The sequence below is a fragment of the Mesorhizobium sp. C432A genome, assembly GCF_030323145.1.
Classification (GTDB): Bacteria; Pseudomonadota; Alphaproteobacteria; order Rhizobiales; family Rhizobiaceae; genus Mesorhizobium.
In genome coordinates, this window is record NZ_CP100470.1 from 2,753,667 (window position 1) to 2,864,858 (window position 111,192).

The following is a 111,192-nucleotide window of genomic DNA, read 5'->3' on the forward strand; positions in this document are numbered from 1 at the left end:
CGGGATCAGCGCCGATTTCCAGCTGCCCGGCAGGACGTAGGCCATGTCGTAGCGGCCGCGCAGCAGGCGGCCGAAGCGGCGGCGAATGGTGAATTCGAGCGCGCCCGGTTGCAGCGGGAAATCGATCTGCTGGCGAATCTCGGGCATGCGCTTGACCAGCGGGGCCGCCCAGGCCGGGGCCAGCACGTCGATGGCGGCGTTGGGATGGACGTCCTTCAGCGCTGAAAACAGGCACTGCGCCATGACCATATCGCCCACCCAGCGTGGGCCGATCACGAGGATCGTTGGGCTTTCAGCCATTCGACATAGTCTCTGACGCCGGTTTCCACGCTGCGGAATTGCCCATTATAGCCGGCTGCGCGCAAGCGGGACATATCAGCTTGGGTAAAACTCTGGTAGCTGCCCTTGAGGTGATCGGGGAATTCGATGAACTCGATCTCGCCCTGGCCCAGCGTATCGATCACGGTCTCGGCAATGGCGCGGAACGGCTGGGCGCGGCCGGTGCCGCAGTTGAAGATGCCGCTCGAGCCGCGCTTCCACAGCCACAGATTGACGTCGGCGACATCGCCGACGTGAATGAAGTCGCGGCTTTGTTCGCCGGGGCCGAAGCCGTCATGGGCGCCGAACAGCTTTGGGTTTTCGCCGCGCCCGACCTGATTGAACAGATGGAAGGCGACCGAGGCCATGGCGCCCTTGTGCGCCTCGCGCGGGCCATAGACGTTGAAGTAGCGCAGGCCCGCGACCTGCGAATGATCGGTGTCGAACACGGTGCGCCTGACATAGTCGTCGAATAGTTTCTTCGAATAGGCGTAGACGTTGAGCGGCCGCTCAAGTGCGGGATCCTCGCGAAACTCCGAACCGCCGCCGTAGACGGAAGCCGAGGAGGCATAGAGGAACGGTATGCGCAGCGAAAGACAGCCATGCAGCAAGCGCTTTGAGAAGGCGTAGTTCACGTCCATCATGAACTTGCCGTTCCATTCCGTGGTGGTCGAGCAGGCGCCCTGGTGGAAGACGGCCTCGACGCGGCCTAGGTCGCCGGCTTCCAAGGTGGCCAAGAATTCGTCCTTGTCGAGATAGTCGGCTATCTGCAAATCGGCCAGGTTGGCGATCTTGTGGCCGTCGGTGAGGTCGTCGACGACGAGGATGTCATCATGGCCTTCGGCATTGAGTGCGGCGACGATGTTGGAGCCGATCATGCCGGCCCCGCCCGTGACGATGATCATGAAGGCCTCTGGTTGCTTGCGATTCCGGTCCTTATAAGGGAGGCCAAGCGTACTGTCGATGAAGCACCACGACGCCACAGTGAGACCGCGAAGCGGCCCGCTTTATTCGAGGCCCGCAAGCTAGGGGACAAAAAATGCCGTCGACCGAACTGCTCATTGCGTTTTTCGCCACCACGGCGATCTTTGCCTATATTCCAGGACCGGCGATGCTCTATGCCGCCGCGCAGACCATGGCGCGCGGGCGCTGGTCGGGGCTGACGGCGGCACTTGGCATCCATCTTGGCGGTTATTTCCATGTCTTTGCGGCTGCCGCCGGGCTGTCGGTGCTCTTCCATGCGGTGCCGCCGCTCTACATGGCGGTCAAGCTCATCGGCGCGCTCTATCTGATCTGGCTTGGCGTGTCCTTGTTCCGCAAGCGCGGGGACGGTGACACGGCGCTGCCGGCGATCGAGCGCAAATCGGCGCGCCGGGCATTTTTCGAGAGCATCACCGTCGAAGTGCTCAATCCGAAGACGGCGATCTTCTTCATGGCGTTCCTGCCACAGTTCATCGATGCCTCGGCGGGTTTCCCGGTGTGGCTGCAATTCGTCGTGCTGGGCACCATCGTCAATTTAATGTTCTCTTCGGCAGATATTGTCTGCGTGTTGCTGGCAGGCATGGTGATCGCCCGGCTGAAGCGCTCCAGCCGTGCGCAGCGCATCATGCAGAGGGCGGGCGGGGCGGTGCTGGTCGGACTGGGCGTCCACGTCGCGTTGCAGAAGAGCTGACGGCCGCCCTGACGTTGCGCTGCGCGGATTTGCGGTATATCGGCTTCGCCATGAACGATCCGGCCCGTAAATTGACAATTTTCAGCGTGATTGAGGTCGGCCTTTCCCTCGCATTGCCAGTGACATGATCAAGCACAATCCGCCTTCGCCCGAACCTTTGCACCGCGCCATTGCCCGCTTTGGCGACGTTGCCGTGCTGGTGGTCGGCGACTTCATCCTCGACCGTTTCGTCAACGGCGTCATCGAGCGCATCTCGCCGGAAGCGCCGATCCCGGTGCTGCACGGGCGCGGCGAGACCTCGACGATGGGCGGCGCAGGCAACGTTGTCGCCAACATCGTCTCGCTGGGTGCCAGCGCTATTCCCATATCGGTGATCGGCACCGATGTGGCCGGCGACAATCTGGTGCGCATGCTGCGCGAACTCGGCGCCGATACGGCTGATATGGCGCAGGAGCGCGGTCGCATGACGTCGTCGAAGAGCCGCTTCAGCGCGCTCAATCAGCAGGTGCTGCGCTTCGATGAGGAAGAGATCAAGCCGCTCGACGACAAGGAACGGGCGGACCTGGTCCGGCATTTTCGCGCCGCACTCACGCGCGCCGACATCGTCATTCTGTCCGACTATGGCAAGGGCATCTTGCTCGACGGCGTCGCCGCCGACCTGATCGCCATCTGCCGCGAGGCGGGAAAACCGGTGCTGGTCGATCCCAAGGGCCGCGACTATGCGCGCTATGCCGGCGCGACCGCCATCACGCCCAACCGCAAGGAGCTTGGCGAAGCTGTCGGTCGCCCGGTTTTCGCCGACGACGAGATCGTCGCGGCGGCACGCCAGCTGATTTCGGCACATGGCTTCGACTTCGTCGTCGCCACCCGCAGCGAAAAGGGCATGAGCGTCGTCGGCGCGGATGAGGCGCGCCACATCGCCACCCAGGCGCGCGAAGTGTTCGACGTTTCGGGCGCCGGCGATACGGTAATCGCGAGCTTCGCGCTGGCTCTGGCCGCGGGCGCCGATCGCGTCATGGCCGCCTCCATCGCCAATGCCGCCGGCGGTGTGGTGGTGGGCAAACGCGGCACCGCGCGGCTGACCGTGGAGGAACTCACCGGCGCGCTGTTCCGCTCGCACGGCCCCACCGCCCATAAGGACGCCATCCTCGATGCCGCATCGGCCGCGCGCATGGTGGCGGCGTGGAAGGACGAGGGCCTGAGCGTCGGCTTCACCAATGGCTGCTTCGATATATTGCATGCCGGCCATGTCAGTCTTCTCCACGCGGCGCGCAGCCAGTGCGACCGGCTGGTGCTCGGCCTCAACAGCGATGCCTCGGTGCGTCGGCTGAAAGGCGCAGGGCGCCCGGTCAACGATCAGCATGATCGTGCCTGCGTGCTCGCCGCCCTGGCCTCGGTCGATGCGGTCGTGGTGTTCGAAGAGGATACGCCGCTGGCGCTGATCGAGGCGCTTCTGCCCGACATTCTGGTCAAGGGCGCCGACTACACGGTCGAAACCGTTGTCGGCGCCGATGTGGTGCAGAAGGCGGGCGGGCGCGTCGTCCTGGTCGACCTTGTCGCCGGCAAGAGCACCACCGGCACGATCGGCAAATTGCGCGCCGGCGGCGGTACCAACTGAGGGATTTCATGTCCGGACTGAATGACTATCTGGTCCGCTCGGCGGCCGCGATCACCGCGACAGTCGAGCGTGACCTGACCGCCGAGATGGAACGTGCTGTGAGTGCGGTCGTCGCCGCGCTTTCCTCGGGCAAGGCGCTGCTGGTCTGCGGCAATGGCGGCTCGGCCAGCGACGCCATCCACATTGCCACCGAACTGGTCGGCCGCTTCCTTAAGGAGCGCAAGGCCTACAATGTGATTGCGCTGCCGGCCAACGCGGGCATGCTGACCGCCTGGGGCAATGACTATGGCTTCGACACCGTGTTTTCGCGCCAGGTCGAGGCGCATGGCGCGCCCGGCGGCGTGCTGCTTGCCATCTCGACCAGCGGCAATTCGCCGAGCATTCTGGCTGCCGCCGAACAGGCTCGGATGATGGGCATGACGGTGGTCAGCCTCACCGGCGACAGCGGTGGCAAACTCAAGCCGCTCACCGACATACTGCTCAACGTGCCCTCGACCTCGACGCCGATCATCCAGCAGGGACATCTCTGCCTCTACCACTATCTCTGCGAGGTGGTGGAAGACCGTCTGTCGAATGGCTGACACCGGGGCCTACGGTCCATACCCGCTGGCTGAGCCCGGCCTGTGGGTTGAGCGGGTGGGTTCGCGGGTGTTTCCAGCCAACGCGCCGGCGCTGTTCCTCGACCGCGACGGCACCATCAATGTCGACACCGGCTATCCCGACGATCCAGCCAAAATGGCGCTGCGCGACGGCATCGTGCCGGTCATCGCGGCGGCCAACCGGGGCAACATCCCGGTGGTCATCGTCACCAACCAGTCCGGCATCGCGCGCGGCTATTTCGGCTGGAAGGAATTTGCCGCGGTCAACGGCCGGGTTCTCAAGCTGCTTGCCGCCGGCGATGCCTTCGTCGACATGGTTCTGGCCTGCGCCTACCACGAGGCGGGCAGCGGGCCACTGGCGGTCGCCGACCATCCAATGCGCAAGCCCAATCCGGGCATGCTGCTACAGGCCCGGCAGCGTCTCGGCCTCGATCTCAAACGCTCGCTGATCGTCGGCGACAATCCCGCGGATATGCAGGCCGGACAACGTGCCGGCCTGCCGCGCGGCTGGCTGGTGGATGGCGAGGGAAGTAATGAGCCGGGCTTCGAGGTTCTGCCGCTGCGCAACCCCGATGATCTGGTATGGCTTTTGGGGCTATCGAGTCGCTCGCCCGAATCTAGGACGATCATGGGGCGCTGAACGCCACCAGCCCTTCGTCCTTGACGCGGCGGATGGTCAGCGCGGTGCGCACCGTGTCGACATTCGGCGCCGAAGCCAGTTCTTCGATGACGAAGGTCTGGAAGGTGCCGAGATCACTCGCCACGCAATGCAGCAGGAAGTCGGATTCGCCCGAGACCATCCAGGCGTCGCGCACGATCGGCCAGCCGCGAGTGCGCTCGGCGAAGGTTTTGAGTTCCGCGTCGGCCTGGTGATGCAGGCCGATCAGGCAGAAGGCGACGACATCCATGCCGAGCGCCGGCGCGTTGAGCAAGGCGCGATAGCCTCTGATGATGCCGCTTTCCTCCAGCCGCCGGACACGGCGCAGGCAGGGCGGGGCGGAAATGCCGACACGGCTCGACAGTTCGACATTGGTCATGCGCCCGTCGGCCTGAAGCTCGCGCAGAATCTTCCAGTCGATGGCGTCGAGGTCGGCTTTCAGGGGCATGGCGGTCTCGGCTTAGCGCAAGAATCTTTCGCGCTCTCGTCCTTAAACGACTTTTGTGTCGATGCCAGCCCTTTGGTCGGGCGATTTCGCAACCGTAACGAAAGCGGCCATTGCGCGAATATGCCTGTAGGCCGAAGCTTTCCGGGGACGACTGCCTGATCGTCTTGCTGGTGTGGTTGGCAACCCTTACATTACCAGCAACATTTCACGTCGTTTTCCAAGGCACACTCGATTGTCTGCCCCGCAGAGGCTTTAGATGACCACCAAGCACGCGCCTGTCCTTATCATCGGTTCCGGCCCGGCCGGCTATACCGCCGCAGTATACGCCGCGCGCGCCATGCTCAAGCCGATGCTCGTAGCAGGCTTGCAGCAGGGCGGGCAGCTGATGATCACCACCGATGTCGAAAACTATCCGGGCTTCGCCGATCCGATCCAGGGCCCGTGGCTGATGGAGCAGATGCTGAAGCAGGCCGAGCATGTCGGCACCGATATCATCAACGACATCATCACCGAGGTTGACCTCAATGTGCGGCCGTTCCGCGCCACGGGCGATTCCGGCACCACCTACACGGCCGACGCGCTGATCATTGCCACCGGCGCGCAGGCGAAATGGCTGGGCATCCCCACCGAACAGACCTTCATGGGCTTCGGCGTGTCGGCCTGCGCCACCTGCGATGGTTTTTTCTATCGCGGCAAGGATGTCGCTGTCATCGGCGGCGGCAATTCGGCGGTGGAGGAGGCGCTCTATCTCTCCAATCTGGCGAAGAGCGTGACCGTCATCCACCGGCGCAACGATTTCCGCGCCGAGCGCATCCTGCGTGAGCGGCTGTTGAAAAAGGACAATGTCCGAGTCATCTGGGACACGATCGTCGACGAGATCACCGGCCGGCCCGGCAAGACGCCGCTGCCGCCTTCGGTCGAAGGGCTGAAGCTCAGAAATGCGGTGACCGGTGAGGTCACCCACCTCCAGGTGGACGGCGTCTTCGTGGCGATCGGCCATGCGCCGGCGGTGGAATTGTTTGTCGGCAAGCTGAAGCAGAAGCCGAACGGCTATCTGTGGACGGCGCCGAATTCGACCCGCACGGACGTTCCCGGCGTGTTCGCCGCCGGTGACGTGACCGACGATATCTACCGTCAGGCGGTGACCGCCGCCGGGCTCGGCTGCATGGCCGCGCTCGAGGCGGAAAAATACCTGGCCGGCATCGAGGTGCACCGCGAAGCGGCGGAATAATATCTATCAAGACGGCGTCGCAAGCCGTTCAAAAGCCTGATTTTTCATTCAGACGCCAAGAACAGAACGAGGGGAATTCAATGGCGTTGGACTGGGACAAGCTTCGCGTGTTTCACGCAGCGGCGGAGGCTGGGTCGTTTACCCATGCCGCCGAGACTTTGCACCTGTCGCAATCGGCGATTTCACGCCAGGTCAGCGCGCTCGAGCATGACGTCGGGGTGCCGCTTTTCAATCGCCATGCCCGCGGCCTGGTGCTGACCGAGCAGGGCGAAATGCTGTTCCGCACGGCGCATGACGTGCTGATGAAGCTGGAGACCATCAAGTCGAAGCTGACCGAGGCAAAGGACCGGCCCTCCGGCGTGCTGAGGGTAACGACCACCGTCGGGCTCGGCGCCGGCTGGCTGACCGAGCGGGTGCAGGAATTCATCGAGCTCTATCCGGAAATCAGCCTGCAGCTGATCCTGGCCAATGAGGAACTCGACCTCACCATGCGTCAGGCCGACTGCGCGATACGGCTGCGCCAGCCGCAGCAGCCCGACCTTATCCAGCGCCGCCTGTTCACCGTGCATTTCCACCTCTATGCCTCGCCGTCCTATGTCGGCAAGCACGGCAAGCCGACCTCGGTCGCCGATCTGAAGAACCATCGCATTGTCACTTTCGGTGTGCCGGTGCCGTCGCATCTGTCGGAGCTGAACTGGCTGGAAACGATCGGCGATTTCGACGGTGGGCAAAGGGTGCCGACGCTGCAGATCAACGACATCTTGTCGATCAAGCGCGCCGTGCAGGGCGGCGCCGGCATCGCCATGCTGCCCGACTACGTGATCTCCAAGGAATCGGATCTGGTGCAGCTTTTGCCGGAGACCGAGGTGCCGTCCTTCGACACCTATTTCGCCTATCCCGATGCAATGAAGAACCAGGCCAAGCTGCACGTCTTCCGCGACTTCATCATCGCCAAAGCGCGCAGCTGGTCATTTTAAACATGGCCTTGGGAGGTGCTGGTCACCTCCGCCAAGGCGTCAGCCGTGGCAGCCAGCCGGGAACATTGCGGCGGTAGGTCTCGTATTCGCCACCGTAGCGGCGGGCGAGAGTCGGCTCCTCATAGAACCTGACGAAAGAGCCCATGACGATCGCGCCGATGGCGGCATAGGCAGCGACGCTCCAGCTTGAAAACAGCAACGCCTGGCCGAGGATGATCGACAGCACGGCGACGTACATCGGGTTGCGGACATGGCGGTAGACGCCGCCGATCACCAGTCTCTCGGTGGGTGCTACAGGCGCCGGCGTGCCCAGGCCTTCGAGCGCGAAGCGGGCAAAGGAATGGACGAGCAGGGCGATGGCCGCGACGATCAGGAGGGAGCCAGCCGGCAAGAAGCCGGGCACCGTCGACAGCGGCAGACGGTAGCGGTCCGTCAGCAGCCAGGGCACCAGCCGGGCGACGACACAAGGTGCGGCGATGAAGAAGACCGCGCTGCCGGCGATCGCCTGAGGTGTCCGCATGTCAGGTCTCCCTTCTTCCGGCCGACCCTTCCCATCCCGCTGCCGCAAAAATAAACGCCTGCTGCCCGATTCAACGTCATTCGGCTTTTTGCCCGCGAGCGCGAGAATCAGCCCGACTTGCGGTTCTGCGAAGGCAACAGCACGGTCGCGCTATTCATTTGGCAACTTTTCGTGGTCCTATGGCCCCTAGACACGGGTTAGACCACAGCCTGTACCTTTTTGCATGCGTGTGTTGCAAAATAGATGCTTGTTTCTTGGGCATGAACAGCACATATATAGATCATCTCCTGGGCGCGTTCTCCTCCCATTAGCGCCCTCGAGTGTTCCCCTCTGGAGGTTAGCCTTAACAGGCACTTCCAATCAAACTCAGCCGGATCTTCATTGATCCGGCTTTTTTGTTTCCGGGCCTGCCGTAGCCAGCGAAAAATCGAGCAAAATCGCCGCGTAACAGTGACATGTAACCTCAGGTAACATGCCGCAGGCGCGATTCATCGTTTAAGCAGATCATAGGACGCGGTGTGGTTCGACCGGGAGATGGGGGCATCACTCGGAAGATCCGGGCTCAGGCGGCTACCGCGTCCGAACCTATTCGTCTGCCAGTGCCGTATGGCGCGGCGGATACGTGCGGCGGACCTGCCGTTTTCCTCCCAAGAAGACGGTCCGCAATAAGAGCGGCGTCCGGATCATCCGGGCGCCGTTTTTTGTGCGGATCATCCTTCGGCCTGTCAGGCAGCCTTGCCGTTGGCGTTCATCGCCTCGTCGGCCAACCGTCCGGTCAGCTCGGCCATGTGATCGAAGGCGCAACGATAGCTGGCGACGCCGGAGGTCGCCGAGCGCAGTTCGACGATCAGGTCGCCGATCTCGGCCTGCGGCATGGTCGCCTCCACGACATCCCATCCCGGCCAGTCAGGCCGCGCGTCGTAGCCAAGGATCTGACCGCGCCGTTGCGGGATCAGCGCAATGATCTTCGAAGTGGCTTCGGACGGCGTGACGATCTCGACCTTCATGACCGGCTCGAGCAGCACCGGCGAGCAGGCCGCCATGCCTTCCTTCATGGCCAGCTTGGCCGCCATCTGGAAAGCCATGTCGGAGGAATCGACGGCGTGGTAGGAGCCGTCGGAGAGGTTGACGGCGACATCGACGACAGGGAAGCCGAGCGGGCCGGATTTCAGATAATCGCGCACGCCGGTTTCGACCGACTGGATGTAGGTCTTGGGCACGACGCCGCCGGTGATGGTGTCCGAGAACTGAAAGCCGGAGCCGCGCGGCAGCGGCTTGATCTCGATCACCACATCGCCGAACTGGCCATGGCCGCCGGACTGCTTCTTGTGGCGGCCGCGCTGCTGGACCGTCTTTCGGATCGTCTCGCGATAGGGGACGGCAGGCGCATGGCCTTCGACCGGAATCTGATTCTTGCCTTCCAGCCGCTCGCGCACGACCCGCAGATGCATCTCGCCATGGCCGGACAGCACGGTCTCGGCCGAGTCCTGGTTGTGGCGCAAGGTGAGCGAGGGATCTTCCTCGGCCAGGCGCTGGATGGCCGCCGACATTTTGACCTCGTCCTTGCGCTCCTTCGGCCGCAGGGCAAAGGCAAAGACCGGCTGCGGCGGCGTCAGCGTGACCAGCGGCTTGATACCGCCCTTCGTGGAGCTCAACGTCTGGCCGGTCTTGACCTCGTCCAGCTTGCCCAACGCCACCGTGTCGCCGGCCTTGGCAGCGGTGAGCTTGGACTGGTCCTTTCCGAGCATCTTGTAGATGCCGGAGACCTTCGCCGTCTCGCCATTCGACAAATAGAGTTCGGCTGCATCGGCGATCTGGCCGGAGAGTACGCGCGACACGGACAGCTTGCCGCCATGCGCGGTGTGGATGGTCTTCATCACCTGGACCACGGTGTGATTGCCGTCGGGGACGCCGAGCCGTTTGCGCGTCGCCTCGACATCCGGTGCGTCATGGCGGATCGCCTTCAAAAGGCGCAGCACGCCGTTGCCTTTTTCGGCGGTGCCGATCAGCACCGGCGTTATGGCGCCGGCGCGCAGGTCGGCGGACAGATCGTCGAAAACCGCGTCTTTCGGCGGCTCGATCTCCTCCAGCAACTGCTCCATCAACTGGTCGTCATGGTCGGCAAGCGTCTCCAGCATGGAGAAGCGAGCCTCCAGTTCGCGCGCCTTGTCGTCAGTTGGAATTTCGGCAACCTGGCTTTCGGCATATTCGCGGTAGATGTAGGCGCGCTCCAGCGCCAGGTCGATCGAACCGATCACCACATTGTCCTTGCGCAGCGGAATCTGGCGCAGCAACAGCGGCGCCGCGCTCGTCGGCTGCAGCATCTTCAGCGTATCGCGTACGCCGGCGATTGCCTTGTCGACCTTGTTGAGGAACAGGATGCGCGGCACGCCGAGATCGTCGAGCTTGCGCATGATGAGCTGCAAGGCTGGGATCTTCTTCTCGTCGGCCTCGGCGACGACCACCGCGAGATCGCAGGCTGCCAGCACCGGCTCGGCCTCGAAGGAGAATTCGATCGATCCGGGACAGTCGACGAAGGTGATCTGCTCGCCCATGAATTCGGTGGTGGCAAAGGTCGCCTCGACGCTCATGGCGTGCGCCCGCGCCTCGGGCGAATGATCGGAAACGGTGCTTCCCGATGAAACGGGATTTTGGCGGGGGATGGCGCCCGTACGGGCGAGGATGGCTTCGAGAAGTGTCGTCTTACCGCTTGCAAAGGGACCGACTATGGCAATGCATTTCGGTCCCGTGCGTCGTCCTCCGGCGCGAGTACCCATGGCTGACCTCCACTCAGGCTTGGCCCTTGGAGTGCGATCAGCAAAAGTGGAAACGGTTTTGCGCCGATCGCACCCTGTCGTGAGCGGCGGCCGGCCTGTTCGACCGTCGCGGGGCGGGGTTGTTTCTCTTAGCCACCTGCCCAAGCCCATCGTCCCACGGGTTAGCCGGCAGGGCAAGGAAAATAGGAATCCGGTGCGCCGTCAGGCGGCCGAGGCAAGACCCCGGGATCAGAACCGTCCGGCGATTTCAGCTTGCCTGGGTGCGGCGCGTGGGCGTGGCGGCTGCACTCTGCTTCACCACCATCTCGGCGTAGCGCGACAGCAACGGGTTGAACAGGTCTGGGCGTTCCCAGAACGGTGCATGGCCGGCGCCTGATATGACATGGCATTGTTCCCACAGCGAGCCATAGGCCACCGTCTCGAAGTAACTCAGCCGCACCAGCGGATCATGCTCTCCATTGATCACCGCAACCGGGAACGGGGCGTGCTCGACCACCTGTTTCTGGTCGGCGCCCTTGCCGGCAAACATGCTGCGCGCCACGCCGGCGCGAAGCCTGCCGTCGGTGCGCCTGATGGCTTCGCGGAAAGACGGACTGGCGGTATCGCCGAAGCAAAGCGCCTCGAAGCGCTCGATGTCGCGTTCGGAGTAGACCTTCTTGGAGGCCAGCAGCATGTCCCAGTTGGCGTGAAAGCCGCGCAGCATGCCAAGCGGCCCCCGCGACACCGGCGGCGCTCCGGTCAGCACCAGGCCGCTGACCGCATGGTGAAAGCTGGCCAGTTCGACCGCCACATGGCCGCCGAGCGACCAGCCGAAGATGATGGCGTGGCCGATGCCCAAAGCGTCGAGAAGCCGGGCTGTGGTCTGGGCAAGGCCGGTAATCGTATAGGCGGTCGCCGGGTCGCGGGCATCGGAGGACTCGCCGTGGCCGGGAAGGTCGAAGGCGATCAGCCGATGGCCGTCGGCAAGCGGGCTATCGAACTGACGGGCAAACACGGCGCGCGAACTGCCCGACCCATGGATCATGACGATGGGCATGCCGGACCCAGACGACTGGCTGAGGCGCAAGTCGGCCTGCGGCGTGCGGATGGTGCGGTGAGTGATGCTCATGCTGGATTAGACCTTGAGATTTGCCTGACCGCCAACATCGCATCGCTGGCTCTATATGTTCTTTAAACATGTGGTTAAGAAAGGATTTCTAAAGAGATAGCCGGCACGATCGCTGGCTCCATGGCAATCACGCGCGGAATCCCGACAATGGAACCAGTCCTCGATCTTCTTGTCTCGATCTGCAGCATCGCGATGCTTGGCCAATATGTCTGGTCGATGCGGGCGCATTTCCAATCGCAGGCGATGTCTCCAGGCGCCATGGTGATTTCGGCGGCGGTCATCGCCACGGCGCTGTTCTTTCTCGCCACCCTTTGGATCCAATCGCAGCCGGGTTCGGCAAAGCTCACCGGACTTGCCGTCGAACTGGCGAGCTCTGCCCTGTTCTGGTGGGCGATCGTCACGTCGCGCAAGGTGCGGCTGCGCTTCGTCTTCGCACCCGACGATCCGCACAGCCTGCTGACCCACGGCCCCTACGGCCATGTCCGCCACCCCTTCTATACGTCCTACATCGTCTTCTGGATCGGCTGGGGGATCGCGACCTGGTCGGTCTGGGCGTTGGTGCCGGTCGCCGGGATCGCTATCCTCTATGTGTTTGCGGCGCTGGACGAAGAGAAGAAATTTTCGCGCACGCCGCTGGCCGGAGCCTACGCGGACTATCGCGTACGTGCCGGCCTGTTCTGGCCCCGGCTGGGGTGGTAGCCGGCACCGGGGCAGGGTAGGTTCTGCCAAACTTAGGGATCACCAGAGATGAAGATCATTGCCTGCGGCAGCGTGCCGACCATCATCGCGCCGGACCAGTATTTCACCGGCCGCGTGCTGCAGACGCCCATCATCGAGAAGGAAGCGCCGGCCCGGCTCAGAGCCACGCTGGTCAGCTTCGAGCCCGGTGCGCGTACCCACTGGCACACGCATCCGCTCGGCCAGACGCTTTATGTCACTGCGGGGGCCGGCCTTGCGCAGGCATGGGGCGGGCCGATCCAGCAGATCAAGGCGGGCGACGTGATCTCGTTCGAGCCCGGCGAGAAGCACTGGCACGGCGCGGGTGCAAAGACGACAATGACCCACGTCGCCATGCAGGAAGCGCTGGACGGCGTCCACGCAGATTGGATGGAAGCGGTCACCAGCGAGCAGTATGGCGGCTGAGGTCTGCTCTTGACAAAAACCCGGCTCGAAAGGCCGGGTTTCATGTCTCGGAGCCTGATCAGGTCAGCGATGCAGTGAATCGCTGGATGCGGGTGCAGGCTTCCTCCAGCAGCGTCTCCGACGTGGCGTAGGAGATGCGGAAGTTGGGGCCGAGGCCGAAGGCCGAGCCGAACACCACTGCGACACCCTCGCCTTCGAGCAATTCGGAGCAGAAAGTCTCGTCGGTGTCGATTATCTTGCCGGCTTTGGTCTTCTTGCCAATCAGCTGGGCACAGGACGGATAGACGTAGAAAGCGCCTTCCGGCGACGGGCAGGTTATGCCGCGCGCCTGGTTGAGCATCGACACGACGAGATCGCGACGGCCCTGGAAAATCGCCTTGTTCTTCGCGATGAAATCCTGCGGGCCGTTGAGCGCCTCGACCGAGGCCCATTGCGCGATTGTGCAGGCGCCCGAGGTCTGCTGGCCCTGGATCATGTCCATCGCCTTGATCAGCTGCACCGGACCCGCTGCATAGCCGATGCGCCAGCCGGTCATGGCATAGGCTTTCGAGACGCCGTTCATGGTCAGCGTGCGCTCGTAGAGTTTCGGCTCGACCTCGGCGATCGTCCTGAAGACGAAGTCGCCATAGGTCAGGTGCTCGTACATGTCGTCGGTCAGTGTCCAGACATGCGGATGCTTCAAGAGCACGTCGGCCAACGCGCGCAGCTCGGCTTCCGTGTATGCGGCGCCGGACGGGTTCGACGGCGAGTTCATCAGCAGCCATTTGGTCTTCGGCGTGATCGCCTTCTCCAGCGCGGCCGGAGTGAGCTTGAAACCATTGTCGATCGAGGTGTCGGCGAACACCGAGGTGCCGCCGCAGATCGCCACCATTTCGGGATAGCTGACCCAATAGGGGCGGGGGATGATGACCTCGTCGCCTGGGTTCAGCGTCGCCATGAAGGCGTTGAACAGGATCTGCTTGCCGCCGGTGCCGACAATGGTCTGCTCGGGCTTGTAGTCGAGATTGTTCTCGCGCTTGAATTTTTTCGCGATCGCCTCGCGCAGCGGCGCGATGCCCGAAACCGGCGGGTATTTGGTCTCGCCGCGGCGGATCGCCTCGATCGCCGCATTCTTGATGTTGTCGGGCGTGTCGAAATCCGGTTCGCCAGCGCCGAGGCCGATAATGTCGCGGCCGGCATTTTTCAGCTCGCGGGCTTTCTGCGTCACCGCGATGGTGGCGGAAGGCTTTACGCGGGCAAGGGCGTCGGCAAGAAAGGCCATGACCAGAGATCTCCAGAGGGGTCGGCGCAACCGCAAACAGCTGCGGCGCTTCTCATGTCGCATCGACCCGGCAAGTGCAAGCATTGTCGGATGAGCCAGGGGTCAAGGACCTGTGAAGATCGCCTTTTTGGAGCGCGTGCATGACGGTTTCAGTCTGCGTTGCGGGCTCTGCAATCGACGCTTATCCCCGGCAAGAATAAATTCATCAACGGCCGCTAAAACCTTTGACGGCAGGATCGCCAGCCATTTCGCCTGTCTCGCGGAGCGAGGAACCCTTGTCGCGCAGTACCGGGCTTGCCCACATCATCCGTCACGATGACGGCACCGCTTCAGGTGTCTGGGGTCCGTACACGCTGCAGAGCGCCTTTCAGCCGATCTTCGCCTTCAAGGAGGGCAAGCTCTCGATCGCAGCATTCGAGGGGCTGATCCGGCCGTTTCGTGTCGGCGAGCCGCAATCGCCGATGAACTTCTTCCGCACCTGTCCGGCCGGCGACCGCCTGCACATCGAGGCGCTGACGCGCACGCTGCATTTGCTCAACGCCGGCGCCTGCCTGCCGCAAGAGGCTTCGATCTTCGTCAATTTCGATCCGTCGGTGTTTACCGAGCGCTCCATCGCCGACAACGCGTTGCGCGACATGCGGCTGGTGCTGCACGAAGCCGGGATCGATCCGCGCCGCATCGTGTGCGAGGTGACCGAGCAGAAGTCGGCGTCGCAGGAAACGCTCTACAGCTTTGTCGAGGCGCTGCGGGCCAATGGCTTTCGCATCGCCGTCGACGATTACGGCGCCGATGAATCCGACATCAACCGCATCAAGGAGCTCAAGCCCGACATCGTCAAATTCGATGCGCACTGGATCACGCAGCTCATGGAATCGGGCGCCGGCTTTGCCCTGCTGACTGCCATGGTGACGAACTTCGAACTACAGGGCATCCGGACGGTGTTCGAAGGCATCGAGGAAGGCTGGCAGCTTGAATTGGCCGAGAAATCCGGCGCATCGATGGTGCAGGGCTTCGTGCTGGCAAAGCCGGAACTGGCGCCGACCAGCTTTCGCGCTTTCGGCAAGGATGGGCAGCCGTCTGTCGCGGCGGCCGAGCCTGGCAAGACGCCTGCCGGCCCGACTGCAGCGCCTCCGGCGCGGCCGGGCAGGGTGTTCGGGCGCAGGACCGGGCCATGACCGGGCAGCGCGAGAGGCGTCGCGATATCGGCGAAGCGATCTTTGCCGACGAGGTCGGCATCGAATACGGCGTCTATGGCGCGTTCCGGCTGAAGAGCGCCTACCAGCCGATCTTTGCGCCACGCGGTGGCGCGTTGGCCGCGGTTGCCGTCGAGGCGCTGATCGAACCGCAGCGCGCTTCCATGCCGGTTGCACCGGCCATGTTCTTCGACAGTGTTGCGCCGGGCGACCGCCTGTTTGTCGAGACGATGTGCCGGATGCTGCATCTGAAAAACTTCCGCAACATCGGCGTCGACGGGCTCGACCTGTTCTTCAATTACAACCCGATGATCAACGATCATCTCGGGCGGGCGCTGGCCGAGATCCGGCTGATGACGCGGCATCTCGGCGATCTCGACCTGCATGCCGCCATGCTGGTCTGCGAGATCACCGAACAGGCGGCCGACGATAATGTGCTGGCCCCGCTGGTGCGCGAGATGCGGCGCCACGGCATCCGCATCGCCATCGACGATTTCGGCACCGGCCACTCGACCGCGGAGCGGATGAGCCTGCTTCAACCGGATATTGTGAAGATCGACGGCGGCTGGTTCGCCGAATTCTGCCGCCACGCTGCCGCCGAGCGCTTCTTCCGGCCGCTCGTCTCGTCGCTGCACGATCGCGGCGCCAAGGTGCTGGTGGAAGGCATCGAGCAATCCGTGCATCTGCGCGTCGCGCTGGATGGCGGCGTCGACCTGCTACAGGGGTTCCATCTCGGCCGCCCGGCGCTGGCCGGCACGATCTTCAACCGGGAGCCGCTGTCGATCGAGGCGCTGCTTGGCGCCGACAACAAGGTGGTGCCACTGCATCTGCGGCGCTGATTTGTGCTCGCGCTTGCCGCCGCTTCGCGGCTCGTTCCGGACCGGACGCCAACGGGCGCGATGCCCGGTTGGGCTTGCGGCCTTCGGCCGTAGCGCGCATTCAAAGAGGGCGAACTCGGCCCGCGTGAAGTTCAGCCAAAGCCTGCTCGGCAAACTTATCCAGCCGGCCAGCCTTGGCGTCCGCCTCGATCTGCATATCCCACACCTCTGCCTGATACGCTGCGAACCATTTGGTAAAGGCCTTTAGTTCTTTGGTGTTCAGGGCTGCGATGGATCTTTCAATCTGTTCGAGCTTGGTCATGGGGCGAAACTAGCATGGCCATCGTCCAATTCCAGACAAACAAAAAGGCGGGATAAATCCCGCCTTCCCATTTTCGGTAGCCTGATCGGAGCTTTAAGTCCGGGCCGGCAGCTATCTGCTGATCCAGCTTGTCGGGTCTTTCTGCTCCAGCGCGCTTCTCGCGCGACCGTCAGTACATCCGTGACTTGCCGCGCGCCCCGAACTCTCGTCCGGCGCGCGCTATCGCAAAATCAGGCTGCCTTGCTCAGAGAACCAGCGGACGACTTGCCTGTGCGGCGGTCCTGCTCGATCTCGAAGTTGATTTTCTGGCCTTCGACCAGGGTCGACAGTCCAGCGCGCTCGACAGCGGAGATGTGAACGAAAACGTCCGCACCGCCCGAATCAGGCTGAATGAAGCCGAAGCCCTTGGTGGCATTGAACCACTTGACCGTACCAGTTGCCATATGAATAGTCCTCGCATTTGCTTTGGTTTGACCGAACCGAGGTTCAGCCGGTTTGTATCGAGATTTTGGAGATAGACGTCAGCAAACGCGAAGATCGCGAGGCCCGGATCGATCGGCCGAAATATCAATGGAGCTGATATAGGCGGGTTTCGCACCAAAAACAAGATGGCTCGAAAAATGGCGTTGCGGTGGCGCCGCCCAAAGGCCGCCCCAATCGCATGAAAGCGTCGAGCAATCGGGAAGATCGGGACGCCCGACGGCGTTAGTCCGGTTTTGGGAGACTGTCATGAAAACCGTTGTGAAAACCATTCTGCTTGCCGCCTGCCTGACGCTGGCGGCCGCCGAGGCGCAGGCGATCTCGCGCTACGACCCCACTCGTATGAGCTGCGACAGGGTGCAAGGCACGATCGCCCGCCAGGGCGCGGTCATCCTGCGCTATCAGTCCAGGCGTGTGCCGGGGCTGCCGCTCTTCGACCGCTATGTGCAGAGCCAGCAATTCTGCAATGTCGGCGAGGTCAGGAAGCGCGCCTATGTGCCGAGCGTCGATACCGAATCCTGCCCGGTCTATCTCTGCAAGCGGATCGAGAACGACCATTTTCACCGCCGCTTCCTGCGCCGTCATTAGGCATATTGATATTCAAGTGAGGCCGGCCTGCGAACGATGGTCTTCTGCGCTTCCGGCGCCCACGTACATTAAGTACGCTCCGCTCCGGTTCTCGAAGACCATAGTTCTCGGTGCGGCCTGACCTGAATCTCAACATACCCAGCCGGCATACCATCCAAGCTCTTAGAACCCGAACGAGACCTGCGCCGCCGGCGGCGGGCCGACGCGCACGCCTTCCATGGCCAGCATCTTTTCCTTGGTGGCCGAGCCGCCGGGCGCCGAGAAGCCGCCGATCTTGCCGCCCGCGGCTAGAATCCGATGGCAGGGGATGACCAGCGGCACCGGGTTGGCGCCCAGCGCTGCCCCGGTTTCGCGCGGCAGGCCGGCTTGGCCGGCGCGCTTGGCCAGTTCGCCATAGGTGGTGGTTTCGCCGTAATGCAGTTTTCGCGCCGCGTCGTAGATGGCGAGACGGAAGTCGTCGACGCCGTCGAGATCGACCGGCACACCGGAGAAATCGACGTCCTCGCCTGAGGCATAGGCCTTGATCGAGGCGATGAGCTCGACCACCCATTGCGGCTGCCCAATGTTCGCAGTCGTATTGGCGGCAACACCGGCATGCCGCATCAGCCGGCGTTCCATCGCTTCGCGGCTCCTTTCGGGCAGGCAGAGCCGGATCAGGCCCTTTTCGCTCCAGGCGATGCCCATGAAGCCGATCACTGTTTCTAACACTGCGTGGCCGGCTGTGATCGAAGATGCCGTTTCCATGATGCGCTCCTTTCCGCAAACTGGCGAAAACCGGGATACCGACCGGTACATATGCAGAACAATATGGCATCTGAGCCCGGCTCTCGCCACCCGAAAACCACCAGATGGTCCCGATTGCCCACCAGGAATCGCTGGTGTAAGGACTTCTTAACAACCGACAAATCGGACCCGCGCGGCTTGCCAGCAAAATTCAACCTTTTCGCGATCTCTGTGATCGTCGGCGCAGCTGCCCTCAGCGGCTGCCAATCGACCTCGCAGATGAAGGCTACGCCTGCGCTGACCGAAACCGCGACCGCCGCCGGCAGCGATGCCGGCTTCACCGTGCCGCTGCCCGATACGGTTTCGGTGCTGCCGCAATCCTCGGGCATAACACCCGCCCAGGCGGCCGAAGTAACTCTCGCCACACCAGCACTTGCCGCCGCTGCGCAGCCGGTTGCCGCGACCGCGGCCTTTGCCGGCGCGACGCCCACGGCCCCGGCCGTGCCTGCGGTGATGGCCGCCAATGCCTGGCAGGCGCCTGCGCCCGCCAACGCCGGACAGCCGGTCGCGGCGCAATATACGACCGCCAGCCTTGTCATGCCGGCGACCGCCAAGGGCGGCCAGAACGCCATGCCCGGCGTGCAGCAGGTAGCCTATGTCGTGCCGCAGAACCCGGCTTCCTTGGGCCTGTTCCCCGCCGCGCCGCTCGGTCTCCCGGAAGAAGAGCATGCGACCGGCATGCGCGGCGACGTCGACCGGCTGATCCAGAAATACGCCGCTCTCTACGAGGTGCCGGTCGATCTGGTGCGCCACGTCGTCAACCGCGAAAGCACCTACAATCCGAAGGCTTACAATAACGGCCATTGGGGCCTGATGCAGATCAAGCACGCGACGGCGCGCGGCATGGGCTATGACGGGCCGGCCAAGGGCTTGTTCGACGCCGAAACCAATCTGAAATACGCGGTCAAATATCTGCGTGGCGCCTGGCTGGTGGCGGGTGGCAACGCCAAGAAGGCCGATTGGCTCTACCAGACCGGCTATTATTTCGACGCCAAGCGCAAAGGCCTGCTCGAGGCCACCGGCCTCGGTGTCGACCGCAAGCGCCGCCGGCTGCAGCCCGACGCCTGAGCGCGATGCCTGAACCGCGCCCGCCGGCTCCAAACGACATCCGGCTGCGCAAGATCCTCGACGAGACGCTCGTTGCGCCGCACTGGCCGGACGGCTTTGCCATGCGCTGCTTCGAACATGGTGACGCGCAGCCCCTGCACGCGCTTTTGACCGAGGTGTTCGACGACGGCACCGACGGCCCGTTCGACGAATGGTGGCCGCGCATATCCAGCGATGCCGAATTCGACCCGGCGCTGTGTTTCCTGGTCATCGACGCCAAGGGACGGCTGGCGGCGGCAGCGCTGTGCTGGACGAGGGCCTTCGTCAAGGACCTCGCGGTCCATCCCGGAGCGCGCGGCAAAGGAATTGGCGAAGCGCTGATGTGGCAGGCCTTCAACGCCTTTCGCGATCGAGGCGCGGCCCATGTCGACCTCAAGACCAACACGGTCGAGAACGCCGCCGCGCTCCGGCTCTACGAGCGGCTGGGAATGATGCCTGTCGCCTGGGAAGGGTAAGGGCTTTTTTCTTGCCGCAATTCCCTGGGGAAAACGCTACGCGCTTTTCCCGGGAAAACCGGTTCCCACCTTTCCTGGAATTGCTCGAGCGCTGTTGAAAACCTCCGGATTGTGAACTGCTTCACATTGGCCGCCGCAACCGGATGCTACCTCACCATCCATGCCTTTCGACCGATGGCGGATCGACGACTGGCAGATGTGGAGGGGCTGCACCGGCATGTGTTCAGCCGCTCCTTGGCGGGTCCCAGGCGGGGGTTTGGGGCCCGCCAGTCGTTTTACGGTCGCCCTCAGATATCGGGCGCATTGCCGATCTTCTTTTTGAGCTCAATCGCCCAGGCGCGGCCCTCGTCGCCGCCCCACAACAGCCAGGCGATGTGGCCGGCCGAAGGATTGTCTTCATTGCCGTAATTCTTGCCGCGCTTGTCGACCTCGTGGCGGGCGAAGTAGCTGACCATGCGGCGGATGGTGGATGGCGCCAGCTTTTCGCGGTTCTTGAGTTCCGTCGCCCGCGCGACGCCGATCTCGGTGCCGCCACGGCCGAACTGCTTGCGCAGCCTCAACCCCTTGGCGGCATTGTCGGCCACCACTTGCGGGCAGCGCAGATCGATCTCTTCATCCTCTTGCATGTGTCTCCCCAGCTCCGGAAGCCTAGCCTGCGGACCCAATGCGGGAAAAGCAACCGGTTCCCAATGCCGCGCCGTCCATCAGGACCAGGATCCGCGCGCCATCGGCGCGTGCGAGATCCTGTGGAACCTTATGGATGTCACGCCTGAGGTCGGCCGAACTGGACCGAACAGCTGCAATATGGCGAGGCGTGCTGTCCTGAGGTTTGTCCGCCAGGGGCTCGGGACGGCTCTTCGGCAGATGGTCGCTGACGAATAGTTCTCCGGACGCAACCCTGCCGCCAATGCCGCGTTTGATTAGCCGAGGGAAATTTTCAAATCGGAGAACTCAGATGAAAACGCTTCTCACCATTGCCGCCGTCGCCTTGTTCGCCGGTGCCCCTGCCGCCTTTGCGGCCAACTCGACTGCGGTCGCGCCTGCCATGGCCGCCAGCAAGGTCGATACCCCAACCTTCGTCAAGACGGTGCCTAGCTCCAACGAATTCGAAATCCAGTCGAGCAAGCTCGCCGAGGAGAAATCCAAGGCGGCTGACGTCAGGAAATTCGCCAAGCAGATGGTCAAGGACCACACCAAAGCCGGCAAGGAGTTCAAGGCGGCGCTGAGCCAGGGCCAGACCACCGGTTCGACCAAAGCCGCGGGGCCGGCCCTGCAGCCGAAGGAGCAGGCAATGCTCGACGAGTTGAAGAGCGCAAGCGGCAAGGATTTTGACGCCAAGTACATCCAGATGCAGACGGACGCGCACAAGGAGGCCGTAGCCCTGTTCAGCAGCTATGCCAACTCGGGCGACGACCCGGCGATGAAGGAATTCGCCAAGAAGACGCTGCCGACGCTGCAGATGCACGAGAAGCACGTGAAGGAACTCGCGGCCGCGCATCAGGGTTGAGGACGGGTGACTGGCCAGCAATAGCATTCTACGGCGCCCCCTCTGTCCTGCCGGACATCTCCCCCACGAGTGGGGAGATCAGCAGCGTCGGCGCCGTGCTTTTCTTGCGACGGTGAAAATTGGCGAAGGCTGAGGCGACAGCCAATCTCCCTTCTTGTGGGGGAGATGTCCGGCAGGACAGAGGGGGGCGCCGTAGAGTGCGACGGCCGATGCCTGCCGTTGGCAAGGCATTGCGGCAAAGTGGCTCTGTGGCTGCGCCGGCAGTGACATACACTGCCGCCACCAATTCAATGGAGCTCCCATGCCCAAGATCGACCTGTCCACCGTGCCTGTCCGCAAGGGCTCCGGCTACCCCGCGCCCTTCGACGCCCCTTGCGCCGAGCGCACACGCCACCGCCTCGGCGATGCCGGCGGCCTCACCGATTTCGGCGTCAACCTGATGACATTGCCATCAGGCGGCTGGTCCAGCCAGCGCCACTGGCACAGCCATGAGGACGAGCTTGTCTATGTGCTGGAAGGCGAACTGGTGCTGGTCGAGGATGGCGGCGAGACGCTGCTCAAGGCCGGCGATTGCGCGACCTTCGCCAAGAACAGCGGCAACGGCCACCACATGATCAACCGCTCGTCCACAACGGCGCGCTATCTCGAGGTCGGGTCGCGCAATCCGGATGATCTCATCACCTGCTCCGACATCGACATGATGAGCCCGAGTTCGGATGGCAGGTTCCTGCACAAGGACGGCATGCCGTATCCCGGGCAGGGGTGACGGCTGGACCATGGTTCGGCGCTGGCGTTCGCTGGGCGGGGGGATAAGCTCCTCACAATCAAAGGTGGCGCAGGCCCCCTCATCCGACCGCTTCGCGGCCACCTTCTCCCCGCTGGGGAGAAGAGGGACGTGCTGGCGCTTGATGTCTCCTCTCCCCTTGGGGGAGAGGTCGCCCGAGCGAAGCGGAGGGCGGGTGAGGGGGCCTTGGCGCCAACCTGTCCAACCAAAAGGAGCATCACCATGACCAAGGAAATCGTCGAAGTGCCGGTGCTGTCGGCGGCGGTGCGGGCGCCTGGCGTGCCGCTGTCGCTGGTGACCAAGGGCGCGGGGCTGGTCTTCGTCTCCGGCACGCCGCCGCTCGATCTCTCAACCGGCAAGCTCGTCAAGGGCGACATCGAGGTGCAGACCGAGGCGTCGCTGAAGGCGTTGCGCCATTGCCTGGAAGCGGCGGGCAGCTCGCTGGACAATGTGGTGATGGTGCGCATCTACGCCGCCAATGCCGGCTTCTACAACGCCATCAACCGTGTCTACGCCAGGCATTTCCCGGAAAACCCGCCATCGCGCACTTTCGTGCCGGTGGCGTCATGGCCGATGGAGTTCGATATCGAGATCGAGTGTGTCGCGGTGGGGTGAGGACATATTTGATCGCGAAGTGAGGGATTGTGCGTCGTCTTTGGATATCCAAGCATAACTCAATTGTGAATCGTTAAGTCTCGTAGCAAAGAGGTTTCCTAGATGCTATTGGACTCGGCGCGATCACTGCTGAACTTGGGTTTTGTAATGTCGGATTCCTCCCAAATTGTTAAGCCCGGACCACCCCCGCGAAGACGAAGGACTTTCAATTATTGGGAGCCTATTTTTGATCCGGATGAAGACAAACCCTATCCGGAAATCCCTTGGAATTTTGAACATAGTTTGGCCCCCGCGCACGGTACCTTCACATCCGGCGGCCTAGATGATGCTATCAGCAGGGGCAGTAAATCGAGATTTGATAAAATAAATTTCATAAAGTGCGATTTTTTCGGCCTATTTGATTTAACTCTTCGCGAGATAGTTTTCAACGAGTGTAGATTTGAATTCTGCGATTTTGGACTTAGTACGTGGAAGCGGGCAAAATTCAGCAAATGTGTATTTATATCAAGCTCTATCAGCCAATCAAAGTGGATTGACTGCGATTTCCGGTCCTGTACTTGGGACAAAATTGGAATTTCGGGAAATGAAACAGAGATTAACGCTACAACTATCTCCAATCCTGGTGATTTTATACACTCAGCATATACAAATACAGACGAAGAAGTACTTAAGGCAAAAAAGATCGACCCACTATATCAACGAATGAGGCTGGAAGGAACGAAGGCTACGGTTGCAAGAAAATTGTCTCGTATGTTTTTGGACATTGGTGAAGAGCGTGCATATTACGATGCAGTTAAGACTTCCTCCAATCAATCATCCAAAGCGCGGATCTTTGAATCACGTTACGACCTCGTAAATGGAAATTTTCTTGTAAAAATCGTCGCGTTTCCACGACTCGTTTTGAATGTTGCTGAGTGGATGATTCTGAACGCGGCAGGTTCGGTGAACGCATGGGGTCGCAGTGTCGTTCGCCCGTCCTTAATTGGAGCGGCGATAGTCGCCTTCTTCACGATCGCTTATGCGCCGACTGCCAAGGATTGGTTGAACGCGTTCATAAAAGCGGTGGAGATTACGCTTTTGGTAGGGTACACGAACCACTCACCTGCGAGCCTATCTACAGGAGCCCACTTCCTTGTGCTCGCGAATATGATAGCTGGCCTTTTTTGGTACGTCGTGTTCATACCAACTCTCATAAATCGTGTTAGCCGTGTCCGGTAGGATCCCTTCTCGACCAACCATAAGGTTTGTTAGGTGCTTCTTTCCCTCGTTCTTTTTGGAAGCCGGGCTCGCGGAGACCACAGGCTATCTTCCGATGTCGATTTGCTCGGTGTAGTTGACGGCGGCACGATCAAGGATGAGATATCTAGCCGCGGCGCTAGCTTTTATCGTTATCCAATTGGCTCTCTTCAAAAAAAAGCCGAAGGCGGTGACCTTTTTCTACTGCATCTCACTACTGAAGGAAGAGTGCTACACGATACGGCAGGAATATTTCTGGATGTCTGCCAAAGATTCCGATTTCGAGATAGCTATCACGCCGAAATCCGAGAGGCCTCAGCGATAGTGTGGTTTTTGGCGTATCGCCCAAAGCTTCTCGAAGTTCGGCTACTAAGAAAGCGACTCGTTTGGGCGTTTAGAACTATTTTAATTGCTAGATCAGCAGAACAGAGTGTCCCTAATTTCTCGTCTGCGGCGCTGGCCAAATTCTCTAGTATGCCTGAGCTTAAGTTGGTAATCGACAAACGTTTCGTACTGCCTTCTGAAGCTCTTTGTAAAGTCGCCAAAAAAATCGTATCGGAATTCGGCCTTTCACGAGATGAACTCGTTTGGCCAAGCGATATCGAGGCTCAGCGGGACTTTCTTTCAAAACTTGGCGGTGTAGCGAAGGGAACTGTTGAGCGATCCCAACGGGGTCGCAAAGACAAGGAGCTACTTCAGTATGCCACTGGGCACCCCTACCTCTGAGGCGATACGCATTCAGGGATGCTGGAGGAGGCAGGTCGCCTAAGCAAAATACTCCTGCAGCGGCCTGACCTCGAGGCTCCCCGCCTTCAACGCCGCAATCGCTTCCGCCACGGCCGCCGCGCCCGACAGCGTCGTGTAATACGGCACCTTCTGCATCAGCGTTGCGCGGCGGAGCGACTTCGAGTCCGACACCGCTTTCTGGCCGTCCGTGGTGTTGAAGACGATCTGGACCTGGCGGTTGCGGATGGCGTCTTCGATGTGGGGGCGTCCCTCAAGCACCTTGTTGATCTTCTGGGCGTCGACGCCGTTCTCGGCGAGGAAGCGGGCGGTGCCGGAGGTCGCCAGCACTTTGAAACCCTGGCCGGCGAGGCGTTTCACCGCCGGCAGGATGCCGGCCTTGTCCTCGTCGCGCACCGAGACGAACAGCGTGCCGGAGCGCGGCAGGTCGACGCCGGCGCCGAGCTGGCTCTTGGCGAAGGCGAGCGCGAAGTCGCGGTCGAGGCCCATGACTTCGCCGGTCGAGCGCATTTCCGGGCCAAGCAATATGTCGACGCCGGGGAAGCGGGCGAAGGGGAAGACGGCTTCCTTGACCGCTATGTGGCCGGGGTTCCTGGGGTCGGGCATGGCGCCGTAATGGGCGAAGGCATCTTCAAGTGTCTCGCCGGCCATGATGCGGGCGGCGATCTTGGCGATGGGACGGCCGATGGTCTTGGCGACGAAGGGCACGGTGCGCGATGCCCGCGGATTGACCTCCAGCACATAGACCGTGCCGTCCTTGATCGCATACTGCACGTTCATCAGGCCGCCGACATTGAGCGCGCGGGCAAGGGCCGCCGTCTGGCGCTCCAGCTCGTCGACCAGCTCGGAAGGCAGCGAGTGAACGGGGAGCGAGCAGGCGCTGTCGCCGGAGTGGATGCCGGCCTCCTCGATGTGTTCCAGAATGCCTGAGACGAATGTCGACTTGCCGTCGCAGAGGCAGTCGACATCGACCTCGATGGCGCCGGAGAGATAGGTGTCGAACAGCAGCGGGTTCTTGCCCAGCAGCGTGTTGATCTGGCCGGTCTTGTCGTTGGGGTATTTCTGCTTGATGTCCTCCGGCACCAGGCCAGGCACGGTGTCGAGCAGATAGGATTGCAGCATGCCCTCGTCATGGATGATCTGCATGGCGCGGCCGCCGAGCACATAGGAGGGGCGCACCACCAAGGGGAAACCGAGCTCGCCGGCGACGAGGCGGGCCTGCTCGACAGAATAGGCGATGCCGTTCTTCGGCTGGCTGAGGTTGAGCTTGTGCAGCAGCTTCTGGAAGCGGTCGCGGTCTTCGGCGAGATCGATCATGTCGGGCGACGTACCGAGGATCGGGATGCCGGCCTTCTCCAGCGCATCGGCCAACTTCAGCGGCGTCTGGCCGCCGAACTGGACGATAACGCCGACCAGTTCGCCCGAGGCCTGTTCGGCGCGCAGGATCTCCAGCACGTCCTCCGCCGTCAGCGGTTCGAAGTAGAGCCGGTCGGAGGTGTCGTAGTCGGTCGAGACGGTCTCGGGGTTGCAGTTGATCATGATCGCTTCATAGCCGGCGTCGCGCAGCGCGAAGGCGGCATGGCAGCAGCAATAGTCGAACTCGATGCCCTGGCCGATGCGGTTCGGACCGCCGCCAAGGATGACGACTTTTTTCCGCGCTGACACTTGCGCTTCATTGGCCAGCGCGCCGGCGAAGGGCACTTCGTAGGTCGAGTACATGTAGGCGGTGGGCGAGGCGAACTCGGCCGCGCAAGTGTCGATGCGCTTATAAACCGGATGAACGTCGAGCTTTTCACGAATCTTCGCAATCACTTCGGCGTCGGTCTTCGTCAGCGAGGCGAGGCGGGCATCGGAGAAGCCCATCGCCTTCAGCATGCGCAGATTGACGGCGTCTTGCGGAATGCCGTGCTCGCGGATGCGGGCTTCCATGGAAACGATGCCGGCGATCTGTTCGAGGAACCACGGGTCGATCTTGCACATGGCGTGCACGTCTTCCAGCGAGGTGCCCATGCGGATCGCCTGCGCCACCATGCGCAGCCGGTCGGGCGTCGGCGTGCCGAGCGCGGCGCGGATGGCGTTGCGGTCGTCGGCGTGGTTGGCAGCCACGGCACCGTGGCCGAGGCCGGGGATCTCGATCTCGTCTAGGCCGGTGAGGCCGGTTTCCAATCCACGCAAAGCCTTCTGCAGGGACTCCTGGAAGGTGCGGCCGATGGCCATGACTTCACCGACAGACTTCATGGCGGTGGTCAGCACCGGCTCGGCGCCGGGGAATTTCTCGAAGGCAAAGCGCGGGATTTTGGTGACGACGTAATCGATGCTCGGCTCGAAGGAGGCGGGCGTGGCGCCGCCGGTGATGTCGTTCTCCAGCTCGTCCAGTGTGTAGCCGACGGCGAGCTTGGCCGCGATCTTGGCGATGGGGAAGCCGGTCGCCTTCGAAGCCAAAGCGGAGCTGCGCGAGACGCGCGGGTTCATCTCGATGACGACGAGGCGGCCATCGGCCGGGTTGACGGCGAACTGCACGTTGGAGCCGCCGGTCTCGACGCCGATCTCGCGCAGCACCGCGATCGAGGCGTTGCGCATCATCTGGTATTCCTTGTCGGTCAAGGTCAGCGCGGGGGCGACGGTGATCGAGTCACCGGTGTGTACGCCCATCGGGTCGATGTTCTCGATCGAGCAGACGATGATGCAATTGTCCGCCTTGTCGCGGACGACCTCCATCTCATACTCCTTCCAGCCGAGCACGCTTTCCTCGATCAGCACTTCGGTGGTCGGCGAAGCGTCGAGGCCGGACTGGACGATGTCGTAGAATTCGGCGCGGTTGTAGGCGATGCCGCCGCCGGTGCCGCCCATGGTGAAGGACGGGCGGATGATGGCGGGCAGACCGACATGGTCGAGCGCCTGCGCGGCGATCGCCATGCCGTGGCTGATGTAGCGCTGCTTGCGGTCGCCTTCGCCGAGATTCCAGCGGGTTTCCAGCGCGTCGAGCGCGGCGTCGAGATCGGCAGGGGCCTCGGCCTTGACGGCGGCGCGCTCGGCCTCATGCGTCTTGCGGTCGGCGTTCTTGACATCGGTGGCATTGGCCAGCATCGACTTCGGCGTTTCGAGGCCGATCTTCTTCATCGCCTCGCGAAACAGCGCCCGGTCCTCGGCCTTGTCGATGGCCGTGGCGTCGGCGCCGATCATCTCGACATTGTAGCGCTCGAGCACGCCCATGCGGCGCAGCGACAGAGCGGTGTTTAGCGCGGTCTGGCCGCCCATGGTTGGCAGCAGCGCGTCGGGCCGCTCCTTGGCGATGATCTTGGCGACGACTTCAGGCGTGATCGGCTCGATATAGGTGGCGTCGGCCAGCTCCGGGTCGGTCATGATGGTGGCCGGGTTGGAATTGACCAGGATGACGCGAAAGCCCTCCTCCTTCAGCGCCTTGCAGGCCTGTGTGCCGGAATAATCGAACTCGCAGGCCTGGCCGATGACGATGGGGCCGGCCCCGATGATCAGGATCGACTTGATGTCGGTGCGTCTTGGCATCGTTGTGAGTTCCGTTCGGCGAGCGGCTTGCACGAAAAACCGGGACGGGAAGACCCGGCCGGTTGTGCTTGCGATTCTGGTATCAGGCTAGGAGGGCCTTATAGGGAAGAGTTTTGGGAGATGTAACCCCGAAAATGAGGCCAGGCAGTAGGGATTAGGCAGTAGGGATCAGGCAGCAGGGATTAGGCAGTGGGGATTAGGCAGGAGCGAGGTTAAGGCGCCTATTGCCCATTCCCTACTGCCTGACACCTAACCCCCCAGCGCGAGCTGATCCGTAATCTCAAACCGCTCGGATACCCCGACGCGGATCATGTTGAGGCTGCCTTCCCTTGTGAAGCGGAAGTCCTTGCCCAAATCCGAGCCGGCCGGCATGCCGGCATTGAAGGAGATGACGCGCGTGCCGCCATCGGGCCAGGTCACGGTGATGTCTGCCTTGCCGGCGCCATTGTGGACGATGTTGACGGCGCAGCGGGTCATCGGCTGGCCGACATAACGGGCGCAGGGGATATCGGCGGCGGCGCCGAGGGCGGGCGGGGGTTCCAGCCGTGCATCGGTTTGCGTAGCGGTCGCAGCTTTGGCCTGGTCCGGCCGTGGCGTCGGGGATGGTACCCCCGGCGCGGACGTCGCATCTGGTGCGACTTCCGCATTCGCGGCGGAATCCTGTACCGGCTTCCCTGTGGTCTCCGTCGCCGGAGCCTCCGTGGCAGCGATCTCGCCCGTCGTCGGGCTTTCATTGGCTGCGAAGGCGAGGCCATAAGCATCCTGCATGGCGGTCCTGCCGATCTCGGCGGCGGATTTCGGTGCGCCTGGATCCGTGCCGCCAAGGCGCTCCGTCAGGTCGAGTGGGGCCGGCTCGGGTGCAGCCGGGGTGGGTGGAGCCTGAGTGGGTACAGGCGGAGCGGCAGAGGCGGCGGGTGCAGTCGTCCGGGGTGTTGCGGCCACGTCGGCCGGCTGCGTCGACATGTCGGGCGCGAGCGCGGGGCCGCCGGCTTCAGCGCTGGCGGTCACCTGGGGCGGCGCGGCGTCTACTTCGACCACGGTCGGATTGTCGGGGATAAGATAGCGCGCGGGCGCCCAGCCTTTGACCAGTGGATTGTCAATCTCCTCGACCTTGCACCAGCGGTGGCCGTCCACTTCGTTGCAGCCGAAATTCCTGACGCTCGAGCCGATCGGCAGACGCGCCTGGGTTCTGCCGACCGGCGACGGCGTGGCCCGGATGTTGAGGAGATCGCCTGGGCCGAGCTCGGTCACTATGGAAACGATGTCGGCAGGCGCGTCCTCGGCATTGGCTCGGCAAGCTCACCAACAACGGGCCCACCACCAACGGACCCGCCAACAACCGGGCTGCCCGCAGGAGCGGAGCGCCAGTCAGTCGATGCAAAATGGTTCGGATTGTGCGCCTCATCATTTGGCCGTGCGCCGATTACCCTTGCGGCAGCAGTCCTGCCGTATGCCAAGGCGGTTTTATAAGGGACGATACGCGGCCATGTAAGTCTGAAAATGCGTCCGATGTTTGGTGCCGCGAGGCGGAAGCAGGGCGCAGCCGTGCGGTCAAGCGGAGCCTTGCCAAGAGGGTTTGGGCATGAAGCCGGTCCTCAGCGCATGCGCCCATTCCGGTCGGCCCGCCTGTGCGGCCTGTCTCGCCGCCGCTTCGTGGTCGTAGTCGACGGCGATGGTCTCGAAACGGTCTGGACCATCGCCATCCAAGGTGAGGATGCCGTAGCGCGCATGCGGGCTGCCTTGCTCCGAAACATGCGCCGGGGGCGTGTCATCTTCATAGGCGGGGGCGCCGACGCTGCCGGGATTGAAGAGCAAGGGGCCGCCGGGGATACGGACCAGTTCCGCGCGGTGGCTGTGGCCGCACAGCACGATGCGGCAGGCCGGGTCCAGCGCCTGCAACCGCCGCTGAATAGCGGCAAGCGGCGCGCGCACCAGTTGGCCATCGACGATCGCGTCGAGCAGGTATTTCTCGTCATGGTCGGGCCGCGCATGGAAAGCGACCACGCCGGGAACAATCTCCAGCGTGAAAGGCAGGGCGAACAGCGCCTCGCGCTGCGTCTCCGTCAGCCGCTCCTGGGCGTACCGGTCAGAAGCCCACATCGTATCGTCGGCCGGATCGACGGCGACGCGGCGGTCATGGTTGCCGCGCACAGTCGGCAGGTCGAGCGCTTCGAGCCGCTCGAACGTCTCGCGCGGCCAAAGCGGACCGGAGACGCAGTCGCCCAGGTTGACGGTTAGATCGGCGCCGCCGCGCCGCGCCAGATCGGCGAGCACGGCATCCAGCGCCAGCACATTGCCATGGATGTCGGCGAGAACGGCAATGCGCATGCGGCGGGCTCCTTGGTGCAGCCCCGTTGGAGGCTTGCGGCCCGTCTTCCTATCAAGGCGCTGCCTTCATTATCAAGCCTTTGAGATCGTTCGAGACAGCCGGAGTTGGCTATCGCGGAAGCACTCCCCCTGCTAGCGTCCACGCCGTTCCGAAGTTCATCCGGGGGAGGACAGGCGATGACCCGCGACCAGATGGTTGCCCACCTCCGCGCCGCCAATGACGTCGCGCGCGAGACTGCCGCGCATGGGCACCATCCTTTCGGCTGCGTGCTCGTCGGCCCCGACGATCGCATCCTGATGCGGCAAGGCAACATCAACACCGTGCGCCACGCCGAGACCGAGCTCTCCCGGCGTGCCGCCGACACCTATCCGCCGGATTTCCTCTGGTCCTGCACGCTGGTCACAACCGGCGAGCCCTGTGCGATGTGCACGGGAACGCTGTACTGGGCGAATATCGGCCGGCTGGTCTACGGCTTCGAGGAAACCAAGCTTCTCGCGCTGACTGGCAACCACGCCGAGAATCCGACGATGAACCTCTCGTCGCGCACAGTCCTCGGCTCCGGGCAGAAGCCGGTCGAGGTCCACGGACCCTTCCCCGAGATGGACGAAGAGCTCCTCGCCCCGCATATCGGTTTTTGGCAGCGCTAGGACCTTGACTTCTAAACCGGTTAGGCCGGCATTTCGATGTCGTGGCCACCGACGATGGGCAGAGCCGGATCATCTCCGGCCGCCGCAATCACGCTGTCGAGCAGGCCGGGGAAGCGGGCGTCGAGGTCGGCGCGGCGCAGCGTGATCATCCGGTTGGTGCCGGCCACTTCCGCGCGGGTGACGCCGGCCTCACGCAGTTTGGCCAGGTGATAGCTGAGATTGGTCTTGGAGCCGAGGTCGAGGAACCGGCTGCAGTTCAGCGGCACGCCTTCCTTGCTGGCGAGATAGCGCACGATGGCGAGTCGGGTCGGGTCGCCAAGCACGCCGAGCACAACCGGCAGGCTGATCTGGTCTGTATTGGGGTGCGGCAAAGTCATGGCCCGAAACTAAGCACAGTCGGTGGCGATTTCAACGCGTCCATGTTTCGCGGGCATGCACAGTCCGCTTCGCGATTGGCCCAATGGCTGTCCTGACACAGGGCTGTCAGCAGGCTTCAGCTATTTTCGTCTGGCTTCATTGACATCACGCTCTGTTATGTCCAATTGTTCAATAAGTTTTGAACTAAGGACACGCCCTATGGACAAGCGCCTCTTCTGGCTTGCGCTCGGATCGTTCACGATCTCGACCGAAGGCTTCGTCATCTCCAGCCTGCTGCCTGACATCGCCACCGACGCCCGCATTTCCATTCCGCTCGCCGGCACGCTGATCACCGCCTTCGCGCTGGCTTACGCCATCGGCACGCCGATCCTGGCAACGCTGACCGGCGAATGGGACCGGCGCCGCGTCATCTTGTGGACGCTGGCGTTCTTCGTCATCGGCAATGTGGTGGCGGCGCTGAGCTCGTCCTTCGAGCTGCTGCTCATTGCCCGCATCATCATGGCGCTGTCGTCAGGCCTGTTTGCCGCGACCGCTCAAGGCACGGCGGTGGCGCTGGTCGATGACCACCACCGGGCGCGGGCCATTGCAGTCGTCGTCGGCGGAACCACGGTGGCGGTTGCGCTGGGTGCACCGCTCGGCGCGCTGGTTGCCACGATAGCCGGCTGGCGCGGGACCTTCTTTGCCATTGCCGGGCTCGGCGCGCTGGTCGGCGCCATCCTGTGGTACCGGCTGCCGCGCGGAATTGTCGGCACCAAGCTGCCGCTCAGGCGGCGGCTGGCTGCGGCGCTGCGCCCCGGCGTCATGCCGATCCTGCTGACCACCGCTCTTGCCCTGATCGGCGCCTTCTCGGTGTTTTCCTATATCGCGCCGCTGGCCATCCAGAGCGGCGGCCTCAGCCCGATTGCGCTGCCCGGCATGCTGCTCGCCTTCGGTGTCGGCGCCGTCATCGGCAACATAGCCGGCGGCCAGGCGGCCGACCGTTTTGGTGCGACGCGCACCGTCGGCTGGTCTCTGGCGCTGAGCGCCGTCATGCTGGTGATGCTCTCGGTCATCCCGACCTTCCTGCCGCAGCATCTCGCCGGGCCGGCATTGATGGCCATGATGGTGCCGTGGGGCATGGTCGGCTGGGCATTTCCGCCGGCGCAGGCCAGCCGCATCATCAAGCTGGCGCCCGACGCCGCCCCGATCGTGCTGTCGCTCAACGCTTCGGCCCTCTATCTCGGCGTGGCGCTGGGTGCTGTGGTCGGCGGCGCCGTGCTGCGCTACGGCGTGCCGGCCGATCTCGGCCTGGTCGCCGCCATCTTCCCGCTGATCGGGCTTGGGGTGGTGCTGGCCGGCCGCTGGGCGGCCCGGCCGGTCGCCATGCCGGCCGAATAGATCTTTGCAAAGGACCGGCGGCCGCTCTTTCAGCTTGAAGGGGCGGCTGCGGGCACGTCGTAGTCCAGCGCCGCGACTTCATCCAGCATAGCGCGCAGATCTGCCGCTCGCTGCTGGCCGACCAGCGCCTCGAAGCGCTGCTGGGCAATGGTCCACAATTTCGTCGTCTCCTCGAGCTTGGCCAGGCCTTGGTCGGTCAGCCGCACCCGCTTGACGCGGCGATCGTCCTTGTCAGCGAAGGTGTCGACATAGCCGTCGCGGATCAGCGGCTTCAGCGTGTGGCCGAGCGCCGAGAGATCCATGACCATCGCTTCGGCTATCGTGCCCATCGCCGGCTCGTTGCTGACATGGATCTGGTAGAGCAGGCCGTACTGCGTGCCCTTCAGACCCGAAGGCGAGATTACATCGTCATAGAAGCGGCCGAGCTTGCGCGCGGCGCGCCGCAGCGTGGCGTTGTTGCAAAGGCTGAATCCCGGCAGCGCGGTCTTGCTCATCACGACTCCTTGCCGGCAAACCGCTGCCGGCCTGTCGCAGAAATAGTTTCTGCCGCCTCCGTTGACAAGATGGTGGTATATGCCTACTTCCCGGAAAGTGGTATATGCCACTAATTGGAGATCAGGGCGGGACGAGGGTTCATCGACCTGTCTCGCCGGGCAGAAAAAAGGAACAGGACAATGAGTGGACAGGACAACAAGGGTACCGCAGTCGTCACCGGCGCATCGGCCGGCATCGGCGCGGTCTATGCCGACCGGCTGGCCGGGCAGGGCTACGATCTGGTGCTGGTGGCGCGGCGCGCCGACCGGCTGGAGGAACTGGCTGAAAAGCTGCGATATGCCTACAAGCGCAAGGTCAGCGTGATTGCCGCCGACCTCGCCGACGACAATGATGTGCGCCGCGTCGAGCAAGCGATCGCAGCCGACGATAGCGTCACGCTGCTGGTCAACAATGCCGGTATGGGCGGCCAGCAGGTGGTGGCAACGGCCGACGCCGACGAGGCCGAGCGCATGATCAAGGTCAACGTCATCGCCTTGACCCGCCTGACCCGCGCCGTTCTGCCGGGGCTTCTTGCGCGCAACCGCGGCGCCATCGTCAACATCGCCTCTGTGCTCGCCTATGATACCTCGTTCGGCGGCATCTACAGCGGCACCAAGGCCTATGTCGTCAACTTCACCGAGGCCCTGCACCGCGAAGCCGCCGGCACCAATGTGAAGGTGCAGGCGGTGCTGCCGGGCGCGACCCGCACCGATTTCTGGGAGCTCGCCGGTGGCGACATCGACAATTTGCCGAAGGAGATCATCATGACCGCCGACGATATGGTCGATGCCGCGCTTGTGGGCCTATCCAGGGGCGAAGCCGTCACCGTGCCGGCACTGGCCGATGCGGGGAAGCTCGACACGTTCCTCGGCGCCCGGCAGGCCTTCTATGGCAGCCTGCACGCCGACAAGCCCGCGGCCCGCTACGCGGCCTGAGAGTAGCTGGTTCGCTTCGCGAACCAGGACCCCCACCCCGACCCGCTATGCGGGTCGACTTACCGGGGCGAGCCACGGGTCTCGCCTGTCCTTCGGACCCCACAAGGGGGAGGGTAGAAGGCGCGCTCTCTTACCTTCCCCTTGCGGGGAGGTCGGACTGCAGGTCCGGGTGCGGTACTGGCGCCGACCTCTGCGTTTACGCTCCCCGCCACATCGGAATGATCGACGCAGCCAGCACCAGCGCCAGCACGATGTTGAGCGCGCGCCATTGCCATTCGGTCTTGAGCAGCCGTGCCAGCACCATGCCCGCCACGCACCAGATCGACAGCGAGATGGCTGCGGTGAAGCCGAAGGTCGAGCCGAGCAGCAGCGCGAGTTGTCCCGGACCGTCGGCAAGGGCTGCGAACGAGGCCGCCGCACCCAGTCCCATCGCCCAGCCCTTCGGGTTCATCCATTGAATGCCGGCGCCGCCCAAGAAGCTGTTGGGTTTTGCCATCGCCACATCGAGATCAGGCGGCCCGGCGCGGCCGATCTTGATTGCCAGCCAGATGAGATAGAGCGAGCCGATGATTTTCATCGCCAGTTGCAGCGACGGCATGGCCAGCAGCAGACCGGCGAGCCCGGCGGCGGCAACACCGGTCACGGTGGCGAGGCCGGCGGCGCTGCCGACCAATAGGGGAACGGAACGGCGAAAACCGAACTGCGCGCCTGAAGCGGTCGACAGGGTGGTGGCGATGCCGGGCGTGACGGTGGCCACGAAGGCAAACAGGATGAGCGGAAAGATGGGCTGCAACATGAGGCGTCCTCCATCGAAGGCCCTACGGTAGACTTCTGCATACTTCAGTAAATGCAATGTTTGCGATGGTTGGCATTAGCAGATATAATGCCAACCATGATCCGCAACCTCGACACAGCGCTGATCCGCACCTTCGTCACTGTCGCCGACAAGGCCAGCATGACGGCGGCGGCGAACGCGCTGCATCTGACGCAAGGCGCCGTCAGCCAGCAGATCAAAAGGCTGGAGGAGGCGCTGGGCTGCAGCCTCTTCGAGCGCGACCGGCGTGGCTTGCGGCTGACGCGGCCCGGCGAGCGGCTGTTCGGCAAGGGCAAACGGTTGCTTGGCCTCAATGACGAGATCTGGGCCGAGATGGCGGGCACCGAGGCCGCCGGCCAGGTGCGGCTCGGTGTTCCCTATGACCTTGTCGGCACCTTGCTGGCGCCGGTGCTGAAGGCCTATGCCGAGACCTATCCGCAGGTTGAGATATCCCTACTCTGCGCCGCCTCGCCGGATCTTGCCGCGGCCCTTGCGGCCGGCACTATCGACCTTGCCGTCATCGAGGAACCGGTCGGCCCGTCCGCCGGTGAGTGCCTGGCCATTGACCGGCTGGTCTGGGTGGGGGCCAAGGGCGGCGTCGCCCGCGCCAAGCGGCCGCTGCCGGTGTCGATCGTCGCCGACACCTGCGCCTTCCGCCCGGTGGTGCTGTCGGCGCTGAACGAGCACGGGCTGGAATGGCGCACCGTGTTCGAGAACGGCAACATCGACGCCACGACCGCGACGGTGCGCTCCGACCTTGCCGTCACCGCCTGGCTGGCCTCCACCGTGCCCGCCGACCTCGACATCCTGCCTTTCGATGCCGGGCTGCCGCCGCTGCCGAATTTTTCCATCAATCTGCATTTGCCGAGGTTTGGCGCGGCGCCTGCCGCGCAGGAGTTCGCGCGGTATATCCGGGATGGGCTGGAACGGCGGGCTGTGGCGGCTTGACAGAACTTGGATTTCCTCTCCCCCGTCGATCGGGGAGAGGTGTCGAGCGAAGCTCGACGGAGTGGGGGTCGACCCTTAGCGCGGTACGGCAGGATTCTTGCGCCTTGTCCCTGTTCAATGTCCGTTGGCGACCGTTGCCAGGTGGTTCCCCCACTCCGTCGCTGCTTCGCAGCGCCACCTCTCCCCCTCCGGAGGGAGAGGAAAGGTGCCCGCCTCTGTTACTTCCAGTTCTTGCGTCGCTCGAGCTCTGCCTCTGACGGCTCTTGCGTGGCGAACGACCCGACCTTGACCTCACCCCCGCGTTCGTAGGTCGCCATCATGACGCCGGTGGTGGTAGCCTGCGACTTCACCAGCTTGAAGGCGGCCGGCATCGCGCCGTCGCCAAACAGCCGCTTGCCCTTGCCCAGCAGCAGCGGGAAGATCATCAACCGGATCTCGTCGATCAGCCCGTTGGCGAGCAAAGTCTGGATCAGCTCGCTCGAACCCTGGATGAGCAGGTCAGGCCCATCTTCCTTCTTGAGGCGGCGCAACGCCGCGACGATATCTTCTCCAAGCCATTGCGTATTTTCCCAGGTGAGCGAATCCGGCCGATGCGTCGCCACATATTTAGTGGCAGGGTTGAAGACGTCTCCGATGGCATCTTTCTGATACGGCCAGTAAGCGGCGAAGATGTCGTAGGTTCTGCGGCCGAGCAGCAGGGCGAAGGGCTTAGAGAACAATTCCTCCATGGCCACGCCCGCCACCTCGTCGAAGTAGTGGAACGTCCAGCCGCCGAACTCGAAGCCGCCAACCGGGTCTTCTTCCGGGCCGCCCGGCGCCTGCATGACGCCGTCGAGGCTGACGAAGGTAGCGGCGATGATCTTTCGCATTGGATTTTCCTTTTCCAGGATCCGCGCCGTCAGGGCCGGATTTCGATCTAAGGACGGACAGGCCGGCGGCCGCCCGACAGGCGTTGGCAAAAAAACGCTGCGGCCGACAAGAGTACCTACCGCCGTCGCCCGCCGCCAAGCGCCTGCGACGAAAACCAGACATCGCCGATGATGGCGGTGGCGGTCCGGTCCGGCGCCCTGTCTGATGTCAGCCAGATCGAACGGCTGCGCGCGGCCTTCTGGAGGTCGGGGATTTTGGCCGCCGAACCGGCGACCGAGGCGCCGACGCAGGGGATGAACCACGAGCGCATGAAGGGGTCGCAGGCAAAACCTTGTTTGGTGCGGGTCACCATTACGGCCAGGCCGACGCCCTGGGACGGGCGCCAGGGAAAGATCATGCGGCCGCCCGCTTTCAGCGCCCGCAGCCAGGCAGCCGGCGGTGCGACGACACCGGCATTGACATAGATGATGTCGGACGGCGGCAGATCGCCGGTGACGGCATCGCCGTGGATGACGCTTACATTGCCGTAGGTCTCGAGATTCTTTGTCGCTCTGGCAGCAAGATCGGCCTCCAGTTCGAAGGCGGTCACCGGGCCGGGCGCAACCAGCCGGGCCAGCAAGGCGGTGTAGTAGCCGGTGCCGGCGCCGATATGGCTGACGGCCTCGTCCGGTCTGGGGGCGATCCTGCCGATCCACATGGCGTGCAGGGAGGGTTCGCCATTGTTGATGCCCTTGTCGGCATCGAGCGCCACCAGCACGTCCTGATAGATGTGAACAGGATCGGCGCTCGGCGTCATGATCTTGCCGTTGCCGGTGGTGAGCGCCCTGCCGGCGACTACCGCCCAGGGTCCGGGACCGAGAAAGGCCTCGCGCGGAACGGTGGCGAACGCCTCTTCGAGGCGCGGGTCGGCCGAGCCGGCATTGGCCGCCATCAGCTGCGCGTAAAATTTCCTGGCGTCTTCGACACTTGTCATGATGGCGAGCAAGATAGCGCAAGCCGCCGGTTTTTCGGGAATGAGAATCAGCCGACGCCGAAGACGGTGTCGTAGAGCAGCTTGAAGTTGAGCACCAGGATGACCGCCGCGACCACCCAGGCGAGGGCCGCCACGCCGCGGGGAATGGCAAGGTTGCCCATCTTCTTCTTGTCGGAGACGAACTGCACCAGCGGGATGACTGCGAAGGGCAGCTGCATCGACAGTACCACCTGGCTGAAGACCAGCAACTGGCCGGTGCCCTTTTCGCCATAGAGCGCGGTGACGACCACCACCGGGACGATGGCGATGCCGCGCGTCAGCAGCCGGCGCGCCCATTGCGGAATGCGCAGGCGCAAAAAGCCTTCCATGACGATCTGGCCGGCAAGCGTTGCCGTAACCGTCGAGTTGAGGCCGGAGGCCAGTAGCGCCACCGCAAACAGGATGGAGGCGATGCCGAGGCCGAGCAGTGGCGACAAGAGCTCGAAGGCCTGGCCGATCTCGGCGACATCCTGATGGCCGGTGCCATGGAAGGCCACCGCCGAGACGATCAGGATCGAGGAGTTGACGAACAGCGCCAGGACGAGCGCGATGGTCGAGTCCGTCGTCGCCCATTTAATGGCGTCGCGCTTGCCTTTTTCGGTCCGTTCATAGGCGCGTGTCTGTACGATCGAGGAGTGCAGGTAGAGATTGTGCGGCATCACCGTGGCGCCGATGATGCCGATGGCGATGTAGAGCATCGCCGGATTGGTGACGATCTCCGTCGACGGCACGAACATCGAATGCAGGATCGAGCCGACCGGAGGGGCAGCGGCAAAGATCTGGATGGCGAAACAGCCGAAGATGATGATCAGAAGCGCGATGACGAAGGCTTCGAGATAGCGGAAACCCTTGTTCATCAAGAGCAGCACGATGAAGGCGTCGAGCGCCGTCAGCAACGCGCCGCCGATCAGCGGAATGCCGAACAGAAGCTGCAGCGCGATCGCCGTGCCGATCACCTCGGCGAGGTCGCAGGCGATGATGGCGAGTTCGCAGGCGATCCACAGCACGAAACTGACGGGACGCGGATAATAGGCGCGGCAGGCCTGGGCGAGGTCGCGGCCGGTGGCGATGCCAAGCCGGGCGGCAAGCGCCTGCAGCAGGATCGCCATCAGGTTGGACAGCATGATGATGAACAATAGCGTGTAGCCGAACTGGGCGCCGCCGGCGAGGTCGGTGGCCCAGTTGCCCGGATCCATATAGCCGACCGAGACCATGTAGCCCGGTCCCATGAAGGCGAACAGGCGGCGGAACCAGACGCCGGACTGCGGCACCGCAATCGTGGAGTTCACCTCGCGCAGGCTGGGAGGATTGTCCTCCGGCCTGTCAAATCGCCAGGATGATCCCAAGGTTGCGTCGGCTTCGGACATGGAGGGCTTTCCATTGGATGGATTGATGTCTCTCATCCTATCTACGCCAGGGCTCAACATTATGCAATAGGCTATATTTCATTGTATGTGCTTCTCATGAGGCAGCCAAGGGCCCAGAAAGGGGGTGATCGCAAACGCCGGTTGCGCCTGCTATGGAATGCAAATAAACGGCTGGAACAGTTAAGCCCGTGCTATGAATGGCAAAGGGCGATTGATTTGTCGAAAGCCAATTCTTGCCAAAAGGTATGAGGGAACACGTATTGGCACTGAAGCATAAACCGGTTCGACGCGAAGAGCCGCTTCCGGATGCCGATGTCCATTCCGAAGGCTTCAGGCAGCAGCGCCAAGCGCGCCGCAGCGCGCTGGTCGAGGACTATGTCGAGCTGATCGCCGACCTGATCGAGGACGGCAACGAGGCGCGCCAGGTGGATATCGCGGCGCGGCTCGGCGTCGCCCAGCCGACCGTGGCCAAGATGCTGACCAGGCTGTGCGCCGATGGGCTGGTCTCCAGAAAACCGTATCGCGGCGTTTTCCTGACCGATGCCGGCCGCAAGGTTGCGGAAGAAAGCCGCATTCGCCACCAGACGGTCGAAGCGTTTTTGCGTTCGCTCGGCGTCAGCGCCGAGACGGCGCGCATCGATGCCGAGGGCATCGAGCACCATGTCAGCGCCGAGACGCTGGAAGCCTTTCGCAAGGCGATGATAGCGCCGCGCTGAGTCGCGCCGGCGCCGCACCACTGGAACCTCCGCACGTCAGGCTCGTTGCTCCTGACGTTGCGCGTGATTGCTGCGCGCCAAGGAGGAAAACATGGGCGTCGAACAGGCACCGACCGCGAAGGGCAAGCAGGCGGCCGAGGGTTTGAGGCAGACAGCGGCAAAGGACGAACGCAAGACCGAGGCCGAAGCCGGCCAGCCGATGAAGAAGGGCGCCGCGCGTTTCGAGGAACGCTCCAAAAGCTCGGACGGCAAAAGCGCCGGCACCAAGCAGAAGATCTGAGTTCTGTTCGCAAGCGGCAACCTGCCGCTCATTCCTCGGTGTCCTGCACCCAACTGCGCGGATGGCCGTCGACGCGGAACTGGAATATGAAATAGGGCGGAATGCAGGAGCCCTTGCCAGGCTTGGCTGCGGCCAAATCGTCGTAGCCGGCGGTGCAGATATAGTCCTCGCGGCAGGGATGCGCCTTGCCGCAGGCGCGCAGGCCGGCGGTCTTGGTGAATTCCTTGGTGCAGAATTTGTGGTCCTTGCCCGACGCGATGCAGTCGTTGAAACCGGTCTTGGCGAGGCGGCCGCAAGTCGCCTCGTCGGGAAGCTTGTCGCAGCTTGCCTTGCGCAGCATGCCCCCGGGAAAGCCACCGGTCTTCTGCTCGGGGTTGTCGTAGCGTTGGCGCGCCGCGCCATAGCCAGCGAGCTTGATTACCGGTTTCTTGTCGCGCGCCGGATCGATGGCGCAGGCTTTTGCGGTGGCCGGCGACAGGCGGCAATATTTGTCGCTGCCCCAGCTCGACATCTTGATCTCGCCGAACTCGACGGGGTCGCCGACTGCGGTGGCCGCCTCGCTGACGCAGGTGCCGAAGCCCGGATGGATGTCGCTTTCATGGACGCCGGCGCAGCGCAGGCTTTCGCCGCAGCTCCAGTCCTTGAAGCTGGCATCCTCGCCGCTGTAGCAGATCGAGCCCCAGCCATTGTAGAGATCGGTGCCTTTCAGCGCTTCGGCGAGTTTGGCGTCCGGACGGGCGGCGAAGCCGCGGGAGAAATCCGGATGGCCGCCTGTGGCGAAGTCCTCGACGATCGCGCGGCGGCGCGGCAGGTCGGCGAAGAACACCGCCGAGCCGGGGACGAAGACGGCGTTGCGGCGCGGCTCGCTGGCCGGATCGGCGCCGGTGTAATGGAAGCCGGCAATGCCGTGCGTCTGGTGGCAGCCGGTGCAGGTCATTTCGTTGAGACGCAGATTGAAGCCGGCCACCGATTTCACGCTGCGCAGCGTGTTGCCCCTGGCGACATAATTCTTCAGCGCCTCGTCGATATCGCTGTCATCGAGCAGCCCATAGGCGATGTTGTTTTGCGATCTGGCCATGCCGCCGGGTGCGACCGAGACGGCGCTTGTCGCCAGGAACTTGTCGTCGATGACCAGCCGGCCGCGATCGAGGTCGTAGAGGTTGCGGTCGGTCAGCAGCCATTTGGCGAAGGCCGGCCGGTCGGCCAGAACCACTTTCCGGTCGATCTGGTTCTCCATCTTCGATTCCTGGAAGGTGGACGTCGTTGGGTCCCATTTGAAAATCTTGAGGAGATATTCGGCGTGGCCGCCGAAGTCGCGGCGGCTCGAGGCCGACAGCCGGAGAACCTGCATGTTCAGCTCAAGCCGCATGATCTGCGACGAATTCAGCATGGCGTTGGAGAGCGGCCCTTCGTCGGAGCGCAGCCAGGCTGCCAGTTGCTCGGGCGCAAGGTTCTTCTGGCCGGCGGCGAGCCAGCGCTTGGCGATTTCGGCACAGGAAATGGCGGTGGCGCTTGGACGGTCTCTCGAAGCGCGGGGGCGAGCCTCGCCGGGCCTGGCGTTGAAGACCAGACTCATGGTCAGCGGCAGCCGCGACGAGATGCGTTGCGCTGTCTTTCCCTTCGTGGGCTTCTCCGCCACCGAATAGTGGAAGCGGTAGATCAGCCTGATCTCGCCGCATTCGGTGTGGCCGAGATAGCCGCGGTCCATGCGGTTGACGATGCCGGTCAGGTCGAGCGTCGAGCCGTCATCGTCGATGTATTTCGGGTTGAATTTCTGGCTGGTGTCCTTCGACTTGGCCATGGCCGCGACGTAAGGATCGGGGCTATTGGCAGGCTCGTCGGCGATCTCCTGCTTGACGGCGTTGCGGACAGGGGTCAGCGCGCGCACCGAAAACAGGCCGCGATTGTCGACCTCGCGCGTGAGACCCAGCGCCGGGCCGAGCAGGCGGCTGATCGAGAGGCCGCCACGCTCAAGCGCCTGCAATGTCTCGGAATCGGTTACGGCGACGCTGGAATCGAGCGTCACGGCGCGCGCCGGCGACGGGCCGAGGCATAGCACCACCGCCAGCAGCAGAAATCGACCGATCGTCCGCAAGTCCCCGACACCCCCGTTCGAACCGGATGCTACAGCACGCATGCCGCCTGGACCAGAGTGCGAACGCGATGCCGCTGCCACGAAAAATACTGTGACTTGGCGCAACCATTGCGATAATTGTCTGTTGGGTCGGACTGGGCCATGACATCGGCCAGGCCAGCCGAAAATTTGCATACGGGGAGTTGCCATGCTCTGGAAGGGCCGCCGTCAGAGTGACAATGTCGAGGACGAGCGCAGCGACAGCGGCGGCGGTGGTGGTTTCGGCGGCGGCAGCCCTGGCCAGTTCCGCATCCCGATCGGCGGCCGCACCGGCGGCGGCGGCAGCATCCTGCTGGTCGTCCTCGTGGTGCTGGCCGGATGGTATTTCGGCTTCGATCCGTCGCAGATCCTGGGCACTGGCGAGGGCGGCGGCGTGCTGCCGGGTGGCGGTGGCCAGATCACCGACAACAGCGGCGGCCAGGACGACGGCGCCGGCACGCCTGCTTCCGACGAGATGAAGCAGTTCGTGGCGACCGTGCTGGCCGAGACCGAAGAGACCTGGACCGGCATCTTCCAGTCGCAGGGCCTGAAATACGAGGACCCGAAGCTTGTGCTGTTCAGCGGCCAGATCCGCTCGGCCTGCGGCTCCGCCTCGACGGCAGCCGGACCGTTCTATTGTCCCGGCGACCACAAGGTCTACCTCGACACCACCTTCTTCCAGCAGCTCGACCAGCAGTTCGGCGCCTCGGGCGATTTCGCCCAGGCCTATGTGATCGCGCATGAAGTCGGTCACCATGTGCAGAACCTCACCGGCATCCTGCCCAAGTTCAACCAGATGCGGCAGTCGATGGGTGAGGCGGAAGCCAACCAGATGTCGGTGCGCATCGAGCTGCAGGCCGACTGCTTCGCCGGCGTTTGGGCGCATTTCACCGCGCAGAAGGGCATTCTGGAACAGGGCGACATCGAAGAGGCGCTCAACGCCGCCAAGCAGATCGGCGACGATACGCTGCAGAAGAAGATGCAGGGCTATGTCGTTCCGGAAAGCTTCAACCACGGGACGTCGCAGCAAAGGCAGACCTGGCTGGCGCGCGGCTACAAGAGCGGCAAGCTGTCGGATTGCAACACGCTGACCGGTCCGGTTTGAGGCGCTCGCAAGTTCCAGCCGACCGCGGTTCAAAGCGCATCCGTCGGCGGGCCGATTCACCACCGGCAACAGATGTCAGGAGGAGAACGCCTGAGGCGTTCTCCTATTGTTCCAAAGTGACGCCTCGCCTATAACGGGCGCCCGCCCAAGGGCGGTCCGAGGGAGCAGACGCCATCATGATCGACCCCAAAACCGCCAGGCGGGGCCTTGCGCTCGTCTTCACCACGCTGCTGCTCGACATTATCGGCTTCGGCATGATCATGCCGGTGCTGCCGGCCTTTCTCAGGGAGCTTTCTGTCGTCGGCATCAGCGAAGCGGCGATCGAGGGCGGCTGGCTGTTCTTCGTCTATGCCGCGATGCAGTTCTTCTTCGCGCCGATCATGGGCGGGTTGAGCGACCGCTTCGGGCGGCGGCCGATCCTGCTTGCCTCGGTGCTAACATTCTCGATCGACAATCTGATCTGCGCCATCGCCTGGTCCTATCCGATGCTGTTCATCGGCCGCGTGCTGGCCGGCATTTCGGGCGCCAGCTATTCGACGACGTCGGCCTTCATTGCCGACATCTCGAACGACGACAATCGGGCGAAGAATTTCGGTCTGCTCGGCATCGCCTTCGGCGTCGGCTTCGTCATTGGGCCGGTGCTGGGCGGGCTGCTCGGCACGTTCGGGCCGCGGGTGCCGTTTTACTTTGCCGCCGGGCTTGCCTTCGTGAACTTCCTCATCGCCATGTTCTTCCTGCCTGAAACGCTCGATGAAAAGCACCGCCGCCGCTTCGAGTGGAAACGCGCCAACCCGGTCGGCACGCTGCTGCAGATGCGCCAATATCAGGGCATCGGCTGGATCGGGCTCGCCTTCTTCCTGATGACGCTCGGCCACATGATGTATCCGGCGGTGTGGTCGTTCGTGTCCAACTACCGCTATGGCTGGAGCGAGCAGCAGATCGGCTTCTCGCTCGGCGCCTTCGGCCTGTGTGGGGCGATCGTCATGGCGACGGTGCTGCCGCGCGTGATCCCCAAACTTGGCGAGTGGAAGACGGCGGTGATCGGCCTGACCTTCACGGCGGCCAGCGCCTTCGGCTATGCCTTCGCCTCGCAAGGCTGGATGATCTATGCGGTGATCGTCGTCGGCTGCCTCGAAGCACTGGCCGATCCGCCGCTGAGAAGCCTTGCCGCCGCCAAGGTGCCGCCATCGGCGCAAGGCGAATTGCAGGGTGCGATGACGTCGATCTTCTCGATCACCTCGATCATCACGCCGCTGCTGTACACCGCGATCTTTTCCTGGTTCACCGGACCGAATGCGCCCGTAGTGTTCGGCGGCGCCCCCTATCTGGTTGGCGCGTGCTTCCTGACGCTTGCGGTCATTGTCTTTGTGACGAAAGTTGCGAGGCCGACGGCGGTGAGAAGCGTTGCCACCGGCGCTGCGGAAGATGGAGCCCAGATATGAGCCATGACAGCCGCATAGAGCTGACCAAGGACGGTTTGTCGCTGTCGCGGCTGGTGTTCGGCGCCTGGCGCCTGCTCGACAGCGCCGCGCGCCCGGACGCCGACCAGATCGCGCGGCTGATCGGCACTGCGGTCGATCTCGGCCTTACCAGCTTCGACCATGCCGATATTTACGGGCATTACCAGGTGGAAGCTGCCTTTGGCGCCGGCTTGTCGCGCTGGAGGGCAAGCGCGACAGCATCGAGCTGATCTCGAAATGCGACATCATTCTGGCATCGGCCAACCGGCCTCTGAACCGGCTGAAGCATTACGACACCAGTGCGGCCCACATTGCCGCCTCGGTCGACCGTTCGCTCGCCAATCTCGGCACCGACTATCTCGACCTGTTGCTGCTGCACCGGCCGGATCCGCTGATGGATGCCGACGAGACGGCGGCGGCCCTTGCCGGGCTGGTCAAGTCGGGCAAGGTGAGAGCGGTCGGGGTCTCCAATTTCACGCCGTCGCAGTTCGACCTTCTGGCTTCGCGGCTGCCGTTTGCCTTGGCCACCAACCAGATCGAGATGTCGGTGCTGAAGACCAATGCGCTGATGGATGGCAGCCTCGATCACGCGCAACGCCTCGGCTATGCGCCGATGATCTGGTCGCCGCTCGGCGGCGGCTTGCTGTTCACCGGCAGGGAAGGGCGCGAGGCGCGGGTCAGGGCGGCAATCGCGGCGGTGGCTGCCGAGATCGGCGCCGGCGATCTCGCCGCCGTCGCCATCGCCTGGCTGCTGCGTCATCCGGCGCGGCTGGCGCCGGTGCTCGGCACGATGAAGCCCGAGCGGCTGGCCGTCATGGTCAAGGCGCTGGAGATCGACCTCGACCGCCAGCAATGGTTCGCCATACTGGAGGCCAGCGAAGGCCGGCCGGTGGCGTAAGGTTACCCAGGCGCGAACTTCGAACCCGCCATAGGTGTGTGCTTCGTCCGTTAATGCGGCGCGCAAGCGAAGCGATGAGGAGGGCTTGGGCTCAGGGGATGCCGTCGGCGCTCTCGAAGCCTTCGTCGCTTCGCGCCGTCACAAACAGACCGGTTGACCGGTTTATTCCATTGACCCAAGACAAGGGCAATCGCGCCGCGTTTGTAACTCCGGCTATTCGGAGCATCACGATCTGGGCAACGGCTAGGCGAAGACCTGTAAAATCAAACCCGTTCGGCCAGCAGTTCCTCGCCGCGCTTTTCGCGGATCAGATTGACGAAACGGCGGAACAGATAGTGCGAGTCCTGCGGACCGGGCGAGGCCTCGGGGTGATGCTGGACCGAGAACACCGGACGGCCCGTGAGCGCAATGCCGCAGTTGGAGCCGTCGAACAGCGAGACATGGGTTTCCTCGACGCCCTCGGGCAACGAGTCGGCATCGACGGCAAAGCCGTGGTTCATCGAGACGATCTCGACCTTGCCGGTGGTATGATCCTTGACCGGGTGGTTGGCGCCGTGATGGCCCTGGTGCATCTTGGCGGTCTTGCCGCCCAGCGCCAGGGCCAGCATCTGGTGGCCGAGGCAGATGCCGAATACCGGGATGTCGGTCTTGAGCAGGTCCTGGATGACCGGCACGGCGTAGTCGCCGGTGGCTTCCGGGTCGCCGGGGCCGTTGGAGAGGAAGATGCCGTCGGGCTGCATGGCCAGGATCTCTTCCGAGCCGGTGCCGGCCGGAACCACGGTGACCTTGGCGCCGAGGCCGGAAAGCAGGCGAAGGATGTTACGCTTGACGCCGTAGTCGATGGCGACGACGTGCATCGACGGCTCGGCCTGTTCGCCAAAGCCTTCGTTCCATACCCAGGGCGTTTCACGCCAGACCGAGGACTGGCCCGAGGTGACTTCCTTGGCGAGGTCAAGCCCGATCAGGCCCGACCAGGCGGCGGCGCGCCGCTTCAAATCGTCGATGTCGAAGATGCCGTCGGGCGCGTGCGCAATGACGGCATTGGGCATGCCCTTTTCGCGGATCAGCGCGGTCAGCGCCCGGGTGTCGATGCCCGACAGCGCGACGACGCCGCGCTTCTTCAGCCACTGGTCCAGCCCGGTGTCGGCGCGGTAGTTGGACGGGTTGGTGACATCGGCCTTGAACACCGCGCCAACGGCGCCTGCACGGGCGACCGGGTTCAAGTCCTCGATGTCCTCGTCATTGGTGCCGATGTTGCCGATATGCGGGAAGGTGAAGGTGACGATCTGGCCGGCATAGGACGGGTCGGTGAGAATTTCCTGGTAGCCGGTGAGCGCGGTGTTGAAGCAGACTTCGGCAACGGCGGAACCGGTGGCGCCGAGGCCGCGACCCTCGATGACGGTGCCGTCGGCCAGCACCAGGACGGCGGTCGGCTTTTCGGTTGCCCAAGGCGGGGTCAGTTCGGGGGTCATCTCGGCCATGGCGACGCTCCTGTCACGCTGCGCGCTTCGATGGCGGGCCATCTGCGCAGCAAACGGCGCGGCCGATCTCTCAAGCCTGCGCGCATCAATTCTTTGTCTTATGCAAGGCCGAGTACATAGGGGAAGGCGCCAGAGCGGTCAATGATGCCGTGCCAAAACGGCGAGCATTTGTTTCGTCAAACGATATCAGGGCTTTGGCGCGTTTGCTTTGCGGATGGGCCGCGGTTATTGTCCGCGCCGTTCGAAGGAGAAAGCATCATGCGCGCAAAAATCGCTGAATCCCTGAAAAGCGCGATGAAGGCGCAGGACAAGCACCGCCTGCCGACGCTGCGGCTCATCCAGGCCGCCATTCACGACCGCGACATCGCCAATCGCGGCTCGGCCAAGGACCCCGCCAGCGACGAGGAGATCCTGCAGATCCTGGCCAAAATGGTGAAGCAGCGCGAGGAATCGGCCAAGGCGTTCGAGGACGGCAAGCGCCCGGAACTGGCGGCGCAGGAGCGTGGCGAGATGGAGATCATCCGCGGCTTCCTGCCGACGCCGTTGGACGACGCCGCCGTAACAGCTGCGGCGCGCGAGGCGATCGTTGCGACCGGTGCCGCCAGCCAAAAGGACATGGGCAAGGTGATCGCCGCGCTGAAGCAGAAATATGCCGGCCAGATGGATTTCGGCAAGGCCAGCGGCATCGTCAAAGGCCTGCTGCAGTAAGAGCCGACACCGCTTCAGTGGCGAAGGAGAGCAGGGGGCGGGACATCACCTCTGGGCAAGAAACGGTCCGCACCGGCTTAAGCGAGCCAAGCCTTGACCTGCCGGAGAGCCCCACCATAATCGAAATCGTCAAACCCACGCTCGAACATCTGCCCTCCTACAAGGCGGCGCTCGAGCGTGGCTGGTCGCCGGACAATGTCCGGCTGATGGAAGCGACGCGCGAGCAACTTGCGGCGATCGACGAGGATCCCGCGGCGTTCCTTGCCAGCCTCGACGATCCCGAGGCCAAAGGAGGCCCGATTACCTTGCCGGACGGCACGACCGTGCCGCGGCTCCCGGGGTTCCGGCGCTGGATCTGGGACGGCGAGGCCGCCGGCTCGATCGGCTTTCGCTGGCAGCCGGGTACGGCCGCGCTGCCGTCGCATGTGCTCGGCCATATCGGCTATGCCGTGGTGCCGTGGAAGCGCGGACGAGGCTATGCGACCGAGGCGCTGCGGCTGATGCTGGACGAGGCGAGGGCTGTTGGTTTGCCATATGTCGAGATCACCACCGCCCTCGACAATCCGGCCTCGCAGAAGGTGGTGCTGGCCAATGGCGGCCGTGTGGTCGGTCCGTTCATCAAGGACGCCGCGTATGGCGGCGCCGAGAGTTTGTTGTTCCGGATCGATTTGTAGTCCGACGCTATTCGGCCGGTGCGGGCAGCGGCGGCGCTGCCCGGCTGCGCCCCTCCCAGATGTAGGAGGCAAGTGCCACCACCACCGCGACCAGCATGGCGGCAGCGCCCACAACCGGCAGGCTGCGGTAGCCGTAGCCGGCATTGAGCATGGCGGCGCCCAGCGACGCGGCGAGCGCGATGCCGACATTGAAGCCGGAGGGGATGAGCGAGGAGGCGAGGTTGGAGGCGTCCGCCGTCCAGGCCAGGATGCGGGTCTGGATCGGCGTGCCTATGGCGAAGTTGAGGCCACCCCAGATAACGATGGCGATGACCATCGGCACGGGGTAGGGGCTGACGGCATAGATCACGCCCAACATCACCGCCTGCAGGGCAAGCATGGTGATCAGCGACGGCATCAGCTTCCAATCGGAAAGCTTGCCGCCGAGAAAGACACCGACGGTGGCGCCGACGCCGTTGAGCAGCAGCACCCAGGCGATCAGGCTCTCGTCGAGATGGGTCACCTCAAGCAGTGTCGGGGTGATGTAGGTGAACAGGCCGAACTGGCCGATCATCAACGTCAGCATCAGGATCAGCGAGGTCCAGACTTGCTGGCGCGCCAGCACGCGAACCTCGCTGCCAAGACTGGCGGATGGCCTTGATGCGCCTGTCGTGCGCGGCAAAAGCGCAGCCATGGCGGCAAACGCCACCACGCCCAGCGCGCACATCACCCAGAAGGTGGCGCGCCAGCCCCAGAGATTGCCGATTGCGGTGCCGGCCGGCACGCCGATGACATTGGATACTGTGAGGCCGGAGAGGATCACAGCCACGGCCATGCCGCGCTTGTCCTCGGGCACGAGGCCGACAGCCACCACCATGGCGACTCCGAAATAGGCGCCGTGTGCGACGGCGACCGCAATGCGCAAGAGCAGCATCGAGGCAAAATCGGGCGCCAGCGCGCAAGCGGCCTGGCCGATGGTGAAGGCGACGGTCAGGCAAAGCAGCAGCGTCTTGCGGGAAATGCCCTTGGTGGCGAGCGCCAGCAATGGCCCGCCAATCGCGATGCCGCCGGCATAGCCTGAGACGAGATAGCCGGAGGTCGGGATCGAAACGCTAAGGCCGTCGGCCACTTGCGGCAGCACGCCGGCAATGACGAATTCGGTGGTGCCGAAAGCGAAGGCGGCGATGAACAGGGCAATGAGCGGAAGCATGGCGCGGAAGCGATCCTTGAATGAGTTGGCCTCAAATCATGGATGGCGCTTGCCGGCAATGCAGAAATTTTTGCGGCCGGTTTAGGTTTTCTTGATCAGCTCGCCTTCAACCTGGAGCCGCCGAGCAGGCCGCGCTCTTCCAGCACCGGGTAGGCCATCGACGCCAGCAGCGAGTTGATCTGCTTCAGGTCGCGGATGGTGTCGAGGTGGATGGAACTTGTCTCGACGCTCTTGGCGGTGCCGTCGCGCAGGCGCACGAAATGGCTGGCGCTGGTTTCCTTTTCGCGGTCGCGCAGCCGGTCCTTTTCCAGCACCAACTGGCGGGCAGTCTCAGGGTCGCGCGACACCAGCACGTTGAAGGCAAGCCTGGCATTGGCCAGCACCGAGGTGTGGAAGGCGAGCAGCTCGCTCCAGCCCTCGGGCGTGAACTCCAGCCCGCGCTCGAACTTCTTCTTCACATGCACCAGCATGTTGCGCACGATGATGTCGCCGACCTGCTCGAGCTTGACGCAGGCGCCTATCAGCTCCTGGCAGCGCAGCGCCTCGTCCTCTGTGAGCGAGTTCCTGGTCAATTTGGCCAGATAGAGCTTGATCGCCGCGTGCTTCCTGTCGACGCGGTCGTCAAGGGCGGCCAGCGCCTTGATCTTGTCGCCGTCGGCGCTTTCATACAGCTCGATGATGCGCTTGAGCATGATCTCGACCGTCTCGCAGACGCGCACCACCTCGCGGGTGGCGTTGGCCAGCGCCTGGCTCGGAACGTCGAGCGCGCCGTCGTTGAGGGCGGAGAGTTCGACCACATCGAGCTCTGTAGCAGGCGCCGGCTTGGTGCCCATTGCCACGATCTTCTCAGAGGCACGATAGATCAGGCTGGCAAGCGGCAGGCCGGCGAGCAGGATCAGCACATTGAACAGGATGTGGGCGTTGACGATCTGGTCGGGCACGGTGGCGCCGAGGAAGGCGACCGGTGGCTTCAGCGTCATGAACAGGATCAGCATCACCAGCGAGCCCATGCCGCGCATCAACAGATTGCCGATCGGCACGACGCGCACGCCAGGTTCGGCACTTCGGGTGAGCAGCGGCGCGATGATCGACGAGCCGAGATTGACGCCGAGCACCAGCACGATGCCGAGTTCGGGCGGGATGAAGCCGCGGCCGGCCAGCGTGACCATCAAGAGAACCGCGGCGATCGAGGAATGGAACAACCAGGTAACGAGCGCGGCGAGCAGATAGGCGGTGACGTAGTCGCTGGAGAAATATTCGATGATGAGCGGCATCAGCGTGCTCTGCCGCAGCGGCTCCGAGGCCTGGCCGATCATTTCCAGCGACAGCACCAAAAGGCCGATGCCGACCAGGATACGGCCGAACTGGCGCCAATCGCGCCGCTCGGTGGCCATGAACATGACCGTGCCGGCAACGAGGCAGATCGGCACCAGCAGCGTCAGATCGAAGGTCAAGAGCTTGACCACCAGCGCCGAGCCGATCTCGGCGCCGCGCACAGCCAATTGGCCCGACATGCCCGAGACGATGCCGGCGCCGGCGAAGGAGCCGACGAGAAGCGTGACGGCGGTCGAGCTCTGCAGCGCGATGGACAGGCCGCAGCCGGCCAAAACCGCCATGATCGGATTGCGCATGGTGGAGCGCAGCCGGTGACGCAGCACGTCGCCATAGGCGCGCTCGACGCCTGTCTTGACCATGCGGGTGGCAAACAACATCAGCGCCACCGCGCCCGCCAGATGCAGCAGGACGACGGAGCCGCTCATTTCGAAACCCGCACGCAGACAGGGACCGCGACGCGGAGGGCGCGCAGTGCAGGGAGGGAAACGGGGCTGCGAATCATGGTCATGACAGTCTTGAACAATATCCGGAATATTTTAGCCGGGTAATAAAATCTTGTCGATTTCAAGAGCCGTCGCGGCGCGACAGGGCGTGTCGGAAAATGGACGGATGCGCAAATGGTTGCATGGCGGATCCCTGGTGATGGCAGCGGATCGTCCCGGTTTGCCGGACTCCCGGCAATCGCCTTTGCGATGATGTTCAAATATCCAGGATAAGCACAGGATTTAATTACGTAAATGTAATGCTAGTGTTCAGTTTCGGTTCATCCTTCGGGCGCTATTCCCTAGGCATCGACAACCAAGGAGCCCCGCTATGAAACGTGTTGTTCTTTCCGCCCTCGCTTTCTCGATGCTGGCCGCCACTTCGCTTACCGGCCAGGCCGCACCGGTGAACGCACCGGTCGCACCGCAGTCGAATTACACGCGGGTCGACTGGCAGAGGCCCGGCAAGCATGTCGTTGTCAGGAAGCGCGTCGTGAAGAAGACGGTGGTCGTCAAGCGCAGCCATTGGCGCAATGGCCAGAAATATTCCAGCTGGAAGCGGCACCAGCCGATCCGCGATTATGGCCGCTATGGCCTGCATCGCCCCGGCCGCGGCCAGGAATGGATCCGCGTCGGCAACGACTATGTGCTGGTCAGCGTCCTGTCCGGCATCATCTTCGGCGCCATTGCCGCGCATTAAGCCCGGCGTCGCCGGCGCAATGCAGAGACTTGAAAGGAGGCGGCCCGAAACGGCCGCCTTTCTTTTGGCTGTAGAAACCGGGCTTTTTGGCTGTGGAAACCGGGTATGGTCCGCAATAAGGGTCGTCGGATTCCGCGAGCATGATTATATGAGGGACAAACGAGTTCCCCAATGCGCTTTCCGCCCGCCTTTCTCGATGAGATACGCGACCGTGTGCCGATTTCATCGGTCATCGGCCAGCGCGTCGCATGGGACAGGAAGAAGACCAACGCCTCGCGCGGCGACTATTGGGCCTGTTGTCCGTTCCATGGCGAAAAGAGCCCCTCCTTCCACTGCGAGGACAAGAAGGGCCGCTATCACTGTTTCGGCTGTTCGGTGTCGGGCGATCATTTCAAGTTCCTGACCGAGCTCGACGGATTAAGCTTTCCCGAAGCGGTCGAGAAGATCGCCGACATGGCCGGCGTGCCGATGCCGGTGCGCGACGAGCGGGAAGAACAGCGTGAGAAGGAACGCGCCAGTCTGACCGACGTCATGGAGATGGCGACTGCCTTCTTCCAGGAGCGGCTGCAAGGACCGGAGGGTGCAAAAGCCCGCGCCTATCTCAGGGATCGCGGGCTGACGCCGGCGACGCAGCAATCGTTCCGGCTGGGCTTTGCGCCCGACAGCCGCAATGCGCTGAAGGAACATCTTGCCGCCAAGGGTGTGCCCAAGGCCGACATCGAGGCCTGCGGGCTGGTGCGTCATGGCGACGACATCCCGGTCTCCTATGACTGGTTCCGCGATCGCATCATGTTCCCGATCCCGGATTCGCGCGGCAAGATCATCGCCTTTGGCGGCCGCGCACTGGCGCCCGATGCGCTGGCCAAATACATGAATTCGCCCGACACAGAGCTCTTCCACAAGGGCAACGTGCTCTACAATTTCGCCCGAGCCCGCAAAGCGCTGGCGAAAGGCGGCACGGTGATTGCCGTCGAAGGCTATATGGACGTGATTGCGCTGGCGCAGGCCGGCTTCGAGAATGCCGTGGCGCCGCTCGGCACCGCGCTCACCGAAAACCAGCTCGAACTTCTGTGGCGCATGGCGCCTGAGCCGATGCTGTGCTTCGACGGCGACCAGGCCGGGCTGAAGGCGGCGTGGCGGGCCGCGGATCTCGCGCTGCCGTCGGTGCAGGCCGGGCGGTCGGTGCGCTTTGCGCTGTTGCCGGAGGGCAAGGATCCCGACGATCTGGTCAAGGCAGAAGGGCCGGACGCGTTTCGTGCCGTGCTGGCGGAAGCGCGGCCTCTCGCTGATTTGTTGTGGATGCGTGAGACATCCGGTGGCGTCTTCGACACGCCGGAGCGGCGGGCGGGGCTGACAAAGACGCTGCGCGAACTGACCAGCCGCATCCGCGATGAGAGCCAGCGCTACCACTACCAGCAGTGGATGCGCGAGCGGGAGCTGACCTTCTTCAGCGCCCAGCGCGAAGTGCGGCAAGGTCGCCAGGACTGGAAACCGGGGCAGGGCAAAACGCCCGCACCCGGCGGACAGTTCGCCAAAGGCAGCGGGGCAGGCGCGCGCGCCGCGATCACCGAAAGCCTCGGCCGCTCCGCCATGGTCAAACGCGGTGGCGAGATGATGTCGGTGCGCGAGGCGACGATCATCGTAGCCCTCGTCAACCATCCGGCGCTGATCGACGAGAACTTCGCCCATGTCGAGTTCCTCGATCTCGCCAACACCGATCTGCAGCGGCTGCACGCCGCCATCCTCGATGCGATGGCGCACGACATGGCCAATGACCGTAGCGCGGTGATCGCCACCATCGAACGTGCCGGCTGCAGCGATATCTGGGGGCGCGCCGTGGCGCTCATCCAACGGGCCAGGCAATGGCCCGCGCTGGAAACCGCAGCGCTTGACGATGCCCGCGACGCCTTCAACCAGGCGCTGCACTTGCAGCGCAGCGCGCGCACCTTACATAAGGAGCTGAAACAGGCGGAAGCAGCGCTCGCCAGCGATCCCACTGACGAAAACTACCGGCACCTCATCGAGATTCAGGCGCAATTCCGTGATGTACAAGCAACGGAAGCGCTGATCGAAGGGTTCGGTGTATCCTCGGGCAGGGGTGGGCGCGTCTAGGTCGAAACCTGCGCAAGAATGAATGTTGTACGTGCTGCGCGTCGAATCGACGCCTCTAAGTCTGGTAATTGATTCGCTTTTTTGATGCGAATCATGCGAGAGGCGCTTGACCTTCTGGCAGAATGACGGAATCAGGACGATTCGAAACCTTAACCCGCGCCGGCGTCGATGGAAATGCACTGACGCGAGGTGCTGATCACTGGACAGGCTGTCAGCCTGCCACAGATATCAGGGTTAATCTGGACTTAATGCATATCGCCCAAAAGTGAAAACCGGTTTTGGGGGCACGATATGAACAAACAAAAGAGTTGATTCGGTTACCGGCCCGGTTAAGCGCCACCAGCGCATGTAGTTTGACCGGTGCGGCAGCTACGCGGCTTCGATGCTCGGCCGCTAGGAGAAGATAAAGACTATGGCGACAAAGGAAAAGGAAGAGGTCGAGACCGAACGTGAAGGCGCCACCGATGGGCCTCTGCTCGACCTTTCCGATGATGCTGTCAAGAAGATGATCAAGGCCGCCAAGAAGCGCGGCTATGTGACTCTCGACGAACTGAACGCGGTGCTGCCGTCGGAAGAGACCGATCCGGATCGCATCGAAGACATCAATGCGATGCTGTCCGACATGGGCATCAACGTGGTCGAGGACGACGATCAGAGCGAGGAGCCCGAGGCCGCCGACAGCAATGCCGACGCCGAGGAAGACGCCAACGAGTTGGCCGAGCAGACCGGCACCGCCGTCGCCGCCACGACCACCAAGAAAGAGCCGACCGACCGCACCGATGACCCGGTGCGCATGTATCTGCGCGAGATGGGCTCGGTCGAGCTCCTGTCGCGCGAGGGCGAAATCGCGATCGCCAAGCGCATCGAGGCCGGCCGCGAGACGATGATTGCGGGCCTCTGCGAAAGCCCGCTGACCTTCCAGGCCATCATCATCTGGCGTGACGAGCTCAACGAATCCAAGATCCTGCTGCGCGAGATCATCGACCTCGAAGCCACCTATGCCGGCCCCGAAGCCAAGCAGGCGCCGGTGGTCGAGCGCATCGAGGAGGCGCCCAAAGCCGAGGACAAGCCGAGGCGTGGACGCGACGAGGAAGACGACATCACCAATGTCGGCGCCGACACGCGCGGCCTAGTCGATGACGACGAGGAAGACGAGGACGAGGCGAGCCTGTCGCTGGCGGCGATGGAAGCGGAACTGCGCCCGCAGGTGATGGAGACGCTCGACGTCATCGCCGACACCTACAAGAAGCTGCGCAAGCTGCAGGACCAGCAGGTCGAGAACCGTCTGGCCGCGACCGGCACGCTGTCGCCAAGCCAGGACCGCCGCCTGAAGGAGCTGAAGGACCAGCTGATCAAGGCGGTGAAGTCGCTGTCGCTCAACACGGCGCGCATCGAGGCGCTGGTCGAGCAGCTCTACGACATCAACAAGCGGCTAGTGCAGAACGAAGGCAAGCTGCTGCGCCTAGCCGAAAGCTATGGCGTGCGCCGCGAGGAATTCCTCAAGGAATATCAGGGCTCCGAGCTCGACCCGAACTGGACGCGCTCGATCGGCAACCTGACCTCGCGCGGCTGGAAGGAATTCACCAAGAACGAGAAGGACGCGATCAAGGATCTGCGTTCGGAAATCCAGAACCTCGCCACCGAGACGGCGATCTCGATCCTGGAATTCCGCAAGATCGTCAACCAGGTGCAGAAGGGCGAGCGCGAAGCCGCTATCGCCAAGAAGGAAATGGTCGAGGCCAACCTGCGCCTCGTCATTTCCATCGCCAAGAAATACACCAATCGCGGCCTGCAGTTCCTCGACCTGATCCAGGAAGGCAATATCGGCTTGATGAAGGCGGTCGACAAATTCGAATACCGCCGCGGCTACAAGTTCTCGACCTATGCGACATGGTGGATCCGGCAGGCGATCACGCGTTCGATTGCCGACCAGGCGCGCACCATCCGCATCCCGGTGCACATGATCGAAACGATCAACAAGATCGTGCGCACGTCGCGCCAGATGCTGCATGAAATCGGCCGCGAGCCGACGCCGGAGGAACTGGCAGAAAAGCTCGCAATGCCGCTCGAAAAAGTGCGCAAGGTCTTGAAGATCGCCAAGGAGCCGATCTCGCTCGAAACCCCTGTGGGTGACGAAGAGGATTCGCATCTGGGCGATTTCATCGAGGACAAGATGGCGATCCTGCCGATCGATGCGGCGATCCAAGCCAATCTGCGCGAGACCACCACGCGGGTGCTCGCCTCGCTGACGCCGCGCGAGGAGCGGGTGCTGCGCATGCGCTTCGGCATCGGCATGAACACCGACCACACGCTGGAAGAAGTCGGCCAGCAGTTCTCGGTGACGCGCGAGCGTATCCGCCAGATCGAAGCCAAGGCGCTGCGCAAGCTCAAGCACCCGAGCCGGAGCCGCAAGCTGAGGAGCTTCCTCGACAGCTGATACCGGCAACAGACCAGCATTCGAAAAGGGCGCCGATGGCGCCCTTTTTGTTGCCGGGTGAAGGCTCTTGTCGCCCATCTCCGTCGGGAGGATACTTGCCTGGTCGGATGCATGTTCTGGGCGAAAAACCGGATGTCCGCCCCGGCTGATGTCCTCAGCCGTGCTCCGTGGCGCCGGAGAGAGGTGTGTGATGACAACCTACATCCTGCTGATGAACTGGACGGAACAGGGCGCCAGAAACATCCGAGAGTCGCCGAAGCGGCTCGATGCCGCCAAGAAGCAACTGGCCGACATGGGCGGCTCGTTCAAGGCGTTTTACCTGACTATGGGCGAATATGACATGGTGGCGATTATCGAGGCGCCCGACGATGCTGTGCTTGCTCGTTTCGCCCTGATGCTGGCAACGGGTGGCAGCGTCAAGACGCGAACGCTCAAGGCTTTCCCGGAATTTGCCTATCGCGAGATCGTCACTTCGCTTGGATAGCGCTGGGCGCGGGTCCGTGCGGCTCGGCGTCATATTGCGGGGCCGTGCCGTCAGGGTGATAGTCGCGCCATGTCCAAGCCTGCGCTGACCGTCTGGTACAACACACGCTGCCCGGTTTGCGATGGCGGCATCACCCGGCAGAAACGGCGGCTGATCGAGGCGATCAAGGCCGGGCGGATCGAATTCCGCGACATCAACCTCGAACCGGCGGCGCTCTCTGGCTACAGCGCCTCGCTGGAGGACATACGCCGCCGGCTGCATGCCACCGATGCCGAAGGCAGGCTGCTGGTCGGCGCCGATGTCGCGGTTGCCGTCTGGCGGGCGACGCCGTGCGAGGGCTGGCTGGCGACGCTCTTCGGCAATCCGGTCGCGCTGCCGCTGACGCGCTTGGCCTATGATCGTTTCGCCGATCTTCTCTATGCCTGGAACCGGCGCAAGGGCCGCTGGTAGCGAGGCAAGGCCCGAAGATATCTGCGGGCCTTACTGTCATGGGCGTTACCGGGACGCCGGCTCGCAAAGCCAGCCGACAATGCGGCGCACCGCCGGCAGCACCATGAGCAACGTTGGGAACGCTACCAGCCAGGACAGGCCCCAGGCAGTGAGCCAGACAGCCGGCAAATCAGGTTGCAGTCCAAGGCTTTTCAGCGTCGATATGAACGAGACGATGAAGGTCATCAGGAGCGACAGCACCAGCGGACTGACGATCGCGGCATAGCGCGCCGGCAGCTTGCCGCGCTTACGGGTCGTGGTCATTTTTGGATTTTCCTGAAACATCCGGTCCGTCGCATTTGGCATCCATTGCGCCGGGTTTCCGGCGGAACTGCCCGGAAAGACCGGGGTTGGATGCGTTGCTTGACGTCAGACGCTTACGGAGAGGTTTTGGCCCTCACGCGCTTTCTAGCTGCCGGCGGCGGCGAAATCAACCTTCTGGCGCCGTCTTTAGATACATCGTAAGATATATCTTGACTCATCGGCGGGGCAAGCCTAATTAAGATGTATCGTAAGATTTAACTCAAGGAGCAATTCATGCACAGACATCATCCCTTTGGCGAGCGCGCCGAGCGCGCATTCCTGCACATGGCAGGCAAATTTGGTGGAAGAGGGGGCGGCGGCTTTGGTCCGTTCGGCCACGGCGGACGTGGCGGTGGACGCGGCGGCCCGGGCGACATGTTTCGTGCCGGGCGCATGCTGGCCGACGGCGATCTCAAGCTGATCACGCTGTCATTGCTGGCCGAGGCGCCGCGCCACGGCTACGACATCATCAAGGCGCTGGAGGAGCGCACCAGCGGCATCTACAGCCCGAGCCCGGGCGTCGTCTATCCGACGCTGACCTTCTTGGAAGAGGCCGGCTATGCGGCTTCAGCCGCGGACGGCAACAAGAAGGTGTTTTCGATCACCGAGGCGGGGCAGGCGCATCTCGCCGAGAACCGCGAGATGATCGACGGCGTGCTCGAGCATCTGGAGCGCTTCGGCCGCAAGATGGCGAAAGCGCGGGACTGGTTCGGCTGGAACGACGACGGCGAGGAAGGCGGACGGCGTGGTGGACGGGGTCGCTCGGAAGCCCGCGACGAGTTCCGCGCCGTGCGCCACCGGCTGCGTGCCGCGCTCGGCGATCTCGTCGACGCGCCGGCTGAAAAGCAGGCCGAGGCGATTGCAGTCCTGGAAGCCGCCGCTGAAGCCCTGGAAGCGCTATCGCGCGGTTGACCCCTGGCGAGAACCCTTGCCCGTTCGACTGAGGAACGGTACTGAAAATCATCCTGCACCGCGAGACGTGGTGCAGGATGATTGCCGTTGGAGGAAGCCCCATGTCTTTTCTGAAACGTCTTTTCGGTGGTGGCGGCGGTGAGGCGGGCGAGCCCAAGAGCGCAGCACCGGCAAAGCAGGTTGAGCACAAGGGATTTTTGATCAGCGCCACGCCCTACAAGGCGGAGGGGGGCCAATACCAGACCTGCGGCGTGGTTTCGAAGGAAGTCGACGGCGTGATGAAGGAACACAAATTCATCCGCGCCGATCGCTTTGCCGGACTGGGCGACGCCGTCGACATCTCGATCAAGAAGGGCATGCAACTGGTCGACGAGCAAGGCGAGAGGATGTTCGGGTAGCCTACAGCCTCGGATCGATTGGCTCGCTCTCCAGCGCCAGGACGCCGAAAACACACTCGTGAACACGTCGCAGCGGTTCCTTGGCGACAAACCGCTTCAGTGCCTCGTGACCGAGCGCGAACTCTCTGAGCGCCAGGCTGCGCTTGCCACCCAAGCCTCGTTCGCGCAGGCGCACGAGATTGTCCGGCGCATCGTATTCGGGGCCATAGATAATGCGAAGATACTCCTGGCCGCGCACTTTCAGCGCCGGTTGCATGAGCCCCTTCTTGTTTCGGCTGACGAAGTCGTGCGGCTTCACTACCATCCCTTCGCCGCCTGAGTCGGTCAGCGTCTCCCACCAGGCGACGGCCTCCGCACAAGAACCGGCATCGGCCAGGTCAACCATCCGCCATTGCGTTCGCGTTACCACGCCGCCCCGGCAGCTAGACGGTCCGCAAGCGTCATGTGCCAAACGTGGTTCTGGTCGTACCAGACGCATCCCTCACTTGCCAGCAGGTGGAACGGCGCGACCTTCAGGTCGTCGACGCCCGAGACCGGCCACACGTAAGGCGCCCAGGCAGTGGCGTATCTGGCGGCACGCGCGGCGCGGTCCTCAATGCGAGCCTTGAGCGCGGCCGTATCCACGCCGCGTGCCATCGCACGGGCCAGCGCTTCGCGGCTGGCCTGGAGCCCAGCGGCCGCAGACGTTGCCACTGGGGCGTACTGGCTTTCAATCAGGCTGCTTGCCTTGGCCGACCATGGCATGATCTCGGTGTCCAGCAGCAACCAGTCGCTGTTCAATTCCTGCCATAGATCCGCAGCGTCGACGCTGGCGCGCAGGCGATTGAGCAGGCGCTCCGTCATGCCGCTGTCGCTGAAAAAGGAGCGTCCGGTCCGGGTCCAGATCGCGCCTGTCTCGTCGCCAGATACCCCGAACCGGTCGCGCGCCGTCTGCGCGTTTCGGCACAGAGCGATGACTGCCCGCGAACCCATGTGCTTCTCTTCGCACAGGATTTGGGTGACGCCACGCTCGCGGAAATGACTGAAAGCTTCCTCGGGGCGTTCCAGCCAGCCGGCTTGGCTGCTGGTCTCGGATGGCGACATTGTCGGCGGCAGATATACCAGCCACTGCGGCGACAGCGCGAAGCGGCTCATCACCTCAAGTGCCGCCGACGCGTTCTCCTCGGCCACGACAACCCTGCCTTTCAGTTCGGTCTCGATCCAGCGTCGCCCAGAGACATCCTGATAGTCGAGCACGCCGTCGGCATCGGCCTGTGCCGATTTGCCAAGGCCCGGTCCACCGAGGGGACGCACGGGTTCGGACCAGGTCTCGACTGCCGGCACGTCGACCAGTTCGCGTTCCGGCCAGCGCAAGGCAGTCAGCTTGCCGCCGAACACGCAGCCGGTGTCGATGCAAAGCGTGTTGTTGACCCACTCCGCCGACAGCACCGGCGTGTGCCCGTATACTACGCTGGTTTTGCCCCGATAGGCGGCTGCCCAGTCGGCACGGACGGGCAGGCCAAATTCGTCGATTTCGCCCGTGGTTTCGCCATAGAGGGCGAACTCGCGCACCGCGCCGGAACCGCGCCCGATCATCTCTTCCTTGAGTCCGGCATGTGCCACGGCGAGGCGTCCGCCGTCCAGCCAGACGTGGCTGCGCAGGCTGTCGAGGAAGGCCGGCAAAGCCTCTCGCAGGCCGCGATCCTGAGCGTCCAACTGGTCGATGGTTTGCTGCAGGCCGTGGGCGATCGTGACCTTGCGGCCTTCCAGCCAGCGGCTGAGTTTGCGTTCGTGATTGCCCTGGACACAGTAGGCGGTTCCCGCCGCGACCATGCTCATGGCGATGCGCAAGACGTCGGGCACGTTGGGACCACGATCGACGAGGTCGCCGACAAAGACGATCTTGCGGCCTTCTGGCGGCGTTACAGTGACGGTCCGATCACCATGGCCGTCGGACCAGGCGATGCTGTAACCGAGCTGACAGAACAAGGTCTGAAGTTCGTCGGCGCAACCATGGACATCACCTATGACGTCGAAAGGACCGCAATCGTCGCGCTTGTCGGTCCATAATGGCTGACGCGAGACCTTGGCCGCGTCGATACTGGCCTCGCCGGTGAGCTTCCAGACCTGACGGAAACCTTCGCGTTGCAGGCCGCCGAGGCCCTTGCGAATTTCGTTCGTCATGCGCTGGGCAACGCCGACGCCGAAGGGACGATCGGCTCGTAGCGCGTTGCGGGCGACGCAAACATCAACACCCGGATCGATGACCACGGCGACCGGCAAAGCGTGCCATTTGCGCGCCAGCTCGACCCACGCCTTGCGATCAGCGGGTCGCACATTGGTCGCGTCGATGACGGCCAGCTTTCGATGCTTGAGCCGTTTGCCGGCGATTTCGCGCACCAAATCAAAAGCGTCGGCCGAGACATCCTGATCAGTCTCGTTGTCGCTGACGAGCGCGCGGCAGCGATCCGACGAGATGATTTCGGTCGGCAGGAAGTGCCTGGCGGCGAAGGTCGACTTGCCCGATCCCGTCGAGCCGATCAGCACGACGAGGGCGAAGTCAGGGATGGTGAGGTCGGTCTTGTCTGGCTCTCTCATCGGGTGAACACCGCCATCTGCGTCGGCGCGCCGAGCACGGGGTCCACGGCTCCGATGCCACTTAAGGCGGCGCTATAGCCATAGATCTCGCCGATCCTGACCGCCCAGGCTTCAAACCGAACCCGGCCCCATTCGAAACGGTGATCCGGATGGCGAAAAGCGCCGGCGGCCAGACTGGGGAACAAGGGGTTGTAGTCAGCGTTCGGCGTAGTCACGATCACGAATTTTGGCGCTGTCTCGCCGAAGATAATACGCTCGATCATTGGCAGCCGGTCTTCGTCGAGATGTTCGATGACCTCGACCAGCACAGCGACGTCGGCTTCCGCCCATCGGCTGTCGCGATATGTCAGCGATCCGTGCAGCAACGTGACCCGGTCTTCAGGCGGCCCCCCGAACTCGTTCAGTTTGAGACGCTTGGCGGCCCATTCCAGTTCACGAATAGCGGGGTCGAGCCCGAACAGCTTGTGGACCCATTTTTCGCGCACGAGCCGATAGAGCAGCTTGCCTTCGCCACACCCCAAATCTGCAACACTGGCCCCTCCGGTCGCCCGAATGGCTTGCACCACGGCGTCCATGCGCAGGTCGTTCAGCCGGATGGGCGCCTCCAGCGCTTGCTCAGGTGCAGCCCGGGCTTCGGGGGGTAGGACCTCATTGGCCGTCTCCGGAGCCAGCCGCTCCAGGGCGATGCGGGCCAACGCACCTCGGTTGCGCAGATAACGGCGCACGATCAGGTCTTTGGCTGGGTGGTTTTCCAGCCAGCCCTCGCCCTTGGACAGCAGCTTGTCAATCTCGGCCTCGCCCACCCAGTAGTGCTTGGTGTCGTCCATCACCGGGATCAGGACATAAAGGTGGTTGAGCAGGCTGCTTAGGCGCCCGGTGCCAGTCAGCCTCAGATGACCGTATCGTGGTCCACCCGCGCCAGATCCGACAGTTTCGACCGGCGCCAGGTTGACGGTCCATCCCAGCGGTTCGAATAGATCTCGAACCAGGGCCTCGCCGCCACGCATCGGCAGCGGGGTCACCACAGCTTCGAGCGGGAGGTCGCTATCGGCCAGTTGCTGGCGCTCCTTCGAGATGCCGGTCATCGCTGTCCGCAGTACCTTGTTCAAAGCCACAGACAGAAATGACGATGCCGTATAAGGTCGGTCGTTTACATATTGATCCAGCAAGCCCTCTGCCTGGCCTTTGCCCCGAACGAGCCCTATCGGATCGACATCGAGCAGAAGCACAGCCTCACAACGCTCATCGGTCGCCTCCGGATAGAACAGCCAGGCCTTGCCGAAGGATAGGTCAGTCTCGTGCAGACGTTCGGGATGCTTGTGCAGCAAGAAGCCGAGATCTGTGGCTGGATGATGGGTTGTCGCGACGGAAAGGAACATCAGCGACCGATAACGCAGACAGGCCGAATAACCAATGGCGTTGCGCGGCAATCTAGTAACGCGATAGATCCGTTTTCGACACGCAACCTATCGCGCCGCCTGACAAGGAAAAAGGCAGGCGCCGAAGCGCCTGCCTTTTCAATGCGAATGACGGGGTGTGCTTACGCGGCGATTTGCGCGCTCGCGGTCTTGGCCACCACGGCATCGACCTTGGCGGTCGCCTTGGCAAGTGCGGCGGTGACGGCATCAGGGCCCATGCCGACGCCTTCGATGCGGATGACGTCGACATCGGTCATGCCGAGAAAGCCGAGCACGCCGCGCAGATAGGGGATGGCGTGATCGAACTGCACGGCCGCACCTTCGGAATAGATGCCGCCCGAGGCGAGTACGATATAGACCTTCTTGCCGGTGACGAGGCCCTTGGGACCACCCTCGCCATAAGAGAAGCTCTTGCCGGAGCGGGAGATGTGATCGACCCAGGACTTCAGGGTTGAGGAGATGTTGAAGTTGATGAAGCCGGTGGCCAGGATCACGGTGTCGGCTGCGAACAGTTCGTCAAGCACGATGTCGGAGACGCCGACGACTTCGGCCTGGCGCGGCGTGCGGGCTTCAACGGGGGTGTAGATGCCGGTCGCATAATCGGTGTCGATGTGCGGCAGCGGGTTGGCCACGAGGTCGCGTACGACGAGCGTATTCGACGGGTCGGCGGCGACGAGCTTTTCAGCGAATTCGGTAGCGATACGGGTCGAGTGCGAGGCAGCGCCGCGCGGGCTCGAGGTTACAAGCAGGATAGACATAGCGGTTCTCTCCAGTGGGAATTGATTTCTCCCGACTGATATGGGCCTACCGACCCATTCAAAAAACTGGTATATTATCTATATGATCCATCCATAAAGTAGGTATACCGTGCAGCCCAATCCGACGCTCGACCAATTGCAGATCCTGGTTGCGGTCGCCGACACCGGCAGCTTCTCAGCCGCAGGCCGCAAGCTTAACCGCGCGCAGTCCGTCATCAGCTACGGCATCGCCAATCTTGAAGCGCAGCTTGGCCTGAAACTGTTCGAGCGCGAGGGCACGCGCGAGCCGCAGCTGACCGAAATCGGCCGGGCGATGCTGGAGGACGCCCGGCGCATGGTCGGCATGCTGCAGCGCATCCGTTCGCGTGCCGACGGTCACCATCAGGGGCTGGAGGCTGAAGTTGCGCTGTCGGTTGACGCGGCGCTGCCCTCGCCAGTGCTGGTGCGGGTGCTGAAGGCGTTCGAGGCGCAGTTCCCGACCGTGATGATGCGACTGCATATCGGCACGCTCGGTCTGATCCCCGACCATGTCGTCAGCGGACAGTCGGATCTTGGCATCGGTGGCTTGCTGGGCGAGGTCGACGTGCATCTCGTGCGCATCGGCTTCATGTCGATCGTGCTGGCTGCCGCCCCCACCCACCCTCTGGCACTGCTGCCGAAACCGGTGGCGCTCGAGGATGCGCGAGAGCACACCCAGCTGGTTGTCAGCGACCAGTCGGAACGCACCAAGGGACGCGACTTCGGCGTCTTTGCCTATCGTACATGGCGGCTGACAGATGTGCGTATCAAGCATACGTTGATGCGCGAGGGGCTGGGCTGGGGCGGGTTGCCGCGCTGGCTGATCGCGGACGATTTGGCCAGCGGCAGGCTGGTCGAACTCGACCTTGAACCTTTTAGCGAGGTGCGCTCATCGCTCTATGCCATGCACCGCGCCGACCGCAGCCCGAAACCGGCGGCGGCCTGGCTGATCGACCAGTTCAAACGCCAGCTCGGCTGCTTCAACGAGTTCGAACCGGACGACCTGCCTGAGGGCGAGCCGGAGACAGCCCATCGATCAGAGCCATGAGCACGGCGCGATAGTCTTCGGCCGAGGCGCCGGCCTCGACGGCAAGTGCTGCGCGGTCGAAGGCGGCGGCGAGCAAAGCGGTCAGCGCATCGGCAGGCAGTCTGGTCATCGACTGTTCGCGCATCGCCGCAACCAGGCCTTCGCGCAGCGACCGGTTGCCGTGGCGATTGTCGATCGCATCCATGGCGGCGCGGCCAAGCACGGCCGGCCCGTCGAGCAGCAAAAGCCGCGTGCGGCCGGGCGCGCGCATGGCGGCGAGATAGGCGTCCGAGCCGGCAATCAGCGCATTGCGGGCAAACAAAGAAGGCGGCGAGGCGCGCTCGATCTCTTGCGCCACCGCCGCCGCCTCCTGCTCGACCACGGCGGCAAACAGCGCCTGCTTGTCGGCAAAGTGGTGATAGAGCGCGCCGCGGGTGACGCCGGCGGCCGCAACGATCTCCGGCGTGCCGGTCTCGGCATAGGACTTTTCGATGAACAGTTTGCGCGCCGCGGCGATCAGGTCGGCGCGCGTCGCTTCGGTGCGGTCGCGGTTGGAGCGGCGCGGGGTTTCTCGTTGCATACATGCAGCCTGTATGTTATTTCGAATTACATGCAAACTGTATGTTGGCTGACGGGAGAAAGAAAGATGAAGACGACGAGCTATTATCCGGTGCTGATGACGGGCGACGTAGCCGGCACAAAAGCCTTCTATATCAATCACTTCCGCTTCAAGCCGCTGTTTGCGAGCGACTGGTATGTGCATCTGCAGTCTGCCGAGGATCGCCGGGTCAATCTCGGTATCGTCCAGGGCGACCACGAGACGATCCCCGAGGGGGGGCGCGGCCGCACATCGGGGCTGCTGATCAATTTCGAGGTGAGGGATCCTGATGCTGTCTATGAACGGATCGTTGCGGCCGGCCTGCCGATCCTGTGCCCGCTGCGCGACGAACCCTTCGGCCAGCGCCATTTCATCACCAGGGATCCCAATGGCGTGCTGATCGACGTCATCAAGCCGATCCCGCTCAGCCCGGAATTTCAGGCGCAATTCGCGGCGGGCGCGGCGGGCGCCTGAACGATGGCAGCAAATGTCGGCAGCGGCTCCGGCCGCTGTGGCCGGACCCGCACCATGCGGTCTATGTTGGTGATGTTGAAGCTGGGCCTGCCGCATGCGTGACATCTGCCTTGTTCGTGCGCCATCCAATCTCGGCCTTCGGCCCTTGGAGCCGGGCCATGTGCCCGGCACCTGGCGTGCGCCGCAGGCGCTGAGCGAAGCTGGTTTGATCGAGTCGCTGGCGCCGGGGCGGGTGGTCGATCTCGACAGACCCGCCTACAGTACCGAACCGCAACCGGGCACTAGGCTGCGTAATGGTCCGGCGATCCGCCGCTTCAACCTCGATCTTGCCGAGATCGTCACCGGTGCGCTTGGGCAAGGCGAGTTCCCGCTGATCATCGGCGGCGACTGCTCGATCCTGCTTGGCGCACTGGTCGCCGCGCGGCGCTCGGGCGCAGTCGCCCTGATCCATTTCGATGGCCACAGCGATTTCCGCCATCCCGGCAACTACGATGTCAATGCCTCACTCGGCTCGGTTGCCGGCATGGATCTGGCACTTGCCACCGGACGCGGCGAGGCTTTGCTGGCGCAATGGCCAGGTGTTGTCGGTCCGCTCGTCACCGACGATGCGGTGGTTCAGATCGGCGAACGCGAGAGCCGCGATGCCGATTTTGCCTGGCCCGACATCAATGCGACCGCCGTGACGCGCATCGACGTCTTTGCCGCGCAGGAACTCGGCGCGGCTGGAGTGTTGCAAAAGACAAGAGCGACGCTGGCGCGCGCCGGCTGTCCCTACTGGCTGCATCTCGATGTCGATGTGCTCGACCAGACGGTGATGCCGGCGGTGGATTCGCCCGGCAGCCCCGGCATCGACCCCGATGAACTCGTTGCCATTCTGTCGGCGCTGGCAGCGGACCAGCGCTGCACCGGCTTGGACATGACGATCTACGATCCCGACCTCGACCCGACCGGTGACCTTGCGCGACTGCTGGTGTCGCTGCTCGGGCGGGTGCTCAAGCCTCGATAAAGGCTCAGCTCGCCCTTGCTACCGGCGTCACCGTCACCTGGCTGACGCCGGTGCGGCGCACCACTGTGCATAGCGTCTCGCGGCCGATGCGTTCGGCGTCGAGCATGCGCACGAGGTCGTCGACGCCGGTGACCGGGCGACCGTCTATCGCCGCGATGATGTCGCCTTCCCTGAGGCCGGCCTTCGCCGCGGGTCCGTCTTTCTCGACGCTGCGCAGCCGCACCGCAGTACTGGTGGTCACCTGCGACAGGAGCGCTGCGCGGCGCGGCAAACTGGTGGTGTCGGCCGAGATGCCGATGAAGGCGCGCCGCACGCGGCCGAAGCGGATGATCTCCGAAATGACGAAGTTGGCGGTGTTGGAAGCGACCGCGAAGGCGATGCCTTGCGCGCCGTGGATCATGGCGGTGTTGACGCCGATGACTTCGCCTGCCGACGACACCAGCGGTCCGCCGGAATTGCCGGGATTGAGCGCGGCATCGGTCTGGACGACATCGTCGATCAGCCGCCCGGTCGAGGCGCGCATCGAACGGCCAAGTGCGGAGACCACGCCTGACGTTACGGTCCATTCGAAGCCGAGCGGATTGCCGATGGCAATGGCGATCTGGCCGCGCCGCAGCCGCTTGGAATCGCCGAGCGGCGCGACTTCGGTGAAGCTGCCATCGGCGCGCACCAGCGCGATGTCGGTGTCAGGGTCGCGGCCTAGCACGCGGCCTTCGCTGGAGGCGCCGTCGGGCATAGAGACGCGCACCGTTTTGGCATCGCCAACGACATGGAAATTCGTAACGACCAGCCCGTCCGGGGTGATGACGAAGCCGGAGCCATGGCCACCTTGGCCACCGACGCGCTCGATGCGGCAGACGGCTGGGCCGATGCGGTCGACGGCGTCGGCGACTGTCGTCGAATAGGCGTCGAGCAGTGTGTCGTCGGTCTCGAATTTGTGGGCGGCGAGGGCCATTGGCGGGGCTCCGTGTTTTCAGGCGCGATGATGACTATATGTGCGGAGCGGCTCGAACTGCCGCGACCTGACCAGATGGCCAGTCAAACCAGTAACTAGCCGTCAGACGAGTACCTCCGGGCGCACTGCCGAGCGATATCTGGGGCATGAGAAAACCCAGGAGATCATCATGAGTGACTTCAACCTTAATGCATTTTCCGAGGCCATCGCCGATCTCGCCGCCAAGGCTGCGCCGGCAACGGCAAGTTTCACCACCCATCACCATCGCACCGCCAGCGCCTTCCACTGGCGTGACGGCTATTTCGTCACCGCCGAGGAAGCTGTCGAGGCCGGTGAGGAGATCGAATTGACATTGGCTTCGGGCGAAGCGGTGAAGGCCGAACTGGTCGGTCGCGATCCGTCGACCGGCGTAGCGCTTCTGAAGCCGGCCGGCGCGGTCGCGGCGCCTGCGCTCGCCAAGGCTGACGCGGTACGGCCCGGCAATCTTGCCATCGCCATCGGCAGCAGTCAGGGTTCGGCGCTGGCCGTCTCGGGTTCGGTCGGCGAGGTCGGCCCCGCCTGGCGCTCGATGCGCGGCGGCACCATCGATCGGCGCATCAATCTCGCCGTCAATGCCGGCGGCCGTTTCGAGGGCGGGCCGGTGCTTGACGCCAAGGGCGCGCTGATCGGCATGCTGCTGTTCGGGCCGCGTGGTCGTGCGCTGGTCATGCCTTATGAGACGGTCGAGCGGGCCGTGGCGACGCTGCGTGAAAAGGGCCATGTCGCGCGCGGCTATCTCGGCGCCGGCCTGCACCCGATCCGTGACGGCGCGGCGCGCGGCGCCATGGTCATGAGCCTCGACGACAATGGTCCGGCCAAGGCCGCCGGCCTTGCGCTGGGCGACATCATCGTGGCGTGGAATGGCGAGGCCGTGCACGGCCCGCGCGAACTGATCCGAAAGCTCGGGCCGGATAGCGCGGGTGCCGCGGTGACGCTCGGCGTGGTGCGCGGCGGCGAGCAGCGCGATGTCGCGCTGACCGTCGGTGAAAAGCCGCTGAGCTGAGAGGGCCGATGGAAAGCGAGACGCTGACAAGGCCGGAGGCGAGTGGATCGGAGGCGGGTGGGCCGGAGGTGGCGGGCGGCGGACGCCAGCTCGTGGTGCTGATCGCGCTGCACGATGCCGCGCGTGCCGAGCGCCTGTCGGCTTCGCTTGCGATGGCGGACGATCTGCTTCCGGTCGTGGCCGGCAGCGGGATTGTCGACGTCGCTGTCGTCGATGACGCTGTTGCGAACAGTGCGGCCTGGCTCGATCGGGCCGATGGTGGCAACAGCGCAATCCCACGGGTGCTGCTATCCGCGAGCGCTGGCCGGCCGGAAAACCGGGTGCTTGCCGTGCTGCCTTTGGCGTCGGATGCGAATCTGATCGCGGCTGCCGTCAGACTGGCGGCGGCCGGCTACCGGGTGTCAAGGGATGGGCGTTCGACGCCGGATCGTCATGGCGGTTTCGATCACATAGCGAGCGGAACTGAAACCGATAGCGGGCTGTTTGGCGAGGAATCTTTTGACGACGGCGCCGCCCTCCGACCAGCGCTGTCACCGCGCGAGACGGAAGTGCTGGCGCTGCTCGCCGAAGGCGCGCCCAACAAGGTGATCGCGCGGCGGCTGAACATCTCCGTGCATACGGCAAAGTTCCACGTCGCCGCGATCCTGATCAAGCTGGGTGCTGCGAACCGCACGGATGCCATCGCGATCGCGATGCGGCAGGGCCTGGTGCTGGTCTAACCCCCTTTTCCGTTTGAGCCTACGTTGCGTAACCCGTTGCAGGCTGCCGAGGCCTTGCGCAGTGCATTGCCGCCGCGCAATGGTTCGCGTCAGTGATGTAGCAAGGGAGGTGCCAAGACATGTCGCTCAAGGGAAAGACGCTGTTCATCTCCGGCGGGTCGCGCGGCATCGGTCTTTCGATCGCGCTGCGCGCTGCGCGCGACGGCGCCAATGTGACGATCGCGGCCAAGACCGCCGAGCCGCACCCGAAGCTGCCGGGCACGATCTACTCGGCAGCTGAGGAGATCGAGCAGGCCGGCGGCAAGGCGCTGCCTGTTTTGTGCGACATCCGCGAGGAGGCGCAGGTGGCCGAGGCGGTTGCCAAGACCGTCGAAAAGTTCGGCGGCATCGATATTTGCGTCAACAATGCCAGCGCCATCCAGCTCGCCAGCACGCTGGAGACCGACATGAAGCGCTACGATCTGATGCACCAGATCAACACGCGCGGCACTTTCCTGGTGTCGAAAATGTGCATTCCGCACCTGAAGTTGGCTGAGAATCCTCACATTCTGAATCTGGCACCGCCGCTCGATATGAAGGCCAAATGGTTCAAGAACCACGTCGCCTACACCATGGCCAAGTTCGGCATGTCGATGTGCACGCTGGGGATGAGCGCCGAGTTTGCCAAGGACGGCATCGCGGTCAATTCGCTGTGGCCGATCTCGACCATCGACACGGCGGCGGTGCGCAATCTGCTCGGTGGCGCGACGGTCGCGGCGATGAGCCGCTTGCCCGACATCATGGCCGATGCCGCACACGCCATCTTCCTGCGGCCATCGCGCGAGACATCAGGCAATTTCTACATCGATGAAGAGGTGCTGCGGGCCGAGGGCGTGACCGATTTCGCGGCCTACGCGCCAGGCGCGACCGGGCCGCTGGCCGGCGACTTTTTCGTGCCGGACGCGGTATTTGCCAATTCGCCGACGAACGTCAAAAGCATCTACTGACGGAAATCACGGGCCGACGGCGCTGCTTCCTCATCCACCTGCCGGCGTTTTTCGAAAAACCAAGCAATTGGCTTTTCGCCCGCTGTGCGGACCAGCCTCACCTCCCCATGAACGGGGAGAAAGGGGCTCATCACTCCTCGCCCTTCTTGCCTTTGCTCAGTCCCATCAGCCGGTCGATATAGGCCAGCATCAGCGCCGAGACGACGAAAGCGAGGTGGATGATGGTCAGCCACATCAGCTGGTCGATCGTATAGGAAGACGAATTCAGGAACACCTGCAACAGGTGGATCGAGGAAATAGCGACGATGGTCGAGGCGACCTTGACCTTCAGCGAACCGACATCGATCGTACCCAGCCAGTGCACACCGCCATCCTGGTCGTCGAAGCGGCTGACGAAATTCTCGTAGCCGGAGATGATCACCATCACCACCAGCGAGGCGACAAGTGCGGCGTCGATGAGGCCGAGCATCTTCAGGATGGTGTCGGTGTCGTCGAGTGTGAAGGCGACCATGACGAACTCGTAGAGTTTTTTGCCGAAGGACAGCGCATAGACGGCGAGCGCCAGGGCCAGCCCGATGTAGAAAACCACCAGCAGCCAGCGTGAGGCGAGGATGATCGATTCGATGGCGAGTTCGAGACGTTTCATGCAGCGGTTCCGGTCAGCTTTCTGAGGTCGACTGGGGTATTTCGATCAGCTTGCCGCAGTTTGCAAGGCAAATTGCGACGCAAAAAAACCCCGCCGGGAGGGCCGGCGGGGTTCAATGCATCCCGCTGGAGTCGGGACGGGGCAGGGAACGCCCAGGCTTGAATCTGGGGAGGGCGGCCGCTCTATTCAATGAGCCGGTTCTAATACCAGTACAATTCTTGCTGAACCGGGATTGCTGTCCGCAGCTCGACCCATCCCGATCTGCCGGGATGGGTCCTTGTTGTCGATCTGATTCCAGAAAGCTGCTCAAGCCATTGGAAAGCAGATCAATTGTTACTCGCCACCGGTGCCACCAGCGAGGTGATGCGACGGATGCCGACACGGCGGTTCTCGCGGTTGGGCGCCGTGGTGTTGACCTTCAGGTATTCCTCGCCATAGCCCTGAGTGGTCAGGTTTTCCGGCGGGATCCCGAAGGCATTGGTCAGCGCTTCGGCGACAGACTCAGCGCGCCGGTCGGACAGAGCAAGGTTTGCTTCCGGCGTGCCAACCGCATCGGTGTGGCCTTCGATCAGGAAGGTTTCGGCCGGGTTCTTCTTCAACAGTTTCTCCATGGCCGTGGCGACGCCTTCCAGTTTCTGCACTTCGGCGTCGGATATCGAGGCCGAGCCGAACTCGAAGTTCAATGTATCGAGGTCGACGCGACGGGCAATGTCGCGCACGCGCGCCGAACGCTTCACTTCGTCGATGGAATAGAGGCGCTGGACCTTCTCCACCGGCGGTTGTTCGAGGAACTCGTAATAATCGTCCGGGCTTTCGACATCTTCCGAATCGAGGATGTACTCGCGGCGCGGGATGGTGAGCCGCATCGGCGGCAGGTCGTCACCGGGATCGCGCCAGTCATTGTCGTCGTCATAGCTGCGCTCGTCGACATAGCTCAGCACATATTCGTGCCCATCCGGCGTGATGCGCGATCGCCTGATGACGTCGCCATTGCGGTTGCGGATGGTGACGATCTGGATGCCATTGTCGCGCTCGACGATTTCCCGAGAGCGATCGCCCGACAGTTCCTCATAGTAAACATTCCTGGCGCCGCGGTGCATGCGCGGAGCGTCATTGCTTTCCACGATCGTCTGGTTGTTGAACTGCAGGATGACGCGGTCGCCGAGTTCCTTGACGACGTCGACGCCTTTCGGACGCCGGCGGTCGCGGACGTTCTCATCGGGTGCACGCTCGACGCGTTTGCCTTTTTCCTCCGTCACCGGGGCGATCTTTTCTGGCTGAATTGCCTGCTGAGCTGACTTGTCGTCGGTGGGCGGCGGTCCCTGGTCGACCGGAGCCGGCTTCGGGGCTTGCGCCTCGGTGCCGCCCTGCGCGGGCTGCTCGCCCGTCTGGCCGCCAGCATTCTGGCCGTTCCCATTTTGGCCGTCGCCATTCTGGCTGTTGCCGCCCTGGTCCTTGCGGTGCTTGCGCCTGGCATCCTTCTGGCTGTCCAGGATGGGTGCTTCGTCGGGGTTGGCCGTGGCTTCGCCTTGCGCCGGCGTCTCACGTTGCGCGGGCTGCTCGGCATTGGCCGGTTGCTCCGCAGGCTGTGGTTCACCGGTCGCAGGCTGCTGTTCGCCCGTCACCGGCTGTTCGCCGACAGTTTTTTTGCCGTGCTTTTTCGCCTGATCCTTCGGCTGTTCACCTTCGGCGGGAGCCGCTTGCTGATCGGCCGGGGGCTGAATCGGCTCGGCCTGCGGCGCGGGCTCTCCGGCAGGCGCAACTTTGACGTCTGGCGCTTTGTCGGCAGGCGCGGCCTCAATCTGCTGATCCTGCTTGCGCTTTTTCTTGCCCGACTTGTTGTCGTTTGCCGGCGCCACCTGTTCGGTGGGCGCTGCCTGCTCGGCAGGCTGCTGGGCCGGCTGTTCAGCGGGCGCCGCTTCGATCTGCTGTTGGTCGCGCTTCTTCTTGCGTGGCTTTAGCGGCTGTTCTTCATTTGCCGGAGCTACCTGTTCGGCCGGTTGTTCAGCCGGTGCTGCCTCGATCTGCTGCTGGTCACGCTTCTTCTTGCGTGGCTTGAGCGGCTGCTCATCGGTCGCCGGCGCTGCCTGGGCGCCGCCCTCATCCGCAGGCGCCGCCTCGATCTGCTGCTGTTGATTGCGCTTCTTTTTGCGCGGCTGCTGTTCCTCGGCGGCAGGTGCGGCCTGTTCGGCCGGGGCCTGCTCGGTCTGCTGCTGATCCCGCTTCTTCCTGCGCGGCTGTTGTTCCTCGGCGGCAGGGGCGGGTTGCTCTGCAGCCGGTGCAGGCTGCTCGGCGGCCGGCGCTGCCTGTTCGGCCTGCTGGCGTTTCTTTTTGCGCGGCAGTTCCTGGTCGGTCTGCTGACCATCTGCAGCAGGGTCGTCCTGGACCAGGATCAGTGGCGCGGCCGTGTGCTGCAAGGGGCCGAAAACGGCGTTGCCCTGCAACGGGGATGCGCCCAACGGCGCGGATGCCATAAGCAGGCCAAGTGCCGTACCTGCCAGTACCCGTGGTTGGCGTTTCATCTTAAATTCTCCTTGTGGGGTCCCATCCCTGCCCAAACTGTCCTTGACCGGATTGGTTCCGGTTTGCAGGCATTACCCGCACCCAAGGACGATTGACCGGCGTTTTGAAGGCAACTTCATGTTTTTCCTATGGTGCGGCCGGAACTTGAAGTCACACAACAGCTTGACCTTGCCGCATGCGGAGGCCACATCTCGACCCATAATGGAAACGCCGTTCTGGAAGACCAAGACGCTGGAAGCGATGACGCCCACCGAGTGGGAATCGCTGTGCGACGGCTGCGGAAAATGCTGCCTGTCTAAACTCGAGGACGAGGATACCGGCGAGATCTACTGGACATCAGTCGGCTGCCGGCTGTTCGATGGGCAAAGCTGCCGCTGTTCGGACTATGCCAACCGGCTGGCGCGCGTGCCGGACTGTGTCGGGCTGACGCCGCAGAATGTGCGCACCATCACGTGGCTGCCGAAAACCTGTGCCTACCGGCTGGTTGCCGAGGGGCACGACCTCTATTGGTGGCACAGGCTGGTGTCGGGAAGTGCCGAGACCGTTCATGATGCCGGCATCTCCATGCGCGGCCGCGTCCGCGCCAGTGAGACCGATCTGGCCGAGCCGGACGATTATTTCGACTATATGCTCGACGACGAGCCCTGAGCATTCTGGAACGGACGTTGCCATAGGGCGTTCCGCGCCATTGGACGTTTTTGACGGTCAGGATCGTTTGCAGCGGTGGAAGGGGCGGTTGCTTTTGACCTGTCGGGCAGATTAACCGAAAATGAACGGCCGGTTCGCGAAGAGTTCAGATTGCAAGGAGCATTCTCCCCCCATCGGTTCGACCAAGACGGGCGCAAGCCCTCAACAAGGAGAGAAGACAATGTTCAACTCATTCAAGACGGCAGCCCTTTCGGGTCTCGTAGCTCTCGGCACCCTTGCCGCAGTGCCCGCCCAGGCGGACTCGATCTATCTCGGCTTCGGCAACAACCATGACCGCCGCGTCGGCGTCTACACCGGCGACGATGAGGACGGCTTTCGCCGTGACCGCAATTGGCGCCGCTGCTCGCCGGACCGCGCCCTCGACAAGGCCGAGCGCATGGGCCTGCACCGCGTCCGCATCGTCGATGTCAATCGCCGCGTGGTGAAGGTCGCCGGCCGCCAGTATGGCGATCGCGTAGTGGTCGTGTTCGCCAATGAGCGCGGCTGCCCGGTTATCTATCGCTAAGAGAACCAGACTGATCTTCTGCGAAGATCAGTCTGGGATACGACCTTCTGCGAAGGTCGATCCGGAGGCATGTTCCTCTGCCAGGATCAGCCTGGAGTACCTGGAGTAGCGGCATGACCCTTCTAGGGTCAGCCAGGAGCCCCTTTCCCTCCGCGGAAGGGTGCGGCTCGAAAAAACCCGGAGGCCAGTCCTCCGGGGTTTTTCATGTCGGCGATAGCGGTTCCGGCCGACGGGTTCAGCAGAACCGCACCCGGCCCGGCGGCCTGCTACTTAAGCTCGAATGTCACTGTTACCTGCACGGCGTAGGCATTCTCGCCGGCCTGCACGGGAACCGCGGCGCCTGCCGCATCGAAGGCCTTGGCATTGATCGGCATCGGCGCCGGCGCAACGTTCTGGTCGGTGATTTCCAGCACCCGGCCGATGCTGACGCCGGCGGCTTCGGCCAGCGTCTTGGCCTTGGCCATGGCATCGGCGACCGCCTTCTTGCGGGCTTCGGTGACGGCAGCCTTCGGATCCTCGTTGGAGAACGAAATGCCGCCGCCCTGGTTGACGCCGAGCGACACAGCCTTGTCGAGAACCTCACCTGTTTTGTCGATGTCGCGAATGCGCACCGAGAGTGTGTTGGTCACCTGGTAAGCGACAAGCTCGGCTTCCTGGCTGCCGTCGGGTTTGTTGGTGTAATTGTAACGCGGGTTGATCTGGATGCCGGCGGTCTGCAGGTCGCGATCCTTGATCCCTGCCGACTTCATTGCCGCGATCACGGCGGCCATGGCGTCGTTGTTGGCGTCGAGTGCCGCGCGTGCGGTCTTGGCCTCGCGCATGACGCTGAGCGTCAGCAGCGCCAGGTCGGGCGCCACGGTCGACTGGCCTTCACCCGACACGATGATGCGGGGCGGGGGCAGCGAATCGGCAGCGCTTGCCATCGCCGGAAAAGCGATCGCGGCGGCAAGTGCGAGCGGCAAAATATGTCTGGTCATGAAAATCTCCTCGATGTGCGATCCAGTCGCGCCTGTCGACTAGGGCGCGAATATGGGCTGATTTGGGCGATCTCGGCCAGCCCGTCCGGAAAGCCTTGTGCCGCGCAAGGAAAAACACTAATCCAGCGCGCGTGGGGCCTGTAGCTCAATGGTTAGAGCCGGCGGCTCATAACCGCTTGGTTGGGGGTTCGAGTCCCTCCGGGCCCACCATTATCGTTATTTATCAATGTGTTATAGGGTGATTCGCCACGAGGTTCGCCAACAGGTTCGCCAAGCATCGGCTTGCGCGTGACCAGCCGCACGACTCGATCCCCTGGACCGCCAGCTGTACCTGCTATGCTCGCGCGAATAGAGCTCCGCATGATCGATATCGTCGTGACCGAGGACGTCCATCATCTGCCTGGTGGAGGCCTCGGCCTCCGCCAGATAAACACCGAGCGATTTCCTCAAACCATGCAGGGTAAGGCCCTTCGGAAGACCGGCAAGCTTGCACCAATGCGCCATCATTCCAGTCAAGGACTTGGCGGAGAAGGGCTCCCCATAGGCGTTGACCAAGACGGTCTCGCCGCGCCTGTCAGCCGCATCCAGGATCTCGGACAGCATCGGCGTGATCGGCACGAAAAGCCGTTTGCCGCCTGTTCGTCCCTTGTTCTTGGCCTGGACGATATCAAACCCGTCAAAGTGACGCTCGACGCCATCGATGAAGACACGGCTGGTGACCCTCTGGTCCCAGCGCAGGCCCGCGACGTCGCCGCGGCGGCTGCCGAGCCAAAGCGCCAAACCATAGCAAGTGCGTGCTGCGGTGCCCAAGTGCCAACGGTTTTCAAATTGCGCCATCGCTTCGCGCGACCAGGCTTTCCAACCGACATAGGCCGGGCGCCACTCGACCGCTGCTGTGGGATCGATTTGATCCAATCTTGTCGCAGTGCTATATAGACCAGCTTGCGTATGCCCACCAGCAGGTGCTTGGCCTTATGGGGTGTGGCGATGAAGCGGCCAAGAAGCTCTTCAATATGGATACGTCTAAGGTTCTTAACCGGTACGTCGCGCCAAATCAGTGGGTGATCTGGGACCACCCGCAGTTCCAGAAATTCTTCAATCAGCCGCGTGTTCTTGCGCTTGCTGGCTTCGTCAAGCGCCAACCACTTGACTGAGATCTTCAACCGTTGAAAGGCCGCTCCAAATGTGCCTGGCAGGGCGGCACCAGGCATTTGGACGACGGTTGCCTTGGGGACTTTTCGGCCTTCGACCGCTGCCTGGTCTGCCTCCTTAAATCCCGGCTGATTGGGAGTAGGCAGGCTGACCAAACGCTCCTTCGTCCGATAGCGCCAGGGCGCAGGTGGATCTGGTTGCTGAGCGAGCCTTGCGTGAGCCCCGGCGTTCTTGCGGGCGCGGCGCAGGATGGCCCCGAGTTGTTTTTCGTTGCGAGCGATCTGGTCTGTCATGATGGGTCTCCACGTCTGCAATATACGCGATCGCGTATTAGTCGTAACATACGGGGTTGCGTATAAAATTGATGTATACGCGATCGCGTATGACGCCGATCGGTCAGCTGGCAAGCGGCGGTCTTATGCCGCCAGCCCGGCGGGCTGTCGCTGAGCGCGAAGGCGAGCGTCTGCGGCTTGGTCGCCTGCAGCGACGCATAGACGCCTTCCTCGGTCGAGAAAGCGACGCCGTTATCCAGGAACGCCTGCTCCTCGGCAGAATCGGCGGCGATCCCGGACCGGTCCCTGGGCGGAAGCTGCCGGGAATGTAGTTCAGGTGAATCCCAAACAGGCTCCCCGGGTGGCCGCGCGCCAGCCACACGCTTGTGGGAGTTGCGCGAGGCGAGTTGCTCACGCTCAGCTAACGCGGCCCTCCCGAGGAGTTAGGCATCTTGCTGTGGTATCAGTGGTCGATGACGGTACCTCTGCGGCATGCATCGGGCAGTTACTCGCAAATGCGCCGAAGGCGTCGTAGCGTTTGGTCGGGGATGATGGTTTTGAAAAGCCCAGCCGAGTCGATTGGATGCATCGTCCGTTTTTCACAGGATGGACAACGCCTGGGATCAGTTTTACGAGTCAGCCCAACCAGCGGAGATGTTCGCGTCCCCAAATGAACAAGATGGACACCCAAAACAGCAAGGGCGGCGACGAGCGCTCGACCGCCACCAGCCTTCTGCGGCTCGGCATACGGTTGAAACTCTCCCGGCAGACGCGTGGGCTGACCTTGAAGGCGCTAGCTGCCGCCGCGAACTGCTCTGAAAGCCTGCTTTCCAAGGTCGAGAACGGCAAGGTCTCGCCCTCGCTTCCCATGCTGCACCGGCTTGTCGAGGTGCTTGGCACCAACATTGGCTGGATGTTCGAGGAATCCGATGGTGAGGAAGGCATCGTCTTTCGGGCTGGATCGCGGCCGTTGATCGCGCTCGATCCGCTTCGGCGCGGCGAAGGCATTTCGCTCGAGCGCGTCATTCCGTATTCGCCCGGCCATCTCCTGCAGTGCAACATCCATCACATCGAGGCGGGAGGTGAGAGCGCCGGCCCTATCCAGCACGCTGGCGAGGAAGTCGGCTACCTCCTGGAAGGTGCGATCGAATTGATGGTCGGCGAAAAGACGTTTCGCCTGTCGGCCGGCGATTCCTTCGTCTTCAATTCCGAACTGCCGCACTGGTACCGCAATGTCGGCGACGAACGCGCCAGCATTTTCTGGGTGAACACGCCGGCAACATTCTGATAGGGCGAGCCCTCATTTGTCTTCGTTGATGCCAATTCAAGTCACTTGACAAGAAATCAAGCATCTTGAAATATGCTCTGCGCTCAGGCGCCAGGTGAGCCCGATCAAGGGCCTTTTCGAGAAAACCAAGGGGAACCGGAATGCGTCTTACCAAGATCCTTTCAGGCTGCGCCGCAGCCATCGCCATGACCCTCGCCCTCGGCTCTGCTTCCGCCATGGCCGAGACCTATGCGCTGGTGACCATCAACCAGCAGGCCCTGTTCTTCAACCAGATCAATGACGGCGCAACGGCTGCCGCAAAGGCTGCCGGCGTCGACCTCGTCATCTTCAACGCCAACAATGTACCAAGCGCGCAGAACGACGCCATCGAGAACTACATCACCCAGAAGGTCGACGGCATCATTCTCGTCGCCATCGATGTCAACGGTGTGAAGCCGGCCATCACCGCGGCCAAAGCCGCCGGCATTCCGGTCATCGCGATTGACGCGCAGATCCCAAATGGCGACAACGTCGCCTTCGTCGGCGTTGACAACACCAAGGCAGGCGAGGATATCGGCAAGTTCTACGCCGAATACGTGAAGACTAAGCTGAGCGGCACCGCCAAGATCGGCGTCGTTGGCGCGCTCAATTCGTTTATCCAGAACCAGCGCCTCGACGGCTTCAAGAAGGCTGTCACCGACAGCGGCCAGAAGGTCACCTTCCTCGACACGGTCGACGGCCAGAACGTCCAGGACGTCGCCCTGTCCGCCTCCGAAAACCTGATGACCGCCAATCCTGACATGACGACGCTTTACGCGACCGGCGAGCCGGCTCTGCTCGGCGCGGTTTCCGCCGTCTCCAGCCAGGCCCGTACGGGCGACGTCAAGGTGTTCGGCTGGGACCTGACCAAGTCGGCGGTGCAGGGTCTCGAAGAGGGCTGGGTGGTCGCTGTCGTCCAGCAGGATCCGGCCGGTGAAGGCAAGGCTGCCATCGAAGCTTTCGTCAAGCTCAAGAAGGGCGAGAAGATCGACCCGATCATCAACGTTCCGATCACCATCGTGACCAAGGAAAATGTCGGCCAGTTCAAGGACATGTTCAAGTAGTATCCTCCCCGGACCGCTGGGCTGCGCATTGACCCGAGGGTTGCCTGCGCAGCCCGGCGACCGATTGAACATGTCGCGCCCAGAGAATTGGAACCATGATGAGCGATGGCGAGACCTACCGCGTCAGGATGACCGGTATTTCCAAACGGTACGGCCCTATCCAGACGCTGGACGATGTCTCGCTGAACCTGAAGCCTGGCGAAGTGCTCGGCCTGGTCGGCGACAATGGCGCCGGCAAATCCACCTTGAGCAAGGTCCTGTCCGGTGCGGTAATTCCTGATGCCGGCACCATCGAGATCGATGGCAAGGCGGTGTCTTTCTCGTCGCCGGCCGATGCCCGCGCCGCACGGGTGGAGATGGTCTACCAGGACCTTTCGCTCTGCGACACGGTGGATGTGGCGGGCAATCTCTTCCTCGGCCGCGAACCGCGTCGCCGCGTTCTCGGCGTCCCCTTTCTCGACAACAAGCGCATGCATGGCGAGACGCGCCAGATGCTCGACCGGCTCGGCATCGTCATTGCCGATACCAAGCTCAAGGTCGAAAACCTCTCCGGCGGCCAGCGCCAGTCGATCGCCATCGGCCGCGCCGCTTCTTTCGACCCCTCGGTGCTGATCATGGACGAGCCGACGGCCGCCCTTGCTGTGGCGGAAGTCGAGGCGGTTCTGGAACTCATCCGCGCCGTCAGCGCCCGTGGTGTCAGCGTCATCCTCATCACCCATCGCCTGCAGGACCTGTTCCTGGTCTGCGATCGTATCCAGGTCATGTACGAAGGCCGCAATGTCGCCGAGCGCAAGATCGGCGAGACCAGCATCGAGGAGGTCGTCAACCTGATCGTCGGCCGCAAATTCACCGCGCGCTCGGCCCGCGCAAGCCGCGATGAGGGGGTCCAACCATGAACGTTACCTCCGCCGGTGTTGGCGCCTCGCCCAAACGCGCTCACAACAGCACGTGGAAGGATGTGGCGTTAGCCAATGGCAGCGTCGTCTCGATTGCGCTGTTCTTCATCGTCGTCTGCGTGGTCTTCTCGCTGATCACCGGTTCCTTCCTGACGACGCCCAATCTGCTCAACATCGCGCGCCAGTCGGCGCCGCTGCTGATCGTTGCGGCCACGATGACCTTCGTCATCACCACCGGCGGCATCGACCTCTCGGTCGGCTCCGTGCTGGCGCTGACGGCAACGCTGTCGGCGGTTTTCCTGCAGGCCGACCTGCCATGGCCGCTGGTCGTCATTGCCATGCTGGCGCTTGGTGCTGCGATCGGCGCCTTGCACGGCTTCTTCATCGCCTACGAGCGGATACCGCCCTTCATCGTCACCCTTGCCGGGCTCTCCGTCATCCGCGGCGTGGCGTTGCTGATCACCGGCGGCTATTCGATCCCGGTCGAACCGACCAGCTTCTTCGTCAACATCGGCAGGGCCTGGTTTCTCGGCGTGCCGGTACCGGCGCTGCTCGCCCTTGTCGTGCTGATCATTGCCTATCTCGCCTTCAACCAGACGCCGTTCGGCCGCTATGTCACCGGCATCGGCGCCAATACAGAGGCCGTGCGCCGAGCCGGTGTCGATACGCGCTTCATGACGCTCTTCGTCTACATCCTGTCGGGCATGGCGGCGGCGGTGGCCGGCATCATCCTCGCCGCCCGGCTCGGTTCCGGCTCGTCGAATGCCGGCCAGGGGTTCGAGCTCGATGTCATCGCCGCCGTGGTGCTTGGCGGCACCAGTCTGTTCGGCGGGCGCGGTACGATCATCGGCACTGTGCTCGGCGCGTTGACCGTCGCGGTCATCGGCAACGGCTTGATCCTTGCGCATATGTCGCCCTTCCTGACGCCGATCGTTACCGGCACAATCATCCTCGTTGCCATCTGGCTGAATTTCCGCCTGTTCAAGGGCGCAACGCGGAGCCGCTGACATGGATCATCTGTTCGACGACAAGCCAAGGGAACGGGCACCGATCGGTGTTCGCTCCGGCACGGTGATGACCGTTACCGGCCCGGTTGCGATTGCCGATATGGGCGTGACGCTGATGCATGAACACATACTGCTCGATGGCGCGACGTCGTGGAAATGCCCTTGCCATCCCGACGAGACGAAGATCGCCGAGCAGCCGGTCAGCATGGAGATCATCGGCGAGTTGCGGATGAACCCCTACATGAACCGCGACAACGTCTCGCTCGAGGACAGCGACCTAGCCCTTTCGGAGTTGGCGAAATACCGGGCGCTCGGCGGCCATACCGTGGTGGATGCGACCAACATTGGCATTGGCCGCGATCCGGTGAAGCTGGCGCGCATCGCCCGCGCCTCTGGATTGCGGATCGTCATGGGGACGGGCTTCTACCTGCAGCACACCCATCCCGTCTGGCTGAAAGCGATGGACGTTGACGACGTCACCGAATTCCTCGTCAATGATGTCGGCGGCGGGTCGGCGCAGCCCGAAATCATTGCCGGCATTATCGGTGAGGTTGGCGTCAGCAAGGATTTTACCGACGAGGAGCGCAAGTCGCTGCGGGCCTCCGCCCGTGCGGCCAAGATGACCGGCGTGCCGCTGACGATTCATCTGCCCGGCTGGGAGCGGCTGGCGCATGATGTGCTTGACGTGGTCGAGGCAGAAGGCGCCGATCTCCGGCATACGGTGCTTTGCCACATGAACCCCAGCCACAACGATCTTGCCTACCAGCAAAGCCTCGCCGCGCGTGGCGCCTTCCTGGAATACGACATGATCGGCATGGATTTCTACTATGCCGACCAGGATGCGCAGTCGCCGTCCGACGAGCAGAATGCGCGGGCGATCCGCTCGCTGATCGATATGGGACTGCTCGACAGGATTCTGCTGTCGCAGGACGTCTTTCTCAAGATCATGCTGACCCGCTTCGGCGGTTTCGGCTACGGCTTCATCCTCAAGCATTTCGTGCCGAGACTGAAACGCCATGGTGTCGAGCAGTCGGCAATCGACACGATGCTCATCGACAATCCAAAGACTGTGTTCGCCGAGGGCCTCTGAGCCGCGGCTCCAAACAAGATAGGGAGACTACATGTCCAGGAAGAAGGTTCTTCTCGCAGGCGAGTCCTGGGTCTCGACCGCGACCCACATCAAAGGCTTCGATCAGTTTCCCACCGTGACATATCACACCGGTGCCGATGAGTTGCTGGCCGCGCTGAAGGACAGCCTGTTCGACGTCACCTTCATGCCGGCGCATGAGGCACAGCGGAACTTCCCGCAGACCATGGAAGCGCTTTCGGCCTATGACGCGGTCGTGCTCTCCGATCTTGGGGCCAACACGCTGCTGCTTCACCCCGATACCTGGATCCACTCCAAACCAACGCCGAACCGGCTGCGCCTGTTGCGCGACTATGTCGGCAATGGCGGCGGCCTGTTGATGTTCGGCGGCTATTACAGCTTTCAGGGCATCAATGGCGGCGCGCGCTATCACAAGACGCCGGTTGAGGACGTTCTGCCGGTCATGTGCCTGCCGGTGGACGACCGTGTCGAGGTTCCAGAAGGCTATGCGCCGGTCGTCGTCGGCCCGCAGACCCATCCGATCCTCAAGGGCCTCGGCAAGGATTGGCCGATCCTGCTTGGCTTCAACGAGGTCACGGTCAAGGACGGTTCGGAAGTTCTCGCCACCGTGTCCTCCGACTACCGTTCGCTGCCACTGCTGGTGGCCGGCAAATATGGCCGGGGCCGCACTGTCGCCTGGACCTCGGATGTAGGGCCGCATTGGCTGCCGCCGGGCTTCATCGCCTGGAATGGCTACAAGACGTTGTTCGAACAGATGCTAGGCTGGGCAACGGCCAGGGATTAGCCATGCGCGTCCATGTCGTCGGTAATGTTTGCGTCGATACAACCTTTCAGTTGGACCGGTTTCCGGCGGCAGGCGAGACGCTGAACGCATCGGAACATGCTGACGGACTTGGCGGCAAGGGTGCGAACCAGGCGGTGGCCGCGGCGCGCACCGGAGCCGATGTTCGCTTCCGTGCCGCGATCGGCAACGATCCCGCCGGAGCCTGGATCACAGAGCAGTTGAGCCGCGATCTCGATGCCAGCCATCTGGCGGTACTGCCACTGCCCAGCGATCGGTCGACGATCATGGTCGATGCGCGCGGCGAAAACCTCATCGTCACCGGAGCCAGTTGCGCCGCCGCGTACAATCCTATGGCCGACAGCGGTTTTACCCGAGCGATCGAACGCGGCGATATCGTGGTATTTCAGGGCAATCTGGCTCCGGATATCACGGCCACTTGCCTGAAGGTGGCGCGCGGCGCGGGAGCGATGACGATCTTCAATCCGAGCCCGCTTGCGGCCGACCACACACCGGGCTTGAGCGACGTCAGCGTCGTCATCGCCAACGCGGGCGAAGCGGCGCAACTGACCGGGGCTGGCGACCCTGCCATGGCGGCCCGCGACTTGATCCGTCAGGGCGCCGGCGCTGCCATCGTGACGCTTGGCGCACTCGGCTGCCTTGTCGCCGATGGCGAAGGACGGATCGACCGGATCGCGGCGCCCAGGGTGGCCGTGCTAGACACCAGCGGCGCGGGCGACGTCTTTTGCGGTTGCCTCGCTGGTTGCCTTGCGGCCGGCATGGAACTCCTCGCGGCAGCGCGGATTGCGGTCCGCGCCGCAGCCATCTCTGTCGGGCGCGCCGGCACGCTTGAGTCCTGCCCCGGCAGGCGGGAGATGAAACTGCTCATGGAAACGACAGAAGCGGAAACCGCATGACACAATCCCCAAACCCGTCGGCCAGGTGACGAATGATGCGCTGCAGTCGATCTTCGGCAGAAGCAAGGTGGTGATCGGCGTGGTTCATCTCGCCCCCCTGCCGGGGGCGCCGCGCTACCATGGCGAGGCGATCGAGGCCATCTATCAACGCGGCCTCGACGACGCCAAAGCCTATTTGCAGGGAGGGTGTGACGGCGTGATCGCCGAAAACCATGGTGACGTGCCGTTTTCCAAGCCGGATGATATCGGGCCGGAAACCTCCGCCTACATGTCTGTCGTCTCAGACCGGATCCGCAGAGAACTCGGCCGGCCGATCGGCATCAATGTGCTTGCCAATGCCTCCATTCCCGCGCTTTCGATCGCCAGTGCCTCCGGTGCTTCCTTCGTGCGCGTCAATCAATGGGCCAACGCCTATGTCGCCAACGAGGGCTTTATCGAAGGCGAAGCGGCGCGCGCCATGCGTTTCCGCGCAAGGCTTCGGGCCAACGGTATCCGCATCTTCGCCGACGCGCATGTCAAGCATGGCGCCCACGCGATCGTCGGCGACCGGCCGATCGAGGAGCAGGTCAAGGACCTCGTGTTCTTCGATGCCGACGCGGTGATCGCCACCGGCCAGCGCACTGGCCACGCCGCCGACCTCAGCTACATCAGGATGATCAAGGACGCCGCCGGACTGCCGACGCTTGTCGGCAGCGGGGTGACACCCGACAACGCCAACGATATCTTGGACATCGTCGACGGCGTCATTGTCGCCAGCTCGCTGAAACATGATGGAGTGTGGTGGAATCAGGTCGATCCGCAACGGGTGAAGGCCTTCATCCGCGGCCTCAAGCGGTGACTTTAGTGCCGGAGATCGACGGCGAGCGGCTGCTGGGCCGGCTCGATGCCTTCGCCCGGATCGGCGCGACGCCAGCCGGTGGCGTAAACCGACAGGCGTTCAGCATTGAGGATCGCGGCGCCCGGCGCCTGTTGGCGGAATTGGCGCTCGCGCGCGGCTTCGCGGTTTTCCAGGACGCCATGGCAAACCTTTTCGTCCGCCGCGATGGCACGGATGCCACCCTGCCGCCGCTGCTGATCGGCAGCCACCTCGACAGCCAGCCGACCGGCGGGCGCTTCGATGGAGCGCTCGGTACGCTTTCCGCCTTCGAGGCGCTCGAAGCGCTGGAGGACGCGAGGGCCGAGACTCGGATGCCGATCGAGGTCGTCGCCTGGGCCAATGAAGAGGGCAGCCGGTTTACGCCGGGTGTCATGGGCTCCATGGCCTTCACCGGAGCCGACATTTCCGCATGGCGGTCCATAGTCGGCAGCGACGGTGCGTCCCTCGCAGAGGAGCTCGGGGCAACGATCTCCGCCTTGCCAGAGGCAACCCTTCGCCCCCTCGGCATGCCGATATCCGGCTACATCGAGCTGCATATCGAACAGGGACCGTCGCTGGAAAAGGAGCGGTTGCCGATCGGTATCGTCACAGCCGTGCAAGGTACGCGCTGGCTGGAGGTCTGCATTGAGGGCGCCGCCGGTCACGCCGGTACAACCGGCCTTGCCTACCGTAGGGATCCGATGGTCGCGGCCGTTGCCGCGATTCACAGGCTCCAGACGACCATCATGCCGTTCGACAGCAGCGCAAGGCTGACGGTGGGCCGGGTCACCGCCCAGCCGGGATCGATCAACGCCATACCGCAGTCTGTGGTCTTCGCCGTCGATATCAGGCATCCGCGGGTAGAGCGGCTCGATGCCATCGAAGCAGAACTGCGCCAGGTATGCGCGGCGGAGGCAGAAGCTCAGCATTGCACGGTAACGATCAGGCGGTCGTTCGACATGCCGGGGGCGGCATTCTCTCCCGATATGGTCAAAACCGTCGAGGAGGCCGCCAATTCCCTACAGCTGCCGCACAAACAGATGATCTCGGGTGCATTCCATGACGCGCTGTTCCTCGCCCGGGTGGCGCCTGCCGTGATGATCTTTGTGCCGTGCCGTGACGGGCTGAGCCACAACGAGGCGGAATATGTGGAGCCTGCCCACGCGGTTACCGGCGCGCGGGTTCTGCTTCAAGCGGCCACCGTCGCCGCCTCTTAGGCAGCGACGGTGGCACAGGCGTGCTGGCGTGAAGAGGCAACCCGTGGGACTTCCTGGTGCCCGTCCGTCATTTCGTGACGTCGGCGGGCTGCAACGGGTGATCAAGGCCGCCGAGCTGCGGCGGATTGATCGCGGACGTACGATCGGCCCACATTCAACACCTGACCCAGCAGAAAAGCCCACCAGATCCCTGGGCCGTCATTGACGCCGTGGGTGCTAGGCGGTGACGATCTCGTCGACTTACCGAGATGGACGATCTGCTGGGCTATCGCCTCGGCCACCGGCAGGAAATCCCCACGCCCGCCATAGAGCTTGCCCGTGTCGATCGCGAGCAACTGGCGCCGTCCAGCCGTCCAGCGCTGCTGGACGTTGTCGCACTCGAGGCGTCCACAGGGATGCGTGTGTCCCAACTGTCGCTGCGGTTAATCCTAAAGCCAATGTCGCGCACCATGGAAAGAGACAATCCCGATTGGGCACCCAGAAACTGGTGACGTCGCCGGCAAGGGAAGCCGCTTCGTAGTATTGCGCGACGGCGACGCCAGGCATCATGGCAACGAACCTTATTGCCCAAAGGCATCGGCGCTTTCAAAAATGTCGATAGATGACTGCGAGCCGTTTTGATCCTTCCCGGCCATCGCCAGATGGACGTTGCTACCGCACATTAGCAGAACCGGATTTTTCTCGCCAAAGGCGAAAAATCGAAACGTCGTTCCTTATCTCTATAGATTTTGTCGAATATCGTCTGCCCCGGTTTGGAAATGACCGATGCGCATGCAGGGTCTGGGAGATTGACGAGTTGGCAAGGCTATCGGTTCTCGGAATATCCGGCGGCGTAAGCACGCCATCGCGCACAACCGCGGTGGTGAACGCGCTGGTCAAGGACGTCGCGCTGCGCGTCCCGGCAGACACGGGCCTGATCGAAATCACCGAGGCGGCGCCTTCGCTTTTCGTCGGACTGTCCCGTGGCGCCCTCGGCGCGTCCGGCGAAGCGATCATCCAGCGTGTCGAGAAGGCCGATCTGCTCGTGGTCGGAACGCCTGTCTATCGGGCTTCCTACACCGGCGCCCTCAAGCACCTGTTCGACCTCGTCGACTATCGCGCGCTCGCCGGCAAGACCGTGCTTCTCGCGGCGACAGGCGGAGGTCCTTACCATGGCCTGGTTCTCGAACATCAGCTGCGGCCATTATTCGGCTTTTTCGGCGCCGTCACCGTACCGACCGGCGTCTATGGGGCGCCCGACGATTTCATCGGCGCCGAAATCGTCGGCGAGGCGATACGCGAACGCATTTCACGGGCCGCATCCGAAGCGGTTTCACTGCTCAATTCCAACCATGCAAATGCCGCCGCCGCAGCGCGCGTCGGCTGAGCCAACCAAAAAGGGAACAACGACATGACGTCTCATTCCGACGGCCTGAAATTCGCCTACTGGGTTCCGAACGTCTCCGGCGGCCTGGTCATCTCCAACATCGAGCAGCGGACCGGTTGGGACATCGACTACAACCGCAAGCTCGCCCAGATCGCAGAGGCCAACGGCTTCGACTACGCACTGAGCCAGATCCGCTTCACCGCCGGCTACGGCGCCGACAACCAGCACGAATCCGTGTCGTTCAGCCACGCACTGCTGGCCGCCACCACAACGCTGAAAGTGATTGCCGCCGTCTTGCCCGGTCCATGGAACCCGGCGCTGGCGGCCAAGCAGATCGCCACCATCAACCACCTGACCAATGGCCGCGTGGCCGTCAATGTCGTCAGCGGCTGGTTCCGTGGCGAGTTCGCCGCCATCGGCGAGATGTGGCTCGACCATGACGAGCGCTACCGCCGCTCGGAGGAGTTCATCCGCGCGTTGCGCGGCATCTGGACCGAGGACAATTTTACGCTGAAGGGCGACTTCTATCGCTTCACCAACTACTCGATGAAGCCGAAGCCGATCGATCCGCAGCCCGAGATCTTCCAGGGCGGCTCGTCGCGCGCCGCGCGTGACATGGCTTCGCGGGTGTCCGACTGGTATTTCACCAACGGCAACACGCCCGAAGAGATCAGGAAGCAGGTCGACGATATCCAGGCCAAGGCGAAGGCGAATGGCCACAAGGTGAAGATCGGCGTCAACGCCTTTGCCATTGCTCGCGAAACCGAGGCGGAAGCACGCGCCGTGCTGGACGAGATCGTCGCCAAGGCCAATCCCGAAGCGGTGCAGGGCTTTGCCGACCAGGTCAAGAATGCCGGCAAGGCCTCGCCGGAAGGCGAGGGCAACTGGGCGAAGTCGTCCCTTGAGGATCTGGTGCAATACAATGACGGCTTCCGCAGCAATCTGATTGGCACGCCGGAACAGATCGCCGAACGCATCCTCAAGCTGAAGGATGCCGGCGCCGATCTGATCCTGCTCGGCTTCCTGCATTTCCAGGAAGAGGTCGAGTTCTTCGGCAAGCGCATCATCCCGCTGGTGCGCGAACTGGAAGCGGCGCGTGACAGGGAGCTTGTCGCCGCCGAATAGGCCAGGGCGCGGCCTGCGGGCCGCGCACTCCTCCAAAATCAGGAACGTGTCATGATTGGTGCTTCGCTGGGAGCCGCCGCATACGAGCGTGCGCCCGAAATCCCCGGCATTCTTGCTGGCGCTGGTCCACTCACGGACACGCGCCCGGCGCGCCTGTCGGCAAAGGTCGATGCGATCCTGACCCTGAGCGGGATTGGCATTTCGTTCGGCGGCGTCACGGCGCTGAGCGATGTCGATCTCGAGGTCAAGAGCGGCGAAATCCGCGCCGTGATCGGCCCCAACGGCGCAGGCAAATCCTCGCTGATCAACATCATCAGCGGCCTCTATCACGCCGACCACGGCAAGATCGCGATCGCCGGCCAGTCATTCTCCCGTGTGCCCGCGAACCGTCTGGCACGTCTGGGCGTCGCGCGCACCTTCCAGAACCTGGCGCTCTTTCCCGGGCTTTCGGTGCGCGACAACATCGCGTCGGGCCGCGTCCACACCAGGCGCGCCAGTTTTGTCGAACATATTGCCGGCCTGCCACGCGCCAGGCGCGAAGACGCTGCGATTGCCGAAAAGGTCGACCAGACAATCGCCTTCCTGCATCTGGAAACGGTCGCCGATCAGCTGGTCGCGACGCTGCCCTACGGCTTGCAGAAGCGGGTCGAACTGGCGCGAGCGCTGGTTGCCGAGCCGAAGATCCTGCTGCTCGACGAACCGATGGCGGGCATGACGGCGACCGAGAAAGCCGAGATGGCCGGGTTCGTGCGCGCCGCGCGCGACCGGCATGGCGTCACCATCATCCTGATCGAGCACGACATCGGGGTCGTCATGGGCCTATCCGACCGCGTCGCCGTGCTCGATTACGGCCGCAAGATCGCCGACGGCACGCCGGCCGAAGTGCGCGCCGATCCGGACGTGATCCGGGCCTATCTCGGCACCGCCGAGGGCGAGGATGGCGAGGGCATCTGATGAGCTACTATGATTTTCTCTTCGTTGTCGAAGTGCTGGTCGGCGGCCTGTTGTCGGGAGTCATGTATTCGCTCGTCGCCATCGGCTTCGTGCTGATCTACAAGACGTCGGGTGTGCTGAACTTCGCGCAAGGGTCGATGGTGCTGTTTGCGGCACTCACCTTTGTCAGCCTGGTCGAACGCGGCATCCCGTTTGCGCTTGCGCTGCTCATCACCTTCGCAGTCATGGTCGCGCTGGGTTTCACCATCGAGCGAACCGTGCTCAGGCCGCTGGTGAACCGCTCGCCGATGACACTGTTCATGGCCACGCTTGGCCTGTCCTACATCATTGAGGGCGCTGCCCAACTGATCTGGGGCACGCAGGTGCACGGGCTTGATCTCGGCATCGACGACACGCCCTTCGAGGTCGGCGGCATCCTGATCTCGTCGTTCGACCTTCTGGCAGCTGGCATCGCCGCAGCGATGGTGGCGGGCTTGAGCGCCTTCTTCTATTGGACCCGGATCGGGCTGGCGTTTCGCGCCGTCGCCGACGACCAGTTCGCGGCCCTTGCCGTCGGACTGCGGCTGCCGCGGATCTGGGGAACGGTGTGGACGGCTGCAGGCTTCGTGGCGCTGGTCGCGGGACTGCTGTGGGGCGCACGCCTCGGCGTCCAGTTCTCGCTATCGCTGATCGTGTTGAAGGCGCTGCCGGTGCTGGTGCTTGGCGGCTTCGATTCCATCCTTGGCGCCATCGTCGGCGGCCTCATCATCGGCGCCAGCGAAAAGCTCGCCGAGGTCTATCTCGGACCCTTCGTCGGCGGCGGCATCGAAGGCTGGTTCGCCTATGCGCTGGCGCTGGTTGTCCTACTGGTGCGCCCCTCCGGCCTGTTTGGCCAGAAAACCGTCGAAAGGGTCTGACCGATGGCCGTGCAAGCGCTCGATGCCGCAAGGGCTCCAATCGACTGGCTGAGCTTCGCCCGGAAATTAGCTTTGCCGGCCGTGGCGATCGTCGTCGTCTACGGCCTGGTCCCGGCCTTTGCGTCGAGCTATCTGGTCGAGGCGATCCTGCTGCCGTTCCTTGCGCTCAGCCTGGCGGCAGTCGGCCTCAACCTCTTGACCGGCTATTGCGGCCAGCTTTCGCTTGGCTCTTCCGCCTTCATGGCGGTAGGCGAGTTCGCTGCCTACAATTTCAACCTGCGGGTCGAAGGACTGCCGCTGGCGGCGACCATGATCCTGGCCGGAATTTCGGCCGCCGGCATCGGCGTCATCTTCGGATTGCCGAGCCTGCGCCTGCGCGGCTTCTATCTCGCTGTCTCGACGCTTGCCGCCCAGTTTTTCGTGCAGTGGGCGCTGACCAAGTTCGGCTGGTTCTCCAACGACAATCCGTCCGGGGTGATTTCTGCACCGCACCTTGCCGTAGCCGGGTTTTCGCTCGACGGCGCCACCGGACGCTATTTGCTTTCCGTCACCACCGTCATCATGCTGACGGCGCTGGTTTGGCGGCTGGTCAACAGCGCGACCGGCCGCAACTTCATTGCCGTGCGCGACAATGAAACCGCCGCGCGCGTCATTGGCGTGCCGGTGCTGCGGACCAAGCTGCTGGCCTTCGCCATTTCATCCTTCATCATCGGCGTCGCCGGCGTGCTGTGGGCCTTCACCTATCTGCGCACGGTCGAGCCGGCCGGCTTCAATCTAGACCGCTCGTTTCAGATCCTGTTCATCATCATCATCGGCGGGCTGGCTTCGATACGCGGTGCGTTTCTGGGCGCCGCATTCATCGTCGTCTTCCCGCTCGTTCTGTCTCGGCTCGGCGCCTTCGTGTTCGGCGGCCTGTTCGATTCTGGTGTGCTCGACATGAGCCAGCGCATCGTGCTTGGCGCGCTCATCATCATTTTCCTCATCGCGGAACCGAACGGGCTGTCGGCCCTCTTCGACCGCCTGAAACGACGGATCGGCTCAAGGTCCAGCTGAGCGCCGCTCGACATTCTCTCACGGACCCACCTCAGGAGACGCAACTCATGACCTTCTTCAGTCACCTCAAGAAAGCGGCGATCGCCACCGCTTTCGTGCTCGGCGCGACAGCCGTGCATGCCGACGAACAATATTTCCCGCTGCAGAGCTACCGCGTTGGCCCATATGCCGCCGGCGGCACCGGCTTCTTTGGCGGCTTCATCGACTATCTCAACCTGATCAACATCCGCGACGGCGGCGTCAATGGCGTCAAGCTGACCTGGAGCGAGGGCGAAACCCAGTACGAAGTCGAGAAGGGCGTCGAGGTCTACGAGCGGTTGAAGAGCAATCCCGGCATCGCGGCTTGGAACCCGCTCTCGGTCGGCATCGCCTATGCCATGATCGACCGCATCACCGATGACAAGGTGCCGCTGATCACCATCAACCACGGCCGCACCGACACCACCGACGGCCGGGTATTCCCTTACGTCTTCCCGCTGCTGCTCAACCCCTACAGCGAAACGTCGGGCATCGTGAACTACATCGCCTCCAAGGAAGGCGGCCTCGATAAGCTCAAGGGCAAGAAGATCGTCGTGCTCTATCACGGCTCGCCCTACGGCAAGGAGACGATCCCTATCTATGAGCTGCTGTCGCAGAAATACGGCTTCGAGCTGTCGCAGATTGAAGTTCCCCATCCGGGCAACGAGCAGCAGGCGCAGTGGCTAACCATCCGTCGCGAGCACCCCGACTATGTCGTGCTGCGCGGCTGGGGCGTGATGAACCCGGTTGCGCTCAAGACCGCGCAGAAGACCGGCTTCCCGGCCGATCATATCGTCGGCAATGTTTGGTCCAACTCCGAAGAGGACGTCATCCCCGCCGGCGACGCCGCCAAGGGCTACACCGCCATCACCACCCAGGCGTCTGGCGCCGACTATCCGGTCGTCAAGGAGATCGTCAAGACGGTCTACGACGCCGGCAAGGGCAATCTCGAGGACAAGAGCCGCATCGGCTCGGTCTACCACAATCTCGGCATCGTCAACGGCATCCTCAATGTCGAAGCCATCCGCATCGCCCAGGCCAAGTTCGGCAATCGCACGCTGACCGGCGACGAGGTTCGCTGGGGCTTCGAACATCTCAAGCTCGACCCGGCGCGCGTCGAGGCGCTCGGTGCCAAGGACCTGTTCCACTCGATCAACGTCTCCTGGGACAATCACGAGGGTGATGGCTACGTGACCTTCCAGCAGTGGGACGGCAAGAAGTGGAACGTCGTGTCTGACTGGATCGCGCCGGACTGGAAGCTGCTTCGCCCGATCATCGAGAAGTCGTCCGAGACCTACGCCAAGGAAAAGGGCCTCAAGATCCGCACGGCAGAAGACGCCGATGCGGTGGTCAGCAACTGAGTTTGACGAACCCACGGCCGGCCCACGGGCCGGCCGTGCCATCCATATTCCCAGCGGAGTTATCGATGTCCAGCCCAGAAAATCCGATCCTGTCGGTCAGCCGCGTCGAGGCCGTCTACAACGGCGCCATCGCCGCCCTGCATGGCGTCGACCTCTCGGTCGGCAAGGGCGAGATCGTGGCGCTGCTCGGCTCCAATGGCGCCGGCAAGACGACGCTGTTGCGCGCCGTATCCAATCTTCTGCCGGCCGAGCGTGGTTCCGTCACCGCCGGCCGAATCCTTTTCGATGGCGAGGAAGTTTCAAGGGCAAGCCCCTCGCACCTTGTCCGCAAGGGCCTGGTCCAGGTTCTCGAGGGTCGGCACTGTTTCCGCTCGCTGACGGTCGAGGAGAACCTTCTGACCGGTGCGCTCGGGCGCTCGTCCTCGCGCGTTGGCGTGAAGGCCGACCTTGAGCGTGTCTACGCGCTTTTTCCGAGGCTTCTCGAGAAACGGCGCACGCGGTCCGGCCTCACCTCCGGCGGCGAGCAGCAGATGACGGCGATCGGTCGCGGACTGATGTCGCGGCCGAAACTCTTCGTGCTCGACGAGCCCTCGATGGGGCTCGCGCCGCTGATCGTCGACGAGATCTTCAGCGCCTTGAAGCGGCTCAATCGGGACGAAGATCTTTCGATCCTTGTCGCCGAGCAGAATTCGGCGGTGGCGCTGAAATATGCTGATCGTGCCACCGTCCTCGAAAACGGCAAAAGCGTGCTGGAAGGGTCGGCTGCCGACCTGCGCCAGCGCGACGACATCAAGACCTATTATCTCGGCGGCGCGCCGCTTCCATCGCAACACTTCCCCCAGGAGACTGCAGCATGACCATCCAATCCAAGCAGCCGTCCGACGCGCGCGTCGCCGTGCCTCCAGTGGAGCGCCCGTCGGCCAAGGCGCATATCATCAAGACCGATGCCGAGGCGATCGCCATCGCCGAAAAACTTGCCATTGAATTCGCCAGGGAAGCGTCGAAGCGGGACCGCGAGCGCATCTGGCCGAAGGAAGAGCTCGATGCGTTTTCGCAGAGCGGCCTGTGGTCGATCAATGTGCCGAAGGCCTATGGCGGGCCGGAGGTGTCCTATGTGACGCTGTCGAAGGTGATCACCATCATCTCGACGGCTGATCCCTCGCTTGGCCAGATTCCGCAGAACCATCTCGGCGTGGTCGCCGCCATCCGCACGGTTTCGGACGAGGCGCAGAAAAAGCTGCTCTTCGCCGAGGCACTGTCCGGCACGCGCTTTGGCAACGCGTTTTCCGAGTTCGGCTCCAAGCGTGCCGCAGACTTCGAGACCAAGTTTGTCGATGCCGGTGACCATGTCGTGGTCAACGGCCAGAAATTCTATTCAAGCGGCGCCCTGCTCGCCCATCTGGTGCCGATTGTGGCGCTCGATGACGAGGGGCGCGCCTGGTATGCCATCGCCGATCGCGGGGCGCCCGGACTGACCGTCATCGATGACTGGTCGAGCTTCGGCCAGAAGACGACGCTCTCCGGCACGGTCCTGCTCGACAATGTGAAGGTGGCGAAGACGCATCTCGTCCCCGGCTACAAGGGGTACGACAAACCGACAGCCGACGGACCCATCTTCCAGATCATCCAGGCGGCGGTCGATCTCGGCATCGCCAAGGCGGCGATCGACGAGACGGTCAGCTTCGTGCGCACCAGGTCGCGCGCGTGGATCGACAGCGGCGTCGATAATGCCTGGCAGGATCCCTATACGATCCAGGCGATCGGCGACCTTCGCCTGCGCGCCAATGCGGCCGAGGCTATTCTGGAAAAGGCCGGCCTTGCGGTCGACCGCGCCGTGGCCGATCCTAACGAGAAGACGGTCGCGGAGGCGCAGATCGCGGTCGCCGAATCCAAGATCCTCACCACCGAGATCGCCATCACCGCCACCAACAAACTGTTCGAACTCGCCGGCACGCGGTCCACGCTGGCCGAGCACAATCTCGACCGCCACTGGCGCAATGCGCGCACCCACACCCTGCACGATCCCGTCCGCTGGAAATACGCGATCGTCGGCAACTATTACCTGAACGAGGTCAACCCGCCCCTCCACGCCTGGAGCTGAGCGGGAACGCCGTAAAGTCACAAAGGACTATTCATGAGCACTGCCACCCCCGACAGGATCAAGGTCCTGTGGTTCTTGCCCACCCATGGCGACAGCCGCTATCTCGGCACCTCCGAGGGCGGCAGGGCGGTCGACCTGCCCTATCTCACCCAGGTCGCCAAGGCGGCCGACGCCATCGGCTATTATGGCGCGCTGCTGCCGACCGGGCGCAGTTGCGAAGACAGCTGGGTGGTGGCGTCGGCGTTGGCGCCGCTGACGCAACGACTTCGCTTTCTCGTTGCGGTCCGTCCAGGGCTGCAGTCGCCGACGCTCGCCGCGCGCATGACCTCGACGCTCGACCGCATTTCGGGCGGGCGCTTGCTGATCAACGTGGTCACGGGCGGCGATCCGGTCGAGAACAAGGGCGATGGCATATTCCTCAGCCATGACGAGCGTTATGAGGTGACGCGGGAATTTCTCGACATCTACAAGGCCGTGCTCAGCGGCGAAACCGTAGCCTTCGAAGGCAAGCATTTCCGCATCGAAGATGGCAGGTTGCTGTTCCCGCCGGTGCAGACGCCGCACCCGCCGCTCTATTTCGGCGGCTCGTCGGACGCGGCCAATGCGGTCGCCGCCGAGCAGATCGACAAATACCTCACCTGGGGCGAGCCGCCGGCGGACGTCGCCGCCAAGGTCGAGCATGTGCGCGGCCTTGCCGAAAAGGCCGGCCGCGAAGTGAGCTTTGGCATCCGATTGCATGTCATCGTTCGCGAGACCAATGACGAGGCCTGGGCCGATGCCGATCGGCTGATCAGCCGCCTCGACGACAAGACGATCGCCGAGGCACAGAAGGTTTTCGCCCGCATGGATTCGGTTGGCCAGTCGCGCATGAGCCGGTTGCATGGCGGCAGCCGCGACAAGCTCGAACTCAGCCCGAACCTTTGGGCCGGCGTTGGCCTCGTGCGCGGCGGCGCCGGCACCGCCTTGGTCGGTGACGCGGCGACCGTGGCAGAACGGATCGACGAATACCGAAGGATTGGCATCGATACCTTCATCCTGTCCGGCTATCCGCATCTGGAGGAAGCCTATCGCTTCGGCGAACTGGTGCTGCCGCTGCTGCCGATCGATCACGAAATCTCGACCCGGCCGACGACGGTGAACATGGGACCGTTCGGCGAAACGGTGGCCGGAGATCATCGACCATCGGCGCTGCGCGCGAGCCAGTCTTGAGCGCTTCCCGCAGGGCTGGGAAACTGACGGTCGCCATCATTGGCGGCGGCTTTTCCGGCGCCGCAACCGCGTTTCACCTGGCGCGGCTGCTGCCCGCCGATGCAGCCGATATCGTGGTCGTCGAACCGCGCGAGGCGCTCGGCTATGGTCTGGCCTATTCGACGGCCGATCCCTCGCACCGCATCAACGTGCGGGCGTCCAAGATGACGCTGATCTCAGGTGAGGAGGGCCATTTTTCCGACTGGCTGGAGCAGACCGGCGCTATTCTGGACGATACGCAGGCCATTGCCGCCAGCGGCGCGATTTACCCGCAGCGTCGAGTCTTCGGCCGCTATGTCGAATCCCACCTGCAGCCCTTCCTGCAAAGCAAGGCGATCCGCCATGTCAGGGCCGAAGTTGCTTGGGTCGAGCGCAGTGGCGAGGGCTACCGGCTTGTCCTGTCCGATGGCGCAACGCTTTCCGCCGATGCTGTGGTGATCGCGGCGACGCATCCATTGCCGGCCCTCCCGGCGCCGCTGCGCAGCGTGGCCTCAGTCGCCGGATTGGTGGCCAATCCCTACGATCTCGAACGGCTGCAGGCGATCGGCCGCGACGACCGTGTTCTCATTGTTGGCACCGGTCTGACCTCGGCCGACGTCATTGCAGCCCTCGACCGTAGAGGTCATCGCGGCCGCATCACGGCACTGTCGCGCCATGGCTATCGCTCGCATGTGCAGGCCGCCATGCAGGGCGACCCGATAGGCGACTTCACCAGCCTGCCTTTACGCAGCGCCACGGTGCTGCTCAGGCGCATCCGGGCCACGATCGCGGCAGCGACGCGACAGGGCGAAGACTGGTATCCGGTCCTCGACGCTGTCCGGCGTCAGGGGCAGTTGATCTGGCAGGCCTTGCCGCTCGCCGAGCAGCGCCGCGTGGTGCGCCATCTTCGCGCGCTCTGGGACGTGCATCGTTTCCGCATCGCGCCACAGGTAGCAGTCGTGCTGGATCGCCGCCTTGACGAGGGGACGCTCGCTTATCGCGCCGGATCGATTGTCGAGGCCGAAGAGGCCGACGGACGTATCCGCGTCACGCAGCGGTCAAGGCGCCGACACGACCTCATCGTTGAGACGTTCGACAGCGTGATCGTGACGACCGGGCCGGCGCATGCGGACATTCTTCGCACCAACACGGCGATTGCCGCCCTTGGACATCTGGGCCTGGTCCGTCTTGACCCAACCGGCCTTGGTCTCGACACCGACAGCCACGGCCGCGCGGTCGGTAAGTCAGGTCACCCGGCCGACAATATTTTCATTAGCGGACCGCTGGCGCGCGGCAGCGTCGGCGAGCTGATGGGCATCCCTGAAGTCACCGCCCATGCCGAGAGCATCGCCACCGAAATTCACCAATTGGGTTACCAGACGGCGTTGCGTCGCAGGGCGTCGTGAAGGTGCAAACACGATGAGGCTATCCAGATGACACTAACCGAACGCATTCTGCCGGATGAAACCCGGATCTCCCTAAAATTTGCGATGCGACACCTGGCCGGAGCCGTGTCCGTGGTCACCGCAGGCATCGGCGACGAGCGGACGGGCGCAACAATTACCACAGCCCATTCCTTGTCGGTCGAACCGGAGGTGATGGTCGTCAGCATCAACCTGAGCTCGTCGACATGGAGCCATCAGCCGGCATCGGCACTTCTGCGTGAATGTGCTACGCGCCGACCAGATCGCGGTTGCCGACCGTTTTGCTGGTCGAGGCGGCCTCAAGGGGCAGGCTCGCTGCGAGGGTGCACGCTGGTCCACCCTTGCAAGCGGCGCATTGGCGCTCGAAGGTGCGCTTGCCGCGGTCGATTGCACCGTCGAGGATACCATAGTTCGCCACAGCCATGCGCTAATACTCGGCAGCGTCCGGCATGTGGTGAGCGGAGAGCCCGGTCCGGCACTGATCTATCATCACGGCGCCTATGGATCGTCGTGAGCGGGTTGATACGTGTCGTTTTCTGACAGCCATGAAATTCTTGGTCTCATTCAAGGCGGCGAAAGGAACGAAATACGAATTCTCCATAGCCCTTCGCCGAGACGCGCCGCACACACCCAAAACGCGAAAACGCGACCGAGATGGCGCGGGAGCACTATGTGCGATTGTTTGGATGTGAGCCAATACGGGCTTTGCGCGTTGTTGTTGAACTTGCGGAAGCCCTTTTCCAGCCAAGAGGCTTGAGAGGAACAATTCTTCCGTGGCGCGTAGCGGCCAGGCACTGCCGTTGGGCAGCCGATTGCGATTGCTACGGCAACGAAGAAGTCATGCCCGCGCGCATGCGGTGCTTGCCGTTGAAGGCCACGACCGATCTGCCACTGGCGCCCGGCGCCGTCGGTCGCTGCGGTCCAGAGTTGCCGACCAGTAAGGACAAGGCAAAATCTGGTGTTCTCGCGAAAAATGGCGACAAGGCGCGGGTCGCAGGACATCACGCCGAAGCCGAAGAAACGCTAGATTCGCGCCGGCAGCCCTAACTAGCGCTGGCGAGACTGGCATGTCCCGCAGCGGCTTCTTGCGCTTCGGCGGCACATAGGCATCGCTCCGATCTTCTGCTCGAGTGACTTAAACTAGGATTTGCAGTCGCCGTGTTTCTACGTTGTGGTTTCGGCGACATCTGTCGTTCGCAACATCAGTAAGTAAACCAGCTAAACGAAATCAATGAGAAAGATCAGGAAATTGCCCGGTCATTCAATCAGGAATCGTTCGCGTTGTCCTTTGCAGAAGGCCAGCGGATACGCCTATGGCTAGCGAAGGTCGTGCGCCTGTAGGGCGCTGTGGGGCGGCATTGTAGGCATTCAAGCATGAGCGGAACCTAATTTGCAGCCGCAAATTAATGTCCAATGAATGAACTCCCAAACCGGAAAAAACTCGTGCCTGACCCTCAACCTCGGCGCGGCTCCAACAAAGGTGTGTTGCTAGCGGCTGCAGCGCTGCTGTTTGCCTTTCTCGCTCTTATTCTGTTTGAGTTTTTTCAGTAAGTGCGCGCGGCGCCGGCTTCCTAGAGAGGGCAGAGCACCTGCCGACGTGATCTTCGATCGCTCGCGTCCTTGCGGCGGGGCGACTATCCAAGCCGGCTCGGTTCTGACGGGTTCGGCGGTCCCACCACAGCAGGATGATCATTCGGCAATTTTTGGCAGCGCCGGTATTCAACTCACGCCCAAAGCGATTGAACTGAAGCTGGCCGTCGATGTCGTGACTGACGCAGCATGAGCCGAACAGGCGAGGCAAGCGCAAGCCTTGGGGCCCAACCTCAGACAGACGAAGCACGCTCGTGCAGTCTGGAGACAGCGCAACGAGTTATTCATTCGGGCGCCTTCGCATCACCAGCGGAACGAAAGAGTTAACTGGCGGTTTACTAGGGAAGGATTGCAGGACGAAAAACATTGAGGATTTCTGCCATGACAATGTTGTTCGAACCACTCGACTCTGAAGGTTACAAGCGCAGCGTGGTCTACCATGCGGCACGCTTGTCCATGCTCCACAATCGAATGCTGAAGCGTTTCGACAAGGTCGATAAAGCGGCTGAAAAGGTTGAAGCCGAGGTGGAGTTGTTTGATGAAGCTGTTCGCACTCTCTACGAATGAGCGGCATGTTGACCGCCGACGTTCCTGCTAGCGCGTATATGGGCGCGGGGTTCACCGTTGCTCCACCAGGCGATGTCGCGCCGCGTATTTGGGCTTGATAAGCACGATCTAATGTATACGATTCACCCAGCCGGCCTGGCTCCCCCGCCATCGGGCCGGTCAGGCCCGACGGTTCAACGCACCACCCCAAACGACTGTCGGGCCGCCAGGACTCTCACTGCGCAGCCGGGTTCATGCTTTGCCTTTTTTTCTCGAAAAGCGCGAGCTTGGTCATATAACCAATTCTGATTTTTGCATGGCATTGGGTGCAGTTGAAGTTGGATATCACCTTCAACCACGATCCCTTTTTTATGATGACATGAGAACAGTTTGGACATTCCAGTTCCAGGTACTCGTCCCCCATATCGTTTGAAATCGGCACTACGACACTCCCCAACAGTTGCCCGTGAAACTGCGCTTCGAGATCGGCCGGCACCTCCGTGCTCAAACCCCGAACGTGGGTCCTTGGCAGATGTTCCGCAATCCGACCTCTGGCGACCGGGATCGGACCTAAGTCCAAATCGCCGCCAACAGGCCGAGAAGTGGAACCCCGGCGGATGCTTTTTGAACGCTGAATTTCCGTCCTCGCCGGTCGTAGTCCGCCGTCCTCATGACCAAAGCGCCAATGTTGCCCTTTGTGAGACTGACCTCGTCCGGCCTACCAGGTCGCCAGGGCGCAACTCCGGTAATAATGCGGCGGAGCGAATGTCAGCGCGAAGCTGTGCGCAGGGACGCCAACTCGCTGACAGCAGCAAGGATGACAGCATCGGTTGCCGGCTTCGGCAGGAATCTGCAGTCGCGGAAAGCCGCGGGAACGTCGGCGGGGCCAAATCCCGACAAGAAGGCAAAGGGGATGCCTCGCGCCTGCAATATCCTCGCCACCGGCAGACCCGTTTCACCGTTCAGCTGGATGTCTAGCAACGCCACGTCAATCTTGTCCGATTCGACAAGACGCAGAGCGGCGGATACCGACGGCACAGGTCCGACCACCTGATAACCGGCGCGACGCAGCCGCGCGGCAGTGTCCTGCGCGACTAGCCATTGATCCTCAACAATCAGAACACTCACGCTTTCGCTCACGGCCCCTCTCTGCGATTGACCGGAAATGAGATGTCGATCCGAGACCTTCGGACAGTTGTTTCGACATGTCCGCAAACCTATAGGTAACCTCTCCATGCAGCAAGGTGAGGCTGATGCTGGAGCGGAGGCGCTTCCACCGACCACTTGCTGAATTACCGGAGCCGAAGATTAGCGCGTCAATGGAGCTGCGGTCCGCGCCTCCGCTCCATCAGAGTTGGATAGGCGTTTACCCCTCTCCACGATCCACAAAATCTAAAAGCCGCCGTACCGCGCCATTGGCTCTTCAAAGCATGAGCAGCACCTCTCTCTCCATCTTTGGCGACCTGAGATTGCAATCGGTCAATGAGCGTCAGAAGTGCGATGCACCGAGTTTGTGCCTGCAGTTTTTCGAAGGAAAGGCTTGAGAATTCATGATTTCGGAGCAGGTTTGGCTGGCGCATGAGCGCCGCAGATCTATACTGGGGAGATCAAGCGATGGGGTCGGCCATGAGCAAAGAGTTCAGTGTAGCTGATGCCTATGGCGCCGGCCGCGCCATGTTCATGGGACTTGAACTGCTGGTTTCGCCCGGTGCGCTCGTCCCCAGACCTGAGACCGAGTTGCTCGGCAAGACCGCGCTTGGTGTGTTGCATCAGATGAACCTGCCGGCTCCGCGCATAGTTGATATGTGCTGCGGCACTGGGAATCTGGCGTGCGCGATCGCTTACCATGTGCCCAGCGCCCTTGTCTGGGCAAGCGATCTCACCGATGAATGCGTCGAAACGGCACGCCGCAACACCTCACATCACGGCATGGCTGAGCGTCTTTCGGTGCTTCAGGGCGACTTGTTCGACTCTCTCATCGGCCTTGGGTTAGACGGAACTATCGACGTAATCGTCTGCAATCCGCCTTACATTTCTGAAAAGCGGCTCGAGGGCGACCGCGCCCATCTGATCGAGCTTGAGCCGCGCGAGGCGTTTGCAGCCGGCCCTTACGGCCTGAGCATTCATATGCGCGTACTGAAAGACGCACCGCGATACCTGCGGCGTGGCGGCATCCTGCTCTTCGAGGTCGGGCTTGGCCAAGACCGACAGGTAGCGGGTCTGCTGGAACGCAGCAAGGCATTCGAGAACATCCGTTCGGTCTCGAACGAAGCGGGCGAGGGCCGGGTGGTTCTGGGGCAAGTCAAGACGCAGGCATGAATCCTGCGACAATCAGACCAAATACGGGGCTGCTCTGGGCGTTACGCTTACCCATCAGTTCATTTTGCGGATGATGTATTGCTCGATCCCCTGGATGGAATCGAGGTTTTCAGGCAGAAGTTCGCTATCCTCGACGGTAATGCCAAAGGTCTCCTCGATGAAGCCGATAATCTCAAGCACACCCGTCGAGTCGACAATGCCTTGATCGAGCAAGGATGCGTCATCCAGCAATGCCTTGACGTCGCTGACGTAGAAATTCGAAACCAAGAAACTACGAATCTGCTCGCTGTAGATTCCGGTGCGTTCCTTGATGGTCAACATGAATTCGTCCTCCGTGGCGTCACCATTAAATCAGCGACTTGGTTCTGGCCCCGTATCATGACAGCGCCGTTTTCTTGAGTTTTCCCGTGTCCGTCATCGGCAGGTTCGCCACAACGACGATGGATTTCGGGACCATGAAGTTTTCCAGACGCTTCTGGCACTCCTTCTGCAGTTCCCTTTCGCCAATGGCTCTTCCATGCTCCATCACCACAAAAGCTTTCACCGCTTGCCCGAGGAGCTCGTCGGGAACACCTATGACAGCCGCTTCTCGGACTCCTGGAATGTCCATCAGTACATTTTCCACTTCCCTTGGCGCCACCTTCTCGCCTCGCGACTTTATGATCTCATCCCCACGGCCAACGAAGTAGAGGTAACCCTCCGTATCCATCCGGCAGTAGTCGCCGGTGTATAGGACCTGCTCGCCGGGCAGCGGGCCGGGTTTGAGTTTCCTGGCCGTTGCCTCGGGCTTGCCCCAATACCCGTTCATCACCGTTGCGCCGCGAATGACGAGTTGGCCGACAACGCCTGGGCCTATCCGCCTGTCATGCTCGTCAACGATCCACATCTCCGTATTCGGGATTGCGATCCCTACGCTCAATGGCTTTCGCTCGAGGTCCTCTGGCGGCAAATAGGTGCAACGTTTGCATTCGGTGAGACCGTACATCGAATAGATGCGTGCACTCGAAAACAGCTCGCGAAGCATGAAAATATGCTTGAGGGGTAGGGCTGCCGCAGTGTTTGTGACGTAGCGGATGCTCGAGAAATCCTGGTCTTTGAGGGACCTGAGTTCGGAGAGTGCGGCAAAGATTGTGGGCACGCCGGGAAAGCCCGTAACTCCCTCCTGCCTGATCAACCCGAGGATCTGTGCCGGGAAAGCGAACGAGCGTTCGAGCACCAGCCGGGCGCCGGTACGAAAAGCCATGATCATCTGGTACAGTCCATAATCGAAGGCGAGGGGTAGGACATTGAGGATCACCTCGTCCTCGGCAATCGCCAGGTAGGAAGCGACAGACGCGCACGCGGCCATCATGTTTCTGTGCGTCAGCATCACGCCCTTGGGTTCGCCCGTCGACCCGGACGTGTAGATGATGGCTGCCAGATCAACATCGATGCACTGCCGTGCCGGCGGCGTATCCGCGCCATTGGCGAGGGCGGCGTCCCAGCGCACGGCAAACGGCAGCTGGGCGAGTTCGACGTCGTCGATCGGTCCCGATACGATCACCCGCAGAAGTGACGGGCAGCCGCGCGCCGGCTCGCGGAAGATCGCTTGCAGATGGCCGTCCGTGATGAGCGCCGTCGGCCGGCAGTCGTTGAGCAGATAATCGAGCTTGTCGCTCTTGGTGAGCGGGTTGACGATGCACACCACCGCATTCGCCTTTAGCACCGCCCAGAAGCTAACCACCGTCTCGACGGTGTTGTCGGCGAAGATCATCACGCGATCACCGCGAACGACTCCGGATGCGGCCAGGTCCCGGGCGATCGCGTTGGCTCGCGTTTCGAGTTCGAGGTAAGTGACACGCTGCTTGTTGCACACCAGCGCCACCTTACTTCCGTGTCGGACGGCGGAATGGGCGAGGTAGTCATGCAGCAGTGGTACGGCATCATGCAACATACAGGCGCTCTTCCCGATGTTCGCAGTCGACGTCGACGCTGAGCGTGCATTCGAGCGTTGCACTGGGACAACCCGCGACGAACTGCTGATGAAGAAGTTGGGTCGACAACACGCCGACCAGCGCCATGTTGTCGGCATTGGACAGGTCGCCATCGCCAGTTCTGGCCTGGCATTTGGCAAGCAGGTGCGTGACCGCCTTTGGATCGAAGACATTCGCCTCGCGCAGGGCCGCCTGCGAAACCGCCTCGCGAGCGTAATCCGGAGCGTCTGCGCCGACGAAGCAAAGCGCGTTGGGCGCACGGAAGGGCTGCTTCTTGCGGGCTATGATCTCGGAGGGCAGGATGGGTGCCGCCATGCGCTTCAGCACGTGCTTCTCGTCGAGGCCGCGGAGTTTGAAGGAGGGTGGCAGCGAATTCGCGAGCCTCACAAGTTCATCGTCCAGGAACGGGAAGCGCCCCTCGACGGAGTGAGCCATCAGCATCCTGTCGCCTTGCGAGGAGAGCAGATAGCCCGACATCAGTGTTTGCACCTCGAGATACTGGTCCTGCGCAAGGGGGCTCCAACGGGCAAACTGCGCGGGCAGACGGGCGAGCAACTCGGACACGGCGTCGCGGCCCTGCGTTCGAGCCCGCATATCGGCCGTAAACAAGCGCTTGATGGCACTGGTGGTTCGCCAGCGTGTTTCATGAGCAAAGCCCGGCGCGTCGTAAGCCTGAATATTTCGCCCGAAGAACTGACGCGCCATCGCCTGCTGTTGCACCGGCGAGCGGGTGAGATAGGGGTAAAGGCGTTCCAGGAGCCGAGAGCGGCGTGTCGATGTCGGGTGGCGCCCCCAGAAGCGGCGGACCTTGCCTTCGCGGAACAGGTCGTAGCCGGCGAACATTTCGTCAGCGCCTTCGCCGGTCAGCACGACCTTGATGCCACGCTCGCGCACCAGGCGCGAGAGCAGGAAGAGCGGCGCCGGGGCAGTCCTCAGTATCGGGCGCTCGGTGTGTTGGATTACCTCCGGAAAGATTCCGGCTATATCTCTGCGCGAAACGACCACTTCATGGTGCTCACTGCCGATCGTCTCGGCAACCATTCGCTGGAAGCGGGTCTCGTCATATTCGGCGTCGGCAAAACGCAAGGAGAAGGTTTGGAAGCGATCGCCCGCGAAGCGCCTTGCGAGCGCGGCCACAAGCGAACTGTCCAGCCCTCCGGAGAGGTAGCACCCGACAGGCACGTCGGCGCGCACCATTCTGAGCGCCGTCGCGGACTCAAGAGCGCTAGACACGCGGTCCACCGCGTCGTTGGAGGACCCGGGGAACTCGCCCTGCCGCGATCCGAAATTGTCGGGATAGGAAGGCTGCCAAAAAATCCGCTCACGAACGGTGCCATCCTGATAGATGCGGACACGACCCGGCTCGAGTTCGTTGATTCCGTGGAAAACTCCTTGCGGCGGAACGACCGTCCAGAGCGTGAACGTCTGATCGATGCCGGCTGGATCAAGGGCGCGAGGTATGGTTCGATCGGCCGCGAAAATGGCTTTCACTTCGCTGGCGAAATAAAGCCGGTGCGCATGCTCGCTGAAATACAGCGGGCAAATGCCGAAGCGGTCGCGCGACAATATGAGACGATTGGCCACTGAATCCCAGATCGCAATTGCCCATTGGCCGTTCATCCGCTCGAAGGCCGTTTCTCCCCACTCACGATAGGCGTGCAGCGCGACCTCCGTGTCGCTGCGGGTTCGGAAGCGGTGGCCGAGCGCCGTGAGTTTTTCACGCAATTCGACGTAGTTGAATATCTCGCCGTTGAACACGATCCACGTCGTATCGCCTGTATCCGCCATCGGCTGCTGGCCACCGGAAAGATCGACGATGGACAGGCGCACATGCGCCAGCCCCGCGCGTCTGTCCCGGTAGAGACCGCGCCCGTCGGGCCCGCGATGCGCCAGCGCGCCCATCATCTGCATCAGCGCCTGCCGCGAAGGAGAAGCCGCTGTGGCATTCAGCGCCACGATTCCACCGATGCCGCACATGCTCGGTCAATCTCCGCCTTCCGCGGACAGCAAAGGCCGCGCGTGAAGATAGTGGGCCGCCCTTCGTTTCGCTTCGATGTCCTTGAACACTTTCTGAAGCTGGGGCTCGGTGAGGCCAGCAACCGCCGCGAGCTCATTGCTGGCGACCCCGTGGTTCAGGCCGTAGAGGCATAGATCCATCAGGTGATAGGGCAGCGCGAAATAGAATTCTTCCTGGCTTTGGGTCATGGAAAAGGTGTCGGTGGTCGGTGGCCGCTGCCGGATTTCATCATCCACCTCGAGATATTCCGCGAGTTGATAAACCTGGGTTTTGTAAAGGTGAACGATCGGCATCACGTCGGCGGCTCCGTCGCCCTGCTTGACGAAAAAGCCCTGGTCGTACTCGAGGCGATTTGGAGTGCCGACAACCGCGTATTTGAGGCGGTCGGCGTGATAGTATTCCGTCATCTTGCGCAGGCGCTGCTTGTAGTTTGTCGCAGCAACGATCTGCAGATAGGCAGCTGGCGGCAGACGCACGGTATCTACTTTACCCTGCGGATCCTGGACCGTGAGGCGGGTTATATTGAGCCCGCTGCTCTCCAGAACCGACGCGATCACCAGCTTGCATTTCCACCCTTCCCCATAGTCGGGAACGACGGTCTGGATCGCATCGATCTGCCGGCGGTAGGCCCCAATGGCCTCCAGTGCCGGTGCTATGTCCTCAAGGACGCTTTCAATGCCAAGCTGTGCCGCGACGCGGCGGCCAAGTCTCAGGGAGTCGCCGGAAGAATCCCGCTCCGGCATGAACAGTCCCAGGACCTTGTCTTTCCCGAACGCGCGCATGCACAAGGTCGCGACGACGGAGCTGTCGATACCGCCGGAAAGACCGACAACCACGCCGCGACGATGCAGGGTGCCGAGAACCTGAGTGCGCAAGGTGTCAACGATGCGATCGACCTCCGCGCGGGCATCGAGCGTCAGCATGTCCTTGCTGAATTCCGGAATTATGTCGATGACAAGTCCTCCCTTTTGCGAGATTCGGCGGGGGAATAGGTCCGCACGATGGCCGTCTCGATAAGCGGACGGTTGGTGGCAAGGTTTGGTTCGACGACAAGGTCGATGTGGCTGCCCGTGATCGAAATGACGTCCAGGTGTGCCAAGACGCTGTCCCAGCCCAAGGCCCGCGGCATTCCCTCCCTGCGACATCGGAACAAGGTACCGGAGAGGGGCAGAGCCGGTTTCGGTGCCTCAAGCCACTGGAAGAATGACTTCGCCCTTAAAACCTCCTGCAGTTCCAGTTTGGTCCTGAAGATAGTCGGGTTGAACTCTCCATTGGCAAATCTGTCCAGAATCCTGGCCAGACGCGCTTCGCCGCCCACGGCGACGGTGATCTTCGCAAGGGCTCTGCAAGCCATCCGGTGCGCGGATATGCGGTTGGTGCGAATACGATAGAACGTACGGGTAACTGTCTCCCAATGGTTGCTCGGCTCGTCCAGAAGGCTCGTGTCGAGGATGCCCAGGAACCGCACCGTTCGCCCGGCCTTCATGAGCCGTGCGGCAACCTCGAATGCAACCGCGCCACCCAGAGAATGGCCGAGAAGTCGCACGGGGCCCGCAGGTTGGATGCGGCTTATCTGCTCGAGTGCGGCGCCAGCCATGGCGCTGAGGGTGTTGTGTCCGTCCAGTATCGCCGCAAGGCTCGGATATCGGATGGGGTTTACACGGGCGACTTTCCCCATGGCGGCTGCGAACGCAGCCAGGCTCGGACCATAGCCAACGGACCCTGGAAACAGGAAAAGAATCGGGGGGTGGTGCTTCTTTTCGCGCCCTTCGCCTAACCGTGCAGAGACGACCGCCTCAACCATCTCGTCCAAGCTCATGCCGACGGTGAATGCCTCGAGGCCCAGCTCTTGCCCGATGGCGTTTTCGATCGCCATGACGCAGTGCAGCAGCTGTAGCGAATCTCCTCCAGCATCATCCCAGTTTCCCGTGGCAGTGCCTGTGTTGAGAACCTGCGTCCACGCGTGCTGCACTATTTGACGCGTGTCCTTTGCTCCTCCGGCGGGCGGAGCATCGAGAGTGGACGACCGGGCGGCTCGCGCCCTCCTTCCGTGCGAACGATCTATCTCGGCCAGTGTTGCCAAATCGACCTTACCTCCCGACAGGCGTGGGATTGCGTCAACGGTGTGCAATCGCAAGGGACGCAATGGTGCCGGCAAGGTCATTCTGAGGAGCTTGCGAAGGTCGTCTGCAAAAGCGCCGCCTGCGAAGCGCTGGGGAACCGCGAAGGCGATGAGCTCCTGCGCGGCAGTTACCATCACCACGGCATCCGCCACCGAAGGCGCGCAGCGCAAGACCCGTTCGAGTTCGGCGGGCTCGATGCGTCGACCATTGATCTTGATCTGGCGCCCTTTGCGGCCGACGATCCTCAAGATGCCATCATCGTCGAGCCGAACGAGGTCCCCGGTCGAAAAAAGCCGAGCCTCGGGATCGTCGGGGTCCGGCTGCGCGGGAACGACCACACCGTTCTCCCAATGACCAAGCAGGACATAGCGGCTTTTGATAAGAAGCTCTCCACTTTCGCCTGGCCCTACATTGCGCTCCGCTTCGTCGACGATAGCGAATGTCATACCAGGGAGCAGCCTGCCGACGGGAACCGACGCGTCTTGCTCGGGCCAGTCAGGCGGCAAGAACCATTGCGAACCGATGGTTTCAGTCGATGAGTAGCCGATCTGGATCAGACACTGGTCCGAAACGGCTTTGCGCAGCAAAGCGATGTCCGTCCATGACACTTTCTCCCCACCGATCCGCGCCACTCTGAGCGGCCAGGAAGCGTCGGCGGGCGCCTCAGCCAGGAGGGCTCGAAGCAGTGCCGGCACAAGATAGGCGATCGTCACACCTTCGGACTGCAATCGAGCGCGCGTAGCGCGCAGGCCGACAGTCTCCACCTCGAGAAGATGCAATGTGGCGCCCGTCAGCAGCGCCGCAAAGATCTCCCGGCAACCGGCGATCGTGGCTGGCCCGGTCAGCGGCAGGAAAACGTCATCCGCACTGATATGGCACGCATCGACATATTGCCGGACCCGCCATAGCAGGCTGCGTTGGCTGTTGACGATTCCCTTGGGGCGCCCGGTGCTACCTGAAGTGTAAAGCACCAATGCAGGCGCATCGACCGAAACGATAGGGGGCTTATGCTGCTGTTCTGGGTGTTGATCGTTGGGCGCCACGGCGGCGGCAATTTCGATCCAGATGATCTCTTGGGCCAATTCGACCGGGCGAACATTTTCGGCGCCTATAATCGCGCCGAGCCCCGCGGCACTGACTATATCGAAAATGCGAGAGGCGGGATCTCTTGTGTTGAGCGGAACCGAAGGCCGTCCCGCCGCCATGGTCGCCAACATCGCCACAGGATACCAAGCGGAGTTTGCTTGCAGGATGCCGATGGCCTGCCCTTCGGGGACGACGGCAGCGATATGAGTTGCCAGCGTCTCGACCGCCCGGAAAAGCTCAGAAAAAGTCAGGCGGTTCGCGCCGTCGCTGATTGCGAGCTTGTCAGGATGCCGCCTGGCGACATCTCCAAGGTGGTCGAAGATTGGAATGTCCGCAAATTTGGCACCCATCTGTCGGTAACGGCCCCAGACTGGCCCCCCTTGGTCAAGGTCATATTCGGGAACGACTGACCACCTTCGGGTGGGTCGCAGATCCACCTGTAGGTTTTGATTTGCCACTTCCGAATGCAAACACACTGAGGACATTCAGGGCCCCGCCAAGCTGTCGGTCGAACATCGCTCGCCGC

Annotated in this window: 109 protein-coding genes, 1 tRNA gene and 2 pseudogenes (1 of these 112 cut by a window edge); 70 read left to right on the top strand and 42 right to left on the bottom strand. The window is 62.9% G+C overall.

Going from position 1 to position 111,192, the window contains the following annotated elements; translation table 11 throughout:
- Both waaF and rfaD read right to left on the bottom strand, forming a co-directional pair.
- A protein-coding gene (gene waaF / locus NLY33_RS13350; protein ID WP_023695762.1) for a lipopolysaccharide heptosyltransferase II crosses the window boundary here: on the bottom strand, nucleotides 1-300 show its 5' portion. Its footprint begins 708 nt before the window's first position; the window shows 300 of its 1,008 coding nt (coding positions 1-300); its start codon is at nucleotides 298-300; its stop codon lies beyond the left edge, outside the window.
- Nucleotides 273-1,223, bottom strand: coding sequence for an ADP-glyceromanno-heptose 6-epimerase (gene rfaD, locus NLY33_RS13355; RefSeq protein WP_023683756.1), 951 nt, complete (start codon nucleotides 1,221-1,223; stop codon nucleotides 273-275). Before rfaD ends, waaF begins: the two co-directional genes overlap by 28 nt.
- Nucleotides 1,224-1,357: 134 nt before the next feature.
- On the opposite strand from rfaD, the gene NLY33_RS13360 reads away from it, so the two are divergent.
- The 4 genes from NLY33_RS13360 (at nucleotide 1,358) to NLY33_RS13375 (ending at nucleotide 4,847) form a co-directional block, all read left to right on the top strand.
- Entirely contained in the window at nucleotides 1,358-1,990 is a 633-nt protein-coding gene (locus tag NLY33_RS13360) for a LysE family translocator (RefSeq protein ID WP_023671977.1), read from the top strand.
- Between the two features lie 124 nt (nucleotides 1,991-2,114).
- Nucleotides 2,115-3,608 (top strand): D-glycero-beta-D-manno-heptose-7-phosphate kinase, encoded by a 1,494-nt coding sequence (rfaE1, locus tag NLY33_RS13365; RefSeq protein WP_023671976.1) that lies wholly within the window; start codon nucleotides 2,115-2,117, stop codon nucleotides 3,606-3,608.
- Between the two features lie 8 nt (nucleotides 3,609-3,616).
- Complete coding sequence (locus NLY33_RS13370; RefSeq protein ID WP_023671975.1) at nucleotides 3,617-4,189, top strand: D-sedoheptulose-7-phosphate isomerase; 573 nt, start codon at nucleotides 3,617-3,619, stop codon at nucleotides 4,187-4,189.
- Nucleotides 4,182-4,847, top strand: a complete 666-nt coding sequence (locus tag NLY33_RS13375; RefSeq protein ID WP_286439845.1) for a D-glycero-alpha-D-manno-heptose-1,7-bisphosphate 7-phosphatase — start codon at nucleotides 4,182-4,184, stop codon at nucleotides 4,845-4,847. Before NLY33_RS13370 ends, NLY33_RS13375 begins: the two co-directional genes overlap by 8 nt.
- Here the strand turns inward: NLY33_RS13375 and NLY33_RS13380 are convergent.
- Nucleotides 4,834-5,313, bottom strand: coding sequence for an Lrp/AsnC family transcriptional regulator (locus tag NLY33_RS13380; protein WP_023705869.1), 480 nt, complete (start codon nucleotides 5,311-5,313; stop codon nucleotides 4,834-4,836). The two genes, NLY33_RS13375 and NLY33_RS13380, sit on opposite strands and share 14 nt — an antisense overlap.
- A 256-nt stretch (nucleotides 5,314-5,569) precedes the next feature.
- On the opposite strand from NLY33_RS13380, the gene trxB reads away from it, so the two are divergent.
- The gene (gene trxB / locus NLY33_RS13385) at nucleotides 5,570-6,544 is read left to right on the top strand and encodes a thioredoxin-disulfide reductase (RefSeq protein WP_023705868.1); all 975 of its coding nucleotides are present in this window, start codon (nucleotides 5,570-5,572) and stop codon (nucleotides 6,542-6,544) included.
- Between the two features lie 80 nt (nucleotides 6,545-6,624).
- Nucleotides 6,625-7,521, top strand: coding sequence for a LysR family transcriptional regulator (locus tag NLY33_RS13390; protein ID WP_023671970.1), 897 nt, complete (start codon nucleotides 6,625-6,627; stop codon nucleotides 7,519-7,521).
- 22 nt (nucleotides 7,522-7,543) lie between these two features.
- On the opposite strand, the gene NLY33_RS13395 is transcribed toward NLY33_RS13390, so the two are convergent.
- The 3 genes from NLY33_RS13395 to NLY33_RS13405 all read right to left on the bottom strand — a co-directional run bounded on the left by NLY33_RS13395 (nucleotide 7,544) and on the right by NLY33_RS13405 (nucleotide 11,926).
- The gene (locus tag NLY33_RS13395) at nucleotides 7,544-8,041 is read right to left on the bottom strand and encodes a methyltransferase family protein (protein ID WP_023705867.1); all 498 of its coding nucleotides are present in this window, start codon (nucleotides 8,039-8,041) and stop codon (nucleotides 7,544-7,546) included.
- 725 nt (nucleotides 8,042-8,766) lie between these two features.
- On the bottom strand, nucleotides 8,767-10,818 hold the full coding sequence (locus NLY33_RS13400; RefSeq protein WP_023705866.1) for an elongation factor G: 2,052 nt from the start codon (nucleotides 10,816-10,818) through the stop codon (nucleotides 8,767-8,769).
- Between the two features lie 247 nt (nucleotides 10,819-11,065).
- Nucleotides 11,066-11,926: an alpha/beta fold hydrolase gene (locus NLY33_RS13405; protein WP_023705865.1), complete on the bottom strand. Its 861-nt coding sequence runs from the start codon at nucleotides 11,924-11,926 to the stop codon at nucleotides 11,066-11,068.
- Between the two features lie 147 nt (nucleotides 11,927-12,073).
- Between NLY33_RS13405 and NLY33_RS13410 the strand changes: the two genes are divergently transcribed.
- Nucleotides 12,074-12,625: a methyltransferase family protein gene (locus NLY33_RS13410; protein ID WP_023683763.1), complete on the top strand. Its 552-nt coding sequence runs from the start codon at nucleotides 12,074-12,076 to the stop codon at nucleotides 12,623-12,625.
- Nucleotides 12,626-12,673: 48 nt separating this feature from the next.
- The gene (locus tag NLY33_RS13415) at nucleotides 12,674-13,069 is read left to right on the top strand and encodes a (R)-mandelonitrile lyase (protein ID WP_023705864.1); all 396 of its coding nucleotides are present in this window, start codon (nucleotides 12,674-12,676) and stop codon (nucleotides 13,067-13,069) included.
- A 58-nt stretch (nucleotides 13,070-13,127) separates the two neighbouring features.
- Here NLY33_RS13415 and NLY33_RS13420 read toward each other — a convergent pair whose 3' ends face one another.
- Nucleotides 13,128-14,330 carry a pyridoxal phosphate-dependent aminotransferase gene (locus tag NLY33_RS13420; protein ID WP_023705863.1) on the bottom strand — a complete coding sequence of 401 codons (1,203 nt, stop codon included), beginning with the start codon at nucleotides 14,328-14,330 and terminating at the stop codon, nucleotides 13,128-13,130.
- Nucleotides 14,331-14,605: 275 nt separating this feature from the next.
- On the opposite strand from NLY33_RS13420, the gene NLY33_RS13425 reads away from it, so the two are divergent.
- Nucleotides 14,606-15,505 (top strand): EAL domain-containing protein, encoded by a 900-nt coding sequence (locus NLY33_RS13425; RefSeq protein WP_023705862.1) that lies wholly within the window; start codon nucleotides 14,606-14,608, stop codon nucleotides 15,503-15,505.
- A complete protein-coding gene (locus NLY33_RS13430) occupies nucleotides 15,502-16,362 on the top strand; it encodes an EAL domain-containing protein (protein WP_023689726.1) in 861 nt (286 codons plus the stop codon). The genes NLY33_RS13425 and NLY33_RS13430 overlap by 4 nt, the downstream gene beginning before the upstream one ends.
- Before the next feature lie 100 nt (nucleotides 16,363-16,462).
- Here NLY33_RS13430 and NLY33_RS13435 read toward each other — a convergent pair whose 3' ends face one another.
- Entirely contained in the window at nucleotides 16,463-16,663 is a 201-nt protein-coding gene (locus tag NLY33_RS13435; RefSeq protein ID WP_023671961.1) for a hypothetical protein, read from the bottom strand.
- A 230-nt stretch (nucleotides 16,664-16,893) separates the two neighbouring features.
- Nucleotides 16,894-17,106, bottom strand: a complete 213-nt coding sequence (locus NLY33_RS13440) for a cold-shock protein (protein ID WP_015316174.1) — start codon at nucleotides 17,104-17,106, stop codon at nucleotides 16,894-16,896.
- Nucleotides 17,107-17,404: 298 nt separating this feature from the next.
- Between NLY33_RS13440 and NLY33_RS13445 the strand changes: the two genes are divergently transcribed.
- Nucleotides 17,405-17,731 carry a hypothetical protein gene (locus tag NLY33_RS13445; protein ID WP_023683768.1) on the top strand — a complete coding sequence of 109 codons (327 nt, stop codon included), beginning with the start codon at nucleotides 17,405-17,407 and terminating at the stop codon, nucleotides 17,729-17,731.
- A gap of 162 nt (nucleotides 17,732-17,893) precedes the next feature.
- On the opposite strand, the gene NLY33_RS13450 is transcribed toward NLY33_RS13445, so the two are convergent.
- On the bottom strand, nucleotides 17,894-18,475 hold the full coding sequence (locus tag NLY33_RS13450; RefSeq protein ID WP_023707678.1) for a methylated-DNA--[protein]-cysteine S-methyltransferase: 582 nt from the start codon (nucleotides 18,473-18,475) through the stop codon (nucleotides 17,894-17,896).
- A 177-nt stretch (nucleotides 18,476-18,652) separates the two neighbouring features.
- On the opposite strand from NLY33_RS13450, the gene NLY33_RS13455 reads away from it, so the two are divergent.
- Both NLY33_RS13455 and NLY33_RS13460 read left to right on the top strand, forming a co-directional pair.
- Nucleotides 18,653-19,582, top strand: a complete 930-nt coding sequence (locus NLY33_RS13455) for a lytic transglycosylase domain-containing protein (protein WP_023705861.1) — start codon at nucleotides 18,653-18,655, stop codon at nucleotides 19,580-19,582.
- A 5-nt stretch (nucleotides 19,583-19,587) separates the two neighbouring features.
- Nucleotides 19,588-20,076: a GNAT family N-acetyltransferase gene (locus NLY33_RS13460; protein ID WP_023705860.1), complete on the top strand. Its 489-nt coding sequence runs from the start codon at nucleotides 19,588-19,590 to the stop codon at nucleotides 20,074-20,076.
- 287 nt (nucleotides 20,077-20,363) lie between these two features.
- Here NLY33_RS13460 and NLY33_RS13465 read toward each other — a convergent pair whose 3' ends face one another.
- Nucleotides 20,364-20,702, bottom strand: a complete 339-nt coding sequence (locus tag NLY33_RS13465; protein WP_023672415.1) for a hypothetical protein — start codon at nucleotides 20,700-20,702, stop codon at nucleotides 20,364-20,366.
- Between the two features lie 329 nt (nucleotides 20,703-21,031).
- Here NLY33_RS13465 and NLY33_RS13470 point away from each other — a divergent pair, with 329 nt between their 5' ends.
- The 5 genes from NLY33_RS13470 (at nucleotide 21,032) to NLY33_RS13490 (ending at nucleotide 24,944) form a co-directional block, all read left to right on the top strand.
- Nucleotides 21,032-21,583 (top strand): DUF4142 domain-containing protein, encoded by a 552-nt coding sequence (locus tag NLY33_RS13470; protein WP_023672417.1) that lies wholly within the window; start codon nucleotides 21,032-21,034, stop codon nucleotides 21,581-21,583.
- A gap of 301 nt (nucleotides 21,584-21,884) precedes the next feature.
- Nucleotides 21,885-22,349 (top strand): cupin domain-containing protein, encoded by a 465-nt coding sequence (locus tag NLY33_RS13475; RefSeq protein WP_023672418.1) that lies wholly within the window; start codon nucleotides 21,885-21,887, stop codon nucleotides 22,347-22,349.
- A 240-nt stretch (nucleotides 22,350-22,589) separates the two neighbouring features.
- On the top strand, nucleotides 22,590-22,982 hold the full coding sequence (locus tag NLY33_RS13480) for a RidA family protein (protein WP_023705859.1): 393 nt from the start codon (nucleotides 22,590-22,592) through the stop codon (nucleotides 22,980-22,982).
- A gap of 147 nt (nucleotides 22,983-23,129) precedes the next feature.
- Nucleotides 23,130-24,200, top strand: a complete 1,071-nt coding sequence (gene halA, locus NLY33_RS13485) for an anti-phage Hailong system effector protein HalA (protein WP_156932543.1) — start codon at nucleotides 23,130-23,132, stop codon at nucleotides 24,198-24,200.
- A gap of 33 nt (nucleotides 24,201-24,233) precedes the next feature.
- On the top strand, nucleotides 24,234-24,944 hold the full coding sequence (locus NLY33_RS13490) for a nucleotidyltransferase domain-containing protein (RefSeq protein ID WP_156932542.1): 711 nt from the start codon (nucleotides 24,234-24,236) through the stop codon (nucleotides 24,942-24,944).
- A 39-nt stretch (nucleotides 24,945-24,983) separates the two neighbouring features.
- Here the strand turns inward: NLY33_RS13490 and carB are convergent, their stop codons facing one another.
- The 3 genes from carB to NLY33_RS13505 form a co-directional block, all read right to left on the bottom strand.
- Nucleotides 24,984-28,487, bottom strand: a complete 3,504-nt coding sequence (carB, locus tag NLY33_RS13495) for a carbamoyl-phosphate synthase large subunit (RefSeq protein WP_023705856.1) — start codon at nucleotides 28,485-28,487, stop codon at nucleotides 24,984-24,986.
- Between the two features lie 249 nt (nucleotides 28,488-28,736).
- Complete coding sequence (locus NLY33_RS13500; protein ID WP_050590864.1) at nucleotides 28,737-29,738, bottom strand: SH3 domain-containing protein; 1,002 nt, start codon at nucleotides 29,736-29,738, stop codon at nucleotides 28,737-28,739.
- 300 nt (nucleotides 29,739-30,038) lie between these two features.
- The gene (locus NLY33_RS13505) at nucleotides 30,039-30,815 is read right to left on the bottom strand and encodes a metallophosphoesterase family protein (protein WP_023705854.1); all 777 of its coding nucleotides are present in this window, start codon (nucleotides 30,813-30,815) and stop codon (nucleotides 30,039-30,041) included.
- 177 nt (nucleotides 30,816-30,992) lie between these two features.
- Between NLY33_RS13505 and NLY33_RS13510 the strand changes: the two genes are divergently transcribed.
- Nucleotides 30,993-31,463, top strand: coding sequence for a nucleoside deaminase (locus NLY33_RS13510; protein WP_023672423.1), 471 nt, complete (start codon nucleotides 30,993-30,995; stop codon nucleotides 31,461-31,463).
- A gap of 20 nt (nucleotides 31,464-31,483) precedes the next feature.
- Here NLY33_RS13510 and NLY33_RS13515 read toward each other — a convergent pair whose 3' ends face one another.
- A complete protein-coding gene (locus NLY33_RS13515; protein ID WP_023683780.1) occupies nucleotides 31,484-31,840 on the bottom strand; it encodes an ArsR/SmtB family transcription factor in 357 nt (118 codons plus the stop codon).
- 199 nt (nucleotides 31,841-32,039) lie between these two features.
- Here NLY33_RS13515 and NLY33_RS13520 point away from each other — a divergent pair, with 199 nt between their 5' ends.
- On the top strand, nucleotides 32,040-33,218 hold the full coding sequence (locus NLY33_RS13520) for an MFS transporter (RefSeq protein ID WP_023683782.1): 1,179 nt from the start codon (nucleotides 32,040-32,042) through the stop codon (nucleotides 33,216-33,218).
- A gap of 29 nt (nucleotides 33,219-33,247) precedes the next feature.
- Here NLY33_RS13520 and NLY33_RS13525 read toward each other — a convergent pair whose 3' ends face one another.
- Nucleotides 33,248-33,712: a MarR family winged helix-turn-helix transcriptional regulator gene (locus NLY33_RS13525; RefSeq protein WP_023705852.1), complete on the bottom strand. Its 465-nt coding sequence runs from the start codon at nucleotides 33,710-33,712 to the stop codon at nucleotides 33,248-33,250.
- Nucleotides 33,713-33,892: 180 nt separating this feature from the next.
- On the opposite strand from NLY33_RS13525, the gene NLY33_RS13530 reads away from it, so the two are divergent.
- Nucleotides 33,893-34,687, top strand: coding sequence for an SDR family NAD(P)-dependent oxidoreductase (locus NLY33_RS13530; protein WP_023705851.1), 795 nt, complete (start codon nucleotides 33,893-33,895; stop codon nucleotides 34,685-34,687).
- A 196-nt stretch (nucleotides 34,688-34,883) separates the two neighbouring features.
- Here the strand turns inward: NLY33_RS13530 and NLY33_RS13535 are convergent, their stop codons facing one another.
- Nucleotides 34,884-35,483 carry a LysE family translocator gene (locus tag NLY33_RS13535; RefSeq protein ID WP_023705850.1) on the bottom strand — a complete coding sequence of 200 codons (600 nt, stop codon included), beginning with the start codon at nucleotides 35,481-35,483 and terminating at the stop codon, nucleotides 34,884-34,886.
- Between the two features lie 87 nt (nucleotides 35,484-35,570).
- On the opposite strand from NLY33_RS13535, the gene NLY33_RS13540 reads away from it, so the two are divergent.
- Entirely contained in the window at nucleotides 35,571-36,449 is an 879-nt protein-coding gene (locus NLY33_RS13540; RefSeq protein ID WP_488473726.1) for a LysR family transcriptional regulator, read from the top strand.
- Between the two features lie 218 nt (nucleotides 36,450-36,667).
- Here the strand turns inward: NLY33_RS13540 and NLY33_RS13545 are convergent, their stop codons facing one another.
- The 3 genes from NLY33_RS13545 to NLY33_RS13555 form a co-directional block, all read right to left on the bottom strand.
- The gene (locus NLY33_RS13545) at nucleotides 36,668-37,318 is read right to left on the bottom strand and encodes a dihydrofolate reductase family protein (protein WP_023705848.1); all 651 of its coding nucleotides are present in this window, start codon (nucleotides 37,316-37,318) and stop codon (nucleotides 36,668-36,670) included.
- Nucleotides 37,319-37,434: 116 nt separating this feature from the next.
- The gene (locus tag NLY33_RS13550; RefSeq protein WP_023705847.1) at nucleotides 37,435-38,292 is read right to left on the bottom strand and encodes a protein-L-isoaspartate O-methyltransferase family protein; all 858 of its coding nucleotides are present in this window, start codon (nucleotides 38,290-38,292) and stop codon (nucleotides 37,435-37,437) included.
- 47 nt (nucleotides 38,293-38,339) lie between these two features.
- Nucleotides 38,340-39,698, bottom strand: a complete 1,359-nt coding sequence (locus tag NLY33_RS13555; RefSeq protein WP_023705846.1) for an Nramp family divalent metal transporter — start codon at nucleotides 39,696-39,698, stop codon at nucleotides 38,340-38,342.
- 260 nt (nucleotides 39,699-39,958) lie between these two features.
- Here NLY33_RS13555 and mntR point away from each other — a divergent pair, with 260 nt between their 5' ends.
- Both mntR and NLY33_RS13565 read left to right on the top strand, forming a co-directional pair.
- Nucleotides 39,959-40,414, top strand: a complete 456-nt coding sequence (gene mntR / locus NLY33_RS13560) for a manganese-binding transcriptional regulator MntR (protein ID WP_023705845.1) — start codon at nucleotides 39,959-39,961, stop codon at nucleotides 40,412-40,414.
- 91 nt (nucleotides 40,415-40,505) lie between these two features.
- Entirely contained in the window at nucleotides 40,506-40,694 is a 189-nt protein-coding gene (locus NLY33_RS13565; protein ID WP_023705844.1) for a hypothetical protein, read from the top strand.
- Nucleotides 40,695-40,722: 28 nt separating this feature from the next.
- On the opposite strand, the gene NLY33_RS13570 is transcribed toward NLY33_RS13565, so the two are convergent.
- The gene (locus NLY33_RS13570) at nucleotides 40,723-42,789 is read right to left on the bottom strand and encodes a hypothetical protein (protein ID WP_031193009.1); all 2,067 of its coding nucleotides are present in this window, start codon (nucleotides 42,787-42,789) and stop codon (nucleotides 40,723-40,725) included.
- Nucleotides 42,790-42,976: 187 nt separating this feature from the next.
- Between NLY33_RS13570 and ypfJ the strand changes: the two genes are divergently transcribed.
- The 3 genes and pseudogenes from ypfJ to NLY33_RS13585 all read left to right on the top strand — a co-directional run bounded on the left by ypfJ (nucleotide 42,977) and on the right by NLY33_RS13585 (nucleotide 46,270).
- A complete protein-coding gene (ypfJ, locus tag NLY33_RS13575) occupies nucleotides 42,977-43,912 on the top strand; it encodes a KPN_02809 family neutral zinc metallopeptidase (protein ID WP_023705842.1) in 936 nt (311 codons plus the stop codon).
- Nucleotides 43,913-44,088: 176 nt separating this feature from the next.
- Complete coding sequence (locus NLY33_RS13580; protein ID WP_023705841.1) at nucleotides 44,089-45,354, top strand: TCR/Tet family MFS transporter; 1,266 nt, start codon at nucleotides 44,089-44,091, stop codon at nucleotides 45,352-45,354.
- Nucleotides 45,351-46,270 (top strand): annotated as a pseudogene (locus tag NLY33_RS13585) (aldo/keto reductase). The gene NLY33_RS13580 and the pseudogene NLY33_RS13585 overlap by 4 nt, the downstream one beginning before the upstream one ends.
- A 263-nt stretch (nucleotides 46,271-46,533) precedes the next feature.
- On the opposite strand, the gene carA reads toward NLY33_RS13585, so the two are convergent.
- Nucleotides 46,534-47,751 carry a glutamine-hydrolyzing carbamoyl-phosphate synthase small subunit gene (carA, locus tag NLY33_RS13590; protein ID WP_084565734.1) on the bottom strand — a complete coding sequence of 406 codons (1,218 nt, stop codon included), beginning with the start codon at nucleotides 47,749-47,751 and terminating at the stop codon, nucleotides 46,534-46,536.
- 258 nt (nucleotides 47,752-48,009) lie between these two features.
- Between carA and NLY33_RS13595 the strand changes: the two genes are divergently transcribed.
- Nucleotides 48,010-48,459: a GatB/YqeY domain-containing protein gene (locus tag NLY33_RS13595; protein WP_031195862.1), complete on the top strand. Its 450-nt coding sequence runs from the start codon at nucleotides 48,010-48,012 to the stop codon at nucleotides 48,457-48,459.
- 116 nt (nucleotides 48,460-48,575) lie between these two features.
- Nucleotides 48,576-49,133: a GNAT family N-acetyltransferase gene (locus tag NLY33_RS13600; protein WP_023705839.1), complete on the top strand. Its 558-nt coding sequence runs from the start codon at nucleotides 48,576-48,578 to the stop codon at nucleotides 49,131-49,133.
- A 7-nt stretch (nucleotides 49,134-49,140) separates the two neighbouring features.
- Here the strand turns inward: NLY33_RS13600 and NLY33_RS13605 are convergent, their stop codons facing one another.
- Both NLY33_RS13605 and NLY33_RS13610 read right to left on the bottom strand, forming a co-directional pair.
- Nucleotides 49,141-50,322, bottom strand: coding sequence for an MFS transporter (locus tag NLY33_RS13605; RefSeq protein WP_023709076.1), 1,182 nt, complete (start codon nucleotides 50,320-50,322; stop codon nucleotides 49,141-49,143).
- A gap of 95 nt (nucleotides 50,323-50,417) precedes the next feature.
- Nucleotides 50,418-52,082: a Na/Pi cotransporter family protein gene (locus tag NLY33_RS13610; RefSeq protein ID WP_023672443.1), complete on the bottom strand. Its 1,665-nt coding sequence runs from the start codon at nucleotides 52,080-52,082 to the stop codon at nucleotides 50,418-50,420.
- 388 nt (nucleotides 52,083-52,470) lie between these two features.
- Here NLY33_RS13610 and NLY33_RS13615 point away from each other — a divergent pair, with 388 nt between their 5' ends.
- From NLY33_RS13615 to NLY33_RS13635, 5 genes are all read left to right on the top strand, one after another.
- Complete coding sequence (locus tag NLY33_RS13615; protein WP_023705836.1) at nucleotides 52,471-52,839, top strand: RcnB family protein; 369 nt, start codon at nucleotides 52,471-52,473, stop codon at nucleotides 52,837-52,839.
- Between the two features lie 171 nt (nucleotides 52,840-53,010).
- On the top strand, nucleotides 53,011-54,951 hold the full coding sequence (gene dnaG, locus NLY33_RS13620; protein WP_023683795.1) for a DNA primase: 1,941 nt from the start codon (nucleotides 53,011-53,013) through the stop codon (nucleotides 54,949-54,951).
- 412 nt (nucleotides 54,952-55,363) lie between these two features.
- Nucleotides 55,364-57,388: an RNA polymerase sigma factor RpoD gene (rpoD, locus tag NLY33_RS13625; RefSeq protein WP_023672446.1), complete on the top strand. Its 2,025-nt coding sequence runs from the start codon at nucleotides 55,364-55,366 to the stop codon at nucleotides 57,386-57,388.
- A 190-nt stretch (nucleotides 57,389-57,578) separates the two neighbouring features.
- Nucleotides 57,579-57,872, top strand: a complete 294-nt coding sequence (locus NLY33_RS13630; protein WP_023672447.1) for a GYD domain-containing protein — start codon at nucleotides 57,579-57,581, stop codon at nucleotides 57,870-57,872.
- A gap of 69 nt (nucleotides 57,873-57,941) precedes the next feature.
- Nucleotides 57,942-58,322, top strand: a complete 381-nt coding sequence (locus tag NLY33_RS13635; protein WP_023705835.1) for a thiol-disulfide oxidoreductase DCC family protein — start codon at nucleotides 57,942-57,944, stop codon at nucleotides 58,320-58,322.
- A 45-nt stretch (nucleotides 58,323-58,367) separates the two neighbouring features.
- On the opposite strand, the gene NLY33_RS13640 is transcribed toward NLY33_RS13635, so the two are convergent.
- Nucleotides 58,368-58,625: a DUF2798 domain-containing protein gene (locus NLY33_RS13640; protein WP_023672449.1), complete on the bottom strand. Its 258-nt coding sequence runs from the start codon at nucleotides 58,623-58,625 to the stop codon at nucleotides 58,368-58,370.
- A gap of 273 nt (nucleotides 58,626-58,898) precedes the next feature.
- On the opposite strand from NLY33_RS13640, the gene NLY33_RS13645 reads away from it, so the two are divergent.
- Together NLY33_RS13645 and NLY33_RS13650 are read left to right on the top strand one after the other, a co-directional pair.
- Nucleotides 58,899-59,576, top strand: a complete 678-nt coding sequence (locus NLY33_RS13645; protein ID WP_023672450.1) for a PadR family transcriptional regulator — start codon at nucleotides 58,899-58,901, stop codon at nucleotides 59,574-59,576.
- Between the two features lie 101 nt (nucleotides 59,577-59,677).
- Complete coding sequence (locus NLY33_RS13650) at nucleotides 59,678-59,974, top strand: HlyU family transcriptional regulator (protein ID WP_023697084.1); 297 nt, start codon at nucleotides 59,678-59,680, stop codon at nucleotides 59,972-59,974.
- Between the two features lies 1 nt (nucleotide 59,975).
- Here the strand turns inward: NLY33_RS13650 and NLY33_RS13655 are convergent, their stop codons facing one another.
- The 4 genes from NLY33_RS13655 to NLY33_RS13670 all read right to left on the bottom strand — a co-directional run bounded on the left by NLY33_RS13655 (nucleotide 59,976) and on the right by NLY33_RS13670 (nucleotide 64,727).
- Complete coding sequence (locus NLY33_RS13655) at nucleotides 59,976-60,359, bottom strand: hypothetical protein (RefSeq protein WP_286439846.1); 384 nt, start codon at nucleotides 60,357-60,359, stop codon at nucleotides 59,976-59,978.
- A gap of 17 nt (nucleotides 60,360-60,376) precedes the next feature.
- Entirely contained in the window at nucleotides 60,377-62,551 is a 2,175-nt protein-coding gene (locus tag NLY33_RS13660; RefSeq protein WP_286439847.1) for a polynucleotide kinase-phosphatase, read from the bottom strand.
- Entirely contained in the window at nucleotides 62,548-63,981 is a 1,434-nt protein-coding gene (locus NLY33_RS13665; protein WP_245260957.1) for a 3' terminal RNA ribose 2'-O-methyltransferase Hen1, read from the bottom strand. Before NLY33_RS13665 ends, NLY33_RS13660 begins: the two co-directional genes overlap by 4 nt.
- Before the next feature lie 110 nt (nucleotides 63,982-64,091).
- Entirely contained in the window at nucleotides 64,092-64,727 is a 636-nt protein-coding gene (locus tag NLY33_RS13670; RefSeq protein ID WP_023689756.1) for an FMN-dependent NADH-azoreductase, read from the bottom strand.
- Nucleotides 64,728-64,836: 109 nt separating this feature from the next.
- Between NLY33_RS13670 and NLY33_RS13675 the strand changes: the two genes are divergently transcribed.
- On the top strand, nucleotides 64,837-65,793 hold the full coding sequence (locus NLY33_RS13675; RefSeq protein ID WP_023705832.1) for a LysR family transcriptional regulator: 957 nt from the start codon (nucleotides 64,837-64,839) through the stop codon (nucleotides 65,791-65,793).
- On the opposite strand, the gene NLY33_RS13680 is transcribed toward NLY33_RS13675, so the two are convergent.
- Nucleotides 65,726-66,352 (bottom strand): TetR/AcrR family transcriptional regulator, encoded by a 627-nt coding sequence (locus NLY33_RS13680; protein ID WP_023691512.1) that lies wholly within the window; start codon nucleotides 66,350-66,352, stop codon nucleotides 65,726-65,728. The two genes, NLY33_RS13675 and NLY33_RS13680, sit on opposite strands and share 68 nt — an antisense overlap.
- A gap of 66 nt (nucleotides 66,353-66,418) precedes the next feature.
- Between NLY33_RS13680 and NLY33_RS13685 the strand changes: the two genes are divergently transcribed.
- Together NLY33_RS13685 and NLY33_RS13690 are read left to right on the top strand one after the other, a co-directional pair.
- Nucleotides 66,419-66,844 (top strand): VOC family protein, encoded by a 426-nt coding sequence (locus NLY33_RS13685; protein ID WP_023705831.1) that lies wholly within the window; start codon nucleotides 66,419-66,421, stop codon nucleotides 66,842-66,844.
- A 94-nt stretch (nucleotides 66,845-66,938) separates the two neighbouring features.
- Complete coding sequence (locus tag NLY33_RS13690) at nucleotides 66,939-67,850, top strand: arginase family protein (protein ID WP_023705830.1); 912 nt, start codon at nucleotides 66,939-66,941, stop codon at nucleotides 67,848-67,850.
- 4 nt (nucleotides 67,851-67,854) lie between these two features.
- Here the strand turns inward: NLY33_RS13690 and NLY33_RS13695 are convergent, their stop codons facing one another.
- Nucleotides 67,855-68,805 carry a S1C family serine protease gene (locus tag NLY33_RS13695; RefSeq protein WP_023705829.1) on the bottom strand — a complete coding sequence of 317 codons (951 nt, stop codon included), beginning with the start codon at nucleotides 68,803-68,805 and terminating at the stop codon, nucleotides 67,855-67,857.
- Nucleotides 68,806-68,974: 169 nt separating this feature from the next.
- Between NLY33_RS13695 and NLY33_RS13700 the strand changes: the two genes are divergently transcribed.
- The 3 genes from NLY33_RS13700 (at nucleotide 68,975) to NLY33_RS13710 (ending at nucleotide 71,552) form a co-directional block, all read left to right on the top strand.
- Complete coding sequence (locus NLY33_RS13700) at nucleotides 68,975-69,847, top strand: S1C family serine protease (protein ID WP_023705828.1); 873 nt, start codon at nucleotides 68,975-68,977, stop codon at nucleotides 69,845-69,847.
- Nucleotides 69,848-69,855: 8 nt separating this feature from the next.
- On the top strand, nucleotides 69,856-70,566 hold the full coding sequence (locus tag NLY33_RS13705) for a helix-turn-helix transcriptional regulator (RefSeq protein WP_198020319.1): 711 nt from the start codon (nucleotides 69,856-69,858) through the stop codon (nucleotides 70,564-70,566).
- Between the two features lie 119 nt (nucleotides 70,567-70,685).
- The gene (locus tag NLY33_RS13710; RefSeq protein WP_023705827.1) at nucleotides 70,686-71,552 is read left to right on the top strand and encodes an SDR family oxidoreductase; all 867 of its coding nucleotides are present in this window, start codon (nucleotides 70,686-70,688) and stop codon (nucleotides 71,550-71,552) included.
- Nucleotides 71,553-71,682: 130 nt separating this feature from the next.
- On the opposite strand, the gene NLY33_RS13715 is transcribed toward NLY33_RS13710, so the two are convergent.
- Both NLY33_RS13715 and NLY33_RS13720 read right to left on the bottom strand, forming a co-directional pair.
- Nucleotides 71,683-72,198, bottom strand: a complete 516-nt coding sequence (locus NLY33_RS13715) for a TIGR00645 family protein (RefSeq protein WP_023672463.1) — start codon at nucleotides 72,196-72,198, stop codon at nucleotides 71,683-71,685.
- 326 nt (nucleotides 72,199-72,524) lie between these two features.
- Nucleotides 72,525-74,720, bottom strand: a complete 2,196-nt coding sequence (locus NLY33_RS13720; RefSeq protein ID WP_023705826.1) for an OmpA family protein — start codon at nucleotides 74,718-74,720, stop codon at nucleotides 72,525-72,527.
- A 202-nt stretch (nucleotides 74,721-74,922) separates the two neighbouring features.
- On the opposite strand from NLY33_RS13720, the gene NLY33_RS13725 reads away from it, so the two are divergent.
- Together NLY33_RS13725 and NLY33_RS13730 are read left to right on the top strand one after the other, a co-directional pair.
- Complete coding sequence (locus NLY33_RS13725; protein WP_023672465.1) at nucleotides 74,923-75,369, top strand: YcgN family cysteine cluster protein; 447 nt, start codon at nucleotides 74,923-74,925, stop codon at nucleotides 75,367-75,369.
- Nucleotides 75,370-75,589: 220 nt separating this feature from the next.
- Nucleotides 75,590-75,934 (top strand): hypothetical protein, encoded by a 345-nt coding sequence (locus NLY33_RS13730; protein ID WP_023672466.1) that lies wholly within the window; start codon nucleotides 75,590-75,592, stop codon nucleotides 75,932-75,934.
- A gap of 266 nt (nucleotides 75,935-76,200) precedes the next feature.
- On the opposite strand, the gene NLY33_RS13735 is transcribed toward NLY33_RS13730, so the two are convergent.
- Complete coding sequence (locus tag NLY33_RS13735; protein WP_023705824.1) at nucleotides 76,201-76,911, bottom strand: SIMPL domain-containing protein; 711 nt, start codon at nucleotides 76,909-76,911, stop codon at nucleotides 76,201-76,203.
- A gap of 134 nt (nucleotides 76,912-77,045) precedes the next feature.
- Here NLY33_RS13735 and NLY33_RS13740 point away from each other — a divergent pair.
- Nucleotides 77,046-77,121: transfer RNA gene (locus tag NLY33_RS13740), tRNA-Ile, on the top strand.
- Between the two features lie 21 nt (nucleotides 77,122-77,142).
- Here the strand turns inward: NLY33_RS13740 and NLY33_RS13745 are convergent.
- Entirely contained in the window at nucleotides 77,143-77,691 is a 549-nt protein-coding gene (locus NLY33_RS13745; protein WP_488473754.1) for a tyrosine-type recombinase/integrase, read from the bottom strand.
- Nucleotides 77,692-77,828: 137 nt separating this feature from the next.
- Here NLY33_RS13745 and NLY33_RS13750 point away from each other — a divergent pair, with 137 nt between their 5' ends.
- The 24 genes and pseudogenes from NLY33_RS13750 (at nucleotide 77,829) to NLY33_RS13865 (ending at nucleotide 101,169) form a co-directional block, all read left to right on the top strand.
- Nucleotides 77,829-78,065 (top strand): hypothetical protein, encoded by a 237-nt coding sequence (locus NLY33_RS13750; RefSeq protein ID WP_031195849.1) that lies wholly within the window; start codon nucleotides 77,829-77,831, stop codon nucleotides 78,063-78,065.
- Between the two features lie 940 nt (nucleotides 78,066-79,005).
- Nucleotides 79,006-79,623: a cupin domain-containing protein gene (locus NLY33_RS13755; protein ID WP_023672469.1), complete on the top strand. Its 618-nt coding sequence runs from the start codon at nucleotides 79,006-79,008 to the stop codon at nucleotides 79,621-79,623.
- 140 nt (nucleotides 79,624-79,763) lie between these two features.
- Complete coding sequence (locus NLY33_RS13760; RefSeq protein ID WP_023701800.1) at nucleotides 79,764-80,705, top strand: ABC transporter substrate-binding protein; 942 nt, start codon at nucleotides 79,764-79,766, stop codon at nucleotides 80,703-80,705.
- Nucleotides 80,706-80,800: 95 nt separating this feature from the next.
- Nucleotides 80,801-81,601 carry an ATP-binding cassette domain-containing protein gene (locus NLY33_RS13765; protein ID WP_023713118.1) on the top strand — a complete coding sequence of 267 codons (801 nt, stop codon included), beginning with the start codon at nucleotides 80,801-80,803 and terminating at the stop codon, nucleotides 81,599-81,601.
- Nucleotides 81,598-82,608, top strand: a complete 1,011-nt coding sequence (locus NLY33_RS13770; RefSeq protein ID WP_023705822.1) for an ABC transporter permease — start codon at nucleotides 81,598-81,600, stop codon at nucleotides 82,606-82,608. Before NLY33_RS13765 ends, NLY33_RS13770 begins: the two co-directional genes overlap by 4 nt.
- A gap of 1 nt (nucleotide 82,609) precedes the next feature.
- Nucleotides 82,610-83,698, top strand: coding sequence for a phosphotriesterase family protein (locus tag NLY33_RS13775; RefSeq protein ID WP_023707681.1), 1,089 nt, complete (start codon nucleotides 82,610-82,612; stop codon nucleotides 83,696-83,698).
- 31 nt (nucleotides 83,699-83,729) lie between these two features.
- The gene (locus tag NLY33_RS13780) at nucleotides 83,730-84,500 is read left to right on the top strand and encodes a glutamine amidotransferase (RefSeq protein WP_023705820.1); all 771 of its coding nucleotides are present in this window, start codon (nucleotides 83,730-83,732) and stop codon (nucleotides 84,498-84,500) included.
- A 2-nt stretch (nucleotides 84,501-84,502) separates the two neighbouring features.
- Nucleotides 84,503-85,414 (top strand): ribokinase, encoded by a 912-nt coding sequence (locus NLY33_RS13785; protein ID WP_023707682.1) that lies wholly within the window; start codon nucleotides 84,503-84,505, stop codon nucleotides 85,412-85,414.
- Nucleotides 85,415-85,439: 25 nt separating this feature from the next.
- Complete coding sequence (locus NLY33_RS13790) at nucleotides 85,440-86,252, top strand: BtpA/SgcQ family protein (RefSeq protein WP_286439848.1); 813 nt, start codon at nucleotides 85,440-85,442, stop codon at nucleotides 86,250-86,252.
- A complete protein-coding gene (locus NLY33_RS13795; RefSeq protein WP_023707684.1) occupies nucleotides 86,249-87,487 on the top strand; it encodes a Zn-dependent hydrolase in 1,239 nt (412 codons plus the stop codon). The genes NLY33_RS13790 and NLY33_RS13795 overlap by 4 nt, the downstream gene beginning before the upstream one ends.
- A 248-nt stretch (nucleotides 87,488-87,735) precedes the next feature.
- On the top strand, nucleotides 87,736-87,978 hold the full coding sequence (locus NLY33_RS13800) for a hypothetical protein (RefSeq protein WP_023706569.1): 243 nt from the start codon (nucleotides 87,736-87,738) through the stop codon (nucleotides 87,976-87,978).
- A 305-nt stretch (nucleotides 87,979-88,283) separates the two neighbouring features.
- Nucleotides 88,284-88,853: an FMN reductase gene (gene msuE, locus NLY33_RS13805; RefSeq protein WP_031193016.1), complete on the top strand. Its 570-nt coding sequence runs from the start codon at nucleotides 88,284-88,286 to the stop codon at nucleotides 88,851-88,853.
- Between the two features lie 24 nt (nucleotides 88,854-88,877).
- Nucleotides 88,878-89,978, top strand: a complete 1,101-nt coding sequence (gene sfnG / locus NLY33_RS13810) for a dimethylsulfone monooxygenase SfnG (protein ID WP_023709130.1) — start codon at nucleotides 88,878-88,880, stop codon at nucleotides 89,976-89,978.
- Nucleotides 89,979-90,029: 51 nt separating this feature from the next.
- Complete coding sequence (locus NLY33_RS13815) at nucleotides 90,030-90,932, top strand: ABC transporter ATP-binding protein (RefSeq protein ID WP_023706570.1); 903 nt, start codon at nucleotides 90,030-90,032, stop codon at nucleotides 90,930-90,932.
- A complete protein-coding gene (locus NLY33_RS13820; RefSeq protein ID WP_023706571.1) occupies nucleotides 90,932-91,828 on the top strand; it encodes a branched-chain amino acid ABC transporter permease in 897 nt (298 codons plus the stop codon). The genes NLY33_RS13815 and NLY33_RS13820 overlap by 1 nt, the downstream gene beginning before the upstream one ends.
- Nucleotides 91,829-91,831: 3 nt before the next feature.
- Nucleotides 91,832-92,881, top strand: coding sequence for a branched-chain amino acid ABC transporter permease (locus NLY33_RS13825; RefSeq protein WP_023706572.1), 1,050 nt, complete (start codon nucleotides 91,832-91,834; stop codon nucleotides 92,879-92,881).
- Between the two features lie 47 nt (nucleotides 92,882-92,928).
- Nucleotides 92,929-94,260, top strand: coding sequence for an ABC transporter substrate-binding protein (locus NLY33_RS13830; protein WP_023706573.1), 1,332 nt, complete (start codon nucleotides 92,929-92,931; stop codon nucleotides 94,258-94,260).
- Between the two features lie 65 nt (nucleotides 94,261-94,325).
- Nucleotides 94,326-95,117: an ABC transporter ATP-binding protein gene (locus tag NLY33_RS13835; protein ID WP_023706574.1), complete on the top strand. Its 792-nt coding sequence runs from the start codon at nucleotides 94,326-94,328 to the stop codon at nucleotides 95,115-95,117.
- Nucleotides 95,114-96,361, top strand: a complete 1,248-nt coding sequence (locus NLY33_RS13840; RefSeq protein WP_023706575.1) for an SfnB family sulfur acquisition oxidoreductase — start codon at nucleotides 95,114-95,116, stop codon at nucleotides 96,359-96,361. Before NLY33_RS13835 ends, NLY33_RS13840 begins: the two co-directional genes overlap by 4 nt.
- Before the next feature lie 33 nt (nucleotides 96,362-96,394).
- On the top strand, nucleotides 96,395-97,570 hold the full coding sequence (gene ssuD, locus NLY33_RS13845) for an FMNH2-dependent alkanesulfonate monooxygenase (RefSeq protein ID WP_023706576.1): 1,176 nt from the start codon (nucleotides 96,395-96,397) through the stop codon (nucleotides 97,568-97,570).
- Complete coding sequence (locus NLY33_RS13850; protein ID WP_023706577.1) at nucleotides 97,567-98,994, top strand: FAD/NAD(P)-binding protein; 1,428 nt, start codon at nucleotides 97,567-97,569, stop codon at nucleotides 98,992-98,994. The genes ssuD and NLY33_RS13850 overlap by 4 nt, the downstream gene beginning before the upstream one ends.
- Nucleotides 98,995-99,078: 84 nt before the next feature.
- A pseudogene (locus tag NLY33_RS13855) lies at nucleotides 99,079-99,526 on the top strand (flavin reductase family protein).
- 1,083 nt (nucleotides 99,527-100,609) lie between these two features.
- Nucleotides 100,610-100,795 (top strand): hypothetical protein, encoded by a 186-nt coding sequence (locus NLY33_RS13860; protein ID WP_023706580.1) that lies wholly within the window; start codon nucleotides 100,610-100,612, stop codon nucleotides 100,793-100,795.
- Between the two features lie 188 nt (nucleotides 100,796-100,983).
- Nucleotides 100,984-101,169, top strand: a complete 186-nt coding sequence (locus NLY33_RS13865) for a hypothetical protein (RefSeq protein WP_023681021.1) — start codon at nucleotides 100,984-100,986, stop codon at nucleotides 101,167-101,169.
- Between the two features lie 214 nt (nucleotides 101,170-101,383).
- On the opposite strand, the gene NLY33_RS13870 is transcribed toward NLY33_RS13865, so the two are convergent.
- Nucleotides 101,384-101,644: a hypothetical protein gene (locus NLY33_RS13870; protein ID WP_245260961.1), complete on the bottom strand. Its 261-nt coding sequence runs from the start codon at nucleotides 101,642-101,644 to the stop codon at nucleotides 101,384-101,386.
- A gap of 272 nt (nucleotides 101,645-101,916) precedes the next feature.
- A complete protein-coding gene (locus NLY33_RS13875) occupies nucleotides 101,917-102,288 on the bottom strand; it encodes a response regulator (protein ID WP_023670881.1) in 372 nt (123 codons plus the stop codon).
- Between the two features lie 486 nt (nucleotides 102,289-102,774).
- Here NLY33_RS13875 and NLY33_RS13880 point away from each other — a divergent pair, with 486 nt between their 5' ends.
- Entirely contained in the window at nucleotides 102,775-103,467 is a 693-nt protein-coding gene (locus tag NLY33_RS13880; protein WP_023689767.1) for a N5-glutamine methyltransferase family protein, read from the top strand.
- Nucleotides 103,468-103,521: 54 nt separating this feature from the next.
- Here NLY33_RS13880 and NLY33_RS13885 read toward each other — a convergent pair whose 3' ends face one another.
- Genes NLY33_RS13885 through NLY33_RS13905 form a run of 5 tightly spaced genes read right to left on the bottom strand, consistent with a single transcriptional unit; the run spans nucleotide 103,522 to nucleotide 111,151 of the window.
- Entirely contained in the window at nucleotides 103,522-103,788 is a 267-nt protein-coding gene (locus NLY33_RS13885) for an acyl carrier protein (RefSeq protein WP_023670883.1), read from the bottom strand.
- 55 nt (nucleotides 103,789-103,843) lie between these two features.
- Nucleotides 103,844-105,400, bottom strand: coding sequence for a class I adenylate-forming enzyme family protein (locus tag NLY33_RS13890; RefSeq protein ID WP_031195843.1), 1,557 nt, complete (start codon nucleotides 105,398-105,400; stop codon nucleotides 103,844-103,846).
- Nucleotides 105,390-107,417 carry an asparagine synthase (glutamine-hydrolyzing) gene (asnB, locus tag NLY33_RS13895; protein ID WP_023707685.1) on the bottom strand — a complete coding sequence of 676 codons (2,028 nt, stop codon included), beginning with the start codon at nucleotides 107,415-107,417 and terminating at the stop codon, nucleotides 105,390-105,392. Before asnB ends, NLY33_RS13890 begins: the two co-directional genes overlap by 11 nt.
- Before the next feature lie 6 nt (nucleotides 107,418-107,423).
- Entirely contained in the window at nucleotides 107,424-108,404 is a 981-nt protein-coding gene (gene nadE / locus NLY33_RS13900; protein ID WP_280790677.1) for an NAD(+) synthase, read from the bottom strand.
- The gene (locus NLY33_RS13905) at nucleotides 108,401-111,151 is read right to left on the bottom strand and encodes a non-ribosomal peptide synthetase (protein WP_023707686.1); all 2,751 of its coding nucleotides are present in this window, start codon (nucleotides 111,149-111,151) and stop codon (nucleotides 108,401-108,403) included. The genes nadE and NLY33_RS13905 overlap by 4 nt, the downstream gene beginning before the upstream one ends.
- Nucleotides 111,152-111,192: the final 41 nt, after the last annotated feature.

What these genes read in the sequence shown, in the direction of transcription:
- NLY33_RS13730 (WP_023672466.1), top strand. Translation starts at nt 75,590, where the DNA reads ATGTTCAACTCATTCAAGACGGCAGCCCTTTCGGGTCTCGTAGCTCTC.
- NLY33_RS13535 (WP_023705850.1), bottom strand. Translation starts at nt 35,483, where the DNA reads ATGTTGCAGCCCATCTTTCCGCTCATCCTGTTTGCCTTCGTGGCCACC.
- NLY33_RS13400 (WP_023705866.1), bottom strand. Translation starts at nt 10,818, where the DNA reads ATGGGTACTCGCGCCGGAGGACGACGCACGGGACCGAAATGCATTGCC.
- asnB (WP_023707685.1), bottom strand. Translation starts at nt 107,417, where the DNA reads ATGTGCGGCATCGGTGGAATCGTGGCGCTGAATGCCACAGCGGCTTCT.
- NLY33_RS13890 (WP_031195843.1), bottom strand. Translation starts at nt 105,400, where the DNA reads ATGTTGCATGATGCCGTACCACTGCTGCATGACTACCTCGCCCATTCC.
- NLY33_RS13690 (WP_023705830.1), top strand. Translation starts at nt 66,939, where the DNA reads ATGCGTGACATCTGCCTTGTTCGTGCGCCATCCAATCTCGGCCTTCGG.
- NLY33_RS13470 (WP_023672417.1), top strand. Translation starts at nt 21,032, where the DNA reads ATGAAAACGCTTCTCACCATTGCCGCCGTCGCCTTGTTCGCCGGTGCC.
- NLY33_RS13660 (WP_286439847.1), bottom strand. Translation starts at nt 62,551, where the DNA reads ATGAGAGAGCCAGACAAGACCGACCTCACCATCCCTGACTTCGCCCTC.
- NLY33_RS13695 (WP_023705829.1), bottom strand. Translation starts at nt 68,805, where the DNA reads ATGGCCCTCGCCGCCCACAAATTCGAGACCGACGACACACTGCTCGAC.
- NLY33_RS13630 (WP_023672447.1), top strand. Translation starts at nt 57,579, where the DNA reads ATGACAACCTACATCCTGCTGATGAACTGGACGGAACAGGGCGCCAGA.
- NLY33_RS13475 (WP_023672418.1), top strand. Translation starts at nt 21,885, where the DNA reads ATGCCCAAGATCGACCTGTCCACCGTGCCTGTCCGCAAGGGCTCCGGC.
- NLY33_RS13880 (WP_023689767.1), top strand. Translation starts at nt 102,775, where the DNA reads ATGAGCAAAGAGTTCAGTGTAGCTGATGCCTATGGCGCCGGCCGCGCC.
- NLY33_RS13885 (WP_023670883.1), bottom strand. Translation starts at nt 103,788, where the DNA reads ATGTTGACCATCAAGGAACGCACCGGAATCTACAGCGAGCAGATTCGT.
- NLY33_RS13420 (WP_023705863.1), bottom strand. Translation starts at nt 14,330, where the DNA reads ATGGCCTTTCTTGCCGACGCCCTTGCCCGCGTAAAGCCTTCCGCCACC.
- NLY33_RS13680 (WP_023691512.1), bottom strand. Translation starts at nt 66,352, where the DNA reads ATGCAACGAGAAACCCCGCGCCGCTCCAACCGCGACCGCACCGAAGCG.
- NLY33_RS13505 (WP_023705854.1), bottom strand. Translation starts at nt 30,815, where the DNA reads ATGCGCATTGCCGTTCTCGCCGACATCCATGGCAATGTGCTGGCGCTG.
- NLY33_RS13720 (WP_023705826.1), bottom strand. Translation starts at nt 74,720, where the DNA reads ATGAAACGCCAACCACGGGTACTGGCAGGTACGGCACTTGGCCTGCTT.
- NLY33_RS13460 (WP_023705860.1), top strand. Translation starts at nt 19,588, where the DNA reads ATGCCTGAACCGCGCCCGCCGGCTCCAAACGACATCCGGCTGCGCAAG.
- NLY33_RS13655 (WP_286439846.1), bottom strand. Translation starts at nt 60,359, where the DNA reads ATGGTTGACCTGGCCGATGCCGGTTCTTGTGCGGAGGCCGTCGCCTGG.
- NLY33_RS13390 (WP_023671970.1), top strand. Translation starts at nt 6,625, where the DNA reads ATGGCGTTGGACTGGGACAAGCTTCGCGTGTTTCACGCAGCGGCGGAG.
- NLY33_RS13520 (WP_023683782.1), top strand. Translation starts at nt 32,040, where the DNA reads ATGGACAAGCGCCTCTTCTGGCTTGCGCTCGGATCGTTCACGATCTCG.
- NLY33_RS13530 (WP_023705851.1), top strand. Translation starts at nt 33,893, where the DNA reads ATGAGTGGACAGGACAACAAGGGTACCGCAGTCGTCACCGGCGCATCG.
- ssuD (WP_023706576.1), top strand. Translation starts at nt 96,395, where the DNA reads ATGAGCACTGCCACCCCCGACAGGATCAAGGTCCTGTGGTTCTTGCCC.
- NLY33_RS13540 (WP_488473726.1), top strand. Translation starts at nt 35,571, where the DNA reads ATGCCAACCATGATCCGCAACCTCGACACAGCGCTGATCCGCACCTTC.
- NLY33_RS13705 (WP_198020319.1), top strand. Translation starts at nt 69,856, where the DNA reads ATGGAAAGCGAGACGCTGACAAGGCCGGAGGCGAGTGGATCGGAGGCG.
- dnaG (WP_023683795.1), top strand. Translation starts at nt 53,011, where the DNA reads ATGCGCTTTCCGCCCGCCTTTCTCGATGAGATACGCGACCGTGTGCCG.
- NLY33_RS13770 (WP_023705822.1), top strand. Translation starts at nt 81,598, where the DNA reads ATGAACGTTACCTCCGCCGGTGTTGGCGCCTCGCCCAAACGCGCTCAC.
- NLY33_RS13395 (WP_023705867.1), bottom strand. Translation starts at nt 8,041, where the DNA reads ATGCGGACACCTCAGGCGATCGCCGGCAGCGCGGTCTTCTTCATCGCC.
- carB (WP_023705856.1), bottom strand. Translation starts at nt 28,487, where the DNA reads ATGCCAAGACGCACCGACATCAAGTCGATCCTGATCATCGGGGCCGGC.
- NLY33_RS13610 (WP_023672443.1), bottom strand. Translation starts at nt 52,082, where the DNA reads ATGAGCGGCTCCGTCGTCCTGCTGCATCTGGCGGGCGCGGTGGCGCTG.
- rfaD (WP_023683756.1), bottom strand. Translation starts at nt 1,223, where the DNA reads ATGATCATCGTCACGGGCGGGGCCGGCATGATCGGCTCCAACATCGTC.
- NLY33_RS13700 (WP_023705828.1), top strand. Translation starts at nt 68,975, where the DNA reads ATGAGTGACTTCAACCTTAATGCATTTTCCGAGGCCATCGCCGATCTC.
- NLY33_RS13825 (WP_023706572.1), top strand. Translation starts at nt 91,832, where the DNA reads ATGGCCGTGCAAGCGCTCGATGCCGCAAGGGCTCCAATCGACTGGCTG.
- NLY33_RS13715 (WP_023672463.1), bottom strand. Translation starts at nt 72,198, where the DNA reads ATGAAACGTCTCGAACTCGCCATCGAATCGATCATCCTCGCCTCACGC.
- trxB (WP_023705868.1), top strand. Translation starts at nt 5,570, where the DNA reads ATGACCACCAAGCACGCGCCTGTCCTTATCATCGGTTCCGGCCCGGCC.
- NLY33_RS13760 (WP_023701800.1), top strand. Translation starts at nt 79,764, where the DNA reads ATGCGTCTTACCAAGATCCTTTCAGGCTGCGCCGCAGCCATCGCCATG.
- NLY33_RS13545 (WP_023705848.1), bottom strand. Translation starts at nt 37,318, where the DNA reads ATGCGAAAGATCATCGCCGCTACCTTCGTCAGCCTCGACGGCGTCATG.
- NLY33_RS13415 (WP_023705864.1), top strand. Translation starts at nt 12,674, where the DNA reads ATGAAGATCATTGCCTGCGGCAGCGTGCCGACCATCATCGCGCCGGAC.
- NLY33_RS13515 (WP_023683780.1), bottom strand. Translation starts at nt 31,840, where the DNA reads ATGACTTTGCCGCACCCCAATACAGACCAGATCAGCCTGCCGGTTGTG.
- sfnG (WP_023709130.1), top strand. Translation starts at nt 88,878, where the DNA reads ATGACGTCTCATTCCGACGGCCTGAAATTCGCCTACTGGGTTCCGAAC.
- NLY33_RS13785 (WP_023707682.1), top strand. Translation starts at nt 84,503, where the DNA reads ATGCGCGTCCATGTCGTCGGTAATGTTTGCGTCGATACAACCTTTCAG.
- NLY33_RS13800 (WP_023706569.1), top strand. Translation starts at nt 87,736, where the DNA reads ATGGACGATCTGCTGGGCTATCGCCTCGGCCACCGGCAGGAAATCCCC.
- NLY33_RS13605 (WP_023709076.1), bottom strand. Translation starts at nt 50,322, where the DNA reads ATGCTTCCGCTCATTGCCCTGTTCATCGCCGCCTTCGCTTTCGGCACC.
- NLY33_RS13410 (WP_023683763.1), top strand. Translation starts at nt 12,074, where the DNA reads ATGGAACCAGTCCTCGATCTTCTTGTCTCGATCTGCAGCATCGCGATG.
- NLY33_RS13840 (WP_023706575.1), top strand. Translation starts at nt 95,114, where the DNA reads ATGACCATCCAATCCAAGCAGCCGTCCGACGCGCGCGTCGCCGTGCCT.
- NLY33_RS13360 (WP_023671977.1), top strand. Translation starts at nt 1,358, where the DNA reads ATGCCGTCGACCGAACTGCTCATTGCGTTTTTCGCCACCACGGCGATC.
- NLY33_RS13565 (WP_023705844.1), top strand. Translation starts at nt 40,506, where the DNA reads ATGGGCGTCGAACAGGCACCGACCGCGAAGGGCAAGCAGGCGGCCGAG.
- NLY33_RS13405 (WP_023705865.1), bottom strand. Translation starts at nt 11,926, where the DNA reads ATGAGCATCACTCACCGCACCATCCGCACGCCGCAGGCCGACTTGCGC.
- NLY33_RS13710 (WP_023705827.1), top strand. Translation starts at nt 70,686, where the DNA reads ATGTCGCTCAAGGGAAAGACGCTGTTCATCTCCGGCGGGTCGCGCGGC.
- NLY33_RS13645 (WP_023672450.1), top strand. Translation starts at nt 58,899, where the DNA reads ATGCACAGACATCATCCCTTTGGCGAGCGCGCCGAGCGCGCATTCCTG.
- NLY33_RS13580 (WP_023705841.1), top strand. Translation starts at nt 44,089, where the DNA reads ATGATCGACCCCAAAACCGCCAGGCGGGGCCTTGCGCTCGTCTTCACC.
- NLY33_RS13755 (WP_023672469.1), top strand. Translation starts at nt 79,006, where the DNA reads ATGAACAAGATGGACACCCAAAACAGCAAGGGCGGCGACGAGCGCTCG.
- halA (WP_156932543.1), top strand. Translation starts at nt 23,130, where the DNA reads ATGTCGGATTCCTCCCAAATTGTTAAGCCCGGACCACCCCCGCGAAGA.
- rpoD (WP_023672446.1), top strand. Translation starts at nt 55,364, where the DNA reads ATGGCGACAAAGGAAAAGGAAGAGGTCGAGACCGAACGTGAAGGCGCC.
- NLY33_RS13375 (WP_286439845.1), top strand. Translation starts at nt 4,182, where the DNA reads ATGGCTGACACCGGGGCCTACGGTCCATACCCGCTGGCTGAGCCCGGC.
- NLY33_RS13670 (WP_023689756.1), bottom strand. Translation starts at nt 64,727, where the DNA reads ATGTCTATCCTGCTTGTAACCTCGAGCCCGCGCGGCGCTGCCTCGCAC.
- NLY33_RS13635 (WP_023705835.1), top strand. Translation starts at nt 57,942, where the DNA reads ATGTCCAAGCCTGCGCTGACCGTCTGGTACAACACACGCTGCCCGGTT.
- NLY33_RS13550 (WP_023705847.1), bottom strand. Translation starts at nt 38,292, where the DNA reads ATGACAAGTGTCGAAGACGCCAGGAAATTTTACGCGCAGCTGATGGCG.
- NLY33_RS13450 (WP_023707678.1), bottom strand. Translation starts at nt 18,475, where the DNA reads ATGGAAACGGCATCTTCGATCACAGCCGGCCACGCAGTGTTAGAAACA.
- NLY33_RS13465 (WP_023672415.1), bottom strand. Translation starts at nt 20,702, where the DNA reads ATGCAAGAGGATGAAGAGATCGATCTGCGCTGCCCGCAAGTGGTGGCC.
- NLY33_RS13380 (WP_023705869.1), bottom strand. Translation starts at nt 5,313, where the DNA reads ATGCCCCTGAAAGCCGACCTCGACGCCATCGACTGGAAGATTCTGCGC.
- NLY33_RS13830 (WP_023706573.1), top strand. Translation starts at nt 92,929, where the DNA reads ATGACCTTCTTCAGTCACCTCAAGAAAGCGGCGATCGCCACCGCTTTC.
- NLY33_RS13510 (WP_023672423.1), top strand. Translation starts at nt 30,993, where the DNA reads ATGACCCGCGACCAGATGGTTGCCCACCTCCGCGCCGCCAATGACGTC.
- NLY33_RS13685 (WP_023705831.1), top strand. Translation starts at nt 66,419, where the DNA reads ATGAAGACGACGAGCTATTATCCGGTGCTGATGACGGGCGACGTAGCC.
- NLY33_RS13525 (WP_023705852.1), bottom strand. Translation starts at nt 33,712, where the DNA reads ATGAGCAAGACCGCGCTGCCGGGATTCAGCCTTTGCAACAACGCCACG.
- NLY33_RS13865 (WP_023681021.1), top strand. Translation starts at nt 100,984, where the DNA reads ATGACAATGTTGTTCGAACCACTCGACTCTGAAGGTTACAAGCGCAGC.
- NLY33_RS13430 (WP_023689726.1), top strand. Translation starts at nt 15,502, where the DNA reads ATGACCGGGCAGCGCGAGAGGCGTCGCGATATCGGCGAAGCGATCTTT.
- NLY33_RS13555 (WP_023705846.1), bottom strand. Translation starts at nt 39,698, where the DNA reads ATGTCCGAAGCCGACGCAACCTTGGGATCATCCTGGCGATTTGACAGG.
- NLY33_RS13615 (WP_023705836.1), top strand. Translation starts at nt 52,471, where the DNA reads ATGAAACGTGTTGTTCTTTCCGCCCTCGCTTTCTCGATGCTGGCCGCC.
- NLY33_RS13480 (WP_023705859.1), top strand. Translation starts at nt 22,590, where the DNA reads ATGACCAAGGAAATCGTCGAAGTGCCGGTGCTGTCGGCGGCGGTGCGG.
- NLY33_RS13905 (WP_023707686.1), bottom strand. Translation starts at nt 111,151, where the DNA reads ATGTCCTCAGTGTGTTTGCATTCGGAAGTGGCAAATCAAAACCTACAG.
- NLY33_RS13775 (WP_023707681.1), top strand. Translation starts at nt 82,610, where the DNA reads ATGGATCATCTGTTCGACGACAAGCCAAGGGAACGGGCACCGATCGGT.
- NLY33_RS13765 (WP_023713118.1), top strand. Translation starts at nt 80,801, where the DNA reads ATGATGAGCGATGGCGAGACCTACCGCGTCAGGATGACCGGTATTTCC.
- NLY33_RS13735 (WP_023705824.1), bottom strand. Translation starts at nt 76,911, where the DNA reads ATGACCAGACATATTTTGCCGCTCGCACTTGCCGCCGCGATCGCTTTT.
- NLY33_RS13640 (WP_023672449.1), bottom strand. Translation starts at nt 58,625, where the DNA reads ATGACCACGACCCGTAAGCGCGGCAAGCTGCCGGCGCGCTATGCCGCG.
- NLY33_RS13780 (WP_023705820.1), top strand. Translation starts at nt 83,730, where the DNA reads ATGTCCAGGAAGAAGGTTCTTCTCGCAGGCGAGTCCTGGGTCTCGACC.
- NLY33_RS13595 (WP_031195862.1), top strand. Translation starts at nt 48,010, where the DNA reads ATGCGCGCAAAAATCGCTGAATCCCTGAAAAGCGCGATGAAGGCGCAG.
- NLY33_RS13650 (WP_023697084.1), top strand. Translation starts at nt 59,678, where the DNA reads ATGTCTTTTCTGAAACGTCTTTTCGGTGGTGGCGGCGGTGAGGCGGGC.
- NLY33_RS13435 (WP_023671961.1), bottom strand. Translation starts at nt 16,663, where the DNA reads ATGACCAAGCTCGAACAGATTGAAAGATCCATCGCAGCCCTGAACACC.
- rfaE1 (WP_023671976.1), top strand. Translation starts at nt 2,115, where the DNA reads ATGATCAAGCACAATCCGCCTTCGCCCGAACCTTTGCACCGCGCCATT.
- NLY33_RS13820 (WP_023706571.1), top strand. Translation starts at nt 90,932, where the DNA reads ATGAGCTACTATGATTTTCTCTTCGTTGTCGAAGTGCTGGTCGGCGGC.
- NLY33_RS13725 (WP_023672465.1), top strand. Translation starts at nt 74,923, where the DNA reads ATGGAAACGCCGTTCTGGAAGACCAAGACGCTGGAAGCGATGACGCCC.
- carA (WP_084565734.1), bottom strand. Translation starts at nt 47,751, where the DNA reads ATGGCCGAGATGACCCCCGAACTGACCCCGCCTTGGGCAACCGAAAAG.
- NLY33_RS13440 (WP_015316174.1), bottom strand. Translation starts at nt 17,106, where the DNA reads ATGGCAACTGGTACGGTCAAGTGGTTCAATGCCACCAAGGGCTTCGGC.
- NLY33_RS13815 (WP_023706570.1), top strand. Translation starts at nt 90,030, where the DNA reads ATGATTGGTGCTTCGCTGGGAGCCGCCGCATACGAGCGTGCGCCCGAA.
- NLY33_RS13370 (WP_023671975.1), top strand. Translation starts at nt 3,617, where the DNA reads ATGTCCGGACTGAATGACTATCTGGTCCGCTCGGCGGCCGCGATCACC.
- NLY33_RS13835 (WP_023706574.1), top strand. Translation starts at nt 94,326, where the DNA reads ATGTCCAGCCCAGAAAATCCGATCCTGTCGGTCAGCCGCGTCGAGGCC.
- ypfJ (WP_023705842.1), top strand. Translation starts at nt 42,977, where the DNA reads ATGCTCTGGAAGGGCCGCCGTCAGAGTGACAATGTCGAGGACGAGCGC.